This window comes from Zavarzinella formosa DSM 19928 (assembly GCF_000255705.1).
GTDB classification, from domain to species: Bacteria; Planctomycetota; Planctomycetia; order Gemmatales; family Gemmataceae; genus Zavarzinella; species Zavarzinella formosa.
In genome coordinates this window covers 561,512-651,123 of the sequence record NZ_JH636441.1, presented here as the reverse complement: position 1 = coordinate 651,123, position 89,612 = coordinate 561,512, and the positions used below count along the sequence as shown (strand labels likewise).

Here is an 89,612-nt window from a genome sequence, read left to right as displayed (position 1 = left end):
TCGATCAGGCGGAAAAATGGTAGGTCATTACCGCGCAAATGCCTTGAGTCCCGGAATGGCGAGCATTTCAGTGTCCTTGGAGATGACAATAGATTTCCTTGGCCTCACGCTCCATTTTCAACCATCCTTGCTCGCCCATTTCACGAAGTGATTGATCGGTGTCTGCCTGCTCCTTCGGGGTGATGAGAAGCAGCTGGAGCGAATCGAACCACTCCAGCCAGCGAGCAATACCTTCGGGGGAATTATCCCAGCCATCATCGGAATCAGCATCCGCGTTGTTACCAAAAATGACAGTTCCTTCGGTGCCATCAGGGAGACTGAGCGGTTCATTGACGATCAACTGGCCATTGCGAACAATCACTTTGACGTAGATTGGGTCATGATGAAGATTGGTGTTCATGAGTCGCCTCCCGCGAGTTCAACAGAGATCATGATACCCGTTGTCGGCATTATTGAAAATGCGGTGGTTGATTCCAATGGCCGGTTGGAGATTCGCTCATCACAACCTCATGATCTCGTCACGTCGGACACGGATCGGATGTTCGAGCCGATCCATACACCCGCCCATTCCATGACCAGCACATCATTTTCCGAAGACACGAAGAAATGATGGTCCGGTTCTCCGAGCACATAGCACCCGTTGAGCCACAGAGGCCGCAATGGAATGTTCAACACTTGTTCGGGAGATCGTCCATCACGAACCGCACCCTTGTTCCGACATCCGAACAACGCCTCATGCAGACAAAATGTGATGAGAAAGTGGTTGAGCGACTTACACACCACCACATAGCCACGCTCCACTTCGTTCCACACATCGGCGGCGGCAGAATACACAGGGGGATCGGGTTGGCCAAGGGGAAAGCGAGCAGACCAGATACCGGAATTTTCGATGGCGAATTCGATCATCCCGTCAACTCGCTTGAGGCGATGGACCGGGACGAGGGAATCTTGCGCGTGGAACGGTGAACACCAGCCATTGCCGGATCCGGGCAAGATTTCCATCAAGGAACCAAATTCCCGATAGATTGTAGCCAAACCGGGGGGCAGGTCGGCCGGAATCAGACTTGGATCGAGCGACGGAGCATCGAGCCAATGGCGGTGGAATCTCTTCAAGAACGTGACGAGATCCGCAATTGACTCGATCATGCGTCGCCCAACTCGAAAAATGGATCCGTCATTTCATGTAACGGTTAATAATGTTCTCCAACATTTCCTGACGACCGGAGACATTCTTGTCGGCTTCGCCCTTGGCGAGCATGTATTTTTCCAGCGTCTCGAAGGTGGCTTTGCCGCTTTCGATCTCGGCTCCCACGCCCGTGTCCCAAGTGGCGTAGCGGGTCTTTACGAAGTCGTTCAGCACGCCGTCCTTGCGGATGGCGGCGGCGATCTTCAAGCCGTGGGCGAAGGCGTCCATCCCGCCGATGTGGGCATGGAACAGGTCCACCGGCTCGAAGCTCTCCCGGCGAACCTTGGCGTCGAAGTTCAAACCACCGGAGCCGATGCCCTTTTGACCCAACACGACGAGCATCACCTGGGCGGTTTCGTACAGGTTGGTGGGGAATTGGTCCGTGTCCCAGCCGAGGAGCAAGTCGCCGCGATTGGCGTCGATGGAGCCGAGCATTCCGTAAGAACTGGCGTAGGTCAGTTCGTGGTACATTGTGTGACCGGCCAGCGTGGCATGGTTAGTCTCAATGTTAAGCTTGAAATACTTGTCGAGATCGTAGGTCTTCAGGAAGGCCGTGCAGGCGGCGCAATCACTGTCGTATTGGTGTGTGGTCGGTTCCTTCGGCTTGGGTTCGATCAGGAATTGACCGGTGAAGCCGATCTTCTTCGCATAATCGACGGCCATGTGCAGAAACTTGGCGAGGTGGTCGAATTCACGCCGCAGGTTGGTGTTCAGGAGGTTCATGTAACCTTCGCGACCGCCCCAGAACACATAGTTCTCGCCGCCGAGTTCCTTGGTCACTTCGAGGGCTTTCTTCACCTGCGCCCCGGCATAAGCAAACACATCGGCGTTGCAACTGGTGCTGGCCCCGTGGACAAATCGCGGGTTGCTGAACAGGTTGGCCGTGCCCCAGAGGAGCTTGATTCCCGTGCGGGCTTGGGCTGCCTTCAGTTTGGCGGCGACGGCATCCAGATTTTTGTTCGTCTCGGCTAGGTTCTTCCCTTCGGGGGACACATCGCGATCGTGGAAGCAGTAGAACGGCACGTCGAGCTTTTCGATGAACTCGAAAGCCACGTCCACTCGCTTGAGGGCCATTTCCAAGCTGTCCGTGCCGTCTTCCCACGGCCGCACGGCACACCCCGGCCCGAATGGATCGCTCCCGGTTCCGCGGAAGGTGTGCCAGTAGCACACGGCAAACCGCAGGTGTTCCTTCATGGTCTTGCCTTCGACCACTTCATCCGGGTTGTAGTGCCGGAATGCGAGCGGATTCTTGCTGTCCGCCCCTTCGTATTTGATCTTGGAAATTTCGGGAAAGAACGACATGGCAACCCACTGGGGAGAGTGCTTTTTCGGGACTTCAACACATGGAATCGGTTTAGGGGAAACCCGGTGGGCGAGTAGGGCAACCGGGCCGAAATGCCACCTTGTCAGACAGGCTTCGCCGCATCGTTTGTCAGCCCGGCAACCGCCCGGTCGACCAATTCGATCCCGTGCTTCAACACCCTTGACCGCCACTCATCGGACGAGGGAGAAAACAACTCTCGCAATCGTTTTTTGGCCCGGATCGTCCCGGCGGCATTCGGCTTTCCCCAATGATGCGCCTGATTCTCGGCCCGGACGCCCGCGAACATCGGAATCGGCCCATAGGTGCCGAACTCGGCGCAGGCGAACAAATAATCGTCGGCGAACCGGCGGGAAACACACCAGTGCCCAAACCCGCCTCGGGCATCGTAACTGATCCCCGAGGGTCCACAGTCCTCATACGACCCAGTTCCGTACCAATCCATCAGGCGGGTTCGTTGCCGGTCTGTCAGCGGATAGTCAATGAGCAGCTTGCACTCGGCGAAGCGGCCCAATCCGGTGTGAAAATCGAGATGCACCACCTCCCGGCTTCCCTTCAACCAGCGGGGCAGATGTTCGTCCAACAATTGATTGGTGCGAGACGGACCGGCCCCGCCGTAAAACACCCCTTTGGGAAAGTCGTATTGCCCGGCGGCCACCGCTTGCTTGACGGCCGACATACCGTGCCGGGCGATCATCCACAGAGCCTTGAGCGTAAACGGCTCCCACGCGGAGGGGGGCCGTTCGGGATTCAAGAACGAATTGAATTGGGGATATTTGGCCGGCGAACCGGAATAGAGTTCGCCGGGAAGAAGAAAGTTGCGGTTGGGATCGACGTTGTTCTCGTCAAACCGCCGAAGCCAGGCGAACCCGTGCGGATTGAGTCCGTGCAACAACACGCAATTCAACCGGGGAAGCGGCTTGGAACCATTTGCCCAACCGTCAAGCAGGGCCAGTTGTACCGCCGATCCGAAGAACCCCTCGACTCCGTGGAGACCGCCGGAGACAACCAAGGAGTTGGCAAAATCGCCGCCGGGGGAACAGGCCACATCAAAGGCGAGTTCTTCGCCATTCGGGCCGACACCGCCAATCGGAAAGGCTTCCAACTCCCAGCCCAGCCGGGTCACGGCCTCGCGGAATCGGCGTCTTGCCGTGGCATAGTCCGGCGAAAACGCCTGAGAATGATTCACTGAAAATGCTCCCAAGCGTCTATCGAACGCGATCCTTGAGAATCACCCTTGAGGCGTTCCACCCGGCGGCACCCATCACGCCGCCACCGGGGTGGGCGGCAGCACCGCACATGTAGAGGCCGCGAATCGGAGTTTGATAGTTTGCAAACCCGGCGACCGGGCGGAACGAGAACATGCTGGAGAGGCTCATCGCCCCTTGCATGATGTTGCCGCCGGTGATGCCATAGATGCGTTCTAGATCCGGCGGGGCCAGAATTTGCCGGTCGATCACCGAGGCTTTGAAATTCGGGGCATATTCGTTCAAGATGTCGAAACAGCGGTCGGCAAAGCGATCCCGTTCCACATCCCATGTCGAGTCTTTGAGGTGATACGGGGCATACTGGATGAACATGCTCAGGATGTGCTTGCCCACGGGGGCCAAACTCGGATCGACGGCGGTGGCCATCGTGCATTCGAGCATCGGGTTCGTGGCCGGTTTGCCGTACTTGGCGTCGTCGTAAGCCCGTTCGATGTATTCCATGCTCGGGCAGATGTGCATCGTGCCGTGATGCTGCGGGCCGATGGCGGTTCCGGGCAGGCAATTGAACTGCGGTGGTTCGGAAAGGGCGACGTTGATCTTCACCGTCGCCGAACTGTAATCAATCTTTTTGACAGCCGCAACAAACTCGCCGGGCAAGTCTTTTTCATCCATGAACTTCAAGAACGTCAGATTACAATCGACACTGGAGGCCACTACCGGGGCCGTGAATTCCGTGCCGTCTTTCAGAGTCACGCCCGTGACGGAGCCGTTCTTTGTGTTGATCTTCGCCACCTCGGAGTTTGGGCGAATCTCGACGCCAAACGACTCGGCCGCGCGAGCCGTGCTGGCGGCAATCATGCCGATGCCCCCTTTCACATAGCCCCACACCCCTCTGGCCCCGTCGCATTCGCCCATCACATGGTGAAACAGCACATACGCGGTGCCGGGGTGGGAAGGCGGAGCAAACGCCCCGATGACGGCATCGGTGGCCAGCGTCGCTTTCAGTTCATCACTCTCGAACCAGCGATCCAAGATTGGAGTGGCCGCCCCGGTCAGCACCTCGACAGCCTCGGTGGCGGTTTGCCGGCCGAGCTTGCGGAAATTGAGACCGATCTTGCCAAGTTGAAACAAGTTGCCGATGCCGGAGAAAGGATCAGGGGGGATTTGCGTGAGTTGCGGTTCGAGGAAATCTGCGACTCGCATCAGCATGTCTTCGTATTTCGGAAGATTCTCGGCATCTTTTGTGGAGAATTTGGCCACCGCCCGGCGAGTCATCTCCTTGTCCGGCCCCATCATCAAGTATCGGCCGTCCGGAAACGGCGTGAACGAAGAGGGGCTTCGCGGCAGCATCTGGAAGCCATGCTTTTTCAGTTCCAGATCCCGAATGATCTCGGGCCGGAACAGGCTATTCACATAAGCAGCCGTCGAAACCTTGTAACCCGGCCAAATCTCCTCGGTGACGGCACATCCACCCAATACACCCCGGCGTTCCAGCACAAGAACTTTTTTCCCCGCCTTGCCGAGATAAGCGGCGGTGACCAAGCCATTATGCCCGCCGCCGATGATGATCGCGTCGTACCGGGTGCTCATGGATATGTCTCAGGGAGGTCAGATCATTGGCGATCATCTGTCTGGCCTCCATTCAATCATTTTTTCACCGGGACTGTCCACAGATAAATCGAATGGTGCTGGCCGCTGGCATCCTTCACGTCGATTTCCTTTTCCGGTTTCCAGTTGTCTTGCATCAGGAAATCATGGGAGACAATCCGGGAACCCGGCTTCAGGGACTTTTGTAACATCGGCTGAAGTTTCTCGTTCACTTCCGGGAACAGATAGAGGGCCACAACGGTCGCTTCGGAAACGTCTTCGATTTTGAGGACATCCCCTTCGCGGAATTCCACCTTGGATTCCACCCCGGCGGTCTTGGCGTTTTCCTTCGATTCCTTGATGCGAGTCGGGTCGATGTCCACGCCGACGGCCCGCTTCGCCTTGAAGTTCTTCACGGCCGACACCACGATCCGGCCATCGCCGCAGCCCAAGTCATAGACCACGTCGCCTTCCTTCACTCCGGCCATTTTCAGCATCTCATCAACGACCGTTTGCGGAGTGGGGACATAAGGTACGTCCAGTCGCAGTTTGCTGACTTTCTTCGGCTCTTCGGTCTTCTTCGGTTCAACAGCCGGAGCAACCGGCTTGGGTTGTTCGACTTTCTTGGGTTCTTCCTTCTTCGGCTCGACCTTCTTAGGCTCTTCTTTCTTGGGTTCTTCCTTTTTCGGTTCAACCTTCTTGGGTTCTTCCTTCTTCGGCTCGATTTTCTTCGGCTCCGGAATGGTCCACAGGTAGATCGTGTGTTCGCGGCCAACCTCATCCTTGACGGTCGTTTCCTTTTCCGGCTTCCAGTCGCCGCCCATATCGAAGTCGTGCGAGACGACCCGCGAACCGGGCTTCAGCGTTTTTTGCAGGATCGGCTTCAGCTTTTGGTTGATGTCCGGCAACAGATAAAGAGTCACGACGCTGGCTTCGGAAACGTCGGTGATCTTCAGCACGTCTCCCTCGCGGATTTCCACCTTGTCCGACACTCCTGCTTTTTCGGCGGTTTCTTTGGAGAGTTTCACCCGTTCCGGGGAAAGTTCGACGCCAAGTCCTTTCTTCGCCTTGTACTTCTTCACGGCCGTCACCACGATGCGGCCATCGCCGCAGCCGAGGTCATAGACCACGTCCTTGTCGGTGACATTGGCCATCTTCAGCATCTCTTCAACGACCTTGTCCGGGGTGGGAACATAAGGCACATCCAACCGGGGTTCCGGCTTCTTCGGCTCAACCTTCTTGGGTTCTTCCTTCTTCGGCTCTTCTTTCTTAGGTTCCGGCTTCGGCTCGACTTTCTTGGGCTCTTCTTTCTTGGGTTCCGGTTTCGGCTCGACCTTCTTCGGTTCTTCCTTCTTCATCTCCGGTTTGGGATCAACCTTCTTCGGCTCAACCTTGGGTTCTTCCTTTTTCGGCTCAACCTTGGGCTCTTCTTTCTTGGGTTCCGGCTTGGGATCGACCTTCTTGGGCTCTTCCTTCTTCGGCTCCTCTTTTTTGGGTTCAACCTTTTTCGGCTCTTCTTTCTTGGGCTCTTCCTTCTTCGGCTCCATCTTCTTGGGCTCGACGGCCGGTGCCTTCGTCAGATCGACCTTGGAAATCACGCCCGCTTGAACGGTGACCGTCTCCGTGACTGTCACCTTTTCGCCGTTGCGGGTGAAGGTGGCCGTCAGTTTGTATTGGGCTTTTTCGCCGAACTTGAGTGTCGGGGTAATGAGCCGCCGTTCCGGCCCGGTTTGTTTCACGATCGTGCCGTCCACTTCCAGCGTGGCGTCCGGTGGCACGGTCACGTAAATCAGGACGGGCGAGGCTTCCGGTTGGGCATGAACAGGGGCAAGGCCCAAACTGAGGGCGATGAACCCGGCGAAGAGCCAGGAGAGTCGAATCACGGTCAGAACTCCTTGAAGTGTCTAACAGATGGCAGGGATTACACTTATTGATACGGGAGAACAAGATGATTGCGGAGTCCCCTTGTTTCGGATAAGTTGAGCATTAATTCGCAGGAACGGCAAAACCCGCATGACGCCTTCTCGTATCTCCGGCCTCCTGTTCGCCGTCTGCCTGTCGGCATTCCTCGGGGGATGCGGAACGTCCGCGAAGCCGGAGGCTGTCTGGGGGCAGCGAGGCGTGCGGGACGGGGATTTCGTCCGTCCGCGGGCGGCGGTGATCGACGGGCAAGACCGCCTCTGGGTGGTGGATTTCACCGCAAGAGTGCAGGCGTTCGATCTGGACGGACAATATCTCGGGCCAACCTTCACCACGCCGGATTATCGAAACGGCCGACCCAGCGGATTGGGCGTGACCAACGACGGCCGGTTGATGGTGTGTGACTCGCATTACCACACGTTGCGCATCTATGACACAGACTCAAACGAAGTTCAAACCATCGGCGGCCGATCCGGGAACGGCCCCGGCGAGTTTGGCTACCTGAGCGATGCCGTGCAGGATGCGGATGGTTTTTTTTACGTCTCCGAATTCGGCATCAATGAGCGCATCACCAAACTCAAGGCGGATGGCTCCTTTGTGAAATCATGGGGCAAGCCGGGGATAGAACCGGGGGAATTCAACCGGCCAAGAGCCCTTGCCCTCGGACCTGACGGGAACTTATATGTGGCCGATGGCTGCAATCATCGCGTGCAAGTTTTCACTCGCGACGGCGATTTGGTTCGGGTGATCGGTCGCGAAGGCACCGAACCCGGCGAGTTGAAATATCCTTACGATCTGGCTTTTGGCCCAAAGAAACAACTCTATGTGGTGGAACGGGGCAACCATCGCGTGCAACGGTTCACGATGGATGGCGTCTCTGAGGGAGTATGGGGCGGCAAGAATGGCCGATTGCCGGGACAGTTGGCCGATCCTTGGGGATTGGTCGTGGATAAAAAAGGCCGGGTTCATGTGATCGACACCGAAAACCATCGCGTCCAACGGATCAAGTTCTAAACCGATGACCAACCTTCTGGCGATCCTTGGCGAACATTGGCTGGTCACCGCCCTCGCGGCGGTGATCGTGGTTGCGCTGGCCCGCCTTGGGTTGGGGCGGCGAGTCTCGCCGACGTGGCCGGTCATAGCCGGGTTGACGCTGGCCGGTTATTTTGCCTGGCCGTTCGTGACGATTGAAAAGACGAAACCGGCCGAGATCGCCGGTTGGTTTTGTCTCGGCGTCGTCGGCCTAATGGCCCTGAAGTTGGTGAATCTGCTCATCACCGGCGGATGGTCGCGGCGGTTGATGCGGACCTTGGGCGGCGCATTGGTCTTCGGTCTCGGCGGGTTCGCCGGTCGATTAATTCAGTCATGGGGCGTCACCGGTTTTCGCACGCTCGGCACGGTGGACTTTGTCCAACCGTGGTGGCTCACCGGGTTAATCCTCATTCCCTTGTTGGTCTATCTGAGCTTTCAAAGTCTCGCCGGATTGGGGCCGATTCGCCGGTGGATGGCGTTGAGCATCCGCAGCCTGTTGGTGGCCGTGCTGGTGGTCACCCTGTCGGAACCCCGGTTGCGGCGGCCGAACGAAAACGTCTGCGTGATCTATGTGATCGACCGCTCCTTGAGCGTGCCGCCGGAATTGGAAACCATCGGCAGCGAGGGAGAACGAGACCGGCGCTGGCTTCGCATTCAACAATTCATCAACGCGGCCACCCAGCAGCGCGGCCCCGGCCACCGGAATGATTTGTCCGGAGCGATCATGTTCGCCCGTCGGCCGAAACTGGTGCTGCCCCCCGCATTAGTGGACCGGATGATCGTCACCGATGCCTTTGCCGGGACGATGGACCCGAATTACACGGATATCGCCGCCGCATTGAAACTGGCGATGGCTTCTTTCCCCGAGGGAACCGGCAAGCGGGTGGTGCTGATTTCCGATGGAAACGAGAACCTCGGCAACGCCGAGGATCAAGCTGCCCTTGCGAAGCAGAACGGCATCCAGATCGACGTGATCCCGCTTGCTGAAGGGTATCGGCTTCAAAACGAAGTATTGATCCAATCGGTGGAAGCCCCGCAGCAGACAACGCGGGGCGCACGATTGCCCGTGAGCGTGATCGTGCGGAACGCCCATCCGAGCCGGGTGGTCTTCGGCAAACTGGAACTCCTGCAAAACCGTGACGGCAAAGACCGGCCGATCGCTCTTGTTGGCCGGGGCGAAAAAGAAGAGTCGCCGTATGCCGTGCGATTGGTTCCGGGATTAAATCGTTTCGTCTTCCGTGACAAAGCGGAGGGCAAGGGCGAAGAGGAATTGTCCTACAGCTACCGGGCGGTGTTCATCCCGGAAGGCTCCGCCAATCCGGACAACACCGATCACACCGCCGGACTGGCCGGGGACCGCATTCAGAACAACAAAGCCCTCGCCCACGTGATCGCCAGAGGATCGCGACGGGTGTTGTTCTTGGAACCGGATGTTTTGGAGAACGGCTCTTTCCCGCATCAACACCTCATCGACCAATTGCGCGGGGCCAAGTTCCAAGTGCTACCTGTGCCGGTGGCCCGATTGCCGCAAAACCGAGATGAACTCACGGTGTTCCTGAGCAATTACGATTGCCTCATCATCGGAGACATTCCGGCCGACCGTTTCAGCAAAGACCAACATGAGGCCATCCGGGCGAACACCTACGACCAAGGCTGCGGCTTGGTGTTCGTCGGCGGCCCGGAGAGTTACGGCGCCGGGGGCTATCACAAAACCCCGATTGAAGCCGCGTTGCCGGTGGACAGTGAAATCAAGGCGTTGAAAGCGGCCGGCCGGGGGGGCTTGGTGCTGATCATGCACGCCTCTGAGCTGGCAGACGGCAACAAGTGGCAAAAGGAAATCGCCAAGCTGGCCATCGACCGGCTCAACGCCGTGGACATGCTGGGCGTGCTCTATTACGACGGCAGCACCAAGTGGCACGTTCCCTTTCAGGAAGTCGGCGAGGACAAGGCCCGATTGAAAGGGATGATTGACCGGATGGTCCCCGGTGACATGCCGGACTTTGACCCGTTTTTGAAGGCCGCCGCCGACACCCTTGCCGATCCGCAGCATGGATTGGCAGTGAAACATTGCATCCTCATCAGCGACGGCGACCCCCCGCTCGGCGTGCCGGGCCGCGCGGCCCTCGCCAAGATGAAGGAAAACAAGATCACCTGTTCGACGGTTGGCGTGGCGACACACAGCCCGGCCCAAGACGTGGTCATGGGAGAAATCGCGGACGGAGCGGCCCCCGGCGGGAAGTATTACAACGTGAAGAATCCCGAACAACTCCCCGAGATTTACATGCGGGAAAGTCGCCGGGTGTCGCAATCGTATCTCTTCGAGAAGAAGTTCAATCCGAAGCTCGTTAGCCACAGCGGGCCGACCGACAAACTCGATCCCAACTTGCCGGACCTGTACGGGTTCATCCGCACAACGCTCAAGAATTCTCCGCTTGCGGAAATGCTGGTGGAGGGGCCGAAGACCTTCGACCAACGATTCCCGATCCTCGCCACCTGGCAGTACGGCCTCGGCCGGTCGGCCGCGTTCACCTCGGACGCCCGCACCACGCCCGGCAATCCCAAGCTCGGCTGGGACCGTGACTGGGCGGGCAGCGAGATTTACCTGAAGTTCTGGGAACAAGTCGTCGGCTGGGCGATGCGGGGGCTGGAAACCGACCGCATGGTGCTGACCACGGAATACCGCGAGGGGAAAGTGCGAGTGGTCGTCGAGGCCCGCGACGAGAACAACAAGCCCATCACCGATTTGAAGCTAACCGGCAAAGTCTCGGCCCCGATTGGCGGTGGCGAAGGCGTTCCGCCGGTGGAACTGAAATTCGAGCAACGGGCGGGGGGTTATTACGAAGCCGAGTTCAAGGCCGACCAGGCGGGATCGTACATCGTCAACGCCCAGGCCCGGCAACGCACCCAAGCCTACAAGGGCCGTTTCAGAAACGGCTTGCCGATGACCACCGTGGAGAAGAACGGCCAGTTACAACTCACCGACGGCACCCCCGTGAAGAAACTGCCGGACGGCAAACTAGCCTACGTGGACAACGGCCAACCGGTGGAGATCGAGCAGGAAGTCGAGCGGGTGGTGGACAGCCGCCGATCCGGCGTGACCATCAGTTATTCCCCCGAGTTTGCCGATCTGGAAACCAACGCCACGCTGTTGAAGACACTCGCCCGGCTCACCGGCGGGACCGTCCATGCGGAGGACGCCAAGACACTGAAGGATCTGGCCGCCAGCGGCGATATTTACCGCCCCGCCCCGGAAATCATCCGGGCCTTGTTGCCGCTTTGGTACTGGCTGGTGTTCGCCGCCTGCCTGTTGTTGATCATCGACGTGGCCAATCGCCGAATCACCGTGGAACGCCATGAGGTGACCGAACTGGCCAACCGTTGGTGGGCGAAGTTACGCAAACGAGCAATGACGAAGGCGAAAACCGGGCCGGAAGACGAATTCATCTCCCGCCTGCGAAACAAAAAGACCGCGACGGCTGAGCAACTTGAAAACGAAAAGGCCAGCCGCAAATTCGAGCCGGAATCAACAACGACCGCCGCCCCGACCGGCGGGGCCGACGAGATGGAAACCAAGCCCCCGCAGCCGGCGTTCACGCCTCCTCCCCCGCCGCCGAAGAAGCCGGAGACGAAGCCCGACGAGGGAGGCACGGATTATTTCAGCAAACTGCGGGCGGCCAAGAAACGCGCCCCCACGGACCGCGACCCGGAATCGGAATAGGAACCACCCATGTCGATGATCGAACAATCACAGCAATTCCGCGAACGCTTCAAGCAAGTGGAAACCGAGATCGGCAAAGTGATCGTCGGCCAGCCGGACGTGGTTCGCGGCGTCCTCACCTGCCTATTCTGCGGCGGCCATGTGTTGTTGGAAGGCGTCCCCGGTTTGGGGAAGACGCTGCTCGTCCGCACGCTGGCCTCGGTGCTTGATCTGAAGTTTTCCCGCGTGCAGTTCACCCCCGACCTGATGCCCTCGGACATCCTCGGCACGAACATCATCACCGAACACGAAGGCCGCCGGGCGTTCAGTTTCCAAGCCGGGCCGATCTTCGCCCAAATCCTCCTCGCGGACGAAATCAACCGGGCCACCCCGAAGACGCAATCGGCCCTGTTGGAGGCGATGCAAGAACACCGGGTGACCATCGCCGGAACACAGCATATCCTCGAAGAACCGTTCTTCGTGCTGGCCACGCAGAACCCCATCGAGCAAGAAGGAACATACCCGCTGCCGGAAGCGCAACTGGACCGTTTCTTCTTCAAGCTGATCGTCCCCTTTGTGACACGGGACGACTTGAACCGCATTCTCGACCGCACAACCAAGAACGATTGGGCCGCCCCCGCCAAGGTCATGGAAGGCCCGGAAATCATGAAGTGGCAGGCGTTGGTGCGGGAAATTCTCGTCGCCCCGCCGATTCAGGATTACGCCATCCGGCTGTTGCTCGCCACACACCCGCAGGGTGAATTCGCCCCGGCCGTGACGAACCGCTATTTCCGAGTGGGCGCCAGCCCTCGCGGCGCCCAAGCCCTGATCCTCGCCGCCAAAGTGCAGGCCTTGCTGGCCGGGCGCTACAACGTGAGTTTCGAGGACATCCGCAAAGCCTATCTCCCGGCCATGCGCCATCGGGTGCTGCTCAACTTCGAGGCCCAGGCCGAAAACATCGCCGCCGACACCCTGCTCGCCCAGATCATCCAAGACGTGCCAGAGACGGAGAAAAAATAACCAGCCACGTTTTCCGGTGCATTTTTCACGTCCTCGGCAAAATGAATTCTGGTCATGCGCCCCAAGATATGGCATGCTATCTCCTCGCCCGCTTTTACTTTTTTGGAGATGTCTCATGCCCCGTTCGGCCAGTTTGGTTTTGGCGGCTCTCACCATGACCATCATCACCCCCTCTTTGTTTGCGGACCCCTCCCCGGTCACGCTGAAGAAAGAAGACCGCATTGTTTTCCTCGGAGATTCCATCACCCAAGGCGGCAACGGCGGCAAGGGTTACATCCAAGTCATCCGCAATCAGTTGGCCGAGAAGAAAAAAGACTTGGGCATTGAATGTGTCGGCGCGGGCATCAGCGGCAACAAAGTGCCCGATCTCCAAAGACGAGTCGACAAAGATGTGATCGCCAAGAAGCCGACCATCGTGGTGATCTACATCGGCATCAACGATGTCTGGCACGGCGAGAGCAACCCCAAGAACGGCACCACCCCGGAGGTTTTTGAATCCGGTCTCAAGGAAGTGATCGGCAAATGCACCAAGGCGGGCGCCCAAGTCATCCTTTGCACCCCGACGGTCATCGGCGAACTGCCGGGCGGCGCCAACAAACTGGACGCGAAGCTGGACGAATACGCCAACATCAGCCGCAAGGTCGCCAAGGAACTGAACCTGAATCTGTGCGATCTTCGCAATGCCTTCGTCGATCACCTGAAGGAAGGCAACAAAGACAAAAAAGAATCGGGCATCCTCACCACCGACCGCGTCCACCTCAACGACGCCGGCAACCGTCTCGTCGCCATGACCATCTTGAAGAGCTTGGGCGAGTAACTGGCAAAGCAAACACCCGCCACCAATTCAGATTTGTGTGGCGGGCGTTTTCGCATGGGCAGAACTCGAAATCGCAAACATGATGGTTAGCGATCCGTCCGCACCCCGGCATTCGCCTTGATCCTTGCTTCGGCGGCATACTGAGCGGCCCAGCGATAACGGCCCAGTTTGTTCAGCGCCTGATCGGCCAGTTTGGCGTCTTGGTTCGATTCGCCGTTCACCCGTTTCACCAGTGAGTCAATATCCCGTTCGCGTTCGGGGGAAAGCACGTCGTGCCGGCCAACCATCACCCGCACAATTTGATCGGGCTTCGGCTCAATTTTCACCGGCAGGAAATCGGCCGTCACCGGTTCTGAAACCAGATAAAGGACGCGAGTGCCCTCTTCACTGAACCAGTCGCTCCTCCAAGTCTTCACCATCGCTCGGGCTTCCTTTTCATACAGGCCCTGCTCGATCAACAAGGCAATGACTGTCACGGCGAGCTTATCGGTGGTCGATGCCGCCGAAGGTTCCTCGACCTTCAACTCGGCCCCGGCTTCCAAGCGTCCGAACTTCTGAAAAGCAATTTTGCCGTCCTGTGATCGCAGCAGAATGAAAGCCGGAACCATGTCCTTGCCGGTGTTCTTTACGTTGAAGACGCCACTCCCTTGGGCGCGAACTTTGAGTGGCATTCCGAAATCTCCCACGCCACGATAGAAGAGGAATTTCTCAGACTCCCGCCGGTCATTTTCAGCGATTTCGACGAACAACGAGTCCGTCTCGCGAGCCGCGAAATAACGGCCCTTTTCACTCTCGCCCGGCAACTGTCGGCCGCACTTTGTCAGCAATTTGATATTGTCCCAACGCAGGTCATGCGTCGGTGGCCGGCTTGCCTGCGGATACCAGTCCGTCATCACGCCCTTCGGAAAGTCAACCTGCACGGATACCGTCCGGTCGCGGTCGCTGTAGAAGTACATCACCGGCGTCTCAAGGCTGACCAAGACATCAGCCACGCCCCCTTTGACATTGCGGTGCCGGCCATGCACAAACTCCGGCAAATCGCTGTCATTCGGGTGGAACTTCAGATTTTTCCCGTCAGAGCCGGAGAAGGTGCTGAAGGTGCCCCATTCATGCACCACAAACTTCTCGGGTTCCTTGGCGCCAACGTCGCCCGCCCACAAGGCCAGCATGACCAAGAGGCTGTGTTTCATTGCGGCCGACACAATCCGGCCGGCTCGAAAAGTATTCATCGTCCAATCCTCCCCAGAGAGACACATCGGAACTTGCTCACGATGCTGTCTGCATGGTACATCTGCCATCTAACAGTGGAAAAATTGTTTGTTGTTTAATTCATCAAGGAGAATGTTGTTTAATAAAACGGCCCGTTTTCCCTTCGGATGTCAGCCATGTCGCAGTCAGTTCCCGCCGTTTCAACCGAACAAGTCTCGGCATTCGTTGAACTGGCCCGCCACGGCAGCCTGCGTGAGGCCGCGAGAGAATCGCACGTCACCGAACAGGGATTGAGGAATCGGTTGCTTGTGCTGGAAAGGCAGCTTGGCGTGGAGTTATACCACAAGAGCCGGGGCCGGCGGCTGCGGTCGCCGCTCACTCCGCAAGGCGAGGCGTTCCTGCCACACGCGCGGGCCTTCCTTGATCGTGCCCGCCAAATGGGGGAGTTGTTCGGTTCCGCCGGTTCGCGGGAAGTCCATCTGGCCGCGACGGAATATCTGATCCTCTATGTGCTCATCAAGGCCGTTCGCCGTTTCCATGCGTCCAATCCGGGGGTTCGGGTGCGGCTTTCCACGCGAACGGAATCAGAAGTGGAGGCGACGCTTCTCCGCGATCCCGATGTTGATTTGGGCGTGGCCGCTCCCTACGATTCCGGCGCCGACCTCGACTATATTCACCTGTTTTCACTCGATTGGAGCCTGATTGCTCCGCCACGACATCCGTTGTTACGCAAGCCTCGGATCAAATTGTCGGACCTGGCTCAAACGCCGCTGATCGTCTTCGAGCGAGGCTCAACCGGCCGGCAGCATGTCATGGATGCGTTCCATGCCCAAGGACTGTCGCCACTGGTGGCGATGGAAATGACGACGACGGAAATTGTGGTTCGGATGGTCGAAGCCGGCTTGGGCGTCTCGGTGGTGCCGCTGATGCCGGACAGGTCGGTGACACGCGGCCGGAAAGTCGGAGTGAAAAGCCTGGGCGACCAGATCCCGCCAATTCATTCCGGCGTCCTGCTGCGTCGCGGCGATGAGCCAAGCCCGGAGGCAAAGGCTTTTATTGATTCGCTGCGAGGATCGCCGGTGTGACGGGATCACCCCGCCGCCCGGATGAGGCCGACCAGCAACACATCAGATGCCAAGGCCAGCAGACAAGCCAGCACGACACCACTGGTGGCCGCGCGGCCGATGCCCTCGGTGCCGCCGGTCGCCCGCAGGCCGGCTTCGCAACCAGCCACGCCGATGAGGAAACCAAACACCACCGTCTTGAACCCGGCGGGAATCACTTCTCGCGGGTACAACTCCCGACGGCATGCTTCCTGATAGTGAAGCCAGTTCGTGTGCCCGACCACGCTCTCGGCAAGGAACCCGCTCAGGAGAGCCAATGCCGCGATGAAGACATGCAACAGCGGCAGGCTCAACATGCAGGCCAGCACACGGGGGCCGACCAGCACTTTCGTGGGTGATTCGCCGAAGAGTTCCAGCGCATCCAGTTGTTCGCCGAGTTTCATCGCCCCGAGTTCGGCCCCGAGGCTCGCCCCGGTGCGGGCGGCGACAATCAACCCGGCTCCGATGGGGGCGAGTTCCAACAGCACCGCCGCCGCGAGGGCCGTGGGGAGGTAATCGACCGTGCCGGTACGGGCCAGCACGGAATAGGTGTGCATCCACACCACCGCCCCGAGGGCCACGCCGGTAACCACACCAAGCGGCAATGCTCCGATAAACACCGCATAAAGTTGTTGAAGCACCGCCCCCGGTTGCCGGACGCTTTCAAGGGCGGCGATGAATGCCTCGCCGGCGAACCGGGTGAACTCGCCGACGCGGGCAAAGAAATTGGCGAAGATGTTCACGAACGATCACCCGCCACGCTCCACGTCCAATGGCGATCGGTGGTTTGTTTCACGTCCTCGGGATCGAAGCCGAGTTCTTCGACAATCTCCCTCACCTCCTCCAACGTGAGGGCGGCGTGCAGCGATTCGGCAAACATCCGCTGTTGGTGCGGGTTCTCGTTGCCGCAATAGGTGTTCACGAGGCCGTTGAGTTCCTCGGTGTCTTCCGGGCGCAGCAAATCACGCACGAAAATGGTCGCCCCCGCAGCGGCCATTCGTTTCATCTCGCGGAACACGGTTCGCGGTTCTGGAATGTGATGAATGATGCTGTTTGACATCACAGCCGCCACAGAGCCATCCGCAAACGGAATGTGCTTGGCGTCGGCCTGCTGACAAGTAACGCGGGAGGAGAAACCGGCTGCCTCGATATTTCGTCTCGCCAGCGTCAGCATTTCCTCGGCTGCATCCAAAGCGACGATCTCGCCAGTCGCCGATTGCCGGCAGAATTCCACCGGAATCTGGGCAGTCCCCGTGCCGACATCCACAATGGGCGAACGGCCATTCCACACACTCAAAAAGTCGGCGATGAACACCCGGTTTACGCCGGAATGATCCATCGTGTCGTAAGACACCGCATCCTCGGCGGTGTCCATGTATTCGGGTTCGAGGAGGCGATCAAGCATGTCATTCTCGATTTAAATGGACCCAAGATCACGAAGAAATTCCTCGGCTGAAACTGTCGTTCGCAAGAGCGATTGAACGGCCCGAACTTGCTCGACTGTCGAGAGGGCGTTGATCTTGTCGGAGACCGCCGGATCGACTCTTCCGAATTTCAACTCGGTTGCAAACAGCAGACCGGAAACAAGCCCTTTCAATTCACCCTTCATGATTCCCTTTTCGTAAATCGTCACGTTCACGGCTTTGACCTCCGAATAGGTTTCGGTCTGCAACAACCCGTCCAGTTCGCGTTGTTGGTCCTCGGTGAGAGGCAGATACGCCCGGACACATTCGCCTAACAGGAACTTTCGCTGGTCGTCCAGCGATGATCGTCCCAGCCTCCGAAGGGCCTCGGCTCCCAGCCAGGCGACCCGGTCGGGCGGGATTCGCATCAAGGCTGACAGAGCCACACCGAGCCAATTGTTCCCTTCCACATATTGTAACGCATTCAAGGCGGGCAATCCCACATAGAGGAAGTCCGACCGCTCCACGACCAGATCTCGGATTTTCCGTTCATGGGTCAACACGCCGACGCCATCAAGGCCGACATTCAAAAACAACACAATCGGCAGAACGGGAAGTTCCAGTTTGCCGCTCAATCTTGCGGCGTAGCCCGGCATCCGGTCACGGATGGATGTGGTGCTGTCCGGCGATTCGATTTCAATCAGGATCGCCAGCAGACATTCGCCGTTTGAGTTGTCGTGCCACGGGGAAAGTGGCTGACGGGTGCGAATGCGGGCGGCCAAGTCCAGCACCTGTCGTGGGCCTGTCGGCGGTTCTGTAGAGATTTCCTGTTCGAGCCAGACAATCTCGGACAGATCAAGCAGATCGAGCCAGTCATGGAAAAACAGGTCCATGAACTCCGCGAGGAACACACGGATGAGCGTCTTGAACCGCTGGTCATGATCCATGAGGGCCGCCTGTCGCCGGGGAGATGCCGCCCATGATCCGGGATGCGGGACACATTGTCAAATTCTCATCCAATTCACATGCCCCCGTTGTGAAGTCGCTTCCATAAACTAGTCTCTTTCCGTGAACCCTCTTCCGTTGTCGGAGTGTTTTACCCATGTCCGTCGTGGTCCAGAAGTTCGGTGGCAGCAGCGTGGCGAATGCGGAGCGCATCATGAGGGCGGCCCGCCGGGCGATCCGGGCGAAACAGGCCGGGAATCAAGTCGTCGTCGTCGTTAGCGCTCGCGGGGACACCACGGACGACCTGATTGAACTTGCCCAGGAAATCAGCGAAAATCCCCCGGCCCGCGAGATGGACATGCTCCTCGCCACCGGGGAACAGATCTCCATCGCTCTGATGGCCATGGCCATCCAAGAACTTGGTGAACAAGCCCTCAGTTTCACTGGCGTGCAAGTCGGCATCCGCACGGATTCGACCCACACCAAGGCGCGCATCAAGGAAATCTCGACGGCCCGGATGCGGGAAGCCCTCGACGCCGGGAACATCATCATCGTCGCCGGTTTCCAAGGTGTTGATGAAAAGCAAAACATCACCACCCTCGGCCGGGGCGGATCGGATACGACGGCTGTCGCCCTTGCCGCCGCATTGAAACTGTCCGGCATCGAGAAGGTGGCGTGCGAGATTTATACGGACGTGGACGGGGTCTACACCACCGATCCGCGCATCGTCCCCGAAGCCCGGAAGATGGACAAAATCAGCTACGACGAAATGCTGGAACTCGCCAGCATGGGCGCCGGGGTGATGCACTCTCGCTCAATTGAATTTGCGAAGAAATACGATGTGCCGTTGATGGTCCGTAGTTCCTTCAGCGATGCCGAGGGAACGTGGATCATGCCCGAGGCCGCATGGATGACCGGATTCCCGGTGTGCGGGGCCGCCCTCGCCAAGGACGAGGTTCGGGTGTTCTTGGAGAACGTGCCCGACCGGCCGGGCGTGAGCCACCAGGTGTTTGCGGCCATCGCCGCCAAGAACATCGCGGTGGACATGATCGCGCAAAGCGTCGGCCGGGACGGCAAGGCGTGCATCGGCTTCACTGTTATGCGGAACGACCTGAACCTGACCATCGCCACCCTGCAACCGATCACCACCGAACTTGGCGGCAGCATCGCTCCGGTGGAGGATGTGTGCAAGGTCTCCGTCGTTGGCTCCGGGATGCGGACCCGCACGGGTGTGGCCGAGAAGATGTTCGCCGCCCTCACGACCGAGGGGGTGAACATGAAGATGATTACCACCGGGGACATCAAAATTTCCGTGTTGGTGGACAAGGCCGATGGCGTGCGGGCGCTCAAAGCCGTGCATCATTCCTTCGCCTTGGAGAAAGCACGACCGGGGGCCGGGGAAGAGACCGTCGGCTCTCTGGAATACCAGACGAAGACCATCATCCGCCAAGATGCGGCCGGTGATCTGGCCCAAGCCATCAGCCGGTTGGCCGGGATGGAAGACATCGTCATCAGTGGCGTGAAGCTCGACACGAACTACGGCCGGGTGACCTCCTTCGACCTGCCGGACCAACCCGGCAATTGTTCCCGCGTGTTCCAAACCGTGGCGACCGGGCACATCCTTGTGGACATGATCGTCCAAAACCTCACCGGACCGGGCCGGGCCGAACTTTCATTCACCGCCCCGAAAACGGACCTCACGCGGGCACTGAAACGCACTCAAGACGTGGTGCGGGAGATTGACCCGAACGCCCGCGTCGCCGGAGAATCGGACATCGCCATCCTGTACGTCACCGGCGTCGGCATGCGAACCCACACCGGCGTCGCCCGCACGATGTTCGGCGCCCTGGCCAGTCGGGGCATCAATATCGCCATGATTAACTCCTCCGAAGTTTGCGTCAGCGTCGTGGTGGACGCCGACCGGGGCGAAGAAGCGCTCGAATGCCTGCGAGAAGCGTTTAAGCTCACCTAAAGTCTGCCTAAATCGAAGAGCAGCGGATTTCTAATCCGCTGCTCTTCATGATTGCCGGAGAATGTTCGTGCTGCCTCCTTGCGCCCACGATCCCGAAGGACTCGCCCTTCTGATGGCCTGCAAGGAGAATCCCCTCGACCTTGCCCCCCGTCTTATTCTCACGGACTGGCTCGAAGATCAGGGCGAAGAAGATGTCGCCTGTTGTCTGCGAGAGAGCATGGCCCACGATGGTTGCATGGTCCCGCTTCCAACGCATGTTCAAGAACGCTGGCAACCGCTGAATGGGTGCGACCACGGCTGGCTTTGTTTAAGGCCGGTGGCCGACACGGTGGAACGAAAACTCGATGAATTGCGGGATTGCCGGTGGTTTTGCTCGATATCGCTGACCGATCTTTCCGAAACTCTCGCCCGCAAAATCATTCGAGAATGCCACGCCATCAACCAAGTGGTTCGACTGGCCACAATGGGTTATTGGACAGCACCGGAAGAGCCATGCAATGGTCCGCGGCTTGATTGGATGTCGGATCTGACGTTCAACTCACCTTTGATAGAAGAATCCGATGTACTTGCGCTTTCCCAAAATAGCTTCATCAAGCCACTATCCCTGACAGTGGGTGATGCACAGCACCATCGACATGGCATGCGAGCGTTGTTCGAGGCGGCTTGGCTCCCGAATTTGAGGCAATTGCGGCTTGGTGGTGAACTCTCATGTTGGGTGGATTTCGCCCGTTACCTAACACGGAAAAAACTAAATCATCTGGAATCACTGAGTCTGGGCGGACCGGGTGGCCGGATGACTCTTCAGGCGATCATCCACGATCAAGCCGCCCCTCAACTTCGTCGGCTTGCCCTGAGAAACATGGGAATCGACGCTGAGGACATTTTGTCCGAGTTTCCCCGGCTGGCTTCCCGACCTCTCGAATCACTCGACCTTTCCGGCAACCCGCTCAGGTGTGACGGTCTCCGTGCGATTGTCATCTGGCCGGGTCTGTCTTCACTCAAAGAATTATGCCTGCGCCGGATTGGATGCAAATCTGCGGCACTGGCTGAACTGGCCTCTTCCAGGCAATCGGCGAACATCCGGATATTGGATGTCAGTGATAATCGCGGGTTAGATGAAGAGCATTTAAATGGTTTGGAATCCGCTACGATGCCCGTCCTTGAAAAATTGCGAATGAGCGACTGCGAACTCACGGCTGCTTCAATGGCCCGTTTGGTTGAATCGGGACTTCTGCGAAGCATTTCATCATTGGACCTTTCAAAAAATCGGATCGGCAAGCCTGGAGTGCGTCATTTGGCAAACGCAGGTCCGTTGAAGATCACCGAACTGGATATGTCGGAGAATTTCATCGGTGAAGGGGGACTCATCCATCTGGCTGGTTACGCAGGGCTTCAACAGGTGACCCGTTTGGGTTTAGACGGAAACGGGATCACCCCCCGCGGCCTCGCTGAACTCGCTTTCTCACCACACGTGAGCAGCCTGCGGCACTTGTGGATCAACAACAACAACCTAATCGGCGACTATGGTATCCGCCACCTGACCACAAGCGCGTGGCTTCCGGGGCTTCAAGAATTGTCGATAATCCAGACGGGAATCACAGACACAGGGTTGCGTGCGTTGGTGGATTCCCCGAATTTGGGGGAGTTGCAGTCACTCAACCTCTGGGGGAACCCCATCACTGACGCCGGGGCCGACATGCTGGCGAATTGCGAAGCGTTAAAATCGCTCACCGATCTGTGCATCTCACAAGAACACCTCACCGACAGAGGGATGAACGCCCTGCGAAACTCGCCGTACCTACAGCATACGATCATTCATTGGTGAATGACACCCAATAATAACTTAAGGCATTCTCAACGACTCAACGAGAAGCGAGCCGGGTGGCGCCAGCCCCGGAGTCTGTCACTTGCCCTTGGCCAAGGCCATTGCCGTGTGACGGACTCCGGGGGCTGACGCCACCCGGCTCGCTATTTACAAACTGCTTTGCCATTGCCGCAGGAGGTTGCTTACTTCAACTTCGGCAGTTCTTTCTTCACGAACTCGATGCGGTCTTTGATTCGTTGCTTCTCGGCGTTGGCTTGGTTTTCGACTTCTTTCGGGTAGTTCTTGTCAATCTTTTCGGCAATTTCCTTCATGCGAGGCACATAGGAATCAATGGTCTTGTTGATGCTTTCCGACGTGAAAACCTTTTCCATCAGTTCCTTCATGCGGGCGATGTAGAGCTTTTTCCCTTCGGGATGATTCAAGACTGCCTGGCCGACGATGGACCCCCACCCATGCCAAATAGCGTCGCCGGCGTTTTGGAAGAGTTGATCCTTGCCGTGCGGGATGAAGACAAACTTGTCCGTCTTCGGGTCGTGATAGAGGCGGTAATTGTTCCTGTTGCGGGTGTAACCGTCCCAGTCCACCGTCAGCACTTCCATGCAGGCGAGGGAGATGAATTTTTCCACGTCCAACAGTTTATTAACGGCTTCCCAGCGTTTCTTCTCATCCGGCGTCCGGCAGGCGGCCACCAGGGCCTGCAAGTCTTTGCGGTCCTTGCCGGAGCCGCTGTCTTGCTTGATCGCCGCGTCGATGTCCTGCAAAAAGCCGCCGTCGTAGAGGTTGCCGCTTGCGTCGGGGAAGAACCGCTTGAGGAAGGTCTTGTCGTAGCCTTCCTTCAACAGATACATGCCGACCTTGCGGCCGTTGAGTTCCACCCGCACATGCGTGAAGCGGGCGGTGGGGAGACCGGCCCGGCCGAAAACGTCGGCGGCGACGATCTCGTTGAAATAGCTGCCATCCTGAACCGAGTTGTTCAGGTGGATCTTGTCCATGCCGAAGAACGTCTGGCCTTTGGTGAACTTGTCAATGTTGAGCGTCAGGGCGGGCTTGTCGTCCCAGCCGCGAAATGAACCTGCGGCCCCTTTCAGGTGCAGGCCAACATCGTTGAGCGTCAGGTCGTTTGCCTTGAAGGTGCAGCGCACATATTTGCGGGGGTCTTTGTCCAACAAGGCTTTGTTTTCCTTGTCGAGCGTGATCTCGATCTTCAGCGGCGGAGCCTTGGGGTTGAACAACTCCGTGGCTTTGTCGTCGGCAGCCATGCCCGCGACCGGCCAACCCAACCCGAACATTCCGACCAACAGGGTCCAACGCATTGGCGTCTCCTTCATCCAGATTGTTCCGCTCGTCTGATGACTGTTCGTCATTTTAAGAGAAAACGCAGGCCGACCGCCATGACAAGTCCCGGAATCATGCACAGGACGACCGGCGCCAGAATAATCAGCCAGATGGGAAACAGTTTCTCCACCCTCTCGGCAACTTCGCCGGGAAGCGGCGGCGGCTTGGCCGGTCCCGGAATCGGCGGGGGTTTCACGGCCAGCGTTTCGGAACTGGGGTCCGGTTGGGAATACTTCTTCGCCATGTCGCCAAACACGGCGGCCGTGATTGAATTGAAAAACTCGCCGGGGTCTGGTTGGGCCTTCTCCAACTCCTGAACCAATTGGGCCTCGGATTGGTGCGGGTCGGTGTCCATCGGGGTTTCGGGGTCGCCGGCCACCCATTGGAGCAACGCGGCCTGCACCTGCCGGGCGCTGGCGTAGCGCCGGGCCGGGGATTTTTCCATGAGCCGTTCGACAATGCGGGCAAAATCAGCCGAGACCGTCGGGTTGTGATCGGTGATCGGGTCCGGGTACGCATTGCGATGGCGCTTCATCTTTTCAATGGATGTCCCGCCGGGGAACGGCAACCGCCCGGTGAGGGCCATGTAGAGCGAACAGCCGAGGGCGTACAGGTCGGCCCGGCCATCCACCGCCGTGGGGTCATCCACTTGTTCGGGAGCGATGAAATCCATCGTCCCGACCACATAGCCCTGCCCTCCCACAATGCTCTTGTCCTCCGGCAGTTCTTCGTCCGTGGCGAGGGCCAGCCCCATGTCGAGGATCTTCGCGTGACCGTTCGGCGTCACCATCATGTTGGATGGCTTGAGGTCGCGGTGGATCAACCCTTTCTCATGGGCATGTTGCAGCCCGTCGGCCACCTCGGCGAAAAACCGGGCCGCGCGGGCCACCGTCAGCGGCCCCCGGTCGGCGATCTGTTTCCGCAGGCTGATTCCCCGGATGTACTCCATCGCGATGAAGTGGACGCCGTCCACGGCTCCGACCTCGAAGGTCTTGGTCACATGCTGGTGATCCACCCGGCGGGCCATGTCCATTTCCCGCAGGAACCGAGCCAGCGTCCGCTCTTCCTCGCGGGCCCGTTTGCCGGGCAGCACCTTGAGGGCCACAAGGGCCGGGCTGTTGTGGCGTTCCTGTTCGGTTCGCGTGTCGCGGGCCAGATACACCGTCCCCATGCCCCCTTTGCCAAGCGGGGAGAGGATGTGGTAAGGCCCCAGCGCCAACCCCTGATATGTGCCTTGGGCAAGCTTGGAGACTTGGAAGTGCGTGAGCAGTTCCTTGGAAACGAACCACTCGCCCAACCCGGTTACCGACTCCCGGACCCGCTGGGGAATCTCGGTCAGAAGCACATCAATTTGATTGCGCGCAAGCAGGCGGCTGCGGCGCAATGCCTGCAGAAAACGCTCAACCTCGGCGCTCGGCGGTAATGGTGGTGGCACGCGGGAAGGATACGGCATGAACGGGGGAGGAACAACCCGTCCGAAGATGACAACGCGACAAGGAAAAAAATTAAAAAAGGGAAAAGCAGGCCCGCCTCGGCCGCGTTTGTCAGGCGGGCAAAAGCCTCAAAAACGACGGAAATGAGTGTTCAAAACGCTTCAAAATGACCTCTCCGAGACCAAATTCAGTCGCTTTTTGACCAAAAACACCCTCAAAACGCTCCAAAAAGGCCCTTTTTTTGAACACCTCCCGTTCAAAATCCTCGGGAAAGACACCCGGTGCCCAAATGATTTTGTCATAATCCGCCGGTTTTTGGCGGTCCCCGGCGATGACGAAACCGGGCCAAAAACTCCTTTTGGCTCAGTTCATGTTGCGGATAAGAAACGATAGCCGGAGTGTTTCATCGCCTTTTTCAATATCGAAACCACCCCATGTACTCGCCCCATTGGAAGATCCAAGGATGGCGCCAGGGGTTTGTCCACGGGAACACGGCGGCGAAGACCCCCGCGCCAAAGCAAAGCAGGGCGAAGCCCCGGCCAAGGCGTGAACCGGCCAACGAATCGGCGGCTGGCAACAAGCCCCACAGGAGCAGCGGCGTGATCCAGAAGAACCAACGGGGGCCGGAGGTCCAGCCACCGTAGTTGTTTGACTTCCAGATGTAAAAGCCAATCACCACAGCCAGCACCGCGAGCGACCAGTGACGCACCGACCTTGACGCCCCGGCGTCGTTCCCCTTCAGGGACAAGCCGACGAGCGCCAGCAACCACACCGGTGTGAGGCTGAACAGGCCGTGATGGCCGAATAGCAAGTGAAAGGTGTAGATGGTCTTCGGTTCGTCCGCGAAGTCGATGCCCGGATATTGCGGTTGGTCCGGCAGATGGCGTTTCGCCCAGTGGCTTCCCGGATATTCGTACCAGATGCCGCCAAACTTGGCGTAGATTGGTTCCCATGTGCCGATGGCTTCGTGGTTCACCCATGTTTGCAAGGCCATCGGCAAAATGGCTGCGGGAAGATATGTGAGCAGGGTTTTCGGCGACTGAAACATCAACACCGCCGCGAGCGCGCCCGCCAAGGCGGCGGCCGGCAGATCGAGGCAAACCGCCATCCCGGCGAACAATCCGGCCCCCAGACCGGCGAGGAGTGAAACGGGTTGTCCCTCAGCCCTTGGTTTGACAATGAGATACATCGCGTAAAACACACAGCATGCGGCCGGAACATGGTTGTTCAAAGTCACGCTGAACGTCGTGAGAAATGTGCCAAAACAGGCGACGGCGAACACAAACAACCGGCCCCAATCCGTCCGGCCGTAGGCTTCGAGAAGCAGCGAGAGCAACCACAGGCCGACGGCCAACGGCAGCACGTTGAGCGTCACCAGCGTGAGAACGACGACTTCCCAGCGATGCTCGGCGATGTTCCACTTTAGATATTTGTGCATCAGCCAGTATTCCCCGGCCGCCATCACCGTCAGCAGCGGGGGCTTCGTGGAGAAGAACTCCTGCCGGTCAGGGTGCAGCACCACATCCACCGATTTGAAACCATCCGTGAACAAAATGCCCTCGTCCCTGTAACCCTTAGAATTGCTTTCGTCCGGGATGCGTTTGCCGATCACGAACGTTCCCTCTTCGACAAGGGAGCGCACAGTGGCCCATCGAGAGCGGTCGTTCGATGAAAACGTTGGGAACGGTTCCGGCCGTTCCTTCGGCCAAACGCGGGTGGGGTTCACCTTGTACATCGACGGTTCGAGCAACAGTTCGGCATTGGCAATTCGGCCGACCATTAACCCGATGGCGGCGAGGAGCATGATCCAATAAAGGGAGCGACGAAGTTCCGGGTCCATGATGACTCGCGATGTGGATTCGGGGTCCGGTGCGACACCGATACAATATGGGAAAGGGGAAATCCGCCATGTCAACCTTGATCGACGCCCTTCCGTTGCAAACCATCAACCCGTCGCGGTTTCATCGGTTCACGGTGGAAGAATACCACCGTTTGATCGAAAGCGGCCACTTTACTCCGGAAGATCACTTTGAGCTATTGGAAGGTTATTTGGTGACCAAAATGTCAAAGAACCCTCCTCACACATCCGCTTTGAACAAGTTGATCAAACAACTCATGGCGATATTGCCCGCCACTTGGGACTGGCGGGTGCAGGACCCGATCACTCTGGCTTCCAGTGAGCCGGAGCCGGATATCGCCATCATCCGGCCGTCGGCAGATTCTTACGAGACCCACCATCCAAATCCGGCTGATATTGGGTTGCTGGCGGAGGTCGCCGACTTATCACTGTCCACAGACCAGATCGACAAATTGCGGATCTATGCGAGATCGGAAATTCCCGTTTATTGGATCGTGAACTTGATTGGCCGGCAAATCGAAGTGTACGAGCAACCAAGCGGCCCGACGGCCGACCCGGAATATGCGATTTCGCAAAACTACCAAGCGGGCGAATCCGTTCCCGTGATGCTCGACGGACAACTTATCGGCCACATCGCGGTGAATGCCGTGCTGCCCTCGGCGTGACTCACGCGCCGTTGCCGACTGTCGTAATTGGAATCACCCGCTTTTTCGCGTCATCCTCGCGGACCACTTGAGCTTTTTGACCAGCCACCGCATCGGCCGGAGAGGCGCCGCCGGTGCCCTGTTTGAGCGTCAGGATGGTTTCAATCTGGGTCAGGAGTTTCGGCAGTTCGACCGGCTTCGGGTGATAGTCCACGCATCCGGCCTCAATGGCCCGCTCCCGGTCGCCGCCCATCGCATGGGCTGTCAGAGCGATGACGGGAATATGGGCCGTCTCCGGGTCGGTCTTCAATTGCTTTGTGGCCTGCCAGCCGTCGATCTCGGGCATGTTCATGTCCATGAGAATCAAGTCTGGCATCTCGGTCTTCGCCGCTTCGATCCCCAGTTTGCCGTCAAAGGCCATGACCACTTGAAAACCCCGGCGTTGCAACCGACGAGAGAGGGCATCGCGGTTTTCTTCGTTGTCTTCGACGATTAATATCTTTGGCATGTGAATCTCTCTTCAATGTCTGAGGGCTGACTATGCGGCGGCCAGTCGTCCTGCCAGCCTTCGGATTTCCGTTTGGAACTCGTCCAGGCTGTAGCCGCCTTTTTGCAGGATGGCTTCCACTTTGCCACTCAGACGGTTTCGGTCGTCTCGTGTCAAATCCTTGGAAGTGGTGATGACCACGGGAACCGTTCTTCCCGATTCCGTGCGGCGAAATTCGTTCAGGAAGGCAAACCCATCCATTTCGGGCATCAGCAGATCAAGCACGACCAGCGAATATTGCCGGTCTTTTGACTTCTGAAGGGCGATCCGGCCGTTCTCGGCCTCGTCCACTTGAAAGCCCGAACGGGCTAGTGTCCTGCGAACGGCGTGCCGGGTTGTGGAATCGTCGTCCACCACAAGGATTCCCGGCTCGATTTGCCCCTCGCAATACTTGCGGATGACGGCCGCCAGTTCGTCCGGGTCAACCGGCTTGCCCAAATATTCGGCGGCCCCCAAGGTGAAGCCTAGTTCCTGTCCGGCCCCGGCGGTCATCAGGATCACCGGAACATCAGTCAGCCGGGAATCTCGTTTCAACGTGCCCAATACCGCCCAGCCATCGACCTTGGGCATGATAACATCCAGAAAGATGGCGCTCGGGCGAAACTTGGCCGCGAGAGCCAGTCCGTCTTCGCCATTGGTGGCTGTCACGGCGGTCAGCCCTTCCTTGGCCAGCGCGGCCACCAGCGATTGCCGGGCGGCTTCGTCGTCCTCGATCACCAGAACCATGCCATCAACCGGCGGGGTTTCCGGCGTCGCCACGGTGATGACAGCCGGTTCTTCGGACAGCGGGAAACGAACAATGAACGCGGTTCCGTGGCCGGGGGTGCTTTCGACAGTGATGGTCCCGCCCAACAACTCCGCAAAACGGCGGCAGATGGTCAGGCCAAGGCCGGTGCCGCCGTATTTTCGTGTTGTCGATTCGTCGGCTTGAGTGAAAGGCTGGAATAACCGACCGAGTTGTTCCGGAGTCATGCCGATGCCGGTGTCCGACACTCGCATTTCCAAAGCTGGTTTGTCGTCTTGTTGGGTACGGGCAACCTGAAGTGTGATCGTGCCGTGATCGGTGAACTTCGCCGAATTGGATAGCAAGTTGAACAAGATTTGCCGAATGCGGGTGGAATCGCTGTGAACCGTCCCGAGTTTCTCGGGTACGTCGAGTTTCAGCTTGTTTCCCTTCTTGGCAATCAGCGGTTCGACGGTGGTGGTGACATCTTTCAACAAACCATCAAGATCGAAGGTCTCCTGATACAGTTCCATCTGCCCGGCTTCGATCTTGGAAAGATCCAAAACGCTGTTGATGAGCGACAACAAGTGTTTGCCCGCCGTGCGAATTTTCTCCAAGTCCGGGCCAAAATCCGTGATGCCCCGGTCCTCGGCCTCTTCCTGAAGGAGTTCGCTGTACAAGATGACGGCGTTCAACGGCGTGCGAAGCTCGTGACTCATGTTTGCCAGAAACTGACTCTTGGCATTATTGGCGGCCTCGGCCGCGTCGCGGGCTTCCTTGAGTTCTTGCTCGGCCTGTTTCCTCGCGGTGATATCGGAAAAGGCGATCACCGCCCCGGCGACACGGCCTTTGTCCTTGATCGGATAGGCCGAGTACTGGACGGGGAAATCTTTGCCACCCGGCCGGGAGAACAGCAGGTCGTCCCCGGTGGCGGGCATTCCCTCGCGGGCCGTGTGGGTCAACCGGGAGGAGGCGGGATCCACGGGTTCGCCGTTTTCATGGATCGGCTTGGTAAAGTCGTGGATGTTGCGGCCAACCACCGTTTCCGGGTCGAGGCCAAGCAACCGGCCGGCGGCTTTGTTGATGAAGGTGCAATTCCCGGCCGGGTCGGTGCCGACGATCCCCTCGCCGGTCGATTCCAAGATCAGGGTATTGTACCGGGCGAGTCGTTCCCGCTCGGCGGCCGCCATCTCTCGTTCGACGGCCACTTGCTGGCGTTCGATGGCCGCCTGTTGTTGTTCCAAGGCAATCCGGCGACGGTTGGCCGTGTCCCGCTGGAGCAGGTAAATGCCGGAGAGGCAGGAGATCAAGACGATCAGCCCCGAAACCCAAATCCCCCACACGGCGTAGTGATAATTCCGGGTGTGGACGGCTTCCCGCTCGGCGAGCAAGTTACCCTCGGCGGTGCCAATCTCCTCGGCGGCCCGGCGAATCTCGTTCATCAGGGCCAATCCCTGTTGAAACAACTCGCCCCGCCATCGATTCGGGCCAATTTCGCGGTTTTGTTCCAAACCGGCCAGCCGTTGCCGGGTCAGTTCTCGAAGAGCGCCGACCCGCTCCAGTTGAACGGGATTGTCGGCTGTCAGCGATTGCAATCGGTCCAACTGAACATTGATGTCCTGCTTCGCCCGGTCAAAGTCCAATAGCGTCACCGGCTCTTTGGATAGAAGAAAGGTTTGTTGGGCGACCTCCGCTCCCGTAAGGGCGGTGAGCAAGGATTGTTGGGCGATGATCACATCCTGCGAATGCCGCACCTTGCCGGCGCTGTCCGCAAGGGCAGTTGTGTTTCGATACGCCAGATAAGAATTGACCACCAATAGCACGAAGGCCAGCCCGAAAATAACTCCCGTGAGTGTGGTGATGTTCCTGTAACTGCGATCATTCATGGGAATGTCCGTTCACCATCACCAGACGGTTGTTCGCCGGGGCGGGAACAATGGATTTCAACGTGTCCCGCGTTTGGATAAGGGACGTGGTCACATAAGTGGCCCCGGCCGTGCGGAGTTTCACCAACAGATGATCGAATCGCTGCGGCTTTCCAAAGTAAGCCACGATAATCCGAACTTCGGGGAATCGCTTCCGCAACCGGCGGCACAAGTAAATCACTTGGGGAACGCCACCGGGGGGAAGCACCGAAATCACCACGGCCGTCGCCCCGGACTCGGCAATCTGTTGTTCAACCTCCACCGGCAGAATACGCGAACCCAAGACCTGCATTTGCAGATGTTCCGCAGGCAACACACGGGCCAGCATCTCCAGCGGCAATTCCTCCACTTGATGATGTGACGGTGTACCGATCACGACCGGCATGGGGCCTGTTTCTGATTCCTCGGGAGCGCTATTGGTTGCCTCGCGTTCCTCGGCGATTTCCCGGACAATCGAGAAGGCCCCGGCGAAGATTTCTGTTTCCTCCTCGGCCGTCAGTCCGCCCGCATCGCGGTCCCGCCGGGCCAAATGGAGAGCCGGCAACACTGTCTGGTCGTAGGCGGTCAGCATGTGGCCGTCGGTCGCGTCTTGCAGCGCCAACTTCTTGGCCTCCGGGACATCTTTGGCCATCAGTCGCTGATAAAACGCCACATGCTTTGGCAACGGGGGGCGATCTCCCAACAAGAGGGCCAGCGGACGCAACCGGGGAACATGCTGGCCGATGACCGCCAGACAGGCTGTGATCGGCGTCGAGAGCAGAAGACCGATCGGCCCCCACAACCACGCCCAGAACGCGGCCGCGACCAAGAGAGCGACCGGCGACACCCCGGTGTGATGGCCGAGCAACAGCGGTTCGACAACGTTGCCGGTGAAAATATCGAGGACGGCGAAGAATCCCAGCACAATGAGCGGTTGCGCCCATCCTTCGGAGGTCGCAAAACTGAGGGCGAACGGAAACACCGCCGAGATCCATGTGCCGACGTAAGGAACGAACCGCAACATCGCGGACAGGAAACCCCAGAGCAAGGCATACTTCACGCCGATGATTTCCAATCCGATGGCCAGGATGATGCCGAACGAGGCATTGATGATGAATTGAAACAGCAGGAACCGGCTGACCCGGTCGGCGGCATCCCCCAGCACGCGGGTCGTGCCGGTGAGCCGACCCCGGCCGAACAGGCTGATGAGGCGGTTCCTCATATCCTCCCGATTCACCAGCAGGAAGGTAAACAGGATGACCACCAGCCCGGCCGTCGCCAGGGGTTCCACCACCGGCACGGCCGACTCGGCCAGCGAAGTCAGGCCGTTTTGCGGTTCCAGTTTGGCGATCACCACCGGTTGGTAAGACTCAAGCGGCGGATGATTCATTTCTTTCTGGACCGTCGGCTTTTCGACGGCGATTTCGTTCATCATGTTGAACAGTTCGGCGAACGGGCCGCCCGAACCGCGAAGGGCATCCACCTTCTGTTGGATCACGCTCCGATTCTGCGGCAGTTCTTTGGCCAACGAAATGATTTGCTGGCCGATCAGCCAGCCGAAGCCCCCCATGACCGCGAAGGTGATGGTGAGCGTAATCAACACCGACGGCATGCGGCCAAACTTTTTGGCCTCAAACCACCGGACCACCGGCGTGAGGATAAAGCCGATCAGCACCGCCAGCATGACGGGAAGCAGAACCGGCTTGGCCGCATGCAGCACGAACACCATGAGCGTGACGGTGGCCAGCCCTTGAAGCAGCGGGGAGACAGCACGATTTTTCGACGCGGAGACGGCCATGTGTTTGCTCGATTGCCAGAGGGCGGCGAGTGGGTCAACACATGCGATTGCATCTTTGATGCCAAAGGCGACAAGTCAAGAAGAAAGAATCTCGCGCCAAGCTGCCAAGACACGAAGAAGACAGAAGAAAAATGCCTGTTCTCTTCTTTGTGTCTTGGCGGCTTGGCGCGAGATTCTTTCTTCTGTCTTCTCCTCGCTTTCAATGAACAACAATGCGCGAGGACGCGCAAGCGATTGCCCTCATAGAATGATCGAAACTCGCTATTGCTCCTCTCCCAATCTATTCCTTCATCGCAGGAGACCGCCGTGGCCAAAGACCCGACCAAGCCGGACGAAGAGGAAATTATTCGGCAATTGCATCAGTATGTGTTTGAACAATTGGAAGCCGGTGGGTCCCGTCTGGAATTGGAACGGGATCTCGTTGAAAAGGGACTGACCCAGCCGACGGCCGAAGAAATCATCCGGCAAATCGGGTAGGTCCGCCAGAATCTCCACAAGGAGGCCGGCCGGAAAAACATGCTGTACGGAGCCTTGTGGTGCGGCGGTGGAATCATCGTCACCTTGGGGACGCTGGCGATGGCGGCCGGGGGCGGATCTTATGTGGTCGCGTGGGGAGCGATCATCTTCGGGGCGATTCAGTTCTTTCGCGGGATGTCCCAAGCCTCGGGTTGACGGAGAGATGGTTCCATGTCCAACAAACGACTGCTCGGCTTTGAAACCAAACACCAACCCGTCATCAGCCGACGGGCGTTTTTGAATCGAATGGGCCGCAACCTCGGGGCAGCGTTCCTGTTCATTGCCGTCTCCCTGTCTGCGGGCATGTGCGGATATCATTTCCTGGAAGACATGGCTTGGATCGACTCCTTCGCCAACGCCAGCATGATCCTCTCCGGCATGGGGCCGCTTGCCCCGATGAACACTTATGGTGGCAAACTCTTCGCCGGCTTTTACGCCTTGTACAGCGGGCTGGCCGTGATTCTGATTGCCGGGCTAATCCTCGCTCCGGTGCTGCATCGGGTGCTGCACCGTTTTCATGTGGAAATGGATAAGAATTAGTGCCCCGGCTCTTTGGGGGGTCTCTCATCATTAAAAATTCAACGCTGGCAAATAACAAGATTTTTTTCTGTAAGAAAAACCCCGAACCGTGGTACAAGATAATGCCTCGGGCGTTGCACGCTTGACTAGAATGGGGTGCGTTCCAAAATATCGGGGGACGCACACTCGCGCCGGTGGCGGAATTGGGTCCGCGACCGCGACAGAAGATCTCTCGCATCAAGGAGTATCTGATGAAGGTTCGGATGTTGATCGCGGCCGTTGCCGCCGTTGTGTTGAGCCTGCCGGTCATGGCCGAAGAACTGAAGTCCGGCCCGCAAACCGGCGAAAAGGTTCCCGGTCCGTTCCACCCGCTGAATGTCACGGGCGAGCACAAGGGCGAAAAGTTCTGCCTGTTCTGCACGAACGGCGAGAACCCGGTGGCCATGGTCTTCGCCCGCGAAAGCAGCGACTCCCTCGCCAAGCTCGTCAAGAAGATTGACGAAGCCACGATCAAGAACAAAGACAAGGAAATGGGCAGCTTCGTCGTGTTCCTGAGCGACGCCGACGGCCTTGACAAGAAACTGGCCGACATGGCTTCCAAGGAAAAGATCGAAAAGTGCGTCCTGAGCATCGACAACCCGGCCGGTCCGAAGAGCTACAAGGTCGCCGCCGACGCGGACGTGACCGTGGTTCTCTACGTTGACCGCAAGGTCAAGGCCAACTACGCCTTCAAGAAGGGCGAACTCAAGGACAGCGACATCGAAAAGGTGATCGCCGACGTCAGCAAGATCACCGCCCCGGCCAAGTAATTTCGCCAGCGTGATCGATTAAACAAAGGGCCGGCTTCTCCATGCGGGAAGTCGGCCCTTTGGCGTTGATATGACAAGCGATGTGGCATATTCAAATTCAAACCGGCTATTTAAGGGAAATGATCATCCATGCTTCGATTTTTGCGGGCGTTTCATTTCCCGGCCATCGATCGTCTTTGGAAGTTTCTTCTGGCCACGGCCATTTACACATCAGCCGTCTGCGGTTACCACGAATGGCATGACATCGTGACGGACAGGCCGCAGCCCTCCCGGATTGTGGAGATTGTCCTCAGTAGCTTGATCTTCGGCTGGTTTATGCACTTCCGGGCGAACACCGCCTACGACCGCTGGTGGGAGGCCCGCAAACTCTGGGGCCAGCTTGTCAACGTGAGCCGAAACATCGCCCTCAAAAGCCGTCATTTGATCGGTGCCTCGGAAACCGACCGCGAACGCCTTGCCGGGTTGCTGACCACCTTCGCCGACTGTCTTCGGAAGCGATTGGCCCGGCCGCGTTCCCTGCCGGGAGACATGGAAGCCGCCCGCGAGCCAATGGCCATCGCCGGTCAACTCTATGGCCTCATGGGTGAATGGGCCGCCAACAAGGCCGACCCGTGGAAACTCCTCGCGCTGGACACGGACGCACGCCAATTGATGGACGTTTCCGGGGCCTGCGAACGCATCCGTTCCACGCCTTTGGCCTCTTCCTATCGCGGTTTGCTCCGCACCCTGATCGGTGTGTATCTGCTAGGATTGCCTTGGATGCTGTACGACGAAATGGGGCTATGGACGATCTTGATGACGGTGGTTGTTTCCTATGTGATCATTGGCTTGGAATTAATCGCCGACGACATCGAAAACCCGTTCACCCCCGGCCCGGACGCCCTGCGACTGGACAACGTGGCCGATGTCATTCGTGAAACGGCGGCGGCATATGCGTCCCGGCCGGAAGTCTTGTGACTGAATCCGGCCCAAGTGGTTATCACGGCCCGTAAATCGCCTTCCGCACATCATCCGGCAACTGTCCCGGATTCGGCAAAGCCCGGATGAAATGGGCCAAATTCCACGTTTGGTTTTCCGTCAGCGAGGCGGCTGCCGGCATGTTAGAGGGGCCGATGCCGCCGTGAATCCGGCGGTAGAAGTCTTCGGGGGCTGTGCCGCCTTTGCGCTTGTGTTCGGTCAGGTTGGCGGGAGCGGTCCGAAAGCCCCAGACGTTATATTGAGGCTTGCCGGCCCGGCCGTAATCGCCGTGACAGGTCACACAACCGGCCCCCTTGGGGTCCAGAAACAAATCGCGGCCTCGCCGGATCGAGTCGGCCATCTCCGGAGAATCATCGGCCAGCGCCGGCGGTGTGACGGGCATGATGTCTTTTTCGGCGAAGGCCCAGCCTTTGAGTTCTCTCATCAGGATCTCGTCGGCCTCGGAGGCAACATCGCCATCGAGGGCCGCCTCGCCTCCCTTGGCGAGTTTGCGAAGAATCTCAAACTCAACTTTGCCGCGGAGAGACAGGTAAGTCACATAGTCGATCAATCGTTCGCGGTCGGCTTCCGGCGTCAGATTGAACGGGGGCATCGCCGTCGTGGGAATGCCGTTGGCAATCACCTTCCCCAAATCAGCGCGAGTCGGTTTTCGGGAACCGGTGCCGTTGGTGGAAACGAATTTGAAGACCCCCTGCCGGAAATCTCGCGGGTGTGGCGCAATCCACGGAGCCGTCGGCCCCCGGCCGTCGCCGGTCAGGCCGTGACATTGAAGACACTGACGCCGAAACAACCGGCTTCCGGTGAGCAGGTTTTCCGGAGGAATGGGGGATTCAACCTCCGCTTTGATGAACGGATTGGCCGGTTCGCCGAAATGAACGGCGAGGGCGGCTTGCAACTCATTGCGGAGGTTTTCAGGGATGACCGCCGGGTCGTATGACCGGCCTCCGTGCTGGTTGAGTTGCCGGATCGGCTCGTCCATGTCCCCGACTTTGTCCGCATCCTCCGGCGATTGGGTCGGGAGTTGATCGACGATCCAATCCATGCGCGGAGGATATGCGAGGTTGGCCGGATATGTCTCGCCCTCGCCAGAGCGGCAACCACGGCAACCGGCCAGCGCCAAACAAAAAAGGGCCGGCAAGGCCGACCCTTTGAGCATGTTTTGTGTCCGGCGTGCCATCACAGGCCCCCGCGATGCCTCGTCAAAAAGTCCGCCAGCGGAAGGACGAAGAGAATCAACATCACAAACAAAGCCGAACCGGCCGACAGCCAAGTCATCTGATCGGCCTTCTTCATGTGCATCCAGAAGAATCCGATGAAAGACACCTGAACAATCGAGATCAGCATGTGGACATAGATTGCCTTGTCCCCCAAGCCGGACATCGACGCGGCAATCGTGGCAAACAAGCCAATCAACACGACAAAGAACACCATGAAGATCTGGCCCGGCGTGTCAACATCCTTGCCGGGGTTGTCGACTTCCTTCTTGTCGTAATCCGGGATCTGGGCGGTCGGCGACGTATCTTTGTGAGCCATTATTAATTCCCTGATGGGCGGGCGTCAGACGCCCGTTTGACGTTCGTGAATCAAAGTCCCAATTGATGCGTGGTGTGCGGACCGGCCAGGTAAAGCAACGGCATGATGAACAGCCAGATGGCGTCCACCAAGTGCCAGTAAAGGCTCGTCACTTCAATGGCCACATACTTGTCCGCCGTGAGCGACTTGTTCACGGAGCGGATGTACAGGTACAGCACGCAGGCAATTCCGATGATCAAGTGGACACCGTGAATGCCGGTCATGCAGTAGTAGAAGAACAGGAACATCTTCACCCGTTCCGGGGCGACGCCTTCTTCTTCCCACACTTGAAGCATCGGCTTTTCGTGGCCGTGCAGGGTTTCCTTGCCGAAGTTGGACGACCACGGGACCAATCCCTCATGGTAGTCCGTCGCGTATTCATAAGCCTTGAGGCCCATGAACGCGCTTCCCAGCAACGCGGTCGCCAGCAAATACTTCCGCTGGGCGCTGTTGTTGCCCAACTGGCACGCCCGGATGGCGAACGTGATCGTCATGCTGCTGACCAGCAGGAACACCGAGTTGATCCCGGCGATCGTGACGTTCAACAGACTGCTGATCGCGGCGAAATCCTTCGAGTACCAGTTCCGATATACGGTGTACGCGAGGAACACGCCGCCGAAGAACAAGATTTCCGTGGCGAGGAACATCCACATGCCGAGGCGCTCGGCCCCGCGTTGTTGTTCAATGTCCTCGAAATGCCCGCAGAGGGCGCCCACTCTAGCGGACATCGGCCTTCTCCCCGGTTTGCGTCAAGTTCAAGGAATACTCATACGGCCCCGCGACCACCTTCGGCGTGTGCTCGAAGTTATGCGTGATCGGCGGGCTCGGGATGGCCCATTCCAGCCCGGTGGCCCCCCAAGGGTTCGGGCCGGCCTTCTTGCCGAAGAAGATGGACAAGGCAAGATAAGTGGCCGTCATCAAGAACCCGGCCAATTGCACAGTGTAACCGGCGGTGGACAACACGTTGAACACACGCATTTCCGGCGGATAGTTCGGATAGCGTCGCGGCATCCCGTGATAGCCAAGGTAAAACTGCGGCATGAACGTCAGGAAGTAGCCAAGGCAGATCACAATGGCGGCGAGACGACTCCAGAAGTCGGAGTACATCACACCCGTCATCTTCGGCCACCAGAAGTGGAGGGCCGCCATGAACGCCAGCACCATCCCGCCGACCATCACGAAGTGGAAGTGAGCCACCACGAAGTAAGTGTCGTGCAAATGGATATCCGTTCCCAGCGTGGCGAGGAACAAGCCTGTCACCCCGCCGATGGTGAACAACACCATGAAGCCGAGGGAGAAAACCATCGGCGCCTGGAAGGTGATCGACCCACGATAAAGCGTGGCTGTCCAGTTAAACACCTTAATGGCCGATGGAACGGCGACCAACATGCTCAAGAGGCTGAACAACAGGGCCGCATAGTAGCTGATCCCGGCGACGAACATGTGGTGAGCCCACACGATGAAGCCGACGACGGCGATGCCGACCGACGACCACGCGATGGCTTGATAACCAAACACGTTCTTGCGGGAGAAGCAGGTGAGAATCTCACTGACGACGCCCATCCCCGGCAGAATCATGATGTACACGGCCGGGTGGGAGTAGAACCAGAACAAGTGCTGGAACAACAGCGGATCGCCTCCCAAAGCCGGATCAAAGATCCCGACCGGGTTGCCGGTCCATCCCGTGGCCGTTTCGACCATCAAGAGGGTCAGGGCGATGGCCAGCACCGGGGTGCCGAGCAACTGAATCAGGCTGGTGGCATACTGCGCCCAGATGAACAGGGGCAAGCGGCCCCACGTCATCCCCGGCGCCCGCATCCGGTGAACGGTGACGATGATGTTCAAACCGGTCATGATGGACGAGAACCCGGAGATGAACACCCCCATCGCTCCCGGCACGACGTTCGAGTGGCTCGAACGCGAACTATACGGAGGATAGAGCGTCCACCCGGTGTCAATCCCGCCGGTCATCAGGGCGGTGACGGCGAAGATCGCCCCCAACATCCAAACATACCAAGAGGCGATGTTCAGCTTGGGGAAGGCCATGTCCTTCGCCCCGATCATGATGGGAACGAAGAAATTCCCCATCACGCCCGGAACGGCGGGAATCAGCACGAAGAAAAGCATCACGACCCCGTGGGCCGTAAAGACTTTGTTGTACTGGTCGTTGTCCAACAAGGCCCCGGTGGGGGAAACCAAGTTAAACCGCACCAAACCGGCCAGCATGCCGCCGACAAAGAAGAACCCGATGATGGCCACCAGGTACATAATGCCGATGCGCTTATGATCGACGGTGAACAACCAACTGCGCCAGCCATAGCCATCATGAAGATAGCTGGGGTGATGCCCGTGGTCGGCGTCGGCCTGCGGATGACTGTCGTGATGATCGAGCGAGGCCCCGCTCTTTGTGTGTCCCAGCTCAGTGCTCATTTCATGCCTCCGGCGGACGGCGGGGTCGGTTGGGGTTCGTCGGCCGCAGGGCCAGTGTTGCTCCCGATCGGGGGAACCCAATTTTGGTTCAGCACCGGTGTCTCACCCTTTCGCAGCGATTTGATGTACGCAATCACCTTGACCAAGTCATCCTCCGAAAGGGCGTTCGCCCCCTCCGTGCCATAGGCGGGCATGATCGGCTCCCACCCTTCGCGAATCTTCGCCCGCGGCTTGCGGATTGATTCGCGCAGATAATTCTCATCAGCGAATCCAGCAGTGCCACCCTTAAAGGCCCGCTTGGATTTGAACACTTCCTCAAGGATCGGAGCACGCGGGTTTTCCGTGTTGTGGCATTGGATGCAATTCAGCTTCATGAACAATTGCCGGCCTTGGTGGGCCAGCGATCCGTCCACGGCGTTCTTGCCGGGGCCGGTCTTGTATGTTCCTTCCAGCCAAGCATCATATTCAGCCTGCTCAACCACACGAACTTTGCCGACCATCAGACTGTGGTTGGTGCCGCAGTATTGATCGCAAAAGACGTGGTATTCGCCGGTTTTGGTGGGCTTGTACCAAGTGGTCGTGTATCGGCCGGGGACGGCGTCGAGTTTGGAGCGAAACGCCGGGATGCCGAAGTCGTGAATCACGTCTTCGGATGTGACGATGACCTTCACCGGCTTGTTTACCGCCAGCACCATCACTCCCTCGAACTTCGCCTCGCCGCCAATATCGTCCTTGTAATCACCGGAATTGGCCCCGAGAATCACTCGTTGCCCGCCGGGATACTGGACCTTCCACATCCATTGCTTGCCGACGACATACATCTCCGGCACGTCGTCCGGGGCATGCATGGCCATGTTGTAGACCCATGCGCCCCACGCGAACATCACCAGGAAGATACCCAACGGCAGGATGGACCAGATGAGTTCCAGTTTGTGGGAGCCGAGGATACGGGGCGTCTGCACTTCTTCGTCCGGCTTGCGTCGATAGACGACGCAGAAGCCGAAAACGGCCGCGTAGACACCCAAGCTCACCACCGTGGTCACAACCGTGATAAACCAGAACAGGTTGTCCACGTGCCAGGCCATTTCGGTGGCCTGTTCGGGGAGGATCGTTGTTTGCAAAATCATATGGCTCGATCCATTTCAGTCTTCGTTTCAGCGGTATTTTCGGCCATTTCCTTCACGCGGCGGTTCTTGGATCGTCGCAGTTCCCGGATCAATCCGACACCGATCACCAAGAGCGTCAACACACCGCCGCACTGTACGATAAACTTCACGTTCGCGGTATACTTTCCGGTGTGCGGGCTATACCGGAAGCAGGTGAGAAAAATTCGTTCGCTCCAATCACCGATCTTCCCGTCACCCGCGTTCGTCAGGGCTTCGCGGAGATGCTTGGATTTTTCCTCGGGCATCGACCCGTCGTCGTTCCGCATGTAGTCAATGCCCGGCATGTATTGGGAAATGATCCCCTCGGGCGTGATAATCATGATGCCGCTGGCATGGTTGTATTCCTTGATCGACTTGTCGTACTCGTAACGGAATCCAACAGCCGCAGCCAATTGGTCAATGTTCTTCTTGTTCTTTGTGGTCAGAAACTTCCAGCCAAAGTCAGCTTCCTTGCGGCCATATTCATTGACAAAGTGCCGCTTCTTGGCGAGAGCCAATTCCGGGGCTTCCTTCGGATCGAAACTGACGGTCACCACATTGAACTCTTTGCCAATTGTGAACGTCTTCAAGTTCTTCGCGGCATCCAACACGCCCGCCAGCACCTCGCCGCATAGCACGGGACAACGGTAGTAAGCCATGATGAGAATGCTCGGCTTGCCGCCGATGCAATCATTCAGCGAGACTTCATTACCGTTTTCATCCGTGAAAGACAAATCGAGTGGAATCTTGTCGCCACGCTTTTGATCGATGCCGACATCGTGTTTGGTCTTGTCGGGAGCTTCACTGGCCGGAGCCAGCCCGTCCCCGGCCGACGCGATCACCGATCCCGACAGGGCGACAATCAAGGCCACCAGGCCTCGCATCGTCTGTCGCTGATTGGTGATGAACAAACGCACGGTTGGGTTACTCACAATTTCACGGGGGTCAATCGGGCGGTTTAAGGTCGCGTTACTTCTTCGTGGTCGGCTGGCCGCCGTTCGATTCCTTCGGCCTGTCCCAATCCGCGTTGATCGGCAGCGGCTTCGCGTTCGGTTGAACGCCCACCAACCCGCCGGTGATCAGGTCCATCGCCTTGTCCACGGGAATCTTGGTGAGGCCATCCTTCGATTTCGCGTAGCCGGTCAAACCGGGTTGACGGTCAGCCCGCAAATCTTCCGGGTGATATTCGGGGGAGTTCCCGGTCTTCTTCGGCAGGGCGGTCGTCCATTCACTGGTGACCAAAGGATTCTTCTTCTCCTTGTCATCCTCGCTGTACACGGGTTCTGTCACACGCACCCATTCCAATCGAGGAGCGTTGACATCAGCCTTCGGGTCTGTCGAAGAAATCCGGGCCATCCGCTCATTCAACGGGGCCTGACCTCGAGTGGCCGCTTCTTGGAACGTAGACGTTTCTTTGACAGCCGGGTCAAAGATGTTGTCAAAGATCAGCGTCGTGATAATGAAGGCACCGATGCCGGTGGCAATCACCGCAAACGGCACCATCAAAATCGGCTTCACCGAAAACTTGTCCGGCTCATAAGGGAGCTTGTGAGTCGGACCCTGAATCGTGAACTGCTCACTGTGCGCTTCAATGCCCATGATTGTAAGCCTCCAGAATGTACAGTTCCCGTGTCGGGAGCAGCGGCCGTTTGGCAAGCTGTCCGAGGTAATACCAGATCCACACGCCGCCGACGCCGAACCAAGCCGCAATGTCCATCAGCCAATACACGCTGAAGTTCTCGTGGATGAAGGTCGGGTTAATCCACCAGAACACGTCCGTGAAGCAGACAATCAGCAAACCGATACAAACCCATCGAAGCACCTTCGGATCCGACTTCACATGCCGGAACAGCAACAGCATGAACGGCACGAAGAAGTGGAACACCGTCATAATGATCGCGTAATACTGCCAGCCGTTCGTCGTGCGGCGGAGGTAATACGGGATTTCTTCCGGCAGGTTCCCGATCCAGATCAGCATGAACTGGGAGAAGTTGAAGTAGGTCCACGCCAGGGTGAACGCCAGCAACATGCTCCCCAAGTGAATCTGCTCGGTGGGCGGGAACAAATTCTCAAAGTGCGGATGCTTCTTCTCTTTCAGATACAAGAGCGTCAACATGCCCGAGGCATAGGTGATAATCGCGGCGTTGTCGAACACAATGACCGGGAACATCGACGACGCGAACGTCTTTTCAAGCGACATAATCCAGTCTGTGGAGATGAACGCCATCATCAGCGCGAAAATCACAATACCGACAGTTCCGGCATATTTCTGCCTGTTGCGGGCAATCCGGCCGGCTTCTTCATCGGGGCTGTTTTCCGCTTTCATCGCGTTGCTGAGAATCCAGAACATCGCCCCGCCGACGATCAAGAAATAAAGGACGCCACGAACGGCCGTGAACACCGGGTTCAAATACTCGGCGACCTTGCGGTCTTCGTCGATTTCCAAGTTCGGCTTCGTCACATTCTTGCGATGCCACGACCCCTCGGCTGCTTCCTTGTGGGCAGCCTTTTCTTCTTCCTTCTTGCCCTCGGTGGCGGCATGTTCGTGCTCGCCCGGATGATGTCCGGCCCACCAGTAAATAGAGGATTTCCCGGCGAACATCATTCCAATGACGGGAAGAAACAGCACGAAGCCAAAGGCCCACGTGCGCATGTGCGCTTCCATCGGCCGCCGCATCAGGATGCCCCAACGGCCGCCAGTCACGTAATGAATGGACTGGAAGAACAAACTTCCAAGGCTCATCGAGACCCAGAACAAGAAGCCCACCAAGTAGGCAATCATGAACTGCTGAACATCGGCTTGCCCGAGGCTGACGAGGGCTCCCCCGATCACGCCATAAGCAACGAAACCCGCAATTCCAATCAGCAGGGCTTTTGTCCGGGGACCGCTCAGGAGTTCGTGCCGGTATTCCGGGGTCTCCTGAAAAGCCGTCGTGTTTGCGGCGGCGTCACTCATTTCCGCTCCCCCAGTTCTTTCTCGACGTCCGCCCATTGCTTGTCGCTGAGCTTGAGCGCCCCGTCCTTGCCGGCGTTCTGGCTGATCATCAGGGACTTCACGTAGGCGGCAATGCGCCAGCGATCAGCCACAGGGATCTGCGAAGCGTGTTCGGGCATGCCGCCATAGCCCTTGGTGATGATTTCAAAAATGTATCCGACCGGCACATCCCGCAGGGCGAGAGGCTTGCCATCGGCCCCCTTCACGTCGTAGAACCCGAATCCGCGGGACCGCCCGTGTTTCGGATCTTTGGCGAGCAATTCGGGGTCATTCGTCAAATGATAGCTCGGCGGAGCCAGGTAGCCGCGTTCCCAGATCTTGCCCCGACCATCGCCCAGCGGGCTATGGCACGGCACACAGTAAATCTGGTAACGCTCCTGTCCGCGAACCACGTCTTCCTTCGCCAACTGGAAGGGAAACGCATCAACGAAATTCGATGTCTTGTTCGGAATCCCGGCCCCGCTCATGGCGTTGGCCACGCCGGGAACGGTCACGGTTTGCTGCTTCTTCCCCTCGGGGGTCAGGCCGGACACCAATGGATTATCGTCCAGCAGTTGCGCCCGGTGGACAGTCCCTTCCTCCAGCGGACGTGAAGAACGCTTGTCGGGAAAAAATTCCGTTTCCATCAACGGGCGATATTGCGGCGGGCTCGCCATCCGTTGCTGGCAGGCCGTCAGTGTCAGGAGGGCAGTCACAAAAGCCCCGTAACGAACCACTCGGTTGCTCGGTTTCACGCGGGCACCTCCGTCACGGACATCGGCGACAGAGTAGCCAGCAGGGCCTTCGTCGCCTCAAGGTCAAACTTCGGATCCGTTGCCTCGACGGACAGGAAAAACCGGTCTCGCGAGCATCGGGAGAAAATATTCGCATTGAACAACGGGTGGTGCGGTCGCGGCAGGCCGCAGATCGCAATCAAGCCAAACACACCACTGAGGGCGCATGTCAGAATGCCCCCTTCAAACGTAATCGGGATGAAGGACGGCCAGCTCTTGAGGAACTCGAACACGTCCAGCGACGCCCGGCCGCCGATGTTAATCGGATAGTCGATGGCGTTCGTCCACCATTGCATCAGGAACGCGCTGGTCGAGCCGACGAGGCCGCCGCAAAGCATAATCGTCGCCATTTCGGTTTTGATGAAACCGAGGGCGTCGGCAATTCCGGCGACCGCATACGGGGAGTACCCGTCGATCTTCGTGTATCCTTCGGCCCGGACCTTCTTGATGGCCTCAATGAGAGGATCGGGCCGGTCATATTCGGCCAGAAGACCGTAAATCTTCGGTTCGATGACATCACTCACGGGGGGCCCTCCGCAATCGAGTGGCCGTCTTGCCCGCCGGCACTCTTCGGCAACAGTTCACGCATTTCCGTGATCGAGATCATCGGCACGTACCGCACGAACAACATGAAGAAGGTAAAGAAGATCCCGAACGTCCCGATGTACAGCAACCAGTCCCACACCGTCGGGGCATAGCGGCCCCACATGGACGGCATGTATTCGCGGGTGAGCGTGATAACGATCACATACCGCTCGAACCACATGCCAATGAGGACGATCACACACACCACGAACAGGATGTACGGGTTCAACCGCCACGGGCGATACCACAAAACCTGCGGGGCGATGAAATTACAGAAAATCAGCGTCCAGTAACTCCAACCGTAGGGGCCGAAGAGCCGCTGCCACGTCGTGTCCGCCTCATACAGACTGTGGGAATACCAAGCCATCCAAACTTCGCAGAAGTAGCCGTAACTCACGAGCATCCCGGTGCCCAACATCACCTTGGCACAATTATCAATGTGCCAGTCCGTGATGAAGTCCTCAAGGCCGTACCACTTTCGCAGAGGCAAGGCGAGGAACAGCACCATCGCAAAGCCGGAGAAAATGGCCCCGATCACGAAGAACGGCGGGAAGATCGTCGCGTGCCACAGCGGCACGATGGACACGGCGAAGTCGAACGACACGATCGAGTGCACAGAGAACACGAGCGGCGTCGAGATACCGGCCAGGATCAAATACACCTTTTCGTACCGGCGCCAGTGATACGCCGATCCGCGCCAGCCAAGGGAGAGCATCCCGTAGGCCCAGCGCTGGATCTTGGTGGGCGCCGAATCTCGCAGCACCCCGAAGTCCGGGATGAGGCCGACATACCAGAAGATCACGGAGACCGTACCGTATGTGGTCACCGCGAACACGTCCCACGCCAGCGGGCTGCGGAACTGCGGATACATCGCGAAATTGTTCGGGAACGGAAACAACCAGTAAGCCAGCCACGGGCGGCCCATGTGAAGCAGGGGGAACACCCCGGCGCACATCACCGCAAAGATCGTCATGGCCTCGGCAAACCGGTTGATGCTTGTCCGCCACCGTTGATGGAGCAGCAGCAAAATCGCGGAGATCAGCGTGCCGGCGTGGCCGATGCCGATCCACCACACGAAGTTGATGATCGCAAAGCCCCAAGCCGTGGGGACGTTGATCCCCCACACGCCGGTGCCATAGGTGAGCAGGTAGGTGACCGCGACCAAAAAACCGGCCGCGAGTGTGAAACCTATTCCGAAGACAATGTACCAGTTCTTCGGGTGAGGCTTCACACATGTGGCGATGTCGCCGATCGCGTCGCAAACCGAGCCCATGCTGTGTTGCCCGCCGATGGCGACGGGCAACGGCTCGACGTGCGGCGGGGCCGACGAATGATGACCGTCATGTGCGAGAACGCCAGTTGCCATCGGAATCAAGCCCTCGGCATCTCGGGGTTGGGATTTCGGATCGCCGCGAGGTACGTGGTTCGCGGCAGCGTGTTCAATTCGGCAAGCAGGCCGTAGTTGTTCGACTGAGCCTTCTTCTGGTTGACCATGCTGTCCTTGATGGACAGATCGCCGAACGTGATGGCTCCCGACGGACAAGCGGCCTGGCAGGCGGTGACAACCTCACCGTCCTTGATGCCACGGAATTGTCGTTCGGCTTCAATCTCGGCCGAGCGAATCCGTTGGACGCAGTAGGTGCATTTTTCCATCACCCCCCGCTCCCGAACGGTCACCTCGGGGTTCCGCATGAGCTTGAGAGTGTCGGTCTTCCAATCCGCGAAGGTCAGGAAGTTGAACCGACGCACCTTATAGGGGCAGTTGTTGGAGCAATACCGCGTGCCGACACAGCGGTTGTACACCATGTCGTTCAGGCCGTCCGTGCTGTGAAGCGTCGCGGCCACCGGGCACACAACTTCACACGGAGCCTTTTCACACTGCTGACACGGAACCGGCTGGAAGTGAGCCACGAGATTCGCGGCATCGTTCGGGTCGGTCCCTTCGTAGTAGCGGTCCACCCGAATCCAGTGCATTTCGCGGCCTTTGGTGACCTGCGTTTTGCCCACAACCGGCACGTTGTTTTCGGCCTGACAGGCGATGAGGCACACGCTGCACCCGTTGCACTGCGTCAAGTCGATGGCCATCGCCCAACGGCGGCCTTCCTTGTTCGTCGGCGGGTACATGGTGAGCGGAATCGTCCGCTTGTCATGCACTTCGTGGTGTTCTTCCTTCTTCCCGGCTCCGCCTTCGGACTTCTTCTCGCCATGATCGTGATCGTGGCCGTGTTCTTCGTGTTTGTGTTCGTTACCGGGAAGAGTCTCGTCGATTTCTCTCCATTCGGGGGCGGCGATCGCGGCCACCTTGGCGAAATTCGGGTTCTCGCGGAACTCTTCCAAGTAAGCCGAACGGGCCGGCCGCCGACCTTCCATGCTGAAGTGCGACTGGGTGCAGGCGAGGATAAACTTCTCGCCTGTCGGTTTCAGTTCAGCACCGACGCTGATGTCCGGGCTTTCAGCGGAGCGAACCTTGAAGCCGTTGAAGCCCGTGTTGCCAATCTGCCCGGATCGTTCCCGGCCGCTGCCGAGATAGAGGGTGATCGAGTCATCAACGTGCATCGGCTGAATCCACACGGCGACGGTCAATTTCTTGCCGCCGATGGTGAGTTCACCAATGTCCACTTGGGCCTTGCCGTGTTCGCCGCCGCCGCTCCGCATGATGCCGACGGAGAAACCAAGATCAGCCGCCGTTTTGGGGCTAATGATCGCGGCGTTATCCCACGTCAACTTCGTGATCGGCCGAGGAAGTTCCTGCAACCAACCATTGTTGGCGAACCGGCCATCGAACAGATTCGGGTCGGCCCGGAGATTCAACTCGGTTCCCTTGCCGGGAGCCTTGTACGCCGGGATGGCCGTCGTGGCGGGCTTCTTCGCCACTGCCGGGAATTCGGATTTGGGGACCACGCCGTCTTGAAGGACGTGCTGCCACCAGATCGAGAAGTCCGGAGGCGTGCCCCCGTCCTTCGGCTGGTTTTGCCAGAACGTCTTCACGATCTCCATGCCGGTGACCAATGCGGCATTGGTCGTCAGCGAGGCGATCAACTCAAGGATCGAATGGCCGTTGAACAACGGGGCGATCAGCGGCTGGCTGATGCTGGCGGTGCCGTCGAATGCCCGGCCGTCGCCCCACGTTTCCAAGGCGTGAGCCTCGTTAAAGTGGTAGTCACAAAGGATCGCCGTCTCGTCCAGATGGCTTCCCATGTGGACCTTGAGCGGAACCTTCTTGAGGGCGCCGACAAAGTCGATGTCGGCCGGGGAGGAATAAACCGGGTTCACGCCGAGGATCAACACGGCATCAACCTTGCCGGCGGCCATTTCCTCGACAAGTTTCTTATAATCGGCGAGCTGATTGCTCGGCTTGGCTTCCACCGGCTTGGTGAGCTTCACCGTCGTGCCGATATTGCCAAGCGCCTCGTTGATATTGTGGACAATCGCGTGAACGGCGGCGGGCTGATGATCCCCTGCGATCACGATGCTCTTGCCCTTGTTCGCCTGCAAGTCCTTGACCAGCGGAGCCAGCCACTTCTTGGCGAGATCCGGCAGCGCGCCGCCTTCCCCGGCGTTCACGCCAAGTTCCTTGGCCAGCGCCCGGACGAACGATTCGATTTCCACAGACTTCATCGGCAGACGGTGATCGGCCACGGCCCCGGTCGGGGACAACGTCGATTCCACCGAGTACAGCCGGTTCATTTGATCGGCGGTCGGCGTGACCATCGCCGTGTGGCCGTCTTTGTCTTTGCCCGGCACAGCGGTCTTGCGAAGCGAGTTGAAGTCCTTCGCATAACGCACGCCACCGACAACACCACCTAAAAAGTCCGAATCCAGTGAAACGACCCGGAGGGCCTTCGTGAAGTCGTATACGGCGTTGACGTATTCACCGAAGGCAAGCTTGGAGCCTTCCCGTACGTTGTCCCGGTTCACAGGTTCGTACTGAACCCATTCAGCGGCTGGCGTGAACTGCTTGGCGAACGTGTCAATTGTCTGGGCCAAACTCGGCGAACCGACGGTCTCCGTCAGGATCCGCACTTTGGCGGTCTTCGGAAGTTTGCCCTTGAGCTGGCCAATGGCCGTGTCCCAAGTGATTTCGTCGCCAGTGCGGCCGTTGATGACCTGCCGGGAGCGGTCCGGATCGTACAGGTTCAGCAGGGAAGCCTGCATGAAAACGTCGGTCGAACCGAGGCTGCCGGGATGGCTCGGGTTCCCTTCGATCTTGATCGGCCGGCCTTCGCGGCTCTTGACCAAGATGCCGCTGGTCACGCCTTGCTGGGCGTGGCCGGTGGCGAAGAAGAGCGGCAGACCAGGAGTGATCTGTTCCGGCTGTTTCACATACGGATAGATCTTCTCACGCGACGCGGGGCGCGGCGAGCAGCCGATCCCGGCGAGGGCCACGGAGGCCCCCGAGAGCGTGAGGAAGGTTCGCCGACTCACGGGGTCGTTCCACGCCGTGGCGTCCTCCGGGAATTCCCGGTGGAGCATTTCGGTGAATTCAGGCGTGTTGGCGAAATGCTCGAGGCCTAGCCACAAGTCGTCGCCGCCGCCGGACTCAATCGGATTGTCAGAATCGGTTCTCAGGGCCATCGGTCCCTCATCACCTTGGGTTAGCGGTGGCAGATCGAACAACTGGTCAGCGTCAGGGCATTTCGCACGTGATTCTTATCCTTCATCAACTTCCCGAGTTCGGCTTGCGTGAACGGCTTGCCGGTTTCTGGGTTTTCCTTCTTGCCCGTCTCCGGGTTCACATAGTCGGCCGGCTTGAATGTCATGCTGGTGACCTCCGAGGCGGGCCGAAGATTCGGCTCCGGGTTTCGGTGGCACTTCAAGCACCATTCCATCAGCAGCGACTTGCTTTGATACATCAGCGGCATCTGATCAACCTGGCCGTGACACGACACGCAGCCGACGCCCTTGGCCACGTGAATCGAGTGATTGAAGTAGACATAGTCAGGCAGGTTATGAACCCGCTCCCACGGAACGGATTTGTTTTGCTTGTAGCTTTCACGGATCGGGTTGAGCATTTCAGCCCCGGCCCACATCTGCTGGTGGCAGTTCATGCAAGTCTTCGTCGGCGGGATGCCGGCAAAACTCGAAGATTCCACGGAAGTGTGGCAGTAGCGACAATCAATGCCCAACTGCCCGACGTGGTGCAGGTGGCTGAACGGCACGGGCTGATCGACCGTTTCGCCGCGGCCGGTGATATAGCCAGAGCGATAGATGATCGATCCGCCGAGAACCGACCCCATGAACAAGAGCGGCAGCCCGAACACCATGATTCGGGATACCGCGTTCATGCTGCGGTGAAATACCTGGGCCATCGATCAATTCCCCATACGGAGGGCGACAAACTCCCCGGCCGACCGGCAACCACCGGCACAACCGCGGGACCGGATTAAAAATCGAGAAACAAAACGTTGGTGAACTTCATGGAAAGCAAGGCGGCATGCGTCGTGATAATCGTCAGGGCAATCGCCCCCAGCGGATAGTAGAGGCCGCGTTCTTTGGTGCGAATGCCCAAGGCAATGCTGGTGAGCGCCATGACACCGGCGGCGCTGGACACGAGGAACCCGAAGGGGATCCACCAGAAGACCAGAAACGAAAAGAAGCTCATCCCGAACGAACCGACCGCCAACCCACGAATGATGTGGTGGACTTCGGTGGTTTCAATGAGAGCAGATTCTGGTCCCTTCATGAGCTTTGGCACTCCGTATCGTGTCGCATCGGCTGGGACGCTATTTTGATTCAAACCGCGAACGACTGACGGGGATAACCGTCTTTCTTCGGGCACCGAGGCCACTGAGTTAATGGAGAGTTAACTCGCACTCGGCGTGATCGAAGTCGTATTTTGGACGAACCTCCGGCGAAAGCTAGATGCACACGGCGAAAAAAACGGGAAAAGGCAAATCACCCGTCGGCACGTCAATTTGCCATCCCCACCGGTGGGAAACTTGAGGAGAAGATCTTTTCATTACTAAGAATGCCTTCGGCTTTTTTGTTGAATTGATAACGAACCAGACAGATCAAAAGAGGCTTGAAAAAGTGCGGTTTCATCAGGGGATTGTTTTGATTTCCACCAACCCGCCGGGCACCAGTTGCATTCGTAATTCGTGACCCGCGAGGAGACGCATCCCCAGCAACGGTTCATCGCCGATGGCATAGGCCGTCACCACTTGCTCGATCCCATCCCAGACGACGGCCACCGGGCAAACATCGTATTGGCAAATTGAGCCATCCGCGAGATATGAAACACCCGCCGACAAGGTTGGAAGGCCTAGTATCGACACCAAGGCCGGAGGCAGGGTCAGAGAGGCATTGAAGCCGGTGTCGATGACGGCATCCACGTCAAACTCCAAACCGTTGGCGCCTTTCACATGGAGGCTGACAACCGCCTCCCCGCGAGTGTTTACGGTTCCGCGTATCATCGGTGTAAACCAAAGCGGCAAGTGCCCTTCTGCCCGGCTCGCAACAAGAGGACTTGGGCCGCCGGACATCGGGCCAAGAGGCGCTTGATCGCGGCGTAATCGTCCAAGTCGATTTCATAATCTTCCGAATCGACATCAATGGCCACGAATTTGCCATCGTCTTCCGGCTGCAATCGTGATCGCACCGTTCGATCAAATGCCTCTTGGCCGAGTCTGACAAGTTCATCTGTCGGGTGGCGTTGTTCGGTGACGGCCATAATACTCTTTCTCGTCGGGTCATCAAACGTGTTTCATCGTACCAACTGTAAGCCTATCGTTGCAATCGTTCATGCGTTTTCCTCGCCAACCGCCCCGCCCTCTTCTTCCGGTTCTATTGCCGTCTCCACCGTCCCGGTGATCTGCGAAAAAATCTCCTCCATCTGCCGGACGGCCCCGCTCAAGGAAATGGAAGCCATCTCGAAATTGGTGTGGGCCGACACGCGGGAATATTCGCGGGCGAACAGGTCGGCCCCCTTGCGGAGTTTACCCAACTTGCCCTTGAGACGCCGGAGATACGTCGGGAAGTCCTTGCGAAGATAGGCGGGTTCGGCAGCCCGAATCGAATCGTACAACAGCCGGGGAATTTCGATGAGCTGTTCGTCCTCCGTGACTTCGTCCGCGTGTTTCAGAAACGTGCGGATCATCCACAGATGGGCCAAGACAGTTTGGAGACGATCAACGGCTTCGGAGGGAGTCATTTGGGGAAACCACCTATAAAACGAAGAGTTCACGCAAAGATCGCAAAGCACCGCAAAGATCGCATAAGTGATTTTGAATGGTTTAAGTTTCTCTTCCCCGCGTGGAAGACAGATTTAAACCATTCTTCGACTCTTATGCGATCTTTGCAGTGCTTTGCGATCTTTGCGTGAACTCTTCTCTTATTCGTTCTCTCAGCCGTTCAATTCCTTCCGCAACTTGCGGATGGCTTTGTACTTTTCGTCACTGATGCGTTCGACGGTGGTGTTCATGTCCGTCGCAATCTCGGGAACGGTCCAGCCGTCGCGAGTCAGTTGCAGGATGCGCTGCTGCCGCTGACTAAGCACTTTCCCGGAGGCAAGTTCCAGTTCTTCCTGGATCTCGTTTCGGGATGAATCCGGAGTCATGCGCCGGTCTGGCACTTCGTCCGAAAGGATTTGGTACTTTTTGGCCCGTTGGGTTCGCTTCTTCACGGCATCAATGGCGCGGATAAACTCCCGGCGGTCGTCGCTTTCCAGTTTCAGGAGTTGCGGCCACTTCTCGGCTTCCACCGTTTGAAGCAAGCGGATCAGCACCTCTTGGGTGCAGTCCGACCAGCTATCCGGGTGGAGCCGGGCATTGCGCCAGCAAACCTGACAATAACGGGAAATATCGTGAACCGCATCGGGGGCCGGTTGGCTGGCCATTGCTTCCCCGGCCATTGCCGAGAGAGCCGTGCCCATGACCACCGCCGCCATCAATCGCCGCGAACCGCCGGGAGACATTAACTGTTTCATTGCCGCTCCGTCGAATCGAGGGATGTCACACCAAAGATTATACGGACGCGGGGTGAAATCTTTCTCGCTCGAAAGCTTCTCAGTCGAAAGCGACGGCCGCGAAACTCACACTCTCAATCCCTTCCGGCTGAATATACCGGCCGTAATGGAGGAGTTTCCCACGCTTCGGCTTGGCCGCCTCCAAGGTGAGATACGTCGGCGGCAGCCCGCAGATCCGGCGGCTGTCCTCCTCGGCCGCGATCACGCCGAAATAGCCATCCGTGTCTGCGGCGGCCACGAATTGCATCAACCGGTCGTCCTGCTTCTTGCTCTCCTTAAGTTGTTCATCACTCAGCAGATCCGGATCTTCAAACTTCGGCCCGATGTGGGCGAGATCCCCGCTGATAACGTAACAGACCTTCTCCCCGGCCTCAGCCTCGGCCAATTTCAGGGCCGAGATCATTCGGGCGATATCGGCTTGGTCGCGCGGGTTGGTCCGCTTGCCGACACAATCGAAGTAAGACCCGGTCAGCAAGGGCACGATGCGGAACGGGCGTTTTCCATCAAACACATATTGGAGCATCGCCACTTCGAGTTCAATCGAATGTTCCGGCACGTGCGCATATGGATCATCAAAAAGGCCGGGGCCATAGTGTTTGGCGATCCGGTCCACATACGCCTGATCGGTGGGTACTTTCCCGAAGCTCGTGGCAAAATTCTGACGACTGAGCGAGAATCGATACCCGGAATAATGGGATGTGCCGATAATGACGAATAGAGAGGCATCCGTTCGTTCGACCAATTCCTTGAAACCCCAACCGTAGGTGACGCCCCCGCGAAGATAGTCCATGTGCGGGACCAGCACCGCCCGAACGGCCCCATCGGTGGCGACCCGGCAACCCGGTTCTCCCGGCAATCCCGGCCCGCCGGTGTTGGTGAAGAGCTTCTTCAACTGCTTGCGGGCCTTTTCAGGGTCCGCATCGTAGACACCGACGCATGTGGGGGGTCTGTCCGGCGTGTTCAGCTTTTCCCGCAATCTCGGGGTGTCGAGCAGATAATCCAGATCCAGCCCGCGAACCAGATTCACCAGCGTTTCCATGGGGACCGGCTCCCCCTCGAACATCTTGGCGGTCTCTTCGCGGATCTGCTTGAGATTCTTTCGGCCATCGAACAACGTGATGAGTTCAAACATCGCATGGGAGATTTCGATGGCATCCCCGAGGCGGTACTGATCGACGATCACCACGGTGTCCGGTTTGTCCCCGGCGACGGCCTTGAGGCCCGGCCGCAGTTTGGGAATGTCGAGTTCCGTCATTCAATCGCTCCGAGGGTCAGTGAATCTTCCGGATTCCCTTGAGCGAATTATCCCGAATGCGACAGAAGCGGCCAGACTTGAAACTTGGAACCAAGAGAAGACCAACCACAAAGGCATAAAGGTCACACGAAGTTTCACCAAGAAGACGAAGAGATTCTGCTTTCTTCTTGGTGAAACTTCGTGTGATTTTTGTGCCTTTGTGGTTAATGCTTTCAATCTCTATGGGCGAGACATCCCCACAAAACTCCCGTCGTTCTCGCGGGAGAGGGACCAGAGGAAGGCGCCAACGTCCGGAGATTCGTAGAAGAAGCCGACGGAGTTGATTCTCACCCGCTGCTTCTGGGCATCCGGTTTGTTCCATTCCGTGAGCAGAACCCGGCGGACATGGCGGGAGAGAATATTCGTGCGGTCGGTGTCCGAAATACCCTGCCGTTCTTGGGCGGCCGTCAGCCCCGGCCCGGAGGTGGGAAGACCGTCTGAAATCAGGTACAGGGTGTCGAGGCCCTTTGCCCGGAACCGGAAAGCCTCTTCCAACCCGGTGTACATGTTCGTATCCCCGGTCGGCTTCACATTGCTCATGGCCGTCCGGATTTGTTCGATGCTTTTGGTCTTGTCGTACTTGATCCAGTCCGTCTCGCTCAGGAGGAACGAGGCTTTGCTGGAAAACATAATCACTTGAAAATGTTCGATGTCCGGCAACGAGACCAGCAGCTTGCAGACCGTGTCCCGGACGGTCGGCCATTTGGTCGGCTCCAGCGTGTTTTCGTCCACGCGGTCCATGCTGCCGGACATGTCCACCAAGAAGACGACATTCTTCCCCGTGAGGGCGATCCCGGCGAATTTGTTGTCGCTCTCGATCCGCAGTTGGTTCACCTTGTCCGCGAGTTTGGCCTTCGTTCCTTGAAGGTCCACGATGGTCACATTCGCTTCGTCGAGTTGCGTCTTCTGGGCCTTGAGCGTGAGTTCCAAGGCATCAAGTTTGGCCTGCAGTTTTGTGGCATCCGTGGCCGTGCGGCTCATGGCGTCCAGTCGCGTTTCCGAGGCTTTTAGCTTGCTCTCGGCATCCGTCCGCATCTTGTCTTTGTCCCGCACCAGCGTTTCCAACTCGCTCGCCTGCTTCTTCGCGGCATCGAGTTGTTTGTTGATCGTCTCCATTTCGCCGCGTTTTTTCGCCAATTCCGCGTCGGTGGCGGTTAGTTTGCTGTTCAAGCCTTTAAGGGTCTTGTCGAGATCGTCGGCCTTGGCGAGCGCGAGCTTCAGGTCATTCTTGGTTTTAGCCAGTTCCTGTTCGATCAGGGCGAGATTCTTCGCGTTCTTGTTTCGGTCGTCCGTCACCAACGCAAGATCTTTGGCGTTTTTGTCCCGCTCGCCGACCATGAGGGCCAGTTCGGTGGCGGTCTTGTCCCTCTCGCCCCGCACCAAGGCAATCGACTTGGCGAGGTCGTCCCGCTCCGAACGGGCCAACGCCAGCAAAGATTTCGTGGAATTGAGTTCGGCGAGCAGTCGCTCCGCATCCGCAAGTCGGAGGGCTGATTGCTTCTTTGTTTCTTCCAATTCTTCACGGGTTTGCATCAGCGACGAATTGGCGTTTAACGCCTCGTCCGAGGTGATGCCCGCCTCGCGGGTTTTGAGCAACCACAGGAGCGTGACACACCCCAGAGCGCAGCAGAAAACATCCAACATCCACATGCTGACGAGCGTTGGCGGCTTGTGACGACGCATCAAATCATCCTGTCTGGAGCTACGGCAAGCTGGTGACGACTCAAAGAATCATGTTCTTGTTGTGAACGCCCGAATTCGGGGGCGGGGCTTTCGGCAACAGCCGGGGGTCTTGGCGGTGGGGCAAGACGATTACCGTGTCGAGGTGGGTGCGGGGGAGTTCCGCAGCATCCCACCGTTCGTTCAGGTTGGCGACGGCGGCGGCGGTCGCCTCTGGGTGCAGCACGCGGACACTGGTGCGTTCCGTCATGTGCTGGTGCAGGGTGGCGGCCAGGCCCGGCATTCGGCCGGCGTCGTGCGTCAGCCAGACGGTTTCCGGCGGTTCGTTGTCGGTGGCGGTCAGCAGCAGATTCTTGATTTCCTCGGCTGCCTGCCGGGCAAGCGGGGCACAGAACGCATCAAGATCGGCCGGTGCGTGGATCAAATCTTGGAACCAATTCGCCGAACGCACGTTGATGGAAACCCGTTGGCCGGTGCGGGCGCGGTCGATGGTTTCCTCCAGTTGGTCGAACAGCATTTGCTCGGTGTCCGCGTTGTCGCGGGGGTCTCGGCGGCACAACCGCACGCAGCGGTCGGCCAGCGTGTCGAGCAATCGTTCCCGCCAAATCTTGGAGCCAAGCCGGGGGAAGGAAGCCGTCGCCAGCATTCGCACTTCCGCTTCGGCGATGCGAACCACGCTGGCCGTCAGGGCATGATCGTCCACATCAATGATGAGCACGGACGTGGCGCCAAACGCCCGGTGGATGCCGGAACCGTCCCCGGATTCGTCGGGTCTCGGGGCGTTCAAGAAATGCGTCGCCCGTTCGGCGGCCAAGGCCAATGGTGTGCAAGCCGTGCCGCGAATGCGGAGTTTTAGTTTCTCGGCGATGATGAGCAACCGGGTGACTTGCGGCACACTCAGATAGGAAGGCAACGCGAGAGAAAGACCACTGTTGGTTGAGGTCGCTTTGGCCAGTCGCTCAAGGGCCAGAGAAACGAGGCCGTCTGCGTTATAGGTTTGTCGGGCGTGTTTCCACTCGAAGACTTGACCAAGTTGCGGAAGATAATTGACGCACATTGTGTGCGGCAGTTTTCGACTCACCGCCAGCGCGGCCCGGCCGACATCCGGCGTGCGTTTCTCCAAGCTGATGGCCAACGGCAGATCAATGTGCGGGTCTTCAAGCAAAAAGAGCTTGTTCCGCGAAGCCCGGCCGTAGGTCGCCCGCACCCGACCGGCGTTGAGGTCAGCCCCCAAGGCGCCGCGATCATCGTTCCCGTCGGCCGGTTTTCGGGACCAGTTCACCCAAGCCATGCGATCATCCTTCGTTGGTCAATCGTTGTTGCCCGGCCACCTCACCCCCCGACCCCCTCTCCTGACAGAGAGGGGGAGCAAGTGGGATGAAATTTCTTCCAGTAGGTCAGCCTTTCTGGGCTGACGGACCTGTCAGCCTAGAAAGGCTGACCTACGTTCCGGAAGCTTCCCCACACTTGCTCCCCCTCTCTGTCAGGAGAGGGGGTCGGGGGGTGAGGTGGCCTTTGAATCCCTCAACCTCGCTCCGCCGCCGCATACGCCGGTTCCGGTTCCGGGTCGTAAAGCCGCAGCAAGAGATTTTCCTGGCAATACTGCTGCGCGTCAATGATTAACATTTCTTCGGCCCGCGTGACGACGTGCAACAGGTACATTAGCGCGACGCTCAGAGCCAGCGCGACGAACGTACAGTCGAAGGCAATGCCGAGTTGATCGGTCACCTGTTGAATGAAGTCCGGGTCTTTCTGGTTGCCCGCCTTGGTCATGCCTCCCGCGAGGCCGCGGACGGTTCCGAGGAAGCCGATGGCGGGGATGGCCCATGCCAGATAAGAGATCATCCCCATGCTGGTGACGAGGCGATTTTGCTCCACATCGGCCTGCGTACGAACCACTTCGCCGACATCCGGGGCCTTGCGGCTGACCGCGAATTTGGTGAGGGCCATCGAGATCATTTTCGCCAGAATATACGGCCGATTCTTCGTGGTCGCCTCGACTTTGCGGGCGAGCGGCCGGGCATCTTCGGGGAGGATTCTCGCCCCTTCGTCCGTGGGGAGCAAATCGAGTTGGAAGGCAACCCGTTGCCGCCAGACTTCGCGGTAACGGTTCAAGAGCATGAATCCGGCCCACACGAAGCAAAGATAGCAGGCGATTTGTTCCGGCCCGAGGAACAGTTTGGCAATCCGGCGAGGCGTCCATCTTGCCCAATATTCAGCAGTGTTTTCCTGCGGGTTGGCCCACATCCACAATGGCACGGTCACCCCGCCGACGATGACTAGCGAGAGAAACAACCACAGCCATTCGCGGTGCGGTTTTTGGGACGGAGCAATCGTCATCGACATTTCCTATGCGAAGCCCCGGCCAGTCGGGAGGGCGAGGGTTGGCGAGCTTGAAAAAAATTCAATCGCTTCATTGTTGTTCACCGGTCAAGCCCAGGCAAGCGGGGTTTTGCGGTTACACCCGATTGTAATGGCCCGGCCTGAAACTTGTGGTAAACTTGTCGTTTTCCGCATAACCCGCTCAATCAGGAAAACAGGATCATGCGAGTGCTTCTCTCCTTGTTCTTCGCCGTTGGCCCGCTCATCTTGCCGGTGTTCGGGGCTGAGTTTCCGCAATTCAAGATGCAGGAAATCGCCACAGATCTTTCTGTGGGTTATGCCGTCATCGCCGCCGACATCAACGGGGACAAAAAGCCGGATCTCGTCGTCGTGGACACCAAACGGGTGGTCTGGTACGAAAACCCGACCTGGAAAATGCACACGATCATCACCGGCAAAACGAAGCCGGACAATGTCTGCGTGGCCGCCCTCGACATCGACGGCGATGGCCAGCTTGATTTGGTGCTTGGCGCCGACTGGAAGCCCTTCAACACCAAAGAAGGGGGCACGCTGCAATGGCTCAAGCGGGGCAAGACGCTCGATGAAGAATGGAGCATCCACCCCATCGCCGAGGAACCGACCGTCCACCGCGTCCGCGTCGCGGACATCGACGGCGACGGCAAACCGGAGATCATCCTCGCCCCGCTGATGGGCCGCGATTCCACCAAAGAAAAGAACTGGGTCGACGGCCGCCCGGTGCGGATTCTGGCCTTTCCGATTCCGAAAGACCCGGTGGCAGGGCCGTGGAAGCCAATTGTGTTGTCGGAATCGCTGAACGTGGTTCACAACATTTGGCCAGTGACAACCTCGGAAGGAAAAAAGAGGATTTACGCCGTTAGCTACGATGGTGTGCATCTGATTAGTCAGCGTGATAACGCCTGGCAAACGACCAAGTTTGGTCTCGGCAACCAAGACACTCCCAATGGCAGCCGGGGAGCCAGCGAGATCAAACTTGGCCAGTTGAGCCCCCGGCCATTCGTCGCCACTGTCGAGCCGTGGCATGGCAATCAAGTGGTGACCTACACACCGCCGCAATTCATTGAAGAACCGATTCGAGGAAAAACCCCGCCTTGGGACCGCCATGTCATCGACGATCATCTCCGCTGGGGCCACGGCGTCTGGTGCGCCGATCTCGACGGCGACGGTGCGGATGAGCTCATCATCGGCGTCCGCGACAACCCGGCCAAGGGGGACAAGTTCACCGAAAAATGCGGCGTGCGGATCTATAAGGCGACCGACAAAATCGGGGCCAAATGGGACCGTCTCATGCTCGACGATGGCGGCATCGCCACCGAAGACCTGATCGTCACTGACCTCGACGGCGACGGCAAACCGGACATCGTGGCCGTCGGCCGGGCGACGCACAATGCCCGGATCTACTGGAATCAGGGGAAAAAGTGATCTGAATTGGGGATGCGGAATGACGAACATCCCCCCGGAGGGGTAATTTCCGTTCCGTATCCTCAATTTGGCCAACTCTTCCTTTACACACCCTCTGACGCGCGGTAGTATCCCTTCACCTCCCCAAACGCGCCCAGCACCCTGCCCCGCCTGCCGAATCCCGCCACATTTTGTTTCGCGTGGAGATTTCTTGATGTCCGTCCCGCCGAATCCCGGCCAATATCGGCCTTCCCGTCGCGGTTTCCTGCAAATCGGTTCGCTGGGCATGGCCGGGTTGGCCCTGCCGCAGTTGCTCAAGGCCGAGGCTTCCGCAGGGGTGACATCCTCCAAGAAATCGATCATCCTGATTTACCTCACCGGCGGGCCGCCGCATCAGGACATGTTCGACCTGAAACCGGACGCCCCCAAGGAAATCGCCGGGCCGTGGAAGCCGATGGCGACGAATGTCCCCGGCATCCAGATTTGCGAGGCGTTTCCCAAAATCGCCCGCAACATGGACAAGTTCACCATCATCCGGTCGCTGGTCGGCAATCAGGTCGATCACGACGCGATTCAGGTGTACAACGGCCACGATCCGCGCAAACCAAAACCATTGGGAGGCTGGCCGCAATTCGGCTCCGTCGTTTCCCGGGTGCAAGGGAGCGCCGACCCGGCCATCCCGCCGTTCGTGAGCCTGTGTTACGCCAGCCCGCACGGACCCTACAACGAACCCGGCCCCGGCTTTCTCGGCACATCACACGCCCCCTTCCGGCCAACAGGTCCGGCGAAAGACGACATGACCCTTCGGGGCGTGACCGTGAATCAGTTCGCCGATCGCAAGACGCTGTTGCGTGGCTTCGACACGATGCGAAAGGAAGTCGACACCGGCGACCTGACCACCGGGATGGATTCTTTCCATCAACAAGCATTTGGCTTGCTCACCTCGTCCCGGCTCGCGGAAGCGCTGGACCTCTCCAAAGAACCGGAGAAAGTGGTCCAACGCTACGGAGTGGGCAACCCGAAGATCATCATTGACAACGACGGTTCTCCCCGCGTGCCGCAAAGCATGTTGATGGCCCGCCGGTTGATCGAGGCCGGCGCCCGGGTTGTCACGCTCAACTACAGCAAGTGGGACTGGCACGGCGGCAAGGGAAATGAAATCTTCAAACGCGAGGCCGAAGATTTTCCCCTGTTCGACAAGTGCGTGAGCGCCCTCGTTGAAGACCTGCACCTTCGCGGCATGGATCAAGATTGCACGGTCGCGGTGCTGGGGGAATTCGGCCGGACGCCGAAGATCAATGCCCAAGTCGGCCGGGACCACTGGCCCCAGGTGAACTGTGTGCTGCTCGCCGGGGGCGGCATGAAAACCGGCCAGGTGATCGGCTCAACCGACCGCATCGCGGGCGAGGCCGCCAGCCGCCCGGTGACGTTCGGCGAACTGCACGCCACGCTGTACAAGAATCTCGGCATCGACGCCAACCACACGACCATCACCGACCTGAACGGACGACCGCATTATCTGGTCGAAGAGAATTCCGAACCGATTCGTGAACTGGCGTAATTTCTTTCAACCGATCCCGGTTGAAGTGTCTATCGGCTCCTCATGCCTGGCGTAGGGAGCCGTTCAAACCAAAACTTCACAATCCAATCGCGGCTGCTTCCCATAATTCCAAAACAAACGGGCGGTTTCAAACCGTCCTTCTGTTGTGAAGGGAGCGTTACGCCACATGACCGTCATCGATCAACTGTTTGCCCTGTTCGCCGAGAAGGGAAGCGGGGCCTATTTCGGCGAGGATGTCACCGAGACCGCCCACGCCCTCCAATGTGCCCGGTTGGCCGAGGAAGCCGGCGCGGATGATGCCTTGGTGGCCGCCGCCCTGTTGCATGATGTGGGCCATCTTCTGCACGGAATGTCCGAAAATATTGCCAAAGAGGGTCTCGACGGACAACACGAGGACGCCGGGGCCGAGTGGTTGCAAAAACATTTTGGCCCGGCCATCGTCGATCCCGTTCGGTTACATGTCGCGGCCAAAAGATACTTGTGCGCCGTCGAACCCGGTTATCACGACGACCTCTCGCCCGCCTCCCAACTCAGCCTGCGTTTGCAAGGCGGTCCGTTCACGCCCGAGGAAGCCAAGGTGTTTGAAGCCGAACCGTGGTATCAATCGGCGGTGGCCGTGAGACGATGGGACGACGAGGCCAAAATTCCCGGTTTGCTGGTTCCCGATCTGGAACATTACCGGCCAAAACTGGAAGCGGCGTTGTTGGCCCGCTGACATCATCGTCACGTCAAGATTCGGATTCAACCCACACACCGACCGCGAAGCCGATCAATCCGCCGACTCCGGCGGCCAAGTGTTGGTCAACCGACGACGGCGTGAGCAAACAGGCCATGAGGCCGGCCAGAATTCCCGGCACGGCAAACACAACTGCCGTTAACATCACGCGGACTTCAAGCGGCGGGTTCCTCCATCCGCCAAATGCGGGGGTTTCCTCCGGCATTTCAAGCGAAAAATCGTCGTCTGAAAGAGGCATGATATCCTCCGTGCCTACGTTTTCCGGCCATTCTCCACCCGACGCATCGGAAGCCCGTGCCGGTTTTTCTCGAAGTAACATATTTCCACCAATGTGGGCCAAAGTTCGATCGATCCCTTGATGACGTCAATCACGTCGTCCACGATGCGCAGCAAGTTCTGCTGGAAGAAGTCCGGCTCGAAGCCGTAAAAAGCCTTGTGCAAATTGGCTGCGAACAGCCGAAGGGAGGCGGTGCGTTCGGGAGAGGTCGCCCGGCCGGCCGCCTCCAGCGCCCGGCGGTGCATCGCGGATACTTTGTCCAGACTTTGCCGGGCGTCTTCCTCCGTGACTTCGCCGGCATAGTCGAATTCGATGGTCAGGGCGTCCACCCGTGTCAGCGAATCCTTGATCTTCCGCTTGAGCAAGTTGGCCACCTCTTCGTTGAAGATCTCGGAGGCCACCGGATTTCGCATGTAGTTCGATTTCGTGTGGTTCTGGGCGGCATTCACATGGGCCGCCGCGATCCCCGGTTGCCGGATCCAAAGCCGGTAAATGTAATCCTCGAACCGCAACCGGGTCGGGAAGAAGGGGGGCAGGCCGAAGGTGTTGTCGTAACCGGCGACGCCGCAATCCATGCGCCAGTTCAGCTTGGTGACCGCCGGGCGGAAATTGGCCAGCACATAGAGCTCGTTCAACTCATCCGGGTCAACCTGATCGTCGTTCGTCAGGAACAAGTCGGCGTAATCGAGGGCGTCGATGTCGTTCGTCCCGGATCGGAAGGTCTGGGCGATCTTCACCACCGCGTCGGGCGGGATGGTTCCGTCCCGAAGCAACAACGAGTTCTCGCGGCTGACGCCGTTGGTCGCATTGGTTTCCAAGTCCATCGCCGTATCCGTCAGCAATTCGCCAGACTCGTAGTTCGCCGGAATCTCCGACACCGGCTTCCCAAGGACATCGAGGAAAGAACCAAAGATGTCGAACGACTTGCGCACAAGATCGTCACTGTCGGCCCGATGAAGCCGGCCCCGGCTGATTTCCCCGTCCCCGAGCGATTCCCGGTGGGATTCGAGCAGGGCATACGGGCGCATGTCGTCGTCCGAACTCACCATCAATCCGCCCAAGGTGTGCATGAGAGTGAAGTTCCGGTTACCGCCGTAGCTTGGGCGGAATAGGTTTTTCACCAGGCCGTTGAGCCGCTTGTCCCGCAATCGGCCGCTGAGGTAATTGGTGAATTGCTCCTTCTCCTTCGGGCCGACGTAATGGATCGGGGCATGGGTTCGTGTTTGTTCAAGGAACGGATAATACTTTTCCTCGGCGACCGGGCTGGAATCATCGAACACGATGATCTTCGGCGAGTGGCCATTGCGCCAAAAATGCTCGTCGTATTGCTCCACGGTCTCCCCCACGTCCCGCAGGCGGTATGTGGGGATGACAAAATAAGTCTCTTGCGGTTGCATCGAACGCTCCACGGGGGCGAGGCAAACCGGCATTTGGCCGGGAATCGCCCCCATGACCTGTTACCCAAAGCAATGGCCATGCCCGAAGAACCGGATGGCGTTTGATGCGGCAAAACATGCGGTTTTTGGCTCAAAAAATGGAACGGGGCGGATGGTGTTCATGCAAATCGCCAGAACGAGATTGCATCTTGCCCGATGAATGCTGACAGGCTTACCAACAATTTTTCGCCGTGCCGCAGAGCCTTTTCTCATTTTTTCATCGTCGATTCCTCGCCTTCAACCTGACCGACAAAGCCGGTTTTGCCGATTCCCTTCCATGATCCGCGACTGAGGGTCGTGCTTCTGTCGCGGATCATGCGGGATCGATGGCGGACGGATTCCCGAACATTTCTTATTCGGCGCAGAATCCCCCTCAGTCGTTGGCCAAATTACCACGACAGGAGTTGTAGTGCGCTTTGGATCAGGCTTGACATGCTCCCGCCGACGGGGGTATGGCGCGACCCATCCAGGCGACACGCTCGCTCTTATCGCTTCATTCGGCGGTCCGATCCGATCGCCGGGCCACTACCCGTGGTTTGAAGCCGCTCGTTACCTGGCCGGATCAACCCGCGACGGAAGAACTCTCATGCGTTGGGTCGAATGGTTGCTCAAACAATCGGTCAGTACCGCCCAAACCGTTTCCCCCCGGAAAGCTCGCCTGGCCGTTCTGACGCTTGAGGACCGTTCGGTTCCGAGCGTGGCCGGTTTCGTGTTCCGCGATCTCGACGGCGACGGCGTCCGCGATGTCGGCACACCGCAAACCGAGCCGGCAGGGCACACTCCTGCCATCATTCCCCGGACCGAACCGGGGCTTCCGGGCGTGGCCGTGAAAGCCTTCGCTCCGGGAGGCACCGTACCCATCGAGACGGTCTTCACGGCCAGCGACGGTTCGTATGCCCTCACGACCAGTCTGCCCTCCGTTCGGATCGAGTTCAGCGGTCTTCCGGCGGGGTACGGGTTCGGCAATCCGTCCCCGCAGGCGGCGGCCTCGAATGTGCGGTTTGTCAACGCCTCGACCAACCCGACGGGCGTGAATCTCGCCACGGTACTAACCACCCAAGCCAGCCCGTATCTCGTCACGCCGGTTTACACCCAAGGCAACCAGATCACCGGCCCGCAAGCTGCTCAAGGGGTGGTGGTCGGGATTCCTTACAACTCCTCCGGCGGTCCGGGCGGCGCCATTCCGCTCGCCACCGCTTCGCAAGTCGGAGCGACGTGGGCCGTGGCCTCGAACACCACCACCGGGGCGGTGTACGTCGGCGCGTACATGAAACGCTACACGGGATTCGGCCCAAGCGGCACCGGGGCGATTTACAAACTTCAGCCGACTTACAACAACCTTGGCCAGCTCACCGGCAGCCAGACGCCTGTCCTGTTCGCCGACCTCTCGGTGGTTCTCGGCGGGGCGGCCGGCGGCACGGCGGCGACCACCGGGGACAATCCGCACCCCAACACGTTTGACACCAACAAATTCAAAACAGACAACGACGGTAACAACGACGGCACGCCAGACAATATCACCAACGGGTCGGTCGGCAAGATCGGGCTCGGCGGCATGGTGATGTCCCCGGACAATCAGTTCCTCTATGTGATGAACTTGAACACCCGGCAACTCATCCGGCTGGGGGTGGACGCAAACGGCAACTTCAACGGCACGCATGCCGAGTTCAACGTCCCCGTCCCGGCCGGGGTGGCCCCGTCGGATGTGCGACCGTTTGCGGTGCAATACCAAAACGGCCAAGTGTATGTCGGCCTTGTGGATTCGGCCGAGTCCACGGGTTTGCGGAGTGATTTGAAGGGGTATGTCTATACTTTTAATCCCGCCACCAGTTCGTTCGGCGCGGCTCCCGTTCTCCAATTCCAATTGGATTACGCCCACGGCGACGCCAACGTCCAAAAATCCACCAATCCGCCCCCGAACGTCATCCAGTTGAACAACGGCTTTTACCAACCGTGGAACGACAACATCGATCCCAGCACGAACGGCGACAATTACTACGCCAGTCCGATGCTCTCGGACATCGTGTTCGATGACACCGGGGCGATGATTGTCGGCATTCGGGATCGCCAAGGCGATCAATCCGCGCCCGGCACGACGCCGTCTCAAATCTTCGGCGAAGCGGGGGATATTCTGCGGGCCACCCCCAACGGCAGCGGCGGCTTCAATCTGGAAGGCCAGCCCGGCGGGCCGGTTGGCGTGGCCGACGGCCAGGGGCCGAACGGCCGTGAATTCTACGCGGATGACAATTTCACGGGCCTTCACGACGAGACGTCCCTGGGCGCCTTGGCTGTCCTGCCCGGTTCCGGTCAGGTTGTCGTGAACTCAACGGACCCCGGCGGCATCACGGACGCCGCCGGGCCGGTGTGGATGGACAACACCACCGGCCGGGAGCGGGATAATTTCAATGTTTACACGGGCGGCGTGAACACCTTCGCCAAGGCGAACGGCCTCGGCGATTTGCAAATCATTTATGCCCCGGCCGCCCTGACCATCGGGAACCGGGTGTGGTACGACACCAACGGCAACGGCTTGCAGGACGCGGCCGAACCCGGCATCCAAGGGGTGACTGTCCAGTTGTTCCAAAACGGGAACCTCGTCGGTTCCACGGTAACGAACGCCCTCGGCGAGTATGTTTTCGACGACACGGATGTCAACAACGGCACACCGGGCGACACCAGCGACGACGGCGTGAAGCCCAACACCGCTTACCAGATCCGCATCGCCACCGGGCAGGCGCCGCTGGCCGGCAAACGTCCCTCGACTCCGAACGCCGGGGCCGACAACATTGATTCGGACGGCATCGACAACGGAACCTCGGTCACCTACGACATTGTCTCAGGCTCGAATGGCACGTTCGACGACAACTCGGACTTCGGCTTCGTTCCCCGCATGTCCATCGGGAATCGGATCTGGAACGATGTGAACAACAACGGCATCCAGGACGCCGGCGAGGCGGGCATCAGCGGAGTGGCCGTCGTGCTGCTTGACACCTCTAACAACGTCTTGGCCAGCACGACCAGCGGCGCCAACGGGATCTACGAATTCAGCAACCTGTTGCCGGGCAATTACCAAGTGCGGTTGTCCTCCAGTAACTTCCGAGCCGGCGGGGTTCTGGAAGGGTATGCCAGCAGCACCGGGGCCAACGGCCAGGCCACCGGACCGTTCGAGGGAGCAGCCACTCCCAACCCGACCAGCAACTTTTCGGACACGGATGACAACGGAACCACCAATGGCGTGCTTGGCACTCTGGGGGTGATTGATTCCGGCATCATCACACTGACGGCTGACAGCGAACCGCTTGGCGAAAATCCCGGCCCGGTGGACGCCACGGTGACAGATGCGAACAGCAACCTCACTGTTGATTTCGGCGTCTTCCAAAAGCACACGCTTGGCAATGTGATCTTTGAAGACGCGAACAACAATGGCGTCCAAGACCCCACGGAGACAGGCATCACCGGCGTGACGGTGAACTTGTACGATGCCACGGGCACAACCCTGCTGACTTCTTCTTTCACGAACGCGCAAGGCCAGTATTTGTTTAGCCTCCTGGCCCCCGGCTCTTATGTCGTCGAGGTCGCGGCGAGCAACTTCAATGTCGGCGGGCCATTGGCCGCTTATCGATCCAGCACCGGAACGAATGGTTCGGCGAGCGGGCCAAGCGAACCGGCCCCCGGCCCGAACAACAATATTGACGGGGTGGATGACGGGACAACAAGCGGCACGCTCGGCGCGGGTGGTGTCGTGCGGGCGCTCCCCGTCACGCTGGGAACCGACGAACCGCTGAACGAAACCCCGAACAACGACACGACCAGCCTCACACCGGACAACCAAAGCAACCTCACGGTGGACTTCGGGTTCTTCCGTCCTCTGTCGCTTGGGAATCAGGTCTTCCTGGATTCCAACAACGACGGCTTCCGCCAGACGGGCGAAACGGGAATTAACGGAGTCTTGGTCGATTTGTTGAACGCCTCCGGCGGCGTCGTGGCCAGCACGACGACTGCCACCGTGGGACCGGACAGCGGCATCTATCGCTTCGACAACCTCGGGGCGGGCCAGTATCGCGTTCGCTTGACCGCGCCCAACTTCACCGGCGCCGGCTCACTGGTTGGGTTTAACAACAGTTCCGTCAACCAGACGGACCCGAACACGGACATCAACGACGACAACAACGGGATCACCGTCGGCACGCTCGGAAGCGGTGGAGTGATTCAGTCCAATCTCATCGATTTGTCCGTCGGCAATGAACCGATCACTGATGGCGACACCAATCCGAACACGAACCTGACCCTCGATTTCGGAGTGTTCTCCCGGCACAGTATCGGCAACCGGGTGTTCAACGACGCGAACAACAACGGGACTCAAGACCCCGGCGAAAGCGGCATCGCCAACGTAGCGGTGCAATTGCTTGATGGCACGGGGACGAACATCTTGGCTTCCACGACCACGGACATCAACGGGTTGTATCTGTTCACCGGCATCGCCCCCGGCTCCTACGTCGTGCGGATCCCGGCCTCGAACTTCTCGTCCGCGCTCGCCAACTTCGCCAGCAGCACCGGCAACCCCGGCTTCCTGACGCCGACGCCGTTCGAGGGGGCCGCCACCCCGAATCCGAACACCAACCCCTCGGACACCGACGACAACGGGACAACGGTATCCGGCAACGTGCAAAGCCTGCCCGTCACTATCAACGACACGGCGCCGTTGCTCGAATCGCCGAACAACGATCCGGGAACACCCGACAACCTCAGCAACCTGACGATTGATTTCGGCTTCTTCCAGAAGGCGGCGATCAACGGCCGGGTGTTTGTTGACACGAACAACAACGGCGTGATCGACCCGACGGAAACCACCGGCCTCCCCGGTGTCACGATCCAAGCGGTCGGCCCGGCGGGGACAATCACAACCACGACGGGCGCCGATGGCTCTTACTCGTTCGACAACCTTCCGGCCGGATCGTACACGGTCAGCGAACCGACGCAACCGCCGGGTTATGGCTCCAGCACGCCGAACAATCCCCCGGCCATCACGGTCCCGGCGGGCGGCACGGGAGTGGTGAACTTCGGCGAAACACAAGGCTCGCTCGCGGGTCGCGTGTGGCTGAATTACAACAACCAACAAGACTTCAACGGCCCGGACACGGCCATTCCCGGCGTGACCATCACACTGACCGGAACTGACTCCGGCGGCAATCCGGTGAACCGCACCACTACGACGGACGCGACCGGCAACTACAATTTCGCGAATGTCGCCGGCGGCAATTACGTCATCACGGAAACACAACCGACCGGCGGCACATTCCCGCCGAACACCGATGGCATCGACTTCATCGGCACCGTTGGTTCGCCGGGCACGGTGGGGGCCGATTCCTTCACCCTGACCCTGCCCGCCGGAACAGTGTTGACCGGGTATAACTTCACGGAAATCCCGCTGGTGAGTCTGGCGGGGTCTGTGTACGAAGATGTGAACGGCAACGGCACGAAGGACTCGGGCGAACCGGGCATCGGCGGCGTGGTCGTCACCCTCACGGGCACGAATGTTTCCGGCACGCCGGTGAATACAACCGCGACCACGTCGGCCGATGGTTCGTATGCGTTCGCCAACCTGCAACCCGGCACAAATTACACGCTCACCGAAGGTGTCGTCCCTGCTCCGTTCTTGGACGGCAAGGAACAGAACGGCACCCCGGCGGCTTCCGGCACGGGAGTGAACGATGCCTTCAGCGGCATCAACCTGACGACATTGGCCGGGGGAGGCGCTGGATTCAACTTCGGCGAAGTCCGTCCCGTTTCCATCGCCGGACAAGTGTATGTCGATGCGAACAACAACGGCATGCGAGACGGAGCAGAAGGGCCAATTCCCGGAGTCACCCTTCGGCTCAGCGGCACGGATGACACCGGAGCCGGGGTAAGCCTGAATACCGTGACGCTCGCGGACGGCTCATACTCCTTCCCGAACCTGCGACCGGGCACTTACACAGTCAGCGAAGTTCAACCGGCCAATTTCGGAGATGGATTGGATTCCGTCGGGAACCGCGGCGGCAACAACACGACAAACGACGTGCTGTCGAATATTGTGTTGACTTCGGGCCAGGCGGGTACAGGTTACAACTTCGGCGAGACGAACAGCATCGACTTGGCAATCACCGAAACGATCAGCAAGACGGTCGCCAAGGTCGGCGATGTCGTGACGATCACCTACACGGTCAAGAACAATGGCCCGTCCCAAGGAACTGGGGTTGTGATGTCCGCACCGCTTCCTTCGGGACTTAGCTACGTTTCGACGGTCTTTAACCAGCAGGGAACTTACAACAAGGCGACGGGTTTGTGGACGATCGGCACATTGAACAACGGGGCTCAAGTTCAGCTTCAGATTCAGGTGAAAATCACCAAGGCGGGCACCTTTAGCGATCCGGCGTCGGTAACGGGAGATGGCACGGAAACGACGCTGGCGAACAACTTCGCCAACGTCCCGATCACGGCCACCATTCCCGCTTCGCAGGTCACCAAGCGGAAGTTCCTTAGCTCGGATTTTGCCTGATCGAATTGACGATCCCGTCGGAAGTGAAAATCAGAATTTGTCATTCAACACAAGGGCCAGCGGTTTTAAACCGCTGGCCCTTGTGTTGCGCAAACTCAAACAAGGCTTATCCAACCGCCGCCGGTTTTCTCGCTTCCAATGACTTCAACCCTTCTGTGGCGGGTCCGTGAATCACTTCCCCCTCGGCCGTGAACCGCGAACCGTGGCACGGACAGTCCCAGGTTTTTTCGCCGTCGTTCCAATGCACCACCCCCTTCATGTGGGGGCACACGGCCGACATTTCGTGAACCTGTCCGTCTTCGTCGCGGTACACGGCCAGTTTGGTCAATCCCTTGCGGATGACGGCCCCGCAACCGGCCGGGATGTCCTTGGCGTCGGACACGTCGCCGCCGGTGATCCAATCCGAGTATTGAGCGGCCAGATTGAAGTTCTCGGTGACATACGTCCCGGCCGCACGGAGCGGAATCCGCGAGGGGGAATATACCTCGATCAAATCGCTCGGGCGACCCGACATCAGATCGGTGAGCAACCGGCCGGCGATGGCCGCGTGGGTCAGCCCCATGCCGGAGTCCCCGGTCACCACGAAAACATTTTCGGCCCCGCCGGAATCCGCGCCGATGAAGGCCAGGCCGTCGAGAGTTTCAAACACCTGACCGGACCAGCGATAGCGAATCCGGGTAATGTCCGGGTTGTGTTTGCGAGCCCATTCCTCCAGTCGTTTCCAGCGTTCTTCCTGATCCTCGGCCTGCCCGGTTTTGTGATCCTCTCCGCCCACGATCAGCAGTTCCGGTTCGCCGGTGACCGGATCGGCCGGTTGAATCCGCACATAGTGGTATGGCTCTTGGGTGTCCCAAATCAAAGCGTCCCGGACGGTGTCCGGCGGGATCTCGGCCGCGATCACATAACTGGTGTAAGCGGCCATCTTGGTGTGCAGCAACGTCACTTGATGGATGGGGGAATTCGTCGCCACGACGACTTGGTTAGCCTCCAGTTGCCGGTCACCCTCCAGTTTCACGGTGACCATCGGGCCGCCTTTGATACCGTTGACTTGCACATTCGTGAAGATTCGCCCTCCGAGATCACGAATGGCCTTTGCCAACCCGGCCATGAACTTCAACGGGTGAAACCGGGCTTGGTTTGCGTAGCGCAAGCAAGCCCCGGTATGGAAGTGTTTGCAGGGCACTTTCTGCAACCGTTCCGGCGCCGCCCCGGCCCGGTTGGCGGCGGCTTCCTCTTCGTCTAAGGTATCCGGATCACGGCCGTCAGCGACGCACAGGAAGCCGTCCACCCGTTGAAAATCGCAGTCGATCGCTTCCTTTCGGCAGATCAACTCGATCAGTGTGACGGCTTCCGCATGGCTCTGATAAGCCCTTTTGGCGATGTCCCGCCCCCGGATGGATTCGACACGGGCAAAGCCGTCGTCAATGATGCTGGAAAGGTGCGCGGATGTGTAAGCCGTTTCCCCGGCCCCGATTTCCTCGCGGGATTCCAAGATGGTGACGGATCGCCCTTCCAACAGGAGCAGATAGGCCGTGGTTAGCCCGGCGATGCCGCCCCCCACGATGCAAACGTCGATTTTCTTCAGATTTCCAAGAACATCTCCGGTCCGGTCGGAACGTGCTCCGGCCCAGAGTGATTGTGTGCTGGACATGATGTCGAACCTTATGAGGGTGTGGGCAACCTTCAAACGAGCATGTGGCGTGCCGTTGGCTTTGATTTGCGACAAATGCCTGCCCCGCTCAGAATTCTTCAGCCATTGAGAATTCCTTCCATTTTCAAGACAGGATTTCCAATCACCTATCCTTGTCTAAGGTCTGCGAACCAATCGAGAACGTTCAAATGTCTGACTTGCTGACGCACCCGCCGACGGAGGATTTGGCCGCCTTCGGGCTTGGCCTGCTGGACGAGGCGGCTACCCAAGCCATCTCGGATCATCTGGCCGAATGCGAGGAATGCCAACAAGCGGTGGCTGTGTCGCCGGGGGACACATTCACGGATCTATTGGCCGGGGCGAAGACGGTCCTTGATGCGCCGCCACCCGGCGAGGCTCTTCCCCCGGAACTGGCCGCCCACCCTCGTTACACCCCCTTGAGATTGCTCGGCGTCGGCGGCATGGGGACGGTCTGGCTCGCGGAACATGCCATCATGGGGCGGCGCGTGGCGGTTAAGGTGATTCGGCCAGAGTTCTTGGCTCGCCCCGGAGCCGCGAACCGGTTCCGACGGGAGGTGGCGGCCGCCGCCCGGTTGCATCATCCCAACATTGTGACAGCCTTCGATGCCGAGCAGGCCGGGGAGACCCACTTTCTGGCAATGGAATACGTCAATGGCGTCGGCCTTGATGAGTTGTTGAAGGAGAAGGGAGCGATTTCCGTTTCCGAGGCGTGTCGATACATCGTGGACGCGGCCATTGGCCTTGAACACGCCCACCGAACCGGCCTTGTTCATCGGGACGTGAAACCCGGCAACCTCATGCGGGCGGCCGGTGGCACGGTGAAGGTGCTGGATTTTGGCCTCGCCATGCTCGTCGCCGACGACCGGGCCGATGCCTCGCTGACCGGGGCAAACATGGTCGTCGGCACCCCGGATTACATCGCCCCCGAACAGGCCGAACACCCGCACGCCGCCGACGGCCGGGCCGACATTTACGCCCTCGGCTGCACCCTGTATCACTTGCTGACCGGGGCGGTGCCCTTCCCCGGCTCATCCGTGTTGAAGAAACTCGACGCCCATCGGCGGGACCAACCCAAACCCTTGGGCCAGTTCCGCACCGACATCCCCCGCGGCCTCTCGGAGATCGTGATGAAGATGATGGCCAAAGATCCCGCCGCCCGCTTCCAGACGGCCGCCGCCGTCGCCGAAGCGTTGCAACCGTTCGCCGACGGAGCAATCGTTCCCATGCGGCCACGATCCTATTCCGTGGCCGCCGGGTTCGCGTTCGTCGCCCTTCTGCTCCTCGGGACGGTGATATACCGCATCCAGACGGACAAGGGCGAACTTGTCATCTCCACGGAGAGCGATGATGTGGAAGTGCTTGTCAAACAAGGCGGTCGGTTGGTGACGATCATCGACACCAAGACACAAAAGCAAATCGAATTGAAAAGCGGCGAATACGACTTGGAACTTCGCAATGCCGATGGTTTGAAACTGGATATCACGAAGGCGGCGCTGACTCGGGGCAGCAAACAACTGGCGACCATCGAACGTGTTCCCAAACCGGATGCGAAGACGGCCGCCAAAACAGATGACAAACCCCTCTGGATTGAAGAAGGGTTCAAGGCATTGGACAAAAACCAAGACGGGCGGATTCAACTCGGCGAACTACCGGAAAACCATGTCTTGCGACATGAATGGGACCATTGTGACACGAACGACGACGGCGTATGCGACTTTGAGGAATTCAAGCGTTTCATGATGGCCCGTCTCAAACTCGTGCCTCCGGGCATTCCGGGAATGGCCCCCGGAATGCCCGGAGGCACGAACCCCGGCATTGTCACGCCGGACGACCCCAACGTGATGCCAACTTTTCCGGGGCCGTCCAGCACCCGCGTCGTGTCACCGCCAGTATATGAGCCCCCAATGGACACTCCCGGCGCAATGCCATACTTTCCTGGCGCTCCCGGCGGTCCCGGCATGCCACCGCCATTGGGCGGTCCCGACCGCTTGCCGGCCGCTCATTGGCCGCCATTGGAGTTGCCGGCCGCCAGCGGGTTTATGGCGAGGCTACCCATCAAGCACGCGGACGTCGGGGGGTTGCAATTCTCCCCGGACAGCCGGATGGTCATTTTGAATGACAGCAGCAAACTCGAAATACTGGAGACGACCACCGGCAAGCCAATAGCCACTCATCAATCGGACAGCACCATCGAAGTGTGTGCCTTCACGCCTGATTCATCGAAGGTCATTTTTGTCATCCGGCCATCGCCAAATAATTACCAGTTCGTCCAGTGGCGTCCGGCCACAGGCGAAATCCGCCAGATTGGCGACCCCATCCGGTTCAGGAACCAATTCACGAGTTTGTGCGTTCAGACAGGCAACCAAAAGCTCGTTCTCGGGACGACGGACGGATATCTCGTCTATGACATGGTTGCCAAAGCGATGACTCGCCGCGTCAGTGGCGCGCCAGACCATCTTGGCGGAGACGATGAAAACCAACCCCGACTGGGGACGGAGAGCCGGATTCTTTCCGGGAATGGCGAAACCGTATACACGGTCGCCAATGAATGGCCCCGCAATTCCCCCACTGTTGGAGCCATCCCCCCTACGGTGCCGGGAACTGCTCCCCGGCCAGTCAAACAACACCTGCTGATTAACCGCCTGACCGATCAAGAGGCAAGCACGATCAGGATTGCTTTGCCGGGCACGTTTCTCAAGGTCTTTGACATCCCCCGGACTCTTGGCAATCCCAAAGAGACCGCCGCGTTTGGGGTGATGTGCCAGACGACGCCCAACGAAATGAAGGTTGTCACCTATGACGCCCTCGGCAATTCGGCCAGCGAACTAACCATTCCGGGAAAAGAGGACATGATCAAAGAACTCGCCACTCGGGCCTTTCGGGCCGTGACGAACAGCGGCGGGGACAAAGGCGCGTTCGAGGCACTCGATTTGACGACAGGTCTCAAGCGATCTCTCATTGCGAAAATCCCGATCTGGGACTCGACCGATCTCAGCGGAGACGGCCGCGTCTTCGCCGCCCGCACGGAAACCGGCTGGAACCTCTATCGCCTCCCCGACCCGCCGAAACCGCCGATTTTGACGCCGAGCCGAGGCCAAAAGAAAAAAGAAGATCTCGGAGTGCCGTCCGTCCCCAAAACAGGCAGCCCGGCACCCGGTGGCGATTCAAACATCCCGCCTGCGGGCATCCCCGAGGGGCCTTCAGATCGCCCTCGCGTGGTGTCTCCAAATGATCTGAGTGGAAACATTGGTTTGCCGAAAAAAGAAGACCATGCTCACTGGCCCCCCGCCGCCCTGCCCGCCGCCGGATTCATGGCCCGCCTTCCCTTCAAATATGCGAACATAACCACCGCCAGATTCTCTCCCGACAGTCGGCTCATCGGATTTTCGTCCAACTCCGAGCCGGGCGACATTCTCGAAATTTTAGAGTCGGCCACCGGCAAGATGGTGTCGGTCATCAAGACCGACAAGCGCCATGCCGCCTGGGGATTCACACCGGATTCGTCAAAGATCGTTCTCGTTACCCGGTCGGCGCCAAACACTTATGAATTCAATGTCTGGTCCTTGGGCACGGGGGGGCAACAACCACTGGGAGAGCCAATTCGGCTGGCGAACCCCATCCACACGGTCGCCGTGCAGGGCAACCTTCAAAAGCTTGTTCTCGGCGATGCGGCTGGCACCTACCACATTTACGACATCGCGGCCAAGGCCATCCCCCGCCGCATCGTCGTTCGACCAACAGAAGCCAAGGGTAATCCTTCAGGTTTCCAAATCATTCGTCAGACCGTCTCGGCGAACCGCGAGCGCGCCTATTCGGTGATTGCGGAACGAAAGAGCGAGGGATTTATTCATTATCTGCGGATCGATCAACTCACTGGCGAAGAAACGGAACCGATCCGGATCAACCTGCCGGATTCCACCGTGAACGTCTTTGAAATCCCTTTGAAATCCGGCTCGCCGCAAACCGCTCCCGTGTTCGGCGTCTTGACAGTCACGAATGCCGGCGAGATACAAACCCGCCTTTACGATGCGTTCGGAAAACCGGTCGGCGATCTTCCCTTGATCCCAAAAACGCATGACATCCGCAATATCGCGGCCAACGCCCGGCGGGCCATTGTCACTCCGCAAGGCAAGACCGACACCTTTGAAGCCCTCGACCTGGCCGAAGGCCAGAAACGCATGCCCATCGCCAAATTCCCGGATTTCGACACGACGGTCCTGAGTGAAGACGGCCGGGCGTTCGGCGTCCACACGGCAAGCGGTTGGTTCCTGCATCGCCTCCCCGACCCGCCGGAGACACCGATCTTGCCGCCGAAAAAAGAAACGAGCGGCGCCATCCCCAAGTTCGCGAAGCCGGAGAAAGGCCATTCCATTATCCTTCAAGCCGACGGAGAAATACGATTGGACGGCCAGCCCATCGCCCTCAATGAACTGGCGACAAAACTGGCGCCCGAAGCCAACATCGTCAACATTGTCAACATTGTGATTGATGGCAAAGCTCCTTTTGATCGGGTGAAACAGTTCCAAGAGGAGATGGATCGCATCAAGATGCGAGGGCATTCGGCCCCGGCGGAACCCGAGCCTTCCCCCCGCGAGAAGATCGAACAGATTCACTTGGCGGCCAACGGCGGACTGACCTTGAACGGAAACTTCATTTCCATCGAACAAGTTCGGCAACTTCCGGATGGTTCTGTCGTGCGGGTGACCGCCGAAAAGGATGCTTCCGCCACGAGGTTGAAAATGCTGCTTTCGGAACTGATGCCGTTGAAGATCAAACTGACGATCATCGACATGGGCCGCCCGAAGGACTGACCGCGATCAAGCATGGAAACATCCGTCAGCCTGATTGCCCGGTTGGCCGCCGCCCCGTCCGAGACGGACTGGCGGCGGCTTCACGACCTTTACCGGCCGCTCTTGCTCCGTTGGACCGCCCGCGCGGGCGTGCCGGCCGTTGATGCCGATGATCTTGTTCAGGAAGTGATGGTCGTCGTCGTCACCGAAGTGAGCGGCTTCATCCATCGCGGAGAGGGGGCGTTCCGCGCTTGGCTGCGCGGCATCCTAGCCAATCGTCTGCGGGAGTTTTTTCGTTTGCGAAACCGGCGACCGGTCGCCACCGGGGACGATGATTTTCAAGATTTGCTAGGCGAACTGGAATGCCCGGAAAGTTCGCTTTCCAAATTATGGGACCGGGAACACGATCACCACGTCGCCGGTCAACTGCTGATTCGGGTCCGGGGTGACTTCGCCCCGGTCACCTGGCAGGCATTTCGTTTGCAAGTGCTGGACGGCCACCCCGCCCGCCGGGTGGCCGATGAATTGGGGCAGTCCCTCAACGCCGTTCTGCTTGCCAAGAGCCGCGTCTTGAAACGCCTGCGGGAAGAGTCGCACGGGTTGATTGATTAGTCTTCAAACCCGTTCATTTTCCGAAAGAGACACCATCAACGCTTCGGCCCACCGGGTCCGGGGCCAACACTGATCCCTGATCCACCGGGGACCACGTCTTGATAATCCACCTGCGGGACTGCCAGATCGACGTTGACGGGTTTGTCTGTCATCTTTTCGCCGATGTTGCCGGCCCGGTCGCGGCAGCGAACGCGAATGTGGAACTCATGGGATTCGCCGGTCGGGGCCGTCCAGGTGTGCTGGCCGGTGTTGTCCGTCCAGTCGGCGGTGATTCCTTTCCATTCCTGCTTGTCGGCCGGGCGGTATTCCAACATCACCGGCACCGGGGCAATGTTGATGTCCGACGCCTTCCAGCGGATGTCCACCACCGCCCCCCGGTCGCCGTTCGGACTGACCTTAGTGCTGATGATTTCCACATCCGGGGCCTTGGTGTCCACCACCACCTGGATGTCGCCAAGAGTGCCCTTCACCGGAATCCGGCGGCTCGGGCCGCGATGATTCTCGGCGATGATGATGAAGTTGTACGTGCCGTCTTTTTGGGCCTCGTAAACGAAACTCAGCGGGATGGTGCGGACGGCATCAGGCGAAGCCACTGGCGGCGCCGGTTTGGGGCCTTCCTCTTTGGCCTTGAGCCAGTCGAGTTTGTCATCAGCGGCGTACAAGTAGGCGTGGGTGAGGCCCGATTGGCCAACGCGGGCGTTGAAGTTCAACGTGATGGATTTTTCCTTCACATAATGGACGCTCGGTTGCAGCGTCCGCAACCCCGGTGCTGGCGAACCAGCGGGGTTTTCCCGCAAATCCTTCGGGTCAGTGGTGAGGCGATTCGTCGGCAACGGGTCACGGATGGGATCGCCCCCCTTTTCGCCATCTTTCGCGGAAACCCACACCGGATCGGACTCGGTCTTATTCCCGGCTTTGTCGAGGGCGACAATCCGGACTTGCATCCGGTCGTTCGGCTTCATCTGCCATTGGCGATGGTCGCGCGGGGCGAAGGGCACGCCCTTGTCAATCGGCTCGAACCGGCCCATGTCCGGCCAGCGGAATTCGAGCCGGATGCCGTTTCGCGTGTCCATGTTTTCGTCGGACACATCCCATTCGATGCCGGGCGAACCATCGGCGGCAATGACCGGCCGAAGGGAAGTGACTTTGGGCGGCGTGCGATCAATGACCACTCGACGTTGCTCGGTCAATCGATCCCGGCTCGACGGGTCGGTGGTGCCGTCGTTGAAGGTCGTCATCGTGGCGAACCCGTAGGTTCCCTCACGCTCGACTTTGAATACAAATTCGCGTTTCTGACCGGCCTTGGCCGTCTCGTATTCCTGCCAGGCGCCGCCATCAATGGTGTAATAGAGCCGGACACTGGACGCAGAACCGCCGGACCGCAGTTCAAAGGGAATGCGGATACGGTCGTCTTTTGAATATGATGTTCGCCCCTCGGTCGGCAGTTGAGCGCGCGCCATCAACGGCACGGCGGCCAACCCGCAAACCAACAGGTATCGAAACGCGCAACCCACGACGCGACTCCTTCCGCCTCGTCCCGGCCCGGCAATCCCCCCGCCGGACGGTTCGGCCGCGTGCATAACGCACGATGCCGATGGCGTCGAGAGGAGACTTCGCCACCGCGACCCAAGCAAGGGGCGCGGAATGGCCGATATTGGAAAGATCGGCCATCCGGGGGAAGAAACTTGAGTCAGGAAGATTTGAGAAGCAAAACAAAGAGTTTCACGCAAAGTTCGCCAAGAGGACGCAAAATTCGCCAAAGTTGTCATTGCCCACTGGCAATCGCTCGCCCCCGCGTGATTGCTGAGAATAAAAATTTCATCAGCCACGCGGAGGGAAATGTCTGACACGAGGCAATGACAACTTTGGCGAACTTTGCGTCTTCTTGGCGAACTTTGCGTGAAACTCTTTGCTTCTTATCTCAACGGCTTTTGCCCGTGGCGAGTCCGGAGTTGGTTGGCGACCTGCCACACCTTGGGGTCCGTTTGCAAGAAGTCAATGAGGTTGCCGGTGGAGATGCCGAGCAGTTTCGCCGCATCGCTTACGCGGGATTCGACGGCCGCCAAGACGTCGAGCGCCACACCGACAGCGGGCCAGAATCGTGGGTCTTTGGCGACCAAATGCAACCGACCGTCCTTGGATTTTGCTTCCGCATAATCGGGAAACTCGGCCACGATCTCGGGGGTGAGGGCCGCCACTTCCAAGTCTTCCCGCAATTCGAGGAAGAACGCCTGCCAGATGCGTTTGAGGGCCTTGGCTTTGTTCTCATGCTGAGACCGGCTTTCCTCGGCAATCACAAGGAGGCCGCTGGGGATGTGGCGAAGCCGGACGGCGGAACTTGTCTTGTTCCGCTTTTGCCCGCCGGGGCCGCTGGCCCGGTAGGTGTCCACTTCGCATTGGGCGAGGAGATTTTCCGGGGAAAGTGTCGTCCAGGTTCGCCGTAAATTCGGCAACCGGGATTCGGAGTGCGAAACAGAAGAACCGGAGTTTTCAGGCTCCGGTTCTTTCGTCACCTCGATGATATCTTCGTTTGTCAATTCCGCATTCCGAAATTAGACGACCAGTTTCCACGGGCTGCGATATTCACGGCCAAGCATCTTGTTGGCGGCTTCGTCGCCCACAAAGGTGTTGGTCTTGGGGTCCCACTTCAGCGACTTGCCTGTTTGCAGGGCGACCACGCCGATGTGGCAGACGATCACCGAACTGCCGCCCACTTGGGCCGAGCAAATCGGTTGCTTTTTGCCGTCGCGGACGCACTCAAGGAAGTTGGCCATCTGGTTGGTCGGCCGGCCGTCGTACAGCTTCGGGTCTTCCTTCAGCGGTTCGCTCAGGATCTTGGCGTCGCTGGCGAGCAACAGCCCGCGGCTGACGAAGATCATGCCGTTTTCGCCGATGAACAGCACGCCGTTTTCATCCGGGCCGACGACCCGTTCCTTGCCGTTCTTGTCCTTGCTCACGTTGCCGTCTTTGTTCACCAAGGCCCCGGCGTTGGTGCCGCCGCCGGACATGGCGATCATCTTCGTGCCGTTGGCGTAGGTGTATTGCACCTGGAAGTTCGGGTGGGTGTTGTAGCCGTCACCGCCGTCATAGGGCTTGTCGGCCTTCAACACTTCCACCGCCACCGGGCCGGAGCCGTCGGCGTTCATGGCCCATTGGCCGATGTCGATGTGGTGAGCGCCCCAGTCGGTCATCTTGCCGCCGCTGTACTCATACCACCAGCGGAATTCATAATGGCAGTTGGTCTGGTTGCCTTTGACCCGATACGGAACCTTCTTGGTCGGCCCGAGCCACATATCCCAATTCAATTCCTTCGGCGGTTCGACGGCCGGAAGCGGACCACTGGTCGGGTTGCCGCCGATGCGGGCTTCGATGGTCTTGATCTTGCCGATGCGGCCCGAGCGAACGAGTTCGACGGCCGTGCGGAACTGTTGCATTTCCGTCCGCTGCTGGCTGCCGGTCTGGAAGATGACGCCGGTCTTCTTCTGGACGGCCTGCACCGCCAGCGATTCTTCGACGGTCAGCGTGAGCGGCTTTTCACAGTAGACGTTCTTGCCATTCTTCATCGCCTCGATGGCGACGAGGGCGTGCCAGTGGTCCGGCGTGGCCACGATCACCGTGTCCACATCCTTGCTCGTGACGAGTTCACGGAAGTCTCCGTAGCCCTTCGTCTCGTAGCCTTCCTTCTTGTATTGTTCGGTGGCGCGGGCCACGTGCCGGGCGTCCACATCACACAGGCTGGTGATGGTGAACTGATCCCGCGAACCCTTGGAGGCATTGTAAATGCCCCACGACCGGCTCTGCGGGCTGCCTGTCCCGACGATGCCGATGCGGACTTTGTTTTGGGCCGGCTTGGGCTTGGCTTCGTCAGCCAACAGCCGGTCGGCATACCAAGCCGGAAGCCCGGCGGCGCTCATGGCCGCGAGGCTGCGTTGCATGAAACCGCGTCGCGATAAATTGCCGAAGTTGAACATAAGGAGAGACCCCGGAGGAAAGTGACCGCACTGTTGAGTGCGCGTGCGAATATGGTATCAAGACGTGAAGGGGAAGAGAAGATTCAACCAAAACGGCCAACGATCAAATAGCGTACAAAAACGGGAAAATCGCCCCGTCGATTTCTTCGCCGGATTTTGCTCCTCATCGCCTGCTGATGTGTGGTAAAAATGGTCTTTTCCCTGAACACGGGCGAAGCAGATGCTCAAATTCGGATTGCTGGACTTTGACACCTCACACTCCATCGAGTTCACCCGACGACTCAACCAACGGGATGTTGACAAGGAACAATTCGTCGAGGGGGGCAAGATCGTCATTGGGTGTCCGGGGGAATCGAAGCTCTCGCCCGAACGCATCGCCGGTTTCACCGAGACGATGAAGAAATTTGAAGTGCCGCTGGTTGACAAGCCGACGGACATGATCGGCAAAGTGGACGTGATGCTCATTGAGGCCGTCGACGGCAGCGTCCATTATGAACGGGCCAAGCCGTTTTTGGAAGCCGGGATTCCTTGCTTCGTTGACAAGCCGTTCGCCTGCTCGGTGGCCGATTCCAAAAAGATCATCGACCTCGCGGCCAAGAAAAAGCTGCCGCTGTTCTCGTCGTCGTCCCTGCGGTTCGCCCCGGAATTGGTTGAGTTCGTGGCCGACACGAAGCACGGCAAGATTCTCGGCGCCCACGTTCACGGCCCGGCTTCGCTGCACGAGCGCAATCCCGGCTTGTTCCATTACGGCATCCACGCGGTGGAAGTGTTGTACACCCTGATGGGACCGGGTTGCGAAACCGTCACCTGTTTCAGCGACAAGGGAGCCGATTTGGCAACCGGCCATTGGAAGGATGGCCGGATCGCCAGCGTCCGGGGCATCCGCACCGGAGCGGCCGGTTATGGTGCGTTGGCCTTTACGGAAAAAAGCGTGTCCAACGTGGCCATCGGCACCAAGTTCATTTATCGGGAGCTGCTCAAGAAAATCGTGGAAACCTACACCACCGGCAAGCCACCAATTGACATCAGCGTGACGCTGGAAATCATGGGGTTTATTGAGGCCGCGTGGAAGAGCCAGAACAACCACGGGATGCCACAGAAGATCGAAAGTTAACCGTGTCATTCTTGGACAAGGCCGTGCAGAGGCACCTAGCCTTTGTCTGTTGCAGGATGAAGAATCTTCGGGATCAACTGGAGTTTTCTCTCCAAGAGATCATTTTTTTCTGCGACTATTGACGCCTGAAGAACCCCATTCTCTTTCAACTTTTTGCTTAATTCCTCAAGTTCCACATTTATTTGACAACGAAGTTTCTCGAAGTAATCTGCCTTATCCAAATCTTGGCCATTAGCAATTCTTTCCTTCCCCTCAGTAAATTCTCTGGCTTTAAGTTTAAGCTGGTCCAATTCCTTGTCAATTTGCTCTGATATCTGCTCAATTTTCTCCAACTTCGGTTGGAGATGAGACAACGAAACCCTCCGCAGTGACCAAGAGAAGTAGCTTGCCAACACATTACCGCATACGCAGAATGCAAAGCCAATGACTCGGGACACGTGTAGCAGCATGCACGAGACGCCGATTATGACCGTCAGGAACGCGAGGTCGTGTAGTCTGTGGAGCAGCCATCCGATTGTCAAAGATTTGCATTTTTGCGTCGTCGGTTCGGATTCCCAGACGTAGAAGAGCACGTTCAGTAGCATCGAAGCGGCAAAACTTCCCGAAGCGTATTCGAGACTGTGCGAGTAATTGTTCGCCGAAATAATCTGACCGATCATCGCAGCCGAGAAGGCAGCCAAAACAGCGTGGATCCGAGACAGGGTAAGTCGCTCCCCCAGAGTAGCCTGACTAGCTTGCATCGTCTTCTCCATTCAACCTGTTGCCAAGTGATTCGCTGACTCCGATCCATTCTTATAAGGAAACTGCCGTCATACCCGCGACGATCTCACGGTAATACGTGTCCATTGCTTCCACGGCCCACCAGACAACTTCGCAAATCAGTATGCGCAACACGTCCACATTGTCTGCCCCCCTAACCCGCTCTTGTCTGGCGCCAAGTACGAGAACAGCTTGGAACTTTGGCTATATGTTCTGCTAAATCCGTTCGGGGTTCTGAAATGCTCCCGGTAGTATCGTTCCTATTCCGATACATACGACTCCTGTTCTTCCCAATCGCCAAGCAGATGCCCACGATTGGTTGTCATTTTTGAAGAAAAACCCGCCCGGCATATGCACATCTAACTCTGACCGACAGCCCACAGCTTAAATCCAGATAATGGCTTGTGGCTCCAGTGTCATTCAGGCCGTTCAGTCGGGTCGGCATTCAAGTTCTGCATGGGTCGGGGTGTACAGTTTTTGACCCTAAAAGCGGGCTTTTCGACCTTGTTTTGAGTCAAAAAGGCTCGTAAATCGTTCAAAAGAGAGGTTTTTCGACTCTGTTTGACCTGTTTTTGAGTCCAAAATGGCGTTTTCGAGGTCCTAAAGCGGTGTTTTTGAGTTGTGATGGCGTCAAAAAGGGAACGTCCAAAAGCTGGTAGCCCACTACGCCGCGTGAGCTTCCGGGATGGCGTTCTCCTCCGGCCAGTCCTCGAACCGCACCGACACTTGCTTGGAAATGCCGCTTTCTTGCATGGTCACGCCGTACAGCACGTCGGCGTAGGCCATCGTTCGCTTTTTGTGCGTGATGACGATGAATTGCGAACGATCCGTGAATTCGCGGAGCGTTCGGGCGAGGCGTTCGGTGTTGGCTTCGTCGAGGGCGGCATCCACTTCGTCGAGCAGACAGAACGGGCTGGGCTTGCTTTGGAAGATGGCCAATAGCAGGGCGACAGCCGTCAGCGTTTTCTCGCCGCCGCTCATTAGGGAGATACTGCGGAGTTCCTTGCCCGGCGGGCGGGCGACGATGTCGATGCCGGTCTCCAGCACATCCTCGGGGTTTTCGAGGATGATGTCCGCGAGGCCGCCGCCGAAGAGTTTGCGGAACAATTCTTGAAAGTGTCCCCTCACGGTGGCGTAAGTCTCGGCAAACAGACGTTTGCTGTCCTCGTTGATCTTCAGAATGATCGCCCGCAAGGAAGCCTCGGCATCGGTCAGATCGGTCACCTGTCCTTGGAGCGTGCTGGCCCGTCCTTCGACTTCGGCCAGTTCATCCAATGATTCGAGGCTCACATTCCCCAAGTGCCGGATCTTCTTTCGCAAGTCGTCCGCTTCCTTGGCGGCCACGGCGGCATCCCACTCGCCCGGCAGTTCTTCGCCGCGACTCAACGGGCTGGCCGTGTATTCCGTGGCCAGATCAAGTTGATACTCTTCGTGAAGCCGCGTGGCGATGCCGTCTCGGGCGTTGACGGCATCCCGCACGGCCAGTTCGGCCCGGTGATAGTCTTCCCGTTTTTGCTCACTCTCGCTGCGGTTGGTTCGCAGCAACTCTTCCAATTCCCGCTGCCGATCCCGCCGCCCGGCCCGGCTGGCCTCGGCTTCCCGCAATCGGGCCTCGCTGGTTTCCTTGGCGTGAAACATCACGGCGAGGGTGTCCGACCCCCGCAAAGCGGCCAATTCCCGCTCGGCGACCCGGCCCGCCAGCACGACACCATGACGGGTCATTCGCTCGGCTTCGCCGGTTCCGCGAGTCAGATCTTCCAGCGTTTTGCGATGCGCTTCGCGACGGGTTTCCAGGCGTTGCGCGGTCTCGGCCATCGCCACGCGGGCGGTCGTCAAATCTTGCTGCCGATGCTGGCGGTCCTGTTCATAAGCCCGGATGGCGTGGTCGGCGGTTTCCAGTTGCGTCTTCAAATCCTCGGACTGCTTCTCGGTTTCCACGGAGGAAGCGTGTGCTTCCTGCCAGTGCTCCTCCATCCGGTGAATTTCTTCTTCCAACATCTCCCATTCCTGCCGGACGAGTTGGATATCTTCCGTCAGGCGGGTTTGCTGTTGGTTCTGTTTCAGCATCTCCGTTTGCAGGTTGGCGGCGTTTGAGGAGAGGACACGAATTTCCTCGTCAAGCCCGTTGATTGGCCCGGCGAGTAAATCGGCTTGCTCCCGCACGGATTGCAATTGCCGTTCGGCACGGGACAACTCGCCGTCCAATACGGCCGCTTGTTCGCGGAGTTCCCGGAGTTCGCTCTTGCGAGAGAGAATCCCCAATTCTTGGGTCACCGGGCCGACACTCAATGTGCCGTCGGCCCGCAACAAATCACCCCGCCGGGTGACGAACTGAAAGCCGGTCAGTTCCGGGTCGGCGGCATATTCGCGGGCTTGAGCCAGCGAATCAACGATCAGCGTTTTCCCAAGCAATTGCCGGGGCAATCCGGCGAGGGAAGGTCGTTCACACGTCACCCAACGGTCGGCGGTAAGAGTATCCACCCCCTCGGCGAGTGGTTGTGTTTCCAACAAGGGAAGAAAGCTGACACGGCCGCTGAATGCCTTCGCGGCCAGCAGGTTGTCGATACCCCGGCCATCGCGCACGACGAAGTGCGAGGCGACATCCCCAAGGGCGGTGTCGATCAGCGGGGCAAGTTCACGCGGCACCCGCAATGAATCAGCGACGAGGCCCAACACCACGTCCCCGAACGGCGACGCCGGTTGGCCGAGTTCGGCCAGCACATCCCGAACACCGGTGCCCAAGCCTTCTTGGTTGCGGTCCCACTGATCAAGGATGTCGATGCGGGCCATCAAGTCACTGCGGCGAACCCGTAAATCTTCGAGTTGTCCGGCGATTTGCTCGGCCGTCGCCAGCAGAACATCCCGCTCAGCCCGCCGATCTTGCAAGGCCTGCCGGGCCAGACCGATACGGGTTTGCAATTCGGTGTCGCGCAGGCCGAGCGATTCCAACACCCGCCGGACGGTGGCGAGTTCGCCAGACTTGGAATCATGTTCCCGCCGCTTGCGATCACGATCTCGTTTGAAACGATCCAATTGCTCACGGGTCTTGGTCACATCGTTGGCAAGCGCGGCCGCCCGGCCGACGAGATGATACTGCCGGTCCCGGCCGTCTTGAACTTGTCTGCGAAGTCGGCTCAGGCCCTCGTCAATCTCCGTGGCGGCGGCCTCCACTTCGTTGACGCGCGCCTGACAGACTTCGGCTTCCCCCTCGGCCTCGGCCACCAAATGAGCGGCCTGTTCCCCATCGGCGGCCAGCGTTTTCAACAACCCCTTGAGGTCGGCGGCCCGGCGGTAATGGGTCAGCAATTCGGCGTGAAGTTCGCCTGCCTTGGCGAGATCATTCTTCCAACGTTCCCGCAGGGTGGCGATTTGCCGTTGCGATTCGGTCCGGGCCTCCCCGGTTTGCCGAATCATCTGCTCGCTCTCGGCAAGCACGGCGGCGAGTTGTTCCAGTTCCGATTCCCAACCCGTCAGCCGGATTTGCGAATCGGACATCGCGGCCCGCATCGTGTCCAGCCGGGCGGACTCTGTTGAAAGAGTTTGCGAAAGTGTGTGATATTCCCGCAGCGACAACCCGATCCGCAGGTCTTTCAATCGGGTGTGGTATTCCTGAAATCGCTTCGCCTTCTCGGCATCAAGCCGCACCCGGCGCAGACGGGTTTCGACTTCGCCCAGAATGTCGCGCAAACGGTTCAAGTTTTCTTGGGTAGCGTCCAGCTTGCGAAGCGTTTCGAGTTTCTTGGCTTTGAAACGGCTGATGCCGGCGGCCTCCTCCAGAATGGCCCGGCGGTCCTTGGTGCTGGCTTGCAGCAAGGCATCCACCCGCCCTTGCTCGATGATGCAATACGCCGTCGATCCGGCGCCGCTGCCAAGGAAGAGTTCGCGGATGTCCTTGAGCCGGGATTGCTGGCCGTTGATCTGATATTCACCGGTGCCATCCCGGTAGACACGCCGGGTGACGGCTACCTCGGCAGCATCCGTGTTCAACAGTTTTTTGGAATTATCAAAAGTGAGGGTGACTTCGGCGTTGTTCAACCCGCGCCGACCGGAGGCCCCGTTGAAGATCACATCGGCCATCTCGCCGCCGCGAAGATTCTTGGCGCTTTGCTCGCCCAGAATCCACCGCACGGCATCCACCACATTGCTCTTGCCCGACCCGTTCGGCCCGACAATGGCCGACATCCCGGCGGGGAAGTCAAACCACGTCCGGTCGGCGAAACTTTTGAAGCCGATGAGTTCGAGTCGTTTGAGCACGGGATAGGGTTTAGGGGATAGGGTTTAGGGTTTAGTCAAATGGACAGAGTGGTTGTTAATTTCATCAATGGTCTCGGCCGTTGATGGAAGAGACCCCCTCCAACTCCCCCTTGCCAAGGGGGAGAGCAAAACCGGCCCCTTGGCAGGGGGGAGCCGGAGTGGGCCTCACATGCCGAAACCCATTCCCAACATCCATTTGCTTAGAAACACACTTACTCAGTTGATCCGTCTCAAAAGACTGATGCCCTCCGAGCTAAACCCTAAACCCTAAACCCTACCTTCGTGTCCCTTCGCCGCTTCCCTCAAACAGTGTCGGGGTGGAGGCTTCGTCCACTTCCGAGAGCAGGTCATACTCCAGCTTCATCCAAGGGTCGGTGCGGGCAGAGTCGGCCAGTTTCGTCATCGGGACGGCCTTCGGCAGGGCGTCGACAACCACCTTGCAGTTGATGGCCTTGCGATCCTGGGCCTTGAAGAGCATCTCGGCGGCGTCGCCGTAGCTCGCGCCCATTTGGGCCATCTTCCGCAGCACATCGGCCACATTCAGGGCGCTTTGGGCGTGTTGCGTTTCCGAATCGCCCTTCGCGGAGAAGTACGAGATGGTGGCCACTTCGTCGCCCGGCTTGGCGGTGACAGTGAAGTTCGGCCCGGCCGTGAACGAGAACGGCGGCACCAGTTTCGGCGTTTCCCCGAACAGGACGAATTCGGAACGGCCCTCGCGGAGCATGTGAACCATCGGCTGGCCGACGCCCACTTCCGAGTGCAACACGAACGACCGGTTCTGCCATTGTCCCTTGATCGAGGCGGCGTCGTGATCGATTTCACGCATCGCGCGGAACGCCCCGTATCGCAGGCTCGGTTCTTTGCTGGCCAGCAATTCCTCCAGTTTGGACATGGCCAGGGCATCATCCAAGGCGGCAAGAGCCGTCAAGGCGTAGGCTTGGAACGCCGGATGCTCGGCGGCAAGACGGCCAAGCGTCTCGGCGGCCTGCGTCTGCCCAAGGTAAGCCAGCGCCTCGGCCGCACAGAATTGAACGAACGGGTATTCGCTCTTCATCGCCGCTCTCAACACCGGCAGGGCGGGCGCGCCAAGGGCTTCCAGTTTGATCGCGCCTCCGGCGGCCGTTTCCGGCTTCTGGATCATGTCTTCGAGCTTTTTTAGGTAAGCAGTCAAGTCGGCCGGGGGATCGAGCGGCACGGCCAGCACCACCCGCATAAAGTGCGGATGGTTCAGCCGGTAACGCGGCGGCACGTTAACAGCCACGAGATCCTTGTGCTTGGCAATGGCCACTTTGCTGCTGGCCGATTCGCCGCCTTGGAAGACGTCGTTCAGGCGGGTGGCGACTTGTTCGGCCACGCGGAAGCGTTGTTCGTCCGTGTTCAGAATCAAGAACATGGGGCGTCCCTCACGGAGTTTGCCCCCCTTCCAGACGTAGGCCGTCTTCATCGCGTCGATGGTCGAGGATTCCTCATCGCCATCCTTGGTCGGCTTCAGGGAGGCTTGCAGCAATCCCCTCGCGACCACCACCTCATGGCCCCGGATCAGCCGGTTCCCTTCGGAGACGGTGTTTAGCGAATTGTCCTTGAGGAAGCCGCGAACTTCGGCCTGCGTGGCAAAAGTCATCAACGGGGTTTCCTGAAGCACGCCCCCGCGAAGACTCTTGACCTTGCTTCCCGGCGGCAGCGTGATTTCGAGATCGACGAGTTCATCCCGTCGCGAGCCGGGCTTGACGACCCCGGTGACGACGACAATCGCCGTCGACGGGGAGTTCATCAATTCGTTGACATTAAGGTCCTTGATTTTCTTGAGGCGATCCTCGACCGCCTGCCGGGCGTCACCCGGCGGCGTCGGGCCGCCCGTCCCGGCGAGTCCGGTGACGATGCCGAAACCGCTGACGGTGAGTTCGTTGGTGTTGTCGTAGACCGCGATGTCGCGGATCGTGCGGATGGCGTCCTTCTCCGGCGGCAGCTCCTCCTGTTGGGAGCGGGACGTGATGGTCTTGAACCGTTCCGGCATGCACCCGCCCAGCAGAAGGGGCGCGATCATTAATAATGAGGCAAGACGTTTCATGGGGACACCCTTCCCTGTTTCCCCCGTCCGCGGAACCAGCCCGTTCTTCCCCCGAAGAAACAATCGGCCAGACCCGCGAAAGGAACGATCGGTCCCTGATCGCGTATTCCCGGTCCATAATCAGATGATTGGATGCTGTCAATGGGAAAGCGACCGAAAGATTGTCCAAGGTCATTTCATTTCCAGGGCCATTCCGTTATTCAACGTGGGGGATGCCGATAAGCTCCCGGGCTTTTTCGGGGTGGATTTGGAGCAATTCGATGGCTTCGCGGTGGTTGTCGGCGCCACTGTCGGCCAGCAAATGGATGATGGCAT

67 protein-coding genes are annotated in these 89,612 nt (G+C 58.8%); 20 read left to right on the top strand and 47 right to left on the bottom strand.

The genetic code is table 11. The annotated features are described in order from the left end of the window. Positions 1-67: 67 nt before the first annotated feature. The 6 genes from BGIM_RS0119085 to BGIM_RS64910 form a co-directional block, all read right to left on the bottom strand. The gene (locus tag BGIM_RS0119085; protein WP_020471334.1) at positions 68-400 is read right to left on the bottom strand and encodes a hypothetical protein; all 333 of its coding nucleotides are present in this window, start codon (positions 398-400) and stop codon (positions 68-70) included. 107 nt (positions 401-507) lie between these two features. Beyond that, positions 508-1,146, bottom strand: coding sequence for a hypothetical protein (locus BGIM_RS0119080; RefSeq protein ID WP_020471333.1), 639 nt, complete (start codon positions 1,144-1,146; stop codon positions 508-510). 28 nt (positions 1,147-1,174) lie between these two features. Beyond that, positions 1,175-2,488: a xylose isomerase gene (xylA, locus tag BGIM_RS0119075; protein WP_020471332.1), complete on the bottom strand. Its 1,314-nt coding sequence runs from the start codon at positions 2,486-2,488 to the stop codon at positions 1,175-1,177. Positions 2,489-2,592: 104 nt separating this feature from the next. After that, a complete protein-coding gene (locus BGIM_RS0119070) occupies positions 2,593-3,696 on the bottom strand; it encodes a M14 family metallopeptidase (RefSeq protein WP_020471331.1) in 1,104 nt (367 codons plus the stop codon). Positions 3,697-3,715: 19 nt separating this feature from the next. Then, entirely contained in the window at positions 3,716-5,305 is a 1,590-nt protein-coding gene (locus BGIM_RS0119065; RefSeq protein WP_020471330.1) for a phytoene desaturase family protein, read from the bottom strand. A gap of 56 nt (positions 5,306-5,361) precedes the next feature. Continuing rightward, complete coding sequence (locus BGIM_RS64910) at positions 5,362-7,185, bottom strand: methyltransferase domain-containing protein (RefSeq protein ID WP_020471329.1); 1,824 nt, start codon at positions 7,183-7,185, stop codon at positions 5,362-5,364. A gap of 130 nt (positions 7,186-7,315) precedes the next feature. On the opposite strand from BGIM_RS64910, the gene BGIM_RS51220 reads away from it, so the two are divergent. The 4 genes from BGIM_RS51220 to BGIM_RS0119035 all read left to right on the top strand — a co-directional run bounded on the left by BGIM_RS51220 (position 7,316) and on the right by BGIM_RS0119035 (position 13,788). Continuing rightward, positions 7,316-8,236: an NHL repeat-containing protein gene (locus tag BGIM_RS51220; protein WP_020471328.1), complete on the top strand. Its 921-nt coding sequence runs from the start codon at positions 7,316-7,318 to the stop codon at positions 8,234-8,236. A gap of 4 nt (positions 8,237-8,240) precedes the next feature. Next, the gene (locus tag BGIM_RS0119045; RefSeq protein ID WP_020471327.1) at positions 8,241-11,972 is read left to right on the top strand and encodes a VWA domain-containing protein; all 3,732 of its coding nucleotides are present in this window, start codon (positions 8,241-8,243) and stop codon (positions 11,970-11,972) included. 9 nt (positions 11,973-11,981) lie between these two features. Beyond that, positions 11,982-12,971 carry an AAA family ATPase gene (locus BGIM_RS0119040; protein WP_020471326.1) on the top strand — a complete coding sequence of 330 codons (990 nt, stop codon included), beginning with the start codon at positions 11,982-11,984 and terminating at the stop codon, positions 12,969-12,971. A 115-nt stretch (positions 12,972-13,086) separates the two neighbouring features. Beyond that, a complete protein-coding gene (locus tag BGIM_RS0119035) occupies positions 13,087-13,788 on the top strand; it encodes an SGNH/GDSL hydrolase family protein (RefSeq protein WP_020471325.1) in 702 nt (233 codons plus the stop codon). Positions 13,789-13,874: 86 nt separating this feature from the next. Here the strand turns inward: BGIM_RS0119035 and BGIM_RS0119030 are convergent, their stop codons facing one another. After that, positions 13,875-15,017: a hypothetical protein gene (locus tag BGIM_RS0119030; protein ID WP_020471324.1), complete on the bottom strand. Its 1,143-nt coding sequence runs from the start codon at positions 15,015-15,017 to the stop codon at positions 13,875-13,877. Between the two features lie 156 nt (positions 15,018-15,173). Between BGIM_RS0119030 and BGIM_RS0119025 the strand changes: the two genes are divergently transcribed. Continuing rightward, entirely contained in the window at positions 15,174-16,082 is a 909-nt protein-coding gene (locus tag BGIM_RS0119025; protein WP_020471323.1) for a LysR family transcriptional regulator, read from the top strand. 5 nt (positions 16,083-16,087) lie between these two features. Here BGIM_RS0119025 and BGIM_RS0119020 read toward each other — a convergent pair whose 3' ends face one another. From BGIM_RS0119020 to BGIM_RS0119010, 3 genes are read right to left on the bottom strand one after another with little or no spacing between them, the layout of a single operon-like run. After that, a complete protein-coding gene (locus BGIM_RS0119020) occupies positions 16,088-16,843 on the bottom strand; it encodes an MlaE family ABC transporter permease (protein ID WP_020471322.1) in 756 nt (251 codons plus the stop codon). Then, complete coding sequence (locus BGIM_RS0119015; protein ID WP_020471321.1) at positions 16,840-17,505, bottom strand: class I SAM-dependent methyltransferase; 666 nt, start codon at positions 17,503-17,505, stop codon at positions 16,840-16,842. The genes BGIM_RS0119020 and BGIM_RS0119015 overlap by 4 nt, the downstream gene beginning before the upstream one ends. A 12-nt stretch (positions 17,506-17,517) precedes the next feature. Continuing rightward, positions 17,518-18,450, bottom strand: coding sequence for an RpnC/YadD family protein (locus tag BGIM_RS0119010; protein ID WP_020471320.1), 933 nt, complete (start codon positions 18,448-18,450; stop codon positions 17,518-17,520). Positions 18,451-18,605: 155 nt separating this feature from the next. On the opposite strand from BGIM_RS0119010, the gene BGIM_RS0119005 reads away from it, so the two are divergent. After that, a complete protein-coding gene (locus BGIM_RS0119005; protein WP_020471319.1) occupies positions 18,606-20,420 on the top strand; it encodes an aspartate kinase in 1,815 nt (604 codons plus the stop codon). A gap of 67 nt (positions 20,421-20,487) precedes the next feature. Then, positions 20,488-22,245, top strand: coding sequence for a hypothetical protein (locus BGIM_RS0119000; protein WP_162136267.1), 1,758 nt, complete (start codon positions 20,488-20,490; stop codon positions 22,243-22,245). Between the two features lie 182 nt (positions 22,246-22,427). On the opposite strand, the gene BGIM_RS0118995 is transcribed toward BGIM_RS0119000, so the two are convergent. From BGIM_RS0118995 to BGIM_RS0118980, 3 genes are all read right to left on the bottom strand, one after another. Further along, positions 22,428-23,558: a CotH kinase family protein gene (locus tag BGIM_RS0118995; RefSeq protein WP_020471317.1), complete on the bottom strand. Its 1,131-nt coding sequence runs from the start codon at positions 23,556-23,558 to the stop codon at positions 22,428-22,430. 47 nt (positions 23,559-23,605) lie between these two features. Continuing rightward, the gene (locus tag BGIM_RS0118990) at positions 23,606-25,015 is read right to left on the bottom strand and encodes a serine/threonine-protein kinase (RefSeq protein WP_157369214.1); all 1,410 of its coding nucleotides are present in this window, start codon (positions 25,013-25,015) and stop codon (positions 23,606-23,608) included. A gap of 413 nt (positions 25,016-25,428) precedes the next feature. Continuing rightward, positions 25,429-26,853 (bottom strand): hypothetical protein, encoded by a 1,425-nt coding sequence (locus tag BGIM_RS0118980; RefSeq protein WP_020471314.1) that lies wholly within the window; start codon positions 26,851-26,853, stop codon positions 25,429-25,431. Between the two features lie 68 nt (positions 26,854-26,921). On the opposite strand from BGIM_RS0118980, the gene BGIM_RS0118975 reads away from it, so the two are divergent. Next, positions 26,922-27,536, top strand: coding sequence for a Uma2 family endonuclease (locus BGIM_RS0118975; protein ID WP_063607901.1), 615 nt, complete (start codon positions 26,922-26,924; stop codon positions 27,534-27,536). A gap of 1 nt (position 27,537) precedes the next feature. Here BGIM_RS0118975 and BGIM_RS51215 read toward each other — a convergent pair whose 3' ends face one another. The 3 genes from BGIM_RS51215 to BGIM_RS0118960 are packed head-to-tail and all read right to left on the bottom strand — an operon-like array spanning position 27,538 to position 32,488. Continuing rightward, positions 27,538-28,023 (bottom strand): response regulator, encoded by a 486-nt coding sequence (locus BGIM_RS51215; protein WP_020471312.1) that lies wholly within the window; start codon positions 28,021-28,023, stop codon positions 27,538-27,540. A 30-nt stretch (positions 28,024-28,053) separates the two neighbouring features. Beyond that, positions 28,054-30,672 (bottom strand): response regulator, encoded by a 2,619-nt coding sequence (locus BGIM_RS0118965; RefSeq protein WP_020471311.1) that lies wholly within the window; start codon positions 30,670-30,672, stop codon positions 28,054-28,056. Beyond that, positions 30,665-32,488 carry an AI-2E family transporter gene (locus BGIM_RS0118960; RefSeq protein ID WP_020471310.1) on the bottom strand — a complete coding sequence of 608 codons (1,824 nt, stop codon included), beginning with the start codon at positions 32,486-32,488 and terminating at the stop codon, positions 30,665-30,667. Before BGIM_RS0118960 ends, BGIM_RS0118965 begins: the two co-directional genes overlap by 8 nt. Positions 32,489-32,794: 306 nt before the next feature. On the opposite strand from BGIM_RS0118960, the gene BGIM_RS63065 reads away from it, so the two are divergent. The 5 genes from BGIM_RS63065 (at position 32,795) to BGIM_RS0118935 (ending at position 35,289) form a co-directional block, all read left to right on the top strand. Continuing rightward, on the top strand, positions 32,795-32,965 hold the full coding sequence (locus tag BGIM_RS63065) for a hypothetical protein (RefSeq protein WP_020471309.1): 171 nt from the start codon (positions 32,795-32,797) through the stop codon (positions 32,963-32,965). A gap of 39 nt (positions 32,966-33,004) precedes the next feature. Further along, a complete protein-coding gene (locus BGIM_RS63060; RefSeq protein ID WP_020471308.1) occupies positions 33,005-33,160 on the top strand; it encodes a hypothetical protein in 156 nt (51 codons plus the stop codon). Positions 33,161-33,175: 15 nt separating this feature from the next. Next, positions 33,176-33,544 (top strand): hypothetical protein, encoded by a 369-nt coding sequence (locus BGIM_RS0118945; RefSeq protein WP_020471307.1) that lies wholly within the window; start codon positions 33,176-33,178, stop codon positions 33,542-33,544. 230 nt (positions 33,545-33,774) lie between these two features. Further along, a complete protein-coding gene (locus BGIM_RS0118940) occupies positions 33,775-34,332 on the top strand; it encodes a hypothetical protein (protein ID WP_157369212.1) in 558 nt (185 codons plus the stop codon). Between the two features lie 129 nt (positions 34,333-34,461). Continuing rightward, positions 34,462-35,289 carry a bestrophin family protein gene (locus BGIM_RS0118935; protein ID WP_020471305.1) on the top strand — a complete coding sequence of 276 codons (828 nt, stop codon included), beginning with the start codon at positions 34,462-34,464 and terminating at the stop codon, positions 35,287-35,289. A gap of 22 nt (positions 35,290-35,311) precedes the next feature. Here the strand turns inward: BGIM_RS0118935 and BGIM_RS0118930 are convergent, their stop codons facing one another. The 22 genes from BGIM_RS0118930 to BGIM_RS0118820 all read right to left on the bottom strand — a co-directional run bounded on the left by BGIM_RS0118930 (position 35,312) and on the right by BGIM_RS0118820 (position 58,087). Further along, entirely contained in the window at positions 35,312-36,487 is a 1,176-nt protein-coding gene (locus BGIM_RS0118930) for a c-type cytochrome (protein WP_020471304.1), read from the bottom strand. Then, a complete protein-coding gene (locus BGIM_RS0118925) occupies positions 36,487-36,843 on the bottom strand; it encodes a cytochrome C oxidase subunit IV family protein (RefSeq protein WP_020471303.1) in 357 nt (118 codons plus the stop codon). Before BGIM_RS0118925 ends, BGIM_RS0118930 begins: the two co-directional genes overlap by 1 nt. Before the next feature lie 50 nt (positions 36,844-36,893). After that, positions 36,894-37,610 (bottom strand): cytochrome c oxidase subunit 3, encoded by a 717-nt coding sequence (locus BGIM_RS51205; protein WP_020471302.1) that lies wholly within the window; start codon positions 37,608-37,610, stop codon positions 36,894-36,896. After that, positions 37,600-39,312: a cytochrome c oxidase subunit I gene (locus BGIM_RS0118915; RefSeq protein ID WP_020471301.1), complete on the bottom strand. Its 1,713-nt coding sequence runs from the start codon at positions 39,310-39,312 to the stop codon at positions 37,600-37,602. The genes BGIM_RS51205 and BGIM_RS0118915 overlap by 11 nt, the downstream gene beginning before the upstream one ends. Beyond that, positions 39,309-40,439, bottom strand: a complete 1,131-nt coding sequence (gene coxB / locus BGIM_RS0118910; RefSeq protein ID WP_020471300.1) for a cytochrome c oxidase subunit II — start codon at positions 40,437-40,439, stop codon at positions 39,309-39,311. The genes BGIM_RS0118915 and coxB overlap by 4 nt, the downstream gene beginning before the upstream one ends. Further along, entirely contained in the window at positions 40,436-41,374 is a 939-nt protein-coding gene (locus BGIM_RS51200; RefSeq protein ID WP_020471299.1) for an SCO family protein, read from the bottom strand. Before BGIM_RS51200 ends, coxB begins: the two co-directional genes overlap by 4 nt. A 52-nt stretch (positions 41,375-41,426) precedes the next feature. Beyond that, positions 41,427-42,056: a hypothetical protein gene (locus tag BGIM_RS0118900; RefSeq protein ID WP_020471298.1), complete on the bottom strand. Its 630-nt coding sequence runs from the start codon at positions 42,054-42,056 to the stop codon at positions 41,427-41,429. Next, positions 42,046-43,413 carry a hypothetical protein gene (locus tag BGIM_RS0118895; RefSeq protein WP_020471297.1) on the bottom strand — a complete coding sequence of 456 codons (1,368 nt, stop codon included), beginning with the start codon at positions 43,411-43,413 and terminating at the stop codon, positions 42,046-42,048. Before BGIM_RS0118895 ends, BGIM_RS0118900 begins: the two co-directional genes overlap by 11 nt. After that, positions 43,410-44,186, bottom strand: a complete 777-nt coding sequence (locus tag BGIM_RS0118890) for a c-type cytochrome (RefSeq protein WP_020471296.1) — start codon at positions 44,184-44,186, stop codon at positions 43,410-43,412. The genes BGIM_RS0118895 and BGIM_RS0118890 overlap by 4 nt, the downstream gene beginning before the upstream one ends. After that, positions 44,183-44,749 (bottom strand): DUF3341 domain-containing protein, encoded by a 567-nt coding sequence (locus BGIM_RS0118885; RefSeq protein ID WP_020471295.1) that lies wholly within the window; start codon positions 44,747-44,749, stop codon positions 44,183-44,185. The genes BGIM_RS0118890 and BGIM_RS0118885 overlap by 4 nt, the downstream gene beginning before the upstream one ends. Further along, positions 44,746-46,176: an NrfD/PsrC family molybdoenzyme membrane anchor subunit gene (nrfD, locus tag BGIM_RS0118880; protein ID WP_040889453.1), complete on the bottom strand. Its 1,431-nt coding sequence runs from the start codon at positions 46,174-46,176 to the stop codon at positions 44,746-44,748. Before nrfD ends, BGIM_RS0118885 begins: the two co-directional genes overlap by 4 nt. A gap of 5 nt (positions 46,177-46,181) precedes the next feature. Next, positions 46,182-49,385, bottom strand: a complete 3,204-nt coding sequence (locus BGIM_RS0118875) for a TAT-variant-translocated molybdopterin oxidoreductase (RefSeq protein WP_020471293.1) — start codon at positions 49,383-49,385, stop codon at positions 46,182-46,184. A gap of 20 nt (positions 49,386-49,405) precedes the next feature. Further along, complete coding sequence (locus BGIM_RS0118870; protein ID WP_020471292.1) at positions 49,406-50,119, bottom strand: cytochrome c3 family protein; 714 nt, start codon at positions 50,117-50,119, stop codon at positions 49,406-49,408. A 74-nt stretch (positions 50,120-50,193) separates the two neighbouring features. Next, a complete protein-coding gene (locus BGIM_RS0118865) occupies positions 50,194-50,493 on the bottom strand; it encodes a hypothetical protein (RefSeq protein WP_020471291.1) in 300 nt (99 codons plus the stop codon). 358 nt (positions 50,494-50,851) lie between these two features. After that, the gene (locus BGIM_RS0118855) at positions 50,852-51,223 is read right to left on the bottom strand and encodes a hypothetical protein (protein WP_020471289.1); all 372 of its coding nucleotides are present in this window, start codon (positions 51,221-51,223) and stop codon (positions 50,852-50,854) included. Further along, positions 51,220-51,480, bottom strand: a complete 261-nt coding sequence (locus tag BGIM_RS51195; RefSeq protein ID WP_020471288.1) for a hypothetical protein — start codon at positions 51,478-51,480, stop codon at positions 51,220-51,222. Before BGIM_RS51195 ends, BGIM_RS0118855 begins: the two co-directional genes overlap by 4 nt. Before the next feature lie 69 nt (positions 51,481-51,549). Continuing rightward, a complete protein-coding gene (locus BGIM_RS51190) occupies positions 51,550-51,960 on the bottom strand; it encodes a hypothetical protein (RefSeq protein ID WP_020471287.1) in 411 nt (136 codons plus the stop codon). 192 nt (positions 51,961-52,152) lie between these two features. After that, positions 52,153-52,734 (bottom strand): sigma-70 family RNA polymerase sigma factor, encoded by a 582-nt coding sequence (locus tag BGIM_RS0118840; protein WP_029630178.1) that lies wholly within the window; start codon positions 52,732-52,734, stop codon positions 52,153-52,155. Positions 52,735-52,813: 79 nt separating this feature from the next. Continuing rightward, a complete protein-coding gene (amrB, locus tag BGIM_RS51185; RefSeq protein WP_020471285.1) occupies positions 52,814-54,028 on the bottom strand; it encodes an AmmeMemoRadiSam system protein B in 1,215 nt (404 codons plus the stop codon). Between the two features lie 219 nt (positions 54,029-54,247). Continuing rightward, a complete protein-coding gene (locus BGIM_RS0118830) occupies positions 54,248-55,750 on the bottom strand; it encodes a VWA domain-containing protein (protein ID WP_020471284.1) in 1,503 nt (500 codons plus the stop codon). Between the two features lie 40 nt (positions 55,751-55,790). Next, complete coding sequence (locus BGIM_RS0118825; RefSeq protein ID WP_020471283.1) at positions 55,791-57,038, bottom strand: hypothetical protein; 1,248 nt, start codon at positions 57,036-57,038, stop codon at positions 55,791-55,793. A gap of 233 nt (positions 57,039-57,271) precedes the next feature. Beyond that, a complete protein-coding gene (locus tag BGIM_RS0118820; protein WP_020471282.1) occupies positions 57,272-58,087 on the bottom strand; it encodes a MotA/TolQ/ExbB proton channel family protein in 816 nt (271 codons plus the stop codon). 204 nt (positions 58,088-58,291) lie between these two features. On the opposite strand from BGIM_RS0118820, the gene BGIM_RS0118815 reads away from it, so the two are divergent. From BGIM_RS0118815 to BGIM_RS0118805, 3 genes are all read left to right on the top strand, one after another. Then, positions 58,292-59,530, top strand: a complete 1,239-nt coding sequence (locus BGIM_RS0118815) for an FG-GAP repeat domain-containing protein (RefSeq protein ID WP_020471281.1) — start codon at positions 58,292-58,294, stop codon at positions 59,528-59,530. Between the two features lie 193 nt (positions 59,531-59,723). Further along, positions 59,724-61,070, top strand: coding sequence for a DUF1501 domain-containing protein (locus BGIM_RS0118810; RefSeq protein WP_020471280.1), 1,347 nt, complete (start codon positions 59,724-59,726; stop codon positions 61,068-61,070). Positions 61,071-61,236: 166 nt separating this feature from the next. After that, on the top strand, positions 61,237-61,785 hold the full coding sequence (locus BGIM_RS0118805; RefSeq protein ID WP_020471279.1) for a phosphonate degradation HD-domain oxygenase: 549 nt from the start codon (positions 61,237-61,239) through the stop codon (positions 61,783-61,785). Between the two features lie 13 nt (positions 61,786-61,798). Here BGIM_RS0118805 and BGIM_RS0118800 read toward each other — a convergent pair whose 3' ends face one another. Together BGIM_RS0118800 and BGIM_RS0118795 are read right to left on the bottom strand one after the other, a co-directional pair. Further along, a complete protein-coding gene (locus tag BGIM_RS0118800) occupies positions 61,799-62,044 on the bottom strand; it encodes a hypothetical protein (RefSeq protein ID WP_020471278.1) in 246 nt (81 codons plus the stop codon). A 14-nt stretch (positions 62,045-62,058) separates the two neighbouring features. Then, positions 62,059-63,480: a hypothetical protein gene (locus BGIM_RS0118795; protein WP_029630176.1), complete on the bottom strand. Its 1,422-nt coding sequence runs from the start codon at positions 63,478-63,480 to the stop codon at positions 62,059-62,061. A gap of 625 nt (positions 63,481-64,105) precedes the next feature. Here BGIM_RS0118795 and BGIM_RS0118780 point away from each other — a divergent pair. Further along, positions 64,106-70,057 carry an SdrD B-like domain-containing protein gene (locus BGIM_RS0118780; protein ID WP_020471274.1) on the top strand — a complete coding sequence of 1,984 codons (5,952 nt, stop codon included), beginning with the start codon at positions 64,106-64,108 and terminating at the stop codon, positions 70,055-70,057. Positions 70,058-70,163: 106 nt separating this feature from the next. Here BGIM_RS0118780 and BGIM_RS0118775 read toward each other — a convergent pair whose 3' ends face one another. Then, the gene (locus BGIM_RS0118775; RefSeq protein ID WP_157369210.1) at positions 70,164-71,708 is read right to left on the bottom strand and encodes an FAD-dependent oxidoreductase; all 1,545 of its coding nucleotides are present in this window, start codon (positions 71,706-71,708) and stop codon (positions 70,164-70,166) included. 188 nt (positions 71,709-71,896) lie between these two features. On the opposite strand from BGIM_RS0118775, the gene BGIM_RS57810 reads away from it, so the two are divergent. Together BGIM_RS57810 and BGIM_RS0118765 are read left to right on the top strand one after the other, a co-directional pair. Next, on the top strand, positions 71,897-76,540 hold the full coding sequence (locus BGIM_RS57810; protein WP_052639885.1) for a protein kinase domain-containing protein: 4,644 nt from the start codon (positions 71,897-71,899) through the stop codon (positions 76,538-76,540). 12 nt (positions 76,541-76,552) lie between these two features. Further along, positions 76,553-77,131 (top strand): RNA polymerase sigma factor, encoded by a 579-nt coding sequence (locus BGIM_RS0118765; RefSeq protein ID WP_020471272.1) that lies wholly within the window; start codon positions 76,553-76,555, stop codon positions 77,129-77,131. Positions 77,132-77,166: 35 nt separating this feature from the next. Here BGIM_RS0118765 and BGIM_RS0118760 read toward each other — a convergent pair whose 3' ends face one another. The 3 genes from BGIM_RS0118760 to BGIM_RS0118750 form a co-directional block, all read right to left on the bottom strand. Continuing rightward, positions 77,167-78,645: a hypothetical protein gene (locus tag BGIM_RS0118760; protein WP_020471271.1), complete on the bottom strand. Its 1,479-nt coding sequence runs from the start codon at positions 78,643-78,645 to the stop codon at positions 77,167-77,169. A gap of 402 nt (positions 78,646-79,047) precedes the next feature. After that, positions 79,048-79,668, bottom strand: a complete 621-nt coding sequence (locus tag BGIM_RS0118755; protein WP_020471270.1) for a peptide chain release factor family protein — start codon at positions 79,666-79,668, stop codon at positions 79,048-79,050. A 15-nt stretch (positions 79,669-79,683) separates the two neighbouring features. After that, positions 79,684-81,066, bottom strand: a complete 1,383-nt coding sequence (locus BGIM_RS0118750; protein ID WP_238537673.1) for a Gfo/Idh/MocA family protein — start codon at positions 81,064-81,066, stop codon at positions 79,684-79,686. A 256-nt stretch (positions 81,067-81,322) separates the two neighbouring features. Here BGIM_RS0118750 and BGIM_RS0118745 point away from each other — a divergent pair, with 256 nt between their 5' ends. Next, complete coding sequence (locus tag BGIM_RS0118745; RefSeq protein WP_020471268.1) at positions 81,323-82,216, top strand: Gfo/Idh/MocA family protein; 894 nt, start codon at positions 81,323-81,325, stop codon at positions 82,214-82,216. A gap of 35 nt (positions 82,217-82,251) precedes the next feature. Here the strand turns inward: BGIM_RS0118745 and BGIM_RS0118740 are convergent, their stop codons facing one another. The 3 genes from BGIM_RS0118740 to BGIM_RS0118730 form a co-directional block, all read right to left on the bottom strand. After that, on the bottom strand, positions 82,252-82,956 hold the full coding sequence (locus BGIM_RS0118740; RefSeq protein ID WP_157369208.1) for a hypothetical protein: 705 nt from the start codon (positions 82,954-82,956) through the stop codon (positions 82,252-82,254). A 682-nt stretch (positions 82,957-83,638) separates the two neighbouring features. Continuing rightward, entirely contained in the window at positions 83,639-87,229 is a 3,591-nt protein-coding gene (gene smc / locus BGIM_RS0118735) for a chromosome segregation protein SMC (protein ID WP_020471266.1), read from the bottom strand. Between the two features lie 274 nt (positions 87,230-87,503). Continuing rightward, positions 87,504-89,297 carry a flagellar basal body P-ring protein FlgI gene (locus tag BGIM_RS0118730; RefSeq protein WP_029630173.1) on the bottom strand — a complete coding sequence of 598 codons (1,794 nt, stop codon included), beginning with the start codon at positions 89,295-89,297 and terminating at the stop codon, positions 87,504-87,506. Between the last annotated feature and the right edge of the window lie 315 nt (positions 89,298-89,612).

What these genes read in the sequence shown, in the direction of transcription:
- BGIM_RS0119085 (WP_020471334.1), bottom strand. Translation starts at nt 400, where the DNA reads ATGAACACCAATCTTCATCATGACCCAATCTACGTCAAAGTGATTGTT.
- BGIM_RS0119080 (WP_020471333.1), bottom strand. Translation starts at nt 1,146, where the DNA reads ATGATCGAGTCAATTGCGGATCTCGTCACGTTCTTGAAGAGATTCCAC.
- xylA (WP_020471332.1), bottom strand. Translation starts at nt 2,488, where the DNA reads ATGTCGTTCTTTCCCGAAATTTCCAAGATCAAATACGAAGGGGCGGAC.
- BGIM_RS0119065 (WP_020471330.1), bottom strand. Translation starts at nt 5,305, where the DNA reads ATGAGCACCCGGTACGACGCGATCATCATCGGCGGCGGGCATAATGGC.
- BGIM_RS51220 (WP_020471328.1), top strand. Translation starts at nt 7,316, where the DNA reads ATGACGCCTTCTCGTATCTCCGGCCTCCTGTTCGCCGTCTGCCTGTCG.
- BGIM_RS0119045 (WP_020471327.1), top strand. Translation starts at nt 8,241, where the DNA reads ATGACCAACCTTCTGGCGATCCTTGGCGAACATTGGCTGGTCACCGCC.
- BGIM_RS0119040 (WP_020471326.1), top strand. Translation starts at nt 11,982, where the DNA reads ATGTCGATGATCGAACAATCACAGCAATTCCGCGAACGCTTCAAGCAA.
- BGIM_RS0119035 (WP_020471325.1), top strand. Translation starts at nt 13,087, where the DNA reads ATGCCCCGTTCGGCCAGTTTGGTTTTGGCGGCTCTCACCATGACCATC.
- BGIM_RS0119030 (WP_020471324.1), bottom strand. Translation starts at nt 15,017, where the DNA reads ATGAATACTTTTCGAGCCGGCCGGATTGTGTCGGCCGCAATGAAACAC.
- BGIM_RS0119025 (WP_020471323.1), top strand. Translation starts at nt 15,174, where the DNA reads ATGTCGCAGTCAGTTCCCGCCGTTTCAACCGAACAAGTCTCGGCATTC.
- BGIM_RS0119015 (WP_020471321.1), bottom strand. Translation starts at nt 17,505, where the DNA reads ATGCTTGATCGCCTCCTCGAACCCGAATACATGGACACCGCCGAGGAT.
- BGIM_RS0119010 (WP_020471320.1), bottom strand. Translation starts at nt 18,450, where the DNA reads ATGGATCATGACCAGCGGTTCAAGACGCTCATCCGTGTGTTCCTCGCG.
- BGIM_RS0119005 (WP_020471319.1), top strand. Translation starts at nt 18,606, where the DNA reads ATGTCCGTCGTGGTCCAGAAGTTCGGTGGCAGCAGCGTGGCGAATGCG.
- BGIM_RS0118995 (WP_020471317.1), bottom strand. Translation starts at nt 23,558, where the DNA reads ATGCGTTGGACCCTGTTGGTCGGAATGTTCGGGTTGGGTTGGCCGGTC.
- BGIM_RS0118980 (WP_020471314.1), bottom strand. Translation starts at nt 26,853, where the DNA reads ATGGACCCGGAACTTCGTCGCTCCCTTTATTGGATCATGCTCCTCGCC.
- BGIM_RS0118975 (WP_063607901.1), top strand. Translation starts at nt 26,922, where the DNA reads ATGTCAACCTTGATCGACGCCCTTCCGTTGCAAACCATCAACCCGTCG.
- BGIM_RS51215 (WP_020471312.1), bottom strand. Translation starts at nt 28,023, where the DNA reads ATGCCAAAGATATTAATCGTCGAAGACAACGAAGAAAACCGCGATGCC.
- BGIM_RS0118965 (WP_020471311.1), bottom strand. Translation starts at nt 30,672, where the DNA reads ATGAATGATCGCAGTTACAGGAACATCACCACACTCACGGGAGTTATT.
- BGIM_RS0118960 (WP_020471310.1), bottom strand. Translation starts at nt 32,488, where the DNA reads ATGGCCGTCTCCGCGTCGAAAAATCGTGCTGTCTCCCCGCTGCTTCAA.
- BGIM_RS63060 (WP_020471308.1), top strand. Translation starts at nt 33,005, where the DNA reads ATGCTGTACGGAGCCTTGTGGTGCGGCGGTGGAATCATCGTCACCTTG.
- BGIM_RS0118945 (WP_020471307.1), top strand. Translation starts at nt 33,176, where the DNA reads ATGTCCAACAAACGACTGCTCGGCTTTGAAACCAAACACCAACCCGTC.
- BGIM_RS0118940 (WP_157369212.1), top strand. Translation starts at nt 33,775, where the DNA reads ATGAAGGTTCGGATGTTGATCGCGGCCGTTGCCGCCGTTGTGTTGAGC.
- BGIM_RS0118935 (WP_020471305.1), top strand. Translation starts at nt 34,462, where the DNA reads ATGCTTCGATTTTTGCGGGCGTTTCATTTCCCGGCCATCGATCGTCTT.
- BGIM_RS0118930 (WP_020471304.1), bottom strand. Translation starts at nt 36,487, where the DNA reads ATGGCACGCCGGACACAAAACATGCTCAAAGGGTCGGCCTTGCCGGCC.
- BGIM_RS0118925 (WP_020471303.1), bottom strand. Translation starts at nt 36,843, where the DNA reads ATGGCTCACAAAGATACGTCGCCGACCGCCCAGATCCCGGATTACGAC.
- BGIM_RS51205 (WP_020471302.1), bottom strand. Translation starts at nt 37,610, where the DNA reads ATGTCCGCTAGAGTGGGCGCCCTCTGCGGGCATTTCGAGGACATTGAA.
- BGIM_RS0118915 (WP_020471301.1), bottom strand. Translation starts at nt 39,312, where the DNA reads ATGAGCACTGAGCTGGGACACACAAAGAGCGGGGCCTCGCTCGATCAT.
- coxB (WP_020471300.1), bottom strand. Translation starts at nt 40,439, where the DNA reads ATGATTTTGCAAACAACGATCCTCCCCGAACAGGCCACCGAAATGGCC.
- BGIM_RS0118900 (WP_020471298.1), bottom strand. Translation starts at nt 42,056, where the DNA reads ATGGGCATTGAAGCGCACAGTGAGCAGTTCACGATTCAGGGTCCGACT.
- BGIM_RS0118895 (WP_020471297.1), bottom strand. Translation starts at nt 43,413, where the DNA reads ATGAGTGACGCCGCCGCAAACACGACGGCTTTTCAGGAGACCCCGGAA.
- nrfD (WP_040889453.1), bottom strand. Translation starts at nt 46,176, where the DNA reads ATGGCAACTGGCGTTCTCGCACATGACGGTCATCATTCGTCGGCCCCG.
- BGIM_RS0118875 (WP_020471293.1), bottom strand. Translation starts at nt 49,385, where the DNA reads ATGGCCCTGAGAACCGATTCTGACAATCCGATTGAGTCCGGCGGCGGC.
- BGIM_RS0118870 (WP_020471292.1), bottom strand. Translation starts at nt 50,119, where the DNA reads ATGGCCCAGGTATTTCACCGCAGCATGAACGCGGTATCCCGAATCATG.
- BGIM_RS0118865 (WP_020471291.1), bottom strand. Translation starts at nt 50,493, where the DNA reads ATGAAGGGACCAGAATCTGCTCTCATTGAAACCACCGAAGTCCACCAC.
- BGIM_RS0118855 (WP_020471289.1), bottom strand. Translation starts at nt 51,223, where the DNA reads ATGATACGCGGAACCGTAAACACTCGCGGGGAGGCGGTTGTCAGCCTC.
- BGIM_RS51195 (WP_020471288.1), bottom strand. Translation starts at nt 51,480, where the DNA reads ATGGCCGTCACCGAACAACGCCACCCGACAGATGAACTTGTCAGACTC.
- BGIM_RS51190 (WP_020471287.1), bottom strand. Translation starts at nt 51,960, where the DNA reads ATGACTCCCTCCGAAGCCGTTGATCGTCTCCAAACTGTCTTGGCCCAT.
- BGIM_RS0118840 (WP_029630178.1), bottom strand. Translation starts at nt 52,734, where the DNA reads ATGAAACAGTTAATGTCTCCCGGCGGTTCGCGGCGATTGATGGCGGCG.
- amrB (WP_020471285.1), bottom strand. Translation starts at nt 54,028, where the DNA reads ATGACGGAACTCGACATTCCCAAACTGCGGCCGGGCCTCAAGGCCGTC.
- BGIM_RS0118830 (WP_020471284.1), bottom strand. Translation starts at nt 55,750, where the DNA reads ATGCGTCGTCACAAGCCGCCAACGCTCGTCAGCATGTGGATGTTGGAT.
- BGIM_RS0118825 (WP_020471283.1), bottom strand. Translation starts at nt 57,038, where the DNA reads ATGGCTTGGGTGAACTGGTCCCGAAAACCGGCCGACGGGAACGATGAT.
- BGIM_RS0118820 (WP_020471282.1), bottom strand. Translation starts at nt 58,087, where the DNA reads ATGACGATTGCTCCGTCCCAAAAACCGCACCGCGAATGGCTGTGGTTG.
- BGIM_RS0118815 (WP_020471281.1), top strand. Translation starts at nt 58,292, where the DNA reads ATGCGAGTGCTTCTCTCCTTGTTCTTCGCCGTTGGCCCGCTCATCTTG.
- BGIM_RS0118810 (WP_020471280.1), top strand. Translation starts at nt 59,724, where the DNA reads ATGTCCGTCCCGCCGAATCCCGGCCAATATCGGCCTTCCCGTCGCGGT.
- BGIM_RS0118805 (WP_020471279.1), top strand. Translation starts at nt 61,237, where the DNA reads ATGACCGTCATCGATCAACTGTTTGCCCTGTTCGCCGAGAAGGGAAGC.
- BGIM_RS0118800 (WP_020471278.1), bottom strand. Translation starts at nt 62,044, where the DNA reads ATGCCTCTTTCAGACGACGATTTTTCGCTTGAAATGCCGGAGGAAACC.
- BGIM_RS0118795 (WP_029630176.1), bottom strand. Translation starts at nt 63,480, where the DNA reads ATGCAACCGCAAGAGACTTATTTTGTCATCCCCACATACCGCCTGCGG.
- BGIM_RS0118780 (WP_020471274.1), top strand. Translation starts at nt 64,106, where the DNA reads ATGCGTTGGGTCGAATGGTTGCTCAAACAATCGGTCAGTACCGCCCAA.
- BGIM_RS0118775 (WP_157369210.1), bottom strand. Translation starts at nt 71,708, where the DNA reads ATGTCCAGCACACAATCACTCTGGGCCGGAGCACGTTCCGACCGGACC.
- BGIM_RS57810 (WP_052639885.1), top strand. Translation starts at nt 71,897, where the DNA reads ATGTCTGACTTGCTGACGCACCCGCCGACGGAGGATTTGGCCGCCTTC.
- BGIM_RS0118765 (WP_020471272.1), top strand. Translation starts at nt 76,553, where the DNA reads ATGGAAACATCCGTCAGCCTGATTGCCCGGTTGGCCGCCGCCCCGTCC.
- BGIM_RS0118750 (WP_238537673.1), bottom strand. Translation starts at nt 81,066, where the DNA reads ATGCAACGCAGCCTCGCGGCCATGAGCGCCGCCGGGCTTCCGGCTTGG.
- BGIM_RS0118745 (WP_020471268.1), top strand. Translation starts at nt 81,323, where the DNA reads ATGCTCAAATTCGGATTGCTGGACTTTGACACCTCACACTCCATCGAG.
- BGIM_RS0118740 (WP_157369208.1), bottom strand. Translation starts at nt 82,956, where the DNA reads ATGCAAGCTAGTCAGGCTACTCTGGGGGAGCGACTTACCCTGTCTCGG.
- BGIM_RS0118730 (WP_029630173.1), bottom strand. Translation starts at nt 89,297, where the DNA reads ATGAAACGTCTTGCCTCATTATTAATGATCGCGCCCCTTCTGCTGGGC.